Source organism: Sulfitobacter sp. CW3 (assembly GCF_019392245.1).
GTDB lineage: Bacteria > Pseudomonadota > Alphaproteobacteria > Rhodobacterales > Rhodobacteraceae > Sulfitobacter.
The window spans coordinates 517179-630996 of sequence record NZ_JAHXRL010000001.1 but is presented as its reverse complement, the minus strand read 5'-3'; the positions used below and the strand labels follow the sequence as shown (position 1 = coordinate 630996).

Annotated in this window: 115 protein-coding genes, 2 tRNA genes and 1 other RNA gene (1 of these 118 running past the window's edge); 51 read left to right on the top strand and 67 right to left on the bottom strand. The window is 57.2% G+C overall.

Translation table 11 applies throughout. The annotated features are described in order from the left end of the window. The 3 genes from KZZ06_RS02875 to KZZ06_RS02865 form a co-directional block, all read left to right on the top strand. Positions 1-1518: the 3' portion of a Hint domain-containing protein gene (locus KZZ06_RS02875; RefSeq protein WP_219578503.1), read on the top strand. 255 nt of this gene lie to the left of the window's left edge; 1518 of the gene's 1773 nt are visible here — the last part of the coding sequence; its start codon lies beyond the left edge, outside the window; its stop codon occupies positions 1516-1518. 110 nt (positions 1519-1628) lie between these two features. Beyond that, positions 1629-2069 carry a hypothetical protein gene (locus tag KZZ06_RS02870; RefSeq protein WP_219578502.1) on the top strand — a complete coding sequence of 147 codons (441 nt, stop codon included), beginning with the start codon at positions 1629-1631 and terminating at the stop codon, positions 2067-2069. Then, entirely contained in the window at positions 2066-2755 is a 690-nt protein-coding gene (locus KZZ06_RS02865; RefSeq protein WP_219578501.1) for an HTTM domain-containing protein, read from the top strand. The genes KZZ06_RS02870 and KZZ06_RS02865 overlap by 4 nt, the downstream gene beginning before the upstream one ends. Before the next feature lie 15 nt (positions 2756-2770). Here the strand turns inward: KZZ06_RS02865 and KZZ06_RS02860 are convergent, their stop codons facing one another. Together KZZ06_RS02860 and KZZ06_RS02855 are read right to left on the bottom strand one after the other, a co-directional pair. Beyond that, a complete protein-coding gene (locus KZZ06_RS02860; RefSeq protein WP_219578500.1) occupies positions 2771-4078 on the bottom strand; it encodes a GAF domain-containing sensor histidine kinase in 1308 nt (435 codons plus the stop codon). Between the two features lie 317 nt (positions 4079-4395). Next, positions 4396-5328 carry a LysR family transcriptional regulator gene (locus tag KZZ06_RS02855; protein ID WP_219578499.1) on the bottom strand — a complete coding sequence of 311 codons (933 nt, stop codon included), beginning with the start codon at positions 5326-5328 and terminating at the stop codon, positions 4396-4398. Positions 5329-5441: 113 nt separating this feature from the next. On the opposite strand from KZZ06_RS02855, the gene KZZ06_RS02850 reads away from it, so the two are divergent. Together KZZ06_RS02850 and KZZ06_RS02845 are read left to right on the top strand one after the other, a co-directional pair. Next, positions 5442-6374 (top strand): VOC family protein, encoded by a 933-nt coding sequence (locus KZZ06_RS02850; RefSeq protein WP_219578498.1) that lies wholly within the window; start codon positions 5442-5444, stop codon positions 6372-6374. 10 nt (positions 6375-6384) lie between these two features. Continuing rightward, positions 6385-6993, top strand: a complete 609-nt coding sequence (locus KZZ06_RS02845; protein WP_219578497.1) for an alpha/beta hydrolase — start codon at positions 6385-6387, stop codon at positions 6991-6993. Positions 6994-7107: 114 nt separating this feature from the next. On the opposite strand, the gene KZZ06_RS02840 is transcribed toward KZZ06_RS02845, so the two are convergent. Continuing rightward, a tRNA-Ser gene (locus tag KZZ06_RS02840) sits at positions 7108-7198 on the bottom strand. 198 nt (positions 7199-7396) lie between these two features. Between KZZ06_RS02840 and KZZ06_RS02835 the strand changes: the two genes are divergently transcribed. The 9 genes from KZZ06_RS02835 to KZZ06_RS02795 all read left to right on the top strand — a co-directional run bounded on the left by KZZ06_RS02835 (position 7397) and on the right by KZZ06_RS02795 (position 15063). Continuing rightward, the gene (locus KZZ06_RS02835) at positions 7397-8185 is read left to right on the top strand and encodes a DUF2059 domain-containing protein (RefSeq protein WP_219578496.1); all 789 of its coding nucleotides are present in this window, start codon (positions 7397-7399) and stop codon (positions 8183-8185) included. After that, complete coding sequence (locus KZZ06_RS02830) at positions 8185-8994, top strand: hypothetical protein (RefSeq protein WP_219578495.1); 810 nt, start codon at positions 8185-8187, stop codon at positions 8992-8994. The genes KZZ06_RS02835 and KZZ06_RS02830 overlap by 1 nt, the downstream gene beginning before the upstream one ends. 198 nt (positions 8995-9192) lie before the next feature. Further along, positions 9193-9918: a 50S ribosomal protein L21 gene (locus tag KZZ06_RS02825; protein WP_219578494.1), complete on the top strand. Its 726-nt coding sequence runs from the start codon at positions 9193-9195 to the stop codon at positions 9916-9918. Between the two features lie 12 nt (positions 9919-9930). Then, complete coding sequence (gene rpmA, locus KZZ06_RS02820) at positions 9931-10200, top strand: 50S ribosomal protein L27 (RefSeq protein ID WP_008225807.1); 270 nt, start codon at positions 9931-9933, stop codon at positions 10198-10200. Positions 10201-10402: 202 nt separating this feature from the next. Then, positions 10403-11005 (top strand): LysE family translocator, encoded by a 603-nt coding sequence (locus KZZ06_RS02815; protein WP_219578493.1) that lies wholly within the window; start codon positions 10403-10405, stop codon positions 11003-11005. After that, a complete protein-coding gene (locus tag KZZ06_RS02810; RefSeq protein WP_219578492.1) occupies positions 11002-11547 on the top strand; it encodes a GNAT family N-acetyltransferase in 546 nt (181 codons plus the stop codon). The genes KZZ06_RS02815 and KZZ06_RS02810 overlap by 4 nt, the downstream gene beginning before the upstream one ends. 28 nt (positions 11548-11575) lie before the next feature. Further along, the gene (obgE, locus tag KZZ06_RS02805; protein ID WP_219578491.1) at positions 11576-12610 is read left to right on the top strand and encodes a GTPase ObgE; all 1035 of its coding nucleotides are present in this window, start codon (positions 11576-11578) and stop codon (positions 12608-12610) included. Further along, entirely contained in the window at positions 12598-13707 is a 1110-nt protein-coding gene (gene proB, locus KZZ06_RS02800) for a glutamate 5-kinase (RefSeq protein WP_219578490.1), read from the top strand. Before obgE ends, proB begins: the two co-directional genes overlap by 13 nt. Before the next feature lie 54 nt (positions 13708-13761). Next, on the top strand, positions 13762-15063 hold the full coding sequence (locus KZZ06_RS02795; protein WP_219578489.1) for a glutamate-5-semialdehyde dehydrogenase: 1302 nt from the start codon (positions 13762-13764) through the stop codon (positions 15061-15063). 21 nt (positions 15064-15084) lie between these two features. Here the strand turns inward: KZZ06_RS02795 and KZZ06_RS02790 are convergent, their stop codons facing one another. Beyond that, positions 15085-15681 (bottom strand): histidine phosphotransferase family protein, encoded by a 597-nt coding sequence (locus KZZ06_RS02790; RefSeq protein WP_219578488.1) that lies wholly within the window; start codon positions 15679-15681, stop codon positions 15085-15087. A 29-nt stretch (positions 15682-15710) separates the two neighbouring features. Here KZZ06_RS02790 and KZZ06_RS02785 point away from each other — a divergent pair, with 29 nt between their 5' ends. From KZZ06_RS02785 to KZZ06_RS02775, 3 genes are read left to right on the top strand one after another with little or no spacing between them, the layout of a single operon-like run. Further along, a complete protein-coding gene (locus KZZ06_RS02785) occupies positions 15711-15914 on the top strand; it encodes a DUF3553 domain-containing protein (RefSeq protein WP_219578487.1) in 204 nt (67 codons plus the stop codon). Between the two features lie 60 nt (positions 15915-15974). Beyond that, positions 15975-16739, top strand: a complete 765-nt coding sequence (locus tag KZZ06_RS02780) for a GNAT family N-acetyltransferase (RefSeq protein WP_219578486.1) — start codon at positions 15975-15977, stop codon at positions 16737-16739. Further along, the gene (locus KZZ06_RS02775) at positions 16736-17569 is read left to right on the top strand and encodes a 1-acyl-sn-glycerol-3-phosphate acyltransferase (RefSeq protein WP_219578485.1); all 834 of its coding nucleotides are present in this window, start codon (positions 16736-16738) and stop codon (positions 17567-17569) included. The genes KZZ06_RS02780 and KZZ06_RS02775 overlap by 4 nt, the downstream gene beginning before the upstream one ends. Before the next feature lie 2 nt (positions 17570-17571). Here KZZ06_RS02775 and KZZ06_RS02770 read toward each other — a convergent pair whose 3' ends face one another. Further along, positions 17572-18105: a GAF domain-containing protein gene (locus tag KZZ06_RS02770; protein ID WP_219578484.1), complete on the bottom strand. Its 534-nt coding sequence runs from the start codon at positions 18103-18105 to the stop codon at positions 17572-17574. Between the two features lie 318 nt (positions 18106-18423). Here KZZ06_RS02770 and rpsB point away from each other — a divergent pair, with 318 nt between their 5' ends. Continuing rightward, on the top strand, positions 18424-19293 hold the full coding sequence (gene rpsB, locus KZZ06_RS02765; protein ID WP_219578649.1) for a 30S ribosomal protein S2: 870 nt from the start codon (positions 18424-18426) through the stop codon (positions 19291-19293). Between the two features lie 124 nt (positions 19294-19417). After that, on the top strand, positions 19418-20293 hold the full coding sequence (gene tsf / locus KZZ06_RS02760) for a translation elongation factor Ts (RefSeq protein ID WP_219578483.1): 876 nt from the start codon (positions 19418-19420) through the stop codon (positions 20291-20293). Between the two features lie 87 nt (positions 20294-20380). Here tsf and aroQ read toward each other — a convergent pair whose 3' ends face one another. Beyond that, complete coding sequence (gene aroQ / locus KZZ06_RS02755; protein ID WP_219578482.1) at positions 20381-20818, bottom strand: type II 3-dehydroquinate dehydratase; 438 nt, start codon at positions 20816-20818, stop codon at positions 20381-20383. A gap of 54 nt (positions 20819-20872) precedes the next feature. Further along, on the bottom strand, positions 20873-21274 hold the full coding sequence (locus KZZ06_RS02750; protein WP_219578481.1) for a rhodanese-like domain-containing protein: 402 nt from the start codon (positions 21272-21274) through the stop codon (positions 20873-20875). Positions 21275-21405: 131 nt separating this feature from the next. On the opposite strand from KZZ06_RS02750, the gene KZZ06_RS02745 reads away from it, so the two are divergent. After that, a complete protein-coding gene (locus tag KZZ06_RS02745; RefSeq protein ID WP_219578480.1) occupies positions 21406-22230 on the top strand; it encodes an FkbM family methyltransferase in 825 nt (274 codons plus the stop codon). A 101-nt stretch (positions 22231-22331) separates the two neighbouring features. On the opposite strand, the gene KZZ06_RS02740 is transcribed toward KZZ06_RS02745, so the two are convergent. The 12 genes from KZZ06_RS02740 to KZZ06_RS02685 form a co-directional block, all read right to left on the bottom strand. Further along, a complete protein-coding gene (locus tag KZZ06_RS02740) occupies positions 22332-23303 on the bottom strand; it encodes a hypothetical protein (RefSeq protein ID WP_219578479.1) in 972 nt (323 codons plus the stop codon). A gap of 194 nt (positions 23304-23497) precedes the next feature. Then, positions 23498-24076, bottom strand: coding sequence for a hypothetical protein (locus KZZ06_RS02735; protein ID WP_219578478.1), 579 nt, complete (start codon positions 24074-24076; stop codon positions 23498-23500). A 133-nt stretch (positions 24077-24209) separates the two neighbouring features. Further along, positions 24210-24821, bottom strand: coding sequence for an ABC-type transport auxiliary lipoprotein family protein (locus KZZ06_RS02730; RefSeq protein WP_219578477.1), 612 nt, complete (start codon positions 24819-24821; stop codon positions 24210-24212). Positions 24822-24825: 4 nt separating this feature from the next. Then, positions 24826-26541 (bottom strand): MlaD family protein, encoded by a 1716-nt coding sequence (locus KZZ06_RS02725; RefSeq protein ID WP_219578476.1) that lies wholly within the window; start codon positions 26539-26541, stop codon positions 24826-24828. After that, positions 26541-27332 carry an ABC transporter ATP-binding protein gene (locus KZZ06_RS02720; RefSeq protein WP_219578475.1) on the bottom strand — a complete coding sequence of 264 codons (792 nt, stop codon included), beginning with the start codon at positions 27330-27332 and terminating at the stop codon, positions 26541-26543. The genes KZZ06_RS02725 and KZZ06_RS02720 overlap by 1 nt, the downstream gene beginning before the upstream one ends. Then, complete coding sequence (locus tag KZZ06_RS02715; RefSeq protein ID WP_219578474.1) at positions 27332-28465, bottom strand: ABC transporter permease; 1134 nt, start codon at positions 28463-28465, stop codon at positions 27332-27334. Before KZZ06_RS02715 ends, KZZ06_RS02720 begins: the two co-directional genes overlap by 1 nt. 214 nt (positions 28466-28679) lie before the next feature. Next, positions 28680-29003, bottom strand: coding sequence for a TraR/DksA family transcriptional regulator (locus tag KZZ06_RS02710; protein ID WP_219578473.1), 324 nt, complete (start codon positions 29001-29003; stop codon positions 28680-28682). 71 nt (positions 29004-29074) lie between these two features. Further along, a complete protein-coding gene (locus tag KZZ06_RS02705) occupies positions 29075-29287 on the bottom strand; it encodes a DUF2892 domain-containing protein (protein WP_219578472.1) in 213 nt (70 codons plus the stop codon). Between the two features lie 25 nt (positions 29288-29312). Beyond that, on the bottom strand, positions 29313-29783 hold the full coding sequence (locus KZZ06_RS02700) for a Crp/Fnr family transcriptional regulator (RefSeq protein ID WP_219578471.1): 471 nt from the start codon (positions 29781-29783) through the stop codon (positions 29313-29315). A gap of 61 nt (positions 29784-29844) precedes the next feature. Beyond that, a complete protein-coding gene (locus KZZ06_RS02695; protein ID WP_219578470.1) occupies positions 29845-30696 on the bottom strand; it encodes an NAD(P)H-hydrate dehydratase in 852 nt (283 codons plus the stop codon). 122 nt (positions 30697-30818) lie between these two features. Then, entirely contained in the window at positions 30819-31118 is a 300-nt protein-coding gene (locus tag KZZ06_RS02690; RefSeq protein ID WP_219578469.1) for a chaperone modulator CbpM, read from the bottom strand. Between the two features lies 1 nt (position 31119). Beyond that, positions 31120-32070, bottom strand: coding sequence for a DnaJ C-terminal domain-containing protein (locus KZZ06_RS02685; RefSeq protein WP_257884165.1), 951 nt, complete (start codon positions 32068-32070; stop codon positions 31120-31122). Between the two features lie 140 nt (positions 32071-32210). Between KZZ06_RS02685 and KZZ06_RS02680 the strand changes: the two genes are divergently transcribed. The 9 genes from KZZ06_RS02680 to KZZ06_RS02640 all read left to right on the top strand — a co-directional run bounded on the left by KZZ06_RS02680 (position 32211) and on the right by KZZ06_RS02640 (position 45210). Beyond that, positions 32211-33047, top strand: coding sequence for a universal stress protein (locus tag KZZ06_RS02680; RefSeq protein ID WP_257884164.1), 837 nt, complete (start codon positions 32211-32213; stop codon positions 33045-33047). A gap of 1317 nt (positions 33048-34364) precedes the next feature. Next, positions 34365-34955: an HdeD family acid-resistance protein gene (locus tag KZZ06_RS02675; protein WP_219578467.1), complete on the top strand. Its 591-nt coding sequence runs from the start codon at positions 34365-34367 to the stop codon at positions 34953-34955. 77 nt (positions 34956-35032) lie between these two features. After that, on the top strand, positions 35033-35650 hold the full coding sequence (locus tag KZZ06_RS02670) for a hypothetical protein (protein WP_219578466.1): 618 nt from the start codon (positions 35033-35035) through the stop codon (positions 35648-35650). Between the two features lie 130 nt (positions 35651-35780). Beyond that, positions 35781-37643, top strand: a complete 1863-nt coding sequence (locus KZZ06_RS02665) for a heavy metal translocating P-type ATPase (RefSeq protein WP_219578465.1) — start codon at positions 35781-35783, stop codon at positions 37641-37643. A 227-nt stretch (positions 37644-37870) separates the two neighbouring features. Next, complete coding sequence (locus tag KZZ06_RS02660; RefSeq protein WP_306664290.1) at positions 37871-39574, top strand: alpha/beta hydrolase; 1704 nt, start codon at positions 37871-37873, stop codon at positions 39572-39574. Between the two features lie 38 nt (positions 39575-39612). Further along, positions 39613-41010, top strand: a complete 1398-nt coding sequence (locus KZZ06_RS02655) for a bifunctional enoyl-CoA hydratase/phosphate acetyltransferase (RefSeq protein ID WP_219578463.1) — start codon at positions 39613-39615, stop codon at positions 41008-41010. Continuing rightward, positions 41007-42188: an acetate/propionate family kinase gene (locus KZZ06_RS02650; RefSeq protein WP_219578462.1), complete on the top strand. Its 1182-nt coding sequence runs from the start codon at positions 41007-41009 to the stop codon at positions 42186-42188. Before KZZ06_RS02655 ends, KZZ06_RS02650 begins: the two co-directional genes overlap by 4 nt. A 278-nt stretch (positions 42189-42466) precedes the next feature. Then, a complete protein-coding gene (locus tag KZZ06_RS02645; protein ID WP_219578461.1) occupies positions 42467-43591 on the top strand; it encodes a site-2 protease family protein in 1125 nt (374 codons plus the stop codon). Between the two features lie 80 nt (positions 43592-43671). Further along, positions 43672-45210: an ATP-binding protein gene (locus tag KZZ06_RS02640; RefSeq protein WP_219578460.1), complete on the top strand. Its 1539-nt coding sequence runs from the start codon at positions 43672-43674 to the stop codon at positions 45208-45210. Here the strand turns inward: KZZ06_RS02640 and KZZ06_RS02635 are convergent. After that, positions 45180-45938, bottom strand: a complete 759-nt coding sequence (locus KZZ06_RS02635) for a response regulator (protein WP_219578459.1) — start codon at positions 45936-45938, stop codon at positions 45180-45182. The genes KZZ06_RS02640 and KZZ06_RS02635 overlap by 31 nt on opposite strands. A 167-nt stretch (positions 45939-46105) precedes the next feature. Between KZZ06_RS02635 and KZZ06_RS02630 the strand changes: the two genes are divergently transcribed. Continuing rightward, positions 46106-46789 carry a helix-turn-helix domain-containing protein gene (locus tag KZZ06_RS02630; RefSeq protein ID WP_219578458.1) on the top strand — a complete coding sequence of 228 codons (684 nt, stop codon included), beginning with the start codon at positions 46106-46108 and terminating at the stop codon, positions 46787-46789. A 102-nt stretch (positions 46790-46891) separates the two neighbouring features. Here KZZ06_RS02630 and KZZ06_RS02625 read toward each other — a convergent pair whose 3' ends face one another. From KZZ06_RS02625 to KZZ06_RS02525, 21 genes are all read right to left on the bottom strand, one after another. Continuing rightward, positions 46892-48061, bottom strand: coding sequence for a hypothetical protein (locus KZZ06_RS02625; RefSeq protein WP_219578457.1), 1170 nt, complete (start codon positions 48059-48061; stop codon positions 46892-46894). Between the two features lie 246 nt (positions 48062-48307). Beyond that, a complete protein-coding gene (gene phoB / locus KZZ06_RS02620; protein WP_219578456.1) occupies positions 48308-48997 on the bottom strand; it encodes a phosphate regulon transcriptional regulator PhoB in 690 nt (229 codons plus the stop codon). 3 nt (positions 48998-49000) lie between these two features. Next, complete coding sequence (phoU, locus tag KZZ06_RS02615; protein ID WP_219578455.1) at positions 49001-49708, bottom strand: phosphate signaling complex protein PhoU; 708 nt, start codon at positions 49706-49708, stop codon at positions 49001-49003. A 4-nt stretch (positions 49709-49712) separates the two neighbouring features. Beyond that, positions 49713-50510, bottom strand: a complete 798-nt coding sequence (pstB, locus tag KZZ06_RS02610; protein WP_219578454.1) for a phosphate ABC transporter ATP-binding protein PstB — start codon at positions 50508-50510, stop codon at positions 49713-49715. Between the two features lie 17 nt (positions 50511-50527). After that, positions 50528-51868, bottom strand: a complete 1341-nt coding sequence (gene pstA, locus KZZ06_RS02605) for a phosphate ABC transporter permease PstA (protein ID WP_219578453.1) — start codon at positions 51866-51868, stop codon at positions 50528-50530. Next, positions 51865-53361 (bottom strand): phosphate ABC transporter permease subunit PstC, encoded by a 1497-nt coding sequence (gene pstC, locus KZZ06_RS02600; RefSeq protein ID WP_308339992.1) that lies wholly within the window; start codon positions 53359-53361, stop codon positions 51865-51867. The genes pstA and pstC overlap by 4 nt, the downstream gene beginning before the upstream one ends. A 112-nt stretch (positions 53362-53473) precedes the next feature. After that, positions 53474-54514 carry a substrate-binding domain-containing protein gene (locus tag KZZ06_RS02595; RefSeq protein WP_219578452.1) on the bottom strand — a complete coding sequence of 347 codons (1041 nt, stop codon included), beginning with the start codon at positions 54512-54514 and terminating at the stop codon, positions 53474-53476. A gap of 140 nt (positions 54515-54654) precedes the next feature. After that, on the bottom strand, positions 54655-55704 hold the full coding sequence (locus tag KZZ06_RS02590; protein ID WP_219578451.1) for an ATP-binding protein: 1050 nt from the start codon (positions 55702-55704) through the stop codon (positions 54655-54657). Positions 55705-55707: 3 nt separating this feature from the next. Then, a complete protein-coding gene (locus KZZ06_RS02585; RefSeq protein ID WP_219578450.1) occupies positions 55708-56229 on the bottom strand; it encodes a gamma carbonic anhydrase family protein in 522 nt (173 codons plus the stop codon). After that, the gene (gene gmk / locus KZZ06_RS02580; RefSeq protein WP_219578449.1) at positions 56226-56867 is read right to left on the bottom strand and encodes a guanylate kinase; all 642 of its coding nucleotides are present in this window, start codon (positions 56865-56867) and stop codon (positions 56226-56228) included. The genes KZZ06_RS02585 and gmk overlap by 4 nt, the downstream gene beginning before the upstream one ends. Positions 56868-56967: 100 nt before the next feature. Next, entirely contained in the window at positions 56968-58017 is a 1050-nt protein-coding gene (locus tag KZZ06_RS02575; protein ID WP_219578448.1) for a siderophore-interacting protein, read from the bottom strand. Between the two features lie 87 nt (positions 58018-58104). Continuing rightward, complete coding sequence (locus KZZ06_RS02570) at positions 58105-60195, bottom strand: TonB-dependent siderophore receptor (RefSeq protein ID WP_219578447.1); 2091 nt, start codon at positions 60193-60195, stop codon at positions 58105-58107. A 98-nt stretch (positions 60196-60293) separates the two neighbouring features. After that, complete coding sequence (locus KZZ06_RS02565; protein WP_219578446.1) at positions 60294-61115, bottom strand: ABC transporter ATP-binding protein; 822 nt, start codon at positions 61113-61115, stop codon at positions 60294-60296. Next, entirely contained in the window at positions 61112-62158 is a 1047-nt protein-coding gene (locus tag KZZ06_RS02560; RefSeq protein WP_219578445.1) for an iron chelate uptake ABC transporter family permease subunit, read from the bottom strand. Before KZZ06_RS02560 ends, KZZ06_RS02565 begins: the two co-directional genes overlap by 4 nt. Then, positions 62155-63156, bottom strand: a complete 1002-nt coding sequence (locus tag KZZ06_RS02555; protein WP_219578444.1) for an iron ABC transporter permease — start codon at positions 63154-63156, stop codon at positions 62155-62157. Before KZZ06_RS02555 ends, KZZ06_RS02560 begins: the two co-directional genes overlap by 4 nt. Then, positions 63156-64124, bottom strand: a complete 969-nt coding sequence (locus tag KZZ06_RS02550) for an iron-siderophore ABC transporter substrate-binding protein (RefSeq protein ID WP_219578443.1) — start codon at positions 64122-64124, stop codon at positions 63156-63158. Before KZZ06_RS02550 ends, KZZ06_RS02555 begins: the two co-directional genes overlap by 1 nt. Before the next feature lie 71 nt (positions 64125-64195). Then, positions 64196-65086, bottom strand: a complete 891-nt coding sequence (locus KZZ06_RS02545) for a TonB family protein (protein WP_219578442.1) — start codon at positions 65084-65086, stop codon at positions 64196-64198. Then, entirely contained in the window at positions 65083-65472 is a 390-nt protein-coding gene (locus tag KZZ06_RS02540) for a biopolymer transporter ExbD (protein ID WP_219578441.1), read from the bottom strand. The genes KZZ06_RS02545 and KZZ06_RS02540 overlap by 4 nt, the downstream gene beginning before the upstream one ends. Before the next feature lies 1 nt (position 65473). Further along, positions 65474-65851, bottom strand: coding sequence for a biopolymer transporter ExbD (locus tag KZZ06_RS02535; RefSeq protein WP_368858717.1), 378 nt, complete (start codon positions 65849-65851; stop codon positions 65474-65476). After that, complete coding sequence (locus tag KZZ06_RS02530; protein WP_219578440.1) at positions 65844-66518, bottom strand: MotA/TolQ/ExbB proton channel family protein; 675 nt, start codon at positions 66516-66518, stop codon at positions 65844-65846. The genes KZZ06_RS02535 and KZZ06_RS02530 overlap by 8 nt, the downstream gene beginning before the upstream one ends. Beyond that, positions 66518-66949: a hypothetical protein gene (locus tag KZZ06_RS02525; protein WP_219578439.1), complete on the bottom strand. Its 432-nt coding sequence runs from the start codon at positions 66947-66949 to the stop codon at positions 66518-66520. The genes KZZ06_RS02530 and KZZ06_RS02525 overlap by 1 nt, the downstream gene beginning before the upstream one ends. On the opposite strand from KZZ06_RS02525, the gene KZZ06_RS02520 reads away from it, so the two are divergent. Then, positions 66948-67127, top strand: a complete 180-nt coding sequence (locus KZZ06_RS02520; protein WP_219578438.1) for a hypothetical protein — start codon at positions 66948-66950, stop codon at positions 67125-67127. The genes KZZ06_RS02525 and KZZ06_RS02520 overlap by 2 nt on opposite strands. 64 nt (positions 67128-67191) lie before the next feature. Here the strand turns inward: KZZ06_RS02520 and KZZ06_RS02515 are convergent, their stop codons facing one another. Then, positions 67192-68082: a YicC/YloC family endoribonuclease gene (locus KZZ06_RS02515; RefSeq protein ID WP_219578437.1), complete on the bottom strand. Its 891-nt coding sequence runs from the start codon at positions 68080-68082 to the stop codon at positions 67192-67194. 260 nt (positions 68083-68342) lie between these two features. On the opposite strand from KZZ06_RS02515, the gene KZZ06_RS02510 reads away from it, so the two are divergent. Next, positions 68343-69005: a PAS domain-containing protein gene (locus KZZ06_RS02510; RefSeq protein WP_219578436.1), complete on the top strand. Its 663-nt coding sequence runs from the start codon at positions 68343-68345 to the stop codon at positions 69003-69005. 95 nt (positions 69006-69100) lie between these two features. Here KZZ06_RS02510 and KZZ06_RS02505 read toward each other — a convergent pair whose 3' ends face one another. Further along, positions 69101-70471 carry a class II 3-deoxy-7-phosphoheptulonate synthase gene (locus KZZ06_RS02505; protein ID WP_219578435.1) on the bottom strand — a complete coding sequence of 457 codons (1371 nt, stop codon included), beginning with the start codon at positions 70469-70471 and terminating at the stop codon, positions 69101-69103. 198 nt (positions 70472-70669) lie between these two features. Between KZZ06_RS02505 and KZZ06_RS02500 the strand changes: the two genes are divergently transcribed. The 8 genes from KZZ06_RS02500 to KZZ06_RS02465 all read left to right on the top strand — a co-directional run bounded on the left by KZZ06_RS02500 (position 70670) and on the right by KZZ06_RS02465 (position 78079). Then, positions 70670-71674, top strand: coding sequence for a GlxA family transcriptional regulator (locus KZZ06_RS02500; protein WP_219578434.1), 1005 nt, complete (start codon positions 70670-70672; stop codon positions 71672-71674). A 182-nt stretch (positions 71675-71856) separates the two neighbouring features. Further along, on the top strand, positions 71857-73050 hold the full coding sequence (locus tag KZZ06_RS02495; protein WP_219578433.1) for an ABC transporter substrate-binding protein: 1194 nt from the start codon (positions 71857-71859) through the stop codon (positions 73048-73050). A gap of 98 nt (positions 73051-73148) precedes the next feature. Continuing rightward, positions 73149-73922 (top strand): ABC transporter ATP-binding protein, encoded by a 774-nt coding sequence (locus tag KZZ06_RS02490; protein ID WP_219578432.1) that lies wholly within the window; start codon positions 73149-73151, stop codon positions 73920-73922. Then, the gene (locus KZZ06_RS02485) at positions 73919-74485 is read left to right on the top strand and encodes a hypothetical protein (RefSeq protein WP_219578431.1); all 567 of its coding nucleotides are present in this window, start codon (positions 73919-73921) and stop codon (positions 74483-74485) included. Before KZZ06_RS02490 ends, KZZ06_RS02485 begins: the two co-directional genes overlap by 4 nt. A gap of 11 nt (positions 74486-74496) precedes the next feature. Then, positions 74497-75318 (top strand): ABC transporter ATP-binding protein, encoded by an 822-nt coding sequence (locus tag KZZ06_RS02480; RefSeq protein ID WP_219578430.1) that lies wholly within the window; start codon positions 74497-74499, stop codon positions 75316-75318. A gap of 3 nt (positions 75319-75321) precedes the next feature. After that, positions 75322-75768, top strand: a complete 447-nt coding sequence (locus KZZ06_RS02475) for a hypothetical protein (RefSeq protein WP_257884163.1) — start codon at positions 75322-75324, stop codon at positions 75766-75768. Next, on the top strand, positions 75768-76778 hold the full coding sequence (locus KZZ06_RS02470) for a branched-chain amino acid ABC transporter permease (RefSeq protein WP_219578429.1): 1011 nt from the start codon (positions 75768-75770) through the stop codon (positions 76776-76778). The genes KZZ06_RS02475 and KZZ06_RS02470 overlap by 1 nt, the downstream gene beginning before the upstream one ends. Further along, positions 76775-78079, top strand: a complete 1305-nt coding sequence (locus KZZ06_RS02465) for a branched-chain amino acid ABC transporter permease (RefSeq protein ID WP_219578428.1) — start codon at positions 76775-76777, stop codon at positions 78077-78079. Before KZZ06_RS02470 ends, KZZ06_RS02465 begins: the two co-directional genes overlap by 4 nt. 89 nt (positions 78080-78168) lie before the next feature. Here the strand turns inward: KZZ06_RS02465 and KZZ06_RS02460 are convergent, their stop codons facing one another. Continuing rightward, entirely contained in the window at positions 78169-79713 is a 1545-nt protein-coding gene (locus tag KZZ06_RS02460) for a helicase HerA-like domain-containing protein (protein ID WP_219578427.1), read from the bottom strand. Between the two features lie 437 nt (positions 79714-80150). On the opposite strand from KZZ06_RS02460, the gene KZZ06_RS02455 reads away from it, so the two are divergent. Then, entirely contained in the window at positions 80151-80792 is a 642-nt protein-coding gene (locus KZZ06_RS02455; protein ID WP_219578426.1) for an invasion associated locus B family protein, read from the top strand. A 78-nt stretch (positions 80793-80870) separates the two neighbouring features. On the opposite strand, the gene KZZ06_RS02450 is transcribed toward KZZ06_RS02455, so the two are convergent. Genes KZZ06_RS02450 through KZZ06_RS02435 form a run of 4 tightly spaced genes read right to left on the bottom strand, consistent with a single transcriptional unit; the run spans position 80871 to position 85126 of the window. Beyond that, on the bottom strand, positions 80871-82079 hold the full coding sequence (locus KZZ06_RS02450) for a beta-ketoacyl synthase (RefSeq protein ID WP_219578425.1): 1209 nt from the start codon (positions 82077-82079) through the stop codon (positions 80871-80873). A gap of 4 nt (positions 82080-82083) precedes the next feature. Further along, positions 82084-82341 carry an acyl carrier protein gene (locus KZZ06_RS02445; RefSeq protein ID WP_219578424.1) on the bottom strand — a complete coding sequence of 86 codons (258 nt, stop codon included), beginning with the start codon at positions 82339-82341 and terminating at the stop codon, positions 82084-82086. A gap of 38 nt (positions 82342-82379) precedes the next feature. Beyond that, positions 82380-83471, bottom strand: a complete 1092-nt coding sequence (lpxD, locus tag KZZ06_RS02440) for a UDP-3-O-(3-hydroxymyristoyl)glucosamine N-acyltransferase (protein WP_219578423.1) — start codon at positions 83469-83471, stop codon at positions 82380-82382. Positions 83472-83497: 26 nt separating this feature from the next. After that, positions 83498-85126 (bottom strand): murein L,D-transpeptidase, encoded by a 1629-nt coding sequence (locus KZZ06_RS02435; protein ID WP_219578422.1) that lies wholly within the window; start codon positions 85124-85126, stop codon positions 83498-83500. Positions 85127-85440: 314 nt separating this feature from the next. On the opposite strand from KZZ06_RS02435, the gene KZZ06_RS02430 reads away from it, so the two are divergent. Next, the gene (locus KZZ06_RS02430) at positions 85441-86010 is read left to right on the top strand and encodes a DUF882 domain-containing protein (protein ID WP_219578421.1); all 570 of its coding nucleotides are present in this window, start codon (positions 85441-85443) and stop codon (positions 86008-86010) included. A 101-nt stretch (positions 86011-86111) separates the two neighbouring features. Here KZZ06_RS02430 and KZZ06_RS02425 read toward each other — a convergent pair whose 3' ends face one another. The 14 genes from KZZ06_RS02425 to KZZ06_RS02360 all read right to left on the bottom strand — a co-directional run bounded on the left by KZZ06_RS02425 (position 86112) and on the right by KZZ06_RS02360 (position 99630). Beyond that, the gene (locus KZZ06_RS02425) at positions 86112-86555 is read right to left on the bottom strand and encodes a YqaA family protein (protein ID WP_219578420.1); all 444 of its coding nucleotides are present in this window, start codon (positions 86553-86555) and stop codon (positions 86112-86114) included. Between the two features lie 121 nt (positions 86556-86676). Continuing rightward, positions 86677-86766, bottom strand: a tRNA-Ser gene (locus KZZ06_RS02420). Between the two features lie 71 nt (positions 86767-86837). Continuing rightward, a complete protein-coding gene (locus KZZ06_RS02415) occupies positions 86838-87557 on the bottom strand; it encodes an alanyl-tRNA editing protein (RefSeq protein ID WP_219578419.1) in 720 nt (239 codons plus the stop codon). Beyond that, positions 87554-89887, bottom strand: a complete 2334-nt coding sequence (locus tag KZZ06_RS02410) for a DUF3772 domain-containing protein (protein ID WP_219578418.1) — start codon at positions 89885-89887, stop codon at positions 87554-87556. The genes KZZ06_RS02415 and KZZ06_RS02410 overlap by 4 nt, the downstream gene beginning before the upstream one ends. Continuing rightward, positions 89884-90918 (bottom strand): cysteine synthase A, encoded by a 1035-nt coding sequence (locus tag KZZ06_RS02405; protein ID WP_219578417.1) that lies wholly within the window; start codon positions 90916-90918, stop codon positions 89884-89886. Before KZZ06_RS02405 ends, KZZ06_RS02410 begins: the two co-directional genes overlap by 4 nt. Before the next feature lie 14 nt (positions 90919-90932). Beyond that, positions 90933-92066 (bottom strand): NUDIX domain-containing protein, encoded by a 1134-nt coding sequence (locus KZZ06_RS02400; RefSeq protein WP_219578416.1) that lies wholly within the window; start codon positions 92064-92066, stop codon positions 90933-90935. A 4-nt stretch (positions 92067-92070) separates the two neighbouring features. Then, complete coding sequence (locus KZZ06_RS02395) at positions 92071-92511, bottom strand: TrgA family protein (RefSeq protein ID WP_219578415.1); 441 nt, start codon at positions 92509-92511, stop codon at positions 92071-92073. Between the two features lie 29 nt (positions 92512-92540). Beyond that, positions 92541-93749, bottom strand: a complete 1209-nt coding sequence (locus KZZ06_RS02390) for a cyclopropane-fatty-acyl-phospholipid synthase family protein (RefSeq protein WP_219578414.1) — start codon at positions 93747-93749, stop codon at positions 92541-92543. Between the two features lie 67 nt (positions 93750-93816). Continuing rightward, on the bottom strand, positions 93817-95238 hold the full coding sequence (locus KZZ06_RS02385) for a deoxyribodipyrimidine photo-lyase (protein WP_219578413.1): 1422 nt from the start codon (positions 95236-95238) through the stop codon (positions 93817-93819). A gap of 186 nt (positions 95239-95424) precedes the next feature. Further along, positions 95425-96417 carry an acryloyl-CoA reductase gene (gene acuI, locus KZZ06_RS02380; RefSeq protein ID WP_219578412.1) on the bottom strand — a complete coding sequence of 331 codons (993 nt, stop codon included), beginning with the start codon at positions 96415-96417 and terminating at the stop codon, positions 95425-95427. 105 nt (positions 96418-96522) lie between these two features. Beyond that, positions 96523-97626 (bottom strand): dimethylsulfoniopropionate demethylase, encoded by a 1104-nt coding sequence (locus KZZ06_RS02375; RefSeq protein ID WP_219578411.1) that lies wholly within the window; start codon positions 97624-97626, stop codon positions 96523-96525. Continuing rightward, entirely contained in the window at positions 97627-98136 is a 510-nt protein-coding gene (locus KZZ06_RS02370) for a DinB family protein (RefSeq protein WP_257884161.1), read from the bottom strand. Next, the gene (locus tag KZZ06_RS02365) at positions 98133-98840 is read right to left on the bottom strand and encodes a DUF1326 domain-containing protein (protein WP_219578410.1); all 708 of its coding nucleotides are present in this window, start codon (positions 98838-98840) and stop codon (positions 98133-98135) included. The genes KZZ06_RS02370 and KZZ06_RS02365 overlap by 4 nt, the downstream gene beginning before the upstream one ends. A gap of 1 nt (position 98841) precedes the next feature. Beyond that, positions 98842-99630 (bottom strand): DUF2182 domain-containing protein, encoded by a 789-nt coding sequence (locus KZZ06_RS02360; RefSeq protein ID WP_219578409.1) that lies wholly within the window; start codon positions 99628-99630, stop codon positions 98842-98844. Positions 99631-99721: 91 nt separating this feature from the next. On the opposite strand from KZZ06_RS02360, the gene KZZ06_RS02355 reads away from it, so the two are divergent. From KZZ06_RS02355 to KZZ06_RS02320, 8 genes are all read left to right on the top strand, one after another. Beyond that, positions 99722-100462, top strand: coding sequence for a FadR/GntR family transcriptional regulator (locus KZZ06_RS02355; RefSeq protein WP_219578408.1), 741 nt, complete (start codon positions 99722-99724; stop codon positions 100460-100462). A 32-nt stretch (positions 100463-100494) separates the two neighbouring features. Beyond that, positions 100495-100841: a transfer-messenger RNA gene (gene ssrA / locus KZZ06_RS02350) on the top strand. A gap of 234 nt (positions 100842-101075) precedes the next feature. After that, positions 101076-101891 carry a sulfurtransferase/chromate resistance protein gene (locus tag KZZ06_RS02345; protein WP_219578407.1) on the top strand — a complete coding sequence of 272 codons (816 nt, stop codon included), beginning with the start codon at positions 101076-101078 and terminating at the stop codon, positions 101889-101891. Further along, on the top strand, positions 101888-103138 hold the full coding sequence (gene chrA, locus KZZ06_RS02340; protein ID WP_219578406.1) for a chromate efflux transporter: 1251 nt from the start codon (positions 101888-101890) through the stop codon (positions 103136-103138). The genes KZZ06_RS02345 and chrA overlap by 4 nt, the downstream gene beginning before the upstream one ends. A 75-nt stretch (positions 103139-103213) precedes the next feature. Beyond that, positions 103214-103681 carry an SspB family protein gene (locus KZZ06_RS02335; protein WP_219578405.1) on the top strand — a complete coding sequence of 156 codons (468 nt, stop codon included), beginning with the start codon at positions 103214-103216 and terminating at the stop codon, positions 103679-103681. Between the two features lie 102 nt (positions 103682-103783). Beyond that, complete coding sequence (gene fumC / locus KZZ06_RS02330; protein ID WP_219578404.1) at positions 103784-105178, top strand: class II fumarate hydratase; 1395 nt, start codon at positions 103784-103786, stop codon at positions 105176-105178. Next, on the top strand, positions 105175-105351 hold the full coding sequence (locus KZZ06_RS02325; RefSeq protein WP_219578403.1) for a DUF4169 family protein: 177 nt from the start codon (positions 105175-105177) through the stop codon (positions 105349-105351). Before fumC ends, KZZ06_RS02325 begins: the two co-directional genes overlap by 4 nt. Beyond that, positions 105348-105581, top strand: coding sequence for a ribbon-helix-helix domain-containing protein (locus KZZ06_RS02320; RefSeq protein WP_219578402.1), 234 nt, complete (start codon positions 105348-105350; stop codon positions 105579-105581). The genes KZZ06_RS02325 and KZZ06_RS02320 overlap by 4 nt, the downstream gene beginning before the upstream one ends. A 294-nt stretch (positions 105582-105875) precedes the next feature. On the opposite strand, the gene KZZ06_RS02315 is transcribed toward KZZ06_RS02320, so the two are convergent. The 4 genes from KZZ06_RS02315 to KZZ06_RS02300 all read right to left on the bottom strand — a co-directional run bounded on the left by KZZ06_RS02315 (position 105876) and on the right by KZZ06_RS02300 (position 110220). Beyond that, positions 105876-106769, bottom strand: coding sequence for a fructose bisphosphate aldolase (locus KZZ06_RS02315; protein WP_219578401.1), 894 nt, complete (start codon positions 106767-106769; stop codon positions 105876-105878). 67 nt (positions 106770-106836) lie between these two features. After that, the gene (locus KZZ06_RS02310) at positions 106837-108189 is read right to left on the bottom strand and encodes a cytochrome P450 (RefSeq protein ID WP_219578400.1); all 1353 of its coding nucleotides are present in this window, start codon (positions 108187-108189) and stop codon (positions 106837-106839) included. Further along, on the bottom strand, positions 108186-109412 hold the full coding sequence (locus KZZ06_RS02305; protein ID WP_219578399.1) for a phage holin family protein: 1227 nt from the start codon (positions 109410-109412) through the stop codon (positions 108186-108188). Before KZZ06_RS02305 ends, KZZ06_RS02310 begins: the two co-directional genes overlap by 4 nt. 55 nt (positions 109413-109467) lie before the next feature. Further along, complete coding sequence (locus KZZ06_RS02300; RefSeq protein WP_219578398.1) at positions 109468-110220, bottom strand: cytochrome c biogenesis CcdA family protein; 753 nt, start codon at positions 110218-110220, stop codon at positions 109468-109470. A 102-nt stretch (positions 110221-110322) separates the two neighbouring features. Here KZZ06_RS02300 and KZZ06_RS02295 point away from each other — a divergent pair, with 102 nt between their 5' ends. Next, on the top strand, positions 110323-110550 hold the full coding sequence (locus KZZ06_RS02295) for a sulfurtransferase TusA family protein (protein WP_219578643.1): 228 nt from the start codon (positions 110323-110325) through the stop codon (positions 110548-110550). Between the two features lie 55 nt (positions 110551-110605). Here KZZ06_RS02295 and KZZ06_RS02290 read toward each other — a convergent pair whose 3' ends face one another. Then, entirely contained in the window at positions 110606-113368 is a 2763-nt protein-coding gene (locus tag KZZ06_RS02290) for an Rne/Rng family ribonuclease (RefSeq protein WP_219578642.1), read from the bottom strand. Positions 113369-113818: the final 450 nt, after the last annotated feature.

Sequence of the window (113818 nt, the reverse complement as noted above, 5' to 3'; positions counted from 1 at the left end):
GCGGTCGTGTACCGCGACGTCGCCACATTGACTGACGGAACGCCGGTTTACGGGCGGTTGGTTCTGGTCAGCACAACCAATTCAAATATGCCGGTCAGCCTGGCAGGGGGCGAAGGGTCTGAAATCCTTTTGAACTCGGGGCAAGGGTCCAATACCAAATACGGCGGGGCAAAGGTGACCTTCCGGTTGGAATTCTTTAATCCGGTCACAGGTGCGCCTGTCTCTTTGAACTCGACCGCGACGTTCAATGACCTGGACAGAAACAGGGTTGGCGATCAGGAATCCGTGACGCTGGATGCCGATAGTTTTACCGCCTTTGCGACCAGCGACGATTCTGCGCTGATCGTGACCACCAAAAACGGCAACGTGACAGCCGCGGGCACACAACAGAACGACCCGAACGATCAGGATTCGTGGTTCTCTGGCCAGTTCGAGGACCGCGAGTTCATTGAATTCACCCTAGAAACACGTACAACACAGTCAGGCTTTACCCTGTCCGGCGATCTGATCGACGAACCGGTCACAGTGCCGATCGAGGCTGGCAATGACACGCTTTTGGGCGGGTTGGGCGATGACACGCTGCTGGGCCAAGGCGGCGATGACAGTCTGGACGGCGGTGACGGCAGCGATCAGATGTTTGGCGGCGAAGGTAACGACACGCTGACCGTCGGCGGTGGCAACGATCTGGCCGAGGGCGGGCAGGGGTCCGACCTGATCAACTTTACCTCGGGTGGCAACCACACGATTGTCGGCGGCGAAGACGCCGATGGGCAGGATATTGATGTTCTCGATCTGACCGGCCTCGATAAGTCGCTTTATACATTGACGAAAGACGGTCCTGAATCCGGCAAGATCGTATTCCGGGATACCCATGGGAACGTCACTGGCACAACAACCTATTCCGAGATCGAAGAGATCGTAATCTGCTTTACGCCCGGCACGCGCATCGCCACCCGTCGCGGTGAAATTCCTGTGCAGCAGCTGAAAGTAGACGATCAGGTGATCACCCGCGACAACGGCTTGCAGCCCGTCCGCTGGATCGGCCGCCGGAACCTTAGCCGCTCAGACCTTGCCGCGACGCCCGACTTTAATCCGATTGTGATCCGGGCAGGGGCCTTGGGCAACAATCTCCCGCAATGGGATATGGCGGTCAGCCCGAACCACCGGATGTTGGTGACGTCCAATCAGGCCGAGGTCATGTTTAGCGAACGCGAAGTTCTGGTCGCGGCCAAGCATCTTGTCGGGCTGGACGGGGTCGAACAAACCCGCCCCGCGCGGGTCAGCTATATCCACGTCATGTTCGACCATCACGAGGTGGTGCTTGCAGATGGCGCATGGGCAGAAAGCTTTCAACCGGGTGAACATTCGATGGCGGGCATTCTGTCAGAGCAACGCGATGAAATACTGGCGCTGTTCCCCGAGTTGCAGAAACCTGAAGGGCTGTCGGGTTATGTCGCCGCCCGCCGCCTGCTGCGCGCCCATGAAGCGCGGCTTTTGACCGCGGAAACCGTCCACTAAACCGGCGCAACGCAGGCACCCTTTTCGCCAAAGGGTGCCTGCCGCGCGTCTGCGCAACACCGGGTTCTCGAATTCACGTGATGTTAATGGCCTGATCGTTAACTCTGGTCATGCTGAAAACCCTGTCGCTTGTTCTACCTGTGTTGCTGCCGTCCTGGCGGTTTTTCCAAACGATTGAACCATCGCCGCGGGTACAATGGACCGTGCTGTCACAGGGCGGTGTGGCCTTGGGCGATTGGCAGGAATTCAGACCGCGCCCCGTGGCGATACCTGCGGTGCAGATGTTTGCCCGGTTGTTTTGGAATGCCCGCAGAAATGATGCGTTATTTGTGGTAAGCTGCGCAGAACGCATTGCCGAAAATCCAACGCCCCACAGTATCAACGAAATATCGCGCCGCATTCTAGATGACCTCGAACAGCGCCCCGCGGATAGCCACGTAAGCGCGGCGCAATTCCGTCTGGTTTTCATGTCCCGCGATGAAACCGGCATTTCCCAAGACATCCTGTTCCTGTCCACCCCATTCCCTGTCGCCGGTGCAGCACCCCGATGACGTTGGATTTTGCGTTGGGGGCCACTGAAATCCTGCTGGCCATCGCCTTTTTACAGCAATCAGCCGAACATATATCGGGCTCGCACACGGCGCGGCTGCTGTTTATTCCCCGCGCCACCCTCGCCGTTGCGCTGTTGACAGGGCTGCACAGCCAGTGGGTTCTGCTCGCGCTCAGCGTCCATAGCTTATTTGTTCTGCACCGCTTTCAAGGGCCCTATAATGGCGGCAGCGATCGCATGGGGCTGTTGATCCTGTACTGCCTGTGCCTGTCACGTTGGTTGCCAGCGGGATTACTTTCACAAGCCACATTCGGATATCTGGGCATACAGGTCATCCTGTCATATTTCATCTCTGGCCAAGTCAAGATCGTGAACCCCGAATGGCGCAGCGGGCGTGCGCTGGCGGATGTGTTCAGCTTTTCGGCATATCCCGTTGCAGAAAAACTGCGCGGTTTGGCCAACTGGCCACGGCTGCTGTGGGGGGCATCTTGGGCGGTCATGCTCTTTGAGGTGCTATTCCCGTTAAGCTTCCTTAACGCGACAGTCCTGAGCGCGGCGCTGGTACTGGCGGCTACGTTCCATTTGGCAAATGCGTGGCTGTTTGGTCTGAACCGCTTTTTATGGTTCTGGATCGCCTCCTATCCCTCGCTGATCTGGCTACAGTCGCGCATCATCGAGGGGGGATAAGCGATGGCTAAACACCTATTCGCTGGCGGTATCTTGAGGGCCGGTCGCAGGGAAACGGATCGTAAATTCTGTTCCGACGCCAAGTTCGCTTTCATAGTCGATGCTCGCGTTATGCTGCGTTAATATCTGTTTACAGATGTGCATCCCCAGCCCGGTCCCGCTTTGCGATCGCGTGTCAGAACCGTCCACCTGAGAGAAGAGGCCGAAAACCTTTTCCTTGGACCCCTCTGGAATACCCACACCGTCGTCTTTGACCGCTATCTGCGGGCCATCCTTGGCACAGTTAAGGCTGATTTCGACATGCCCCCCCCGTTTCGAGAATTTGAACGCGTTAGACAGGACATTGGCCAACACCCGATCCAGTTGGGCTTTGTCGCCTGAGACAACGCAAGACGGACCGGTCCCCGACACTTTCAGGGTCACATTCCTGTCGGCGGCATAGCTGCGATAGGCCTCGGCGGATGTCTCGATCAGTTCGCTCAGGTCAACGGGGCCATAGCTGGATTGCGGTGTGCCGAACTCGTTCTTTTGCAGTTTAAGGATGTCATCGACCAACGAAAGAAGCCGCTCGCTGTTCTGACAGGCGATTTCAATCAACCGTTGGGTCTTTGATGATCCGGCCTGCTGCGCGTCATTCCTCATCAGGCTCAACGCGCCCTTGATCGAGGTCAAAGGCGTACGCAGTTCATGGCTGACAATCGACACGAATTCGTTCTTGGTGTTTTCCGCGGCAACAAGCTTTTCCATCGAACTTCGCAGGGTATCTGTCAGCGCGGCCATTTCCGAGTTCCGCATCGCAAGCTCTTTGGAATAATCGATTAAATCCATCTTTTCACGGTAGGAAACGATCAACGCGGTGATCGCTTTGGCAATCTTTGACAAGTCTGCTTTGACGTCGTCGGAATAGGTTTTTGCTTCGGTGTCCAGCACGCATAACGTGCCAAGCCGGATTTCATCCTCGGGTTCCAGAACCGTCCCCAGATATGACCGGAAACCCGGGGCACCTGCAACAAACGGATTATCAGCAAACCGCGGATCGGCCCGCGCGTCGTTCACTTCGAATTGTTCGCTGTGCATGATTGCATGCGCGCAGAACGACACATCCCTGCTGGTCTGTTTCACATCACCCAAGCCGACCCCCGCCAGAATGTTCTGCTCGGTCTCGTCAATCAAAGTCACCAAGGCAACCGGTGCCCCTGTCAAACTCGATGCGACGTCGCACAGCCCATCAATTTCCTCAAAGGTAAGCGAGAGGTCGAGGCCCAAACGATGCAGATACGCCAATCGTTCGGCTTCGTTCGCCGGGGCTGGGGGTTTCATCATGCGACAGCCACCGTCGTCGCTGATATTTTAATAATAATTGCCTTAATGCGGGTCATCGTATCCTCATTCAGTCCAAGACCAGCTCGGCCAATTTCGTCTTCTGGTGGAAACTTAACCACCTTGCATGCGGTAATAATACTTAGATTTCTATGCTTGTTGTCAGTACTGGCCACCCTCATAAAAGACGATATTGGCAATTCTAAGACTGCCTGAAGGATCCGCCGAAAGTGGTGGTGCTGCCCGTATTATATGGGGTAATCAGCCACGTTTCTTGACGGCGGCTGCGTGTTATCGCCAAGCCGCACAGCCTGTGCCGCCTAACTGCCGGGCCTTGTTTTCTCTGTGTGAAAGGCAAATTCCGTGGCCTCACTTAGATGTACCTCGAAAAAATCCGTAAAGGTGGCCACCAAGGGCGGCAGCACGTCATAGGGCGGGTAAAACAGCGTAAGCCAAAGCGGCGAAATGACCCAGTCGGTCAACAAAGGTTCCACATCTCCGGCGGCGATCCCGTCGTTAACGATGAAATCCGGCAGCACGGTTATTCCGTTCCCCAGTCTCGCCAGCGAATACAGAAAATCTCCGTTATTCGACGTTATAGCACCTCCCGCCGTGATCGTTCTTTTTATTCCATCCTTGCGAAACGTCCAATCCTCGGCCTTCCCGGATGAGGTATAGGACATACAAAAATCAGGGTTCAGATCATCCGGCGTCTCGGGCCGCTGCATCCGTTCAAGCAAGGCCGGGGATGCGACCGCATGGCGGGGCACCTCGCAAATCTTGCGCCAGATCGTTGATTTATCGCTGGGCGGGCCCGATACACGAATGGCAAGGTCACAGTTTTCCTGCACGACATCCACCAGCCGGTCGGTCAGCGTCACATCGACCAAGATATTAGGATAGGCCAGCCTAAACCGGTCAATCACCGAGGGCAGCAACCGCACCCCCAGCGACAATGGCGCATTGATAGACAACCGTCCACGATCCGGTCGCACAGCGCGCGTGATCTCTTCGGTGACTTGATCAAAGCTGTCGACCACTGGGCCAAAACGCGCCGCCACCATCGCGCCGGCACTGGTCAGCGCCACTTGCCGCGTCGTGCGCACCAACAGCTGCTGGCCCAGATCCTGCTCCAGCTTGGCAACGATGCGCGTGACCGACGCTGGCGTCATGTTCAGGCTGCGGGCGGCTGCGGCAAAGCTGCTCAGCGCGACCACCTTCAAGAATACTCTGATTGGTTTGATGTCTTGCATGGGCCATTATTGCAATATCGACAACAGTTAATGCAATAACATATCCATTCTTAATAATGATGCCCCACGCTATATTGGCTGCAACAGAATTGGATGACTTGAAAGGCGACACCATGATCAAGCAAATCAAAGGCCTGCACCACGTCACGTCGATGGCAGCCGATGCGGCAGAGAACAACAGGTTTTTCACCCAGACCCTTGGCCTGCGGCGCGTCAAGAAGACCGTCAACTTTGACCAGCCAGACGTCTATCACCTTTATTATGGCGACGAGATCGGCACACCCGGGTCCGTGATGACATATTTCCCTTTCGGTCAGATGCCGCGCGGGCGTCGCGGCACAGGCGAGGTGGGCACAACCGAATTTGCCGTACCCAAGGGGGCGTTGCCGTTCTGGAAAGAGCGGCTGGGTAACCACGGCGTCGGCGGTCTGTCCGAAAGCAGTTTTCTGGGCGAAAACCGTCTGCGGTTTGACGGGCCCGATGGCGACGGCTTTGCGCTGGTCGAAAGCGAAGCGCGCGACCGGACCCCTTGGACCGGTGCAGATGTGCCAGAAGAGGCGGGCATCTTAGGTTTTCACGGCGCGCGTTTCACCCTGCGGGATGCGGCGGCAACCGGTGAGCTGCTGAGCTTTATGGGGTATCAGAAAGATGAAACCGTAGGCGACGTGACACGCTACCGGATCGAAGGCGGCAACGCGGCGGATACGATCGACGTTGAAGAACTGCGCGGCGCAAAAACCGCAGGGCAGGGCGCCGGATCGGTGCACCACATCGCCTTTGCCGTCGAAAACCGCGCGGCACAGCTTGAGGTGCGCCAGGCGTTGATGGACACCGGATATCAGGTAACCCCAGTGATAGACCGCGATTATTTCTGGGCGATCTACTTTCGGACCCCCGGCGGCGTGCTGTTCGAAGTGGCCACCAACGAGCCCGGCTTTGACCGTGATGAGGATACCGCGCAATTGGGTCAGGCGCTGAAACTGCCCGACCGTTACGAGGCAAACCGCGCCCAGATTGAAAGCCTGCTGCCAGCGATTGACGGATAAGGAGACCACCATGACGACCGACACATTTCATGCATTGACGAAATCCCCTGATGCCGGCGCGCCGTTGATCTTTGCGTTCCACGGCACCGGTGGCGACGAGACCCAGTTCTTTGATCTGGCGGGATCGATCATTCCAGGGGCAGGGGTCGTGTCGCCCCGCGGTGATGTTTCCGAAGGCGGTGCTGCACGTTACTTCCGGCGCACCGGTGAAGGCGTCTATGACATGGACGATCTTGCCAAGCGTACTACCGCAATGGCGGCCTATGTCGCGGCCCATAAGGCAAAGCACCCCGGCTCGCCCGTCTATGGTTTTGGCTACTCGAACGGGGCCAACATCCTCGCCTCGGTGGCCATGGCGCAACCTGATCTATTCGACCGCATCGGATTGCTGCACCCGCTGATCCCGTGGCAACCAGCCCCGACCCCCGGCCTTGCTGGCAGACGCGTTCTGATCACCGCAGGCAAACACGACCCGATTTGCCCGTGGCCGCTAAGCCAGCGTTTGATCGACTGGTTTGATGCACAAGGCGCGCAGGTGACCACAGAAATCCACGATGGCGGTCACGAACTGCGCCAGCCCGAACTGCTGGCGCTGCAAACGCTGCTTACCAAGACGTAAGCCGACACCAGCGCCGCCACCAAAACTGGCCGCGCTGATCACAAAACATCCCAGCCGCCACATAGGCCGCTGAAAACTAAGTTCTCGAATAGTGCCAATTTTGAATGGGGGTAATGGCGGAGAGACAGGGATTCGAACCCTGGGAACCCTTTAGAGGCTCAACGGTTTTCGAAACCGTCCCGTTCGACCACTCCGGCACCTCTCCGCATCGGTGTGGTGCGCTCGTTTAGTCCCGATTGGACGGGCTGACAAGGGGGGCGGCGGTATAATTCTGGGTCACGGGGATTTTCATTGCTGCGCGTCTGATTTGTCCTAGATTAAGGGGGGATGATAATAATGGGATCACGCGATGCAGGCGCTTCAGAAAATTTGTCACTTGGTCATTTTGGCAGCTACGGTCTGGATGACCGGTTTCGCAGGTCCCTCCAATGCTGCTGACAGGGAGCGCGTTGATGCGTTTCTTGAGGTGACGGGATTTGGCGTGGCACTGGAAAGCATCCGGCTGTCGGCCGATTCAGCGCCTGATATGCTGGGTATTGATGCGGAGGCCTTCGGGTCTGAATGGTCGCGGCTGGTGCGCGAGGTATTTGACACGGATGTCATGTTGCAGATGGGCTCTGACATTCTGACGCAAACGCTAAGTGATGATACGCTAGAGCATGCGGCGGCGTTCTATGCGTCGGACCTGGGCAAACGGTTGGTTACTGCTGAAAACGCATCGCATATGAACGAGGATGGCGCGGCCAAGTCAGAGGCAGGTGCCGCGATCCTGAGCGGATTGCAGCGGGTTAATCCCGCCCGTGTCGCGTTGTTAGAGCAATTGAACGCGGCAAGCGATGTGGAAGACAGTTCGATCCGGGCAATCCAAGAGGTGCAGATCAGGTTTTTGATGGCCGCAGCTGGGGCAGGGGTCATCCGCTTGCAAATGGAAGAACCCGACCTGCGCGAAGCCGTCCGCAGCCAAGAGGCCGAGATGCGCGTATCGATCAAGAAAAACGCGCTGGAAGGATCGGCCTATACCTATCAGGCGTTCTCGGACGCAGAGGTGCTGGCCTATGCGCAGGCGCTGGAACACCCCAAGATGCAAGAGGTCTATGCCCTGATGAATGCGGTGCAATACGAAATTATGGCCAACCGCTTCGAGGCAGTAGCGCAGCGTTTGGCGGGCATGCAGCCCAGTCAGGATCTATGATGCGTCTATTATTTGTTACGCCGCTTTTGTGGCTGTTGGCTGCACCGCTGTGGGCCGACGCACGGGCGCAGGTCATGATGGATGTTCTCAAGATCCAAGAAGTCGCGGTGATCTTGCAGACCGAGGGGTTGGAGTATGCCCAGACTCTGAACGCGGAAATGTTGAATGGGCAGGGGGGCCCCGGCTGGCAGTTGCAGGTCGATGCGATTTACAGCCCGCAACGGATGACCGAAACCTTGCGCGGTTTTCTTGAGGCCGAGCTGCAAGGTGACATGCGCGAGCAGACGATCGATTTCTTCGCCTCGGGCGTCGGCGCACAGGTCATCACGCTGGAGAACGCCGCGCGTGCCGCCATCAGTGACCAAGACATCGAAAACGCCGCCCGCACCAAGTTTGCCGCGGTCGAAGGCAGTGATGATCCGCGGCTGGCCCGGATTGCCGCGCTGATCGACAGCGGTGATATGATCGACCGCAATGTAACCGCCGCGATGAATTCGAACTATCAGTTCATGCGGGGTTTGGCCGATGGTGGTGCCGTGGACATGACCGAGCAGGAAATGCTGGCAGAGGTCGGCGAACAGCAAGACGAGATTACCGAGGACACCACAGGCTGGCTTTATGGTTATTTGTTGCTGGCCTATTCACCGCTGGATGATGCGTCGTTGGACCATTATATAGCCTTTGCACAAACCAAGGCGGGGATTGCGCTGAACCGGGCACTGTTTGACGGCTATGGTGCCGCCTATGCAGAGATTTCATATGCCTTGGGCCGGGCCGTCGCGCTGAATATGGTCGCAGAGGAGCTTTAGCCCCTAAAACCCCGGTTCGCCGCTTGACATAAAGGCGGCGGTGGTGCATTTGGCAGCTCTCAACCCAAAGGTATCCGTCTTGGATGCCTTTATTATTTTATGATCATCCCGAAATGGGGTGCGCTGTCCGAGGTGGGCCTAGGCCCGAAAACTCCCGCTCTGGGGACCACAGGACGCGAAAGCGAAAAAGGAATACGCATGTTTGCGGTCATCAAGACAGGCGGCAAGCAGTACAAAGTTCAATCCGGCGATATGCTTCGGGTAGAACGTTTGGCTGCTGACGCGGGCGAAACAGTCCAATTCAACGAAGTTCTGATGCTGGGCGGCGACAGCCCTGTTGTTGGTTCCCCTATGGTAGACGATGCCGGCGTTCAGGCCGAAGTTGTTGACCAGATCAAGGGCGAGAAAGTCATCCACTTCGTCAAGCGCCGCCGGAAGCACTCCTCCAAGCGCACCAAGGGCCACCGTCAAAAGCTGACGCTGGTTAAAATCGGCGAGATCATGGCATCTGGCGCAGGCAAGTCCGGCGCAAAAGCAGCCATCGGTACAGGTTCGGTAAGCGCAGCAGCCGTTGCAGCCATCGAATCCAACGCAGCCGCCAAGGTTGACGCAGCCAAGCCTGCGAAGAAAACCAAAGCAGAGAAAAAAGCGGCAGCACCTGCTGCTGAAAAGCCCGCGAAGGCAGCCAAAGCAAAGCCAGCCAAAAAAGCGGCAGCAGCTGAAGGCGCAGACGATCTGAGCAAGATCTCTGGCGTTGGCCCCGTCATCGTTGGCAAGCTGAACGGCGAAGGCGTCACCACATTTGCACAAATCGCAGCGTGGACAGATGCAGACGTAGAAGCAATCGAAGAGAAACTGTCGTTCAAAGGTCGTGTGGGTCGTGAAGACTGGATCGCACAGGCCAAAGAACTGGCAAAAGGCTAAGGAGAGACACCAATGGCACATAAAAAAGCAGGCGGTTCATCCCGTAACGGTCGCGACTCCGCAGGGCGTCGTCTTGGCGTAAAGAAATACGGCGGCGAAGCTGTTATTCCCGGCAACATTCTGGTGCGTCAGCGCGGCACAAAATTCTGGCCAGCTGAAGGCGTTGGCATGGGTAAAGATCACACCATCTTTGCCAAGGTCGACGGTAAGGTTCAGTTCCACAAGGGTCTGAAAAACCGCACGTTTATCTCGGTCCTGCCAGTGGCAGAAGCCGCAGAGTAAGCCGTACCTACTAGGGTTTTAAAAAAATTCGGGGATCGGCGGAAACGCCGGTCCTTTTTTGCTGTTAATCAATTGTTCAATCTCTCTGTCCAGAAAGGAAGGGCTAGATGACACTGCCACAACGCTCTTTCCGGATCATTGGCAACGCGGCGCGCGCAAAATGCGTGGCCGCAGGGACATTCTTGTCGGCAGGTAAACTGTCATGAGCGTCGCAATCGCATCACTGGCGGTATTCGCCCTCAGTCAGGTTGGCACACCGGGCCCGGCAAACATGGCGATGATGGCCACCGGCGCGCGCTTTGGATTTCGCGCCGCGCTGCCGTTCGTGGCAGGCGTGGTGTTGGGCAAACAACTGATCATCTGGCCCATCGGCTTTGGCCTGATGCAACTGGCCGAACGTGCGCCACTGCTGTTTACCACGCTGAAATTCGCCTCGGCGGCCTATATCATCTGGCTGGCATGGAAGGTTGCAAACCTGCGGCTGGGGCTGGGGCACGAAACCGAAAATGCCCCCGGATTTCTGGCCGGGCTGATTGTGCACCCGCTGAACCCCAAGGCATGGGCGATGATCGTCGGCAGCTTTACCGCCTTTGTCGCCCCCGGCACGCCGACCTTGGTTGCCACCGCGACAGTCGCGGCCGTGTTGCTATGCTGTCAGATCGCTTTGCACCCCCTTTGGACACTTGCAGGGGCAGCTATTGCAAAGACCGTCGCCGGCACCATCTGGGAGAAATACCTGATGTGGACCTTGGCCGGTCTGACAGTTGCATCAGTCCTATTCGTACTGTTCGGAGGAGGAACATGACGGTGGAAATTCTGAAACTATCCACACCACAGCCCGTAATTGAAACGGAACGCTTTGACCTGCGCCCTGTGCGCCGCTCTGATCTGGGGATGATCGAACTTTACGCCAGCGATCCCCGCGTCGCGATGAGCACGGTCGCCATTCCGCATCCGCTGCCCCCCGGCGTGATCGACGCCTATATCAAACGCGCCACCAGCGACGAGCGTGTCGAAGACGTGTGGGTTATGGACGGGCTGAAAACCGGCGGTGCAGAAGTCATGGGGGTGATTTCCCTTGTCAAAATGGACCGCGACCAATCCGAGGTCGGCTATTGGGTCGCACCCGCATTCTGGAACACCCATTTGGCATCCGAAGCCGTGCAAGCGCTGGTTCAGGCCAACCCGCTTGGCAACAAGAACATGTTCGCCTCGGTGTTTCGCGACAACCCCGCCTCGGCCAAAGTATTAACAAACGCAGGTTTCCGCTATCTCGGGACTGCCGAAAGCTATTGTCTGGCGCGCGAGACCTGCGTACCTACATGGACATATAGCATCAAACTGTGATCTGCCGCGCCCCGGAAAGGCCCCTGAAATGAAGTTTCTCGACCTGTGCAAAGTCTACATCCGCTCTGGCGCAGGCGGGGGCGGCTGTGTGTCGTTCCGCCGCGAGAAATACATCGAATACGGTGGCCCCGATGGTGGTGATGGTGGCAACGGTGGTTCCGTCTGGGCCGAGGCCGTGGACGGTCTGAACACGTTGATCGATTTCCGCTATCAGCAGCACTTTTTCGCCCGTAACGGCCAGCCCGGCATGGGCAAGCAGCGTACCGGCAAAGACGGCGATGATATCATTCTGCGCGTCCCCGTCGGCACCGAATTGCTGGACGAGGATCAGGAAACCGTTCTCGCCGACATGACAGAACTGGGCCAGCGCGTTGAACTGGCACGTGGCGGCAATGGCGGCTGGGGCAACCTGCACTTTAAATCGGCCACCAACCAAGCGCCACGTCGCGCCAACCCCGGCCAAGAAGGGGTTGAACGCACGATCTGGCTGCGCCTGAAACTGATCGCCGATGTGGGGCTTTTGGGCCTGCCAAACGCGGGCAAATCCACGTTTCTGGCTGCAACCTCTAACGCGCGCCCGAAAATCGCCGACTATCCCTTCACAACTTTGCACCCGAATTTGGGCGTTGTGGGCGTGGATAACACCGAATTTGTGGTCGCCGACATTCCCGGCCTGATCGAAGGTGCGTCCGAAGGGCGCGGCCTTGGCGATCTGTTCCTGGGCCACGTGGAACGCTGCGCCGTTCTGTTGCATTTGATCGATGGCACCTCTGCGACCATCGCCGAGGATTACCAAACCATCATCACCGAGCTTGAAAAATACGGCGGTGATCTGGCCGACAAGCCGCGCGTGACAGTGTTGAACAAGATCGATGCATTGGACGAAGAAGAACGCGAAGCGGCCCGCGTCGAATTGGAAGAAGCCTGCGGCGGCGAGGTCATGATGATGTCTGGCGTCGCCCGCGAAGGCGTGACCGACGTGCTGCGTGCATTGCGCGGCCAGATCGACGATGACCGCCTGCGGTTCCGCCCCGCCGAGGAAGAAGCACCTTGGGCACCCTAAGCGACGGCAAACGTATTGTTGTTAAAATTGGCTCGGCCCTGTTGGTGAACCGGGCGACGGGCAAGCTTCGCGCCGATTGGTTACGCTCGCTTGCGCAAGACGTCGCATGGCTCAAGGGGCAGGGCAAAGATGTCGTGCTCGTCTCCTCAGGCTCCATCGCTTTGGGGCGCGGCGTGTTGGGGTTGCCCGCTACAACACTCGCATTGGAACAATCCCAAGCGGCCGCCGCCGTTGGCCAGATCCGCCTTGCCCGCGCGTACGAAGAGGCGCTTGAACCCCACGGCATCACCACAGCGCAGGTGTTGGTCACCCTCGAAGACAGCGCCGACCGCCGCCGCTATCTCAACAGCCGCGCCACGATGGAGCAGTTGTTGTCGCTAGGCGCAGTACCAATCGTCAATGAAAATGACACCGTTGCCACCGATGAAATCCGATTTGGCGACAACGACCGCCTTGCCGCACAAATCGCGGTGACGGTGGGGGCGGATCAGCTGATTTTGCTCTCGGATGTTGACGGGTTTTATTCGGCGAACCCCAACGATGACCCGGCTGCCATCCGCTATGAAACCGTCACCACCATCACCCCCGAGATCGAGGCACAAGCCGGTGATGCAGGCTCAGGTCTATCCAAGGGCGGGATGAAAACCAAATTGATGGCCGCCAAAACCGCAACTGCCGCGGGCTGCGCCATGGCCATCTCCGAAGGGTCGCCCCTACGCCCGTTGTTTGCCCTGGAAAACGGCGCGAATGCGACGTGGTTTACCGCGCAATCCGACCCCCAGACGGCACGTAAACTGTGGATCACTGCGATGAAACCACGCGGCAGTGTGACCCTTGACGCCGGTGCCGTTGCGGCCATGTCTCGGGGTAAATCGCTGCTGCCTGCTGGTGTGACAGCGGTGCAGGGTCCGTTCGCACGGGGCGACAGTATTTCGATCTTGACGCCGGATGGTCACCCGATCGGCTATGGGCTTACGCGCTATTCCTCTCACGAGGCCGAGATCATCAAAGGCCGCCAAAGCACTGAAATAGAACACCTTTTGGGGTCACCGGGCCGTGCCGCACTGATCCACCGGGATGATCTTGCACTATCTTGATTTCCAAATGGTTTAAAATCCTCGCCGAAGGCTTTAGGTAGTGCTGTAACCGAAATGAAGAAAAGTAGATCTGAGACAATGACTTTGGACATGACACAGACATCCGACATTCCCGCGTTGATGGCAGACATTGGCCGCCGCGCCAAAGCAGCCGCCGCGACCCTTGGTTTTGCCAGCGCCGCGCAAAAGCAAACTGCCCTTGAAAACGCCGCCGACGCCATGTGGGATGCGCGTGCTGATATTCTGGCGGCCAATGCGCAGGACATGGAATTTGGCCGCGACAAGGGGCTGTCTGACGCGATGATGGACCGTCTTTTGCTGGACGAAGGCCGGATCAGGGCGATCACCGAAAGCTTGCGCAGCATCGCCGCCCAAAAAGACCCCGTAGGCGAGGTTCTGACCGAATGGGACCAGCCATCCGGTCTGCACATCCAACGTGTTCGCACGCCATTGGGTGTGATCGGGGTGATCTATGAATCGCGCCCCAATGTGACCGCTGACGCGGGTGCCCTGTGTCTCAAGGCCGGTAATGCCGTCATTCTGCGCGGCGGCTCGGAAAGCTTTCATTCTTCGCGCGCCATCCACGCCGCGTTGCAACAGGGGCTTGAATCAGCTGGCCTGCCCAAGGACGCGATCCAGCTTGTCCCCACCCGTGACCGCGCTGCCGTAAGCGAAATGTTAACCATGACCGACACGATTGACGTGATTGTCCCTCGTGGCGGCAAAGGGTTGGTCGGTCTTGTCCAACGCGAGGCCCGCGTGCCGGTTTTTGCCCATCTCGAAGGGATCGTGCATATCTATATCGACGAGGCCGCAGACCCCGAAAAGGTTCTGAAGGTTGTGTTGAACGCGAAAACCCGCCGGACCGGCATTTGCGGCTCTGCCGAATGTTTGCTGATCCACGAAAAAGTCGCGCGCACCATCGGCAAAGGTGTGATCAAAGCGCTGATCGACGCTGGTGTCGAAGTCCGCGCCGCTGCCCCCCTGTCCGAGATCGAGGGCACCGTACCCGCGACCGATGATGACTGGGGTCACGAGTATCTGGACATGATCATCGCTGCCAAGACCGTGCCCGATATTGATGGGGCCATCGCGCATATCCGTGAATTCGGGTCCAACCACACCGACTGCATCATCACCGAAGACGATGCGGCGGCGACCAAGTTCATGACCCGTCTGGATTCCGCAATTCTGATGCATAACGCGTCAACGCAGTTCGCCGATGGCGGTGAATTCGGCATGGGTGCCGAGATCGGGATTGCCACGGGCAAGATGCATGCACGTGGCCCTGTGGGTGCCGAGCAGCTGACCAGCTTTAAATATCTTGTGCGTGGGGACGGTGCTGTTCGCAGCTAAAGCAACCAAAACGGCAACACCCTAAAACGAAAGGGTAATTTTGTTTTCGAGGATTTGTGATGTGATCTGTTTGCCCGCGTCGCGTGCGATGACTGGCAGCAATCCAAACTGCACCTGGGCAGGCCGCAACTTGATCGCGGGCTGTCCAGTGGCCAGAACGGACCACAGTTCCGGGTCGATGCTGAGCTTGTCTGCCTGACCGGTCAAAGTCCATTTGCCACCCGACGTCTTGACCGTGATTGTGCCGCCATAAGGCATGCCGGTTTCCATGCACAGCAATGCCAGAAAGCACATGCGAATATCCGTGCGTTGTTGCGGATCCGTCGGGGACCATATTACATTCCAGCGGGTGTTGTAATGATAGTCATGTAAAATACCATTGGTTTCAGACGCGCCGAGAACCTGATTTTCAGCGGCACCAAAGGCCACGCGAAAAAACCGAATCCGCGCGCTGGCACTGTCAACGCTTTCGCCGATCAAGGTCATTTCCGAACTTGATCCGGCACCCGCCATCGAAAGCAGTTCCAACCCATTGTTGACCGCGCCGATGGGCGATATCAAATCATGGCAAATGCGGCTGCCCACCAATGCTGCAAGTTCGATCTCTGAATTAGGCATGTTTTGCCACCCCCGCTAAAGGAAATCCCATGGATGATCTAAATGCCATTTTGACGCCAGGCATGTTGGTTCGGCATCCGCAGCACCCGGACTGGGGTGTCGGACAAGTGCAAAGTAACATACATGGCAAAGTAACGGTTAACTTTCGCAGCGAAGGTAAAATGGTCATAGATAGTTTCCGGGTCGGTTTGACGCCTGTCTTTGGTGACAGCTCTACGTTAGCAAACGGTTAATACCAGCAAGACCCCTAGAAAACCACGGCTTCGCCCCACCAAACCCAAGGAAACACATCATTGAACTTTGGAACCGCCTCAGATTTTGAGCTTAAGCTGGCACAAACGCCGGCTGACCTGCGCGCGGCGCAGCGTTTGCGCTATGATGTGTTTGTGACGGAATTGGGTGCCAGCGGGGCCTTGGTTGACCATGATCAACAGCTTGAAAAAGATCACTACGACGATTTTGTCGATCACCTGATCCTGTCTTGCAAAAAAACGGATCGGGTCGTGGGCGTTTACCGGCTTTTGCGGGCCGAGGCCGCCGAAAGGGCAGGTGGTTTCTATTCCGAGGCCGAATATGATCTGACGCCGCTCAAACGCTCGGGCCGCCGCGTGCTTGAATTGGGGCGTTCGTGTGTGCATCCGGATTACCGCGGCGGGGCGGCCATGCATCATCTGTGGTCCGGCCTTGCGACCTATGTCGCCCAGCATCAGATCGAGATATTATTTGGCGTGGCCAGCTTTCACGGGACAGATATTTCAGCGCTGGCACAGCCCTTGTCGCTGCTCTATCACAACCATCTTGCGCCGCCCGACCTAAGGGTGCGCGCCCGCGACGAGGCACATCAAGAGATGAACATCATCCCCGCCGCAAAGCTGGACCGCCGGCCTGCCATGGTACAGGTGCCAAGCCTGATCAAGGCGTATCTGCGTCTTGGCGGATGTGTGGGGGACGGCGCGTTTATTGATCATGAATTTAACACAACCGACGTGTGCCTGATCATGGACACCGCCAAGCTAAGCGACCGTCACGCCCGCATTTACAGCGGAGCGGTAAAATGAGCCCCCGTTGGGACGGCTCAGAGGCGCTGTTGGAACACAGCATTGGCCCGATGGGGTGGCTGCGTATCCTTGTGCGCGGTGTGGCCCTCGCGTTGCTTGTGACCGTCGGGTTGATCGTCTTGATGCTGATCCGGCTGGTTGAACGGCCACTATACGGGCAGGGCAGGCCGGTGTCGCCCTACATCACCCAAGCGGTCTGCCGCACGGCATTCTGGATCATCGGGCTGCGCCGCCGCCGCATCGGCACAGCGATGCAGCACCCCGGTGCCGTGGTGGCAAACCATGCCAGCTGGCTGGATATCTTTTCGCTGAACGCAAGCCAGCGGATCTATTTCGTGGCCAAATCCGAGGTTGCAGGCTGGCCCGGTATTGGCTGGTTGGCCCGTGCCACCGGCACCGTCTTTATTGAACGCAACCCCAAGCGCGCGCGCGAACAAACCGAACTGTTTCAACAGCGGCTTTTGCACAACCACCGTTTGCTGTTTTTCCCCGAAGGCACCAGCACCGACGGGCAACAGGTTCTGCCGTTCAAGACCACGCTTTTTCAGGCCTTCATGGCCCCGCAACTGCGCGATGTGATCTGGATACAGCCTGTCAGCGTGACCTATAGCACGCCGAACGGATCAGATGACCGGTTCTATGGCTGGTGGGGGGATATGTCGTTTGGTTCGCATTTGCTGGCCACCCTCGCGGCCAAGGAACACGGCCGGGTGATCACACGCTATCATCCGCCCCTTAAGGTGATAGATTTCTCAGACCGCAAGGCGCTTGCCGTGACCTGCGAACGCATTGTCCGCGAAGGTCACCAGATCGACCTGCTGGGCCGTTAGGATCAGGACAGCAGCGCCAGCGGCACCGATAGAACAGCAGCAAGAAATACGGCGGCTGTAATTTCATCTGGTCTGAAACCGTCAGGCTGCGCCGTGCCTGACATCTCGACCGTGCCCCAGATTGTGCCGTCAAATAAAATGGGGGCCCCGATGTACCGCCCGGGGCTGCGTCCGGTCAGATCCACCGTTTTGGTAATCGGCGTTGCGTTTACCGCTTCTGATGCGACCATGGTTTGTTGCCGTATGATCTGCCCCGTGGTGTACATATCTATATCGTTAAGCGCGACAGATTGCGGCCAGGTATCCGATGGCGTGGCGCATAGAACGCGCACCCGCCGTCTCTTGATTTGTGTGATACAAACATCGTCCATCCGCAGGGCATCACGTGCCGCCATCAATAACTTCAACAGTCGGTCATTGATCAAATAGCCTTGCTCTCCAAGGATATTTTGCACATCACGGGCGAACGCCTCGATCATCGGCGCTGCCTTGGATGCAGGGGTGTCGCGGAATGACAGCGGGATGGGATCGTCCAAAAGAAATAAGCTCCCTGAGCATTGAAACAGGCCATAAAAGCGCGCAATGGTGACCCCATAACAGCAAACATTAAGGCGCATCAACTTCTGCGAGAAGGTTTTTGTGGATTTCCCTTTTTTAGACGGGATGGCGTTTCTTATGTGCCGCAATCCCAATGAAACACCCCTTGTGCATCGTCAAAAACCGTCCTATACGCGCGCTACTTAAACCCGCAGTCGGGGTTGGGCCTTTGAGGGAGAAATCCTTGAATGTCCGCCGGTTGGTCCCAACAAGGGATCGAGACCCCCGACGAGGCAAAACCGGAAAGGTATAAAGACATGGCTCTTCCAGAGTTCTCCATGCGCCAATTGCTTGAAGCAGGCGTTCACTTCGGCCACCAAACGCAGCGTTGGAACCCACGTATGGGTCCATTCATCTATGGCGCGCGTAACGGCATCCACATCATGGATTTGACACAGACTGTTCCAATGCTGGATCAGGCCCTGCAAGTCATCCGTGACACCGTCGCCAAAGGCGGCAGCATTCTTTTCGTTGGTACCAAGCGTCAGGCCGCACAGCCCATCGCCGATGCCGCCGAAAAATGCGCACAGTATTACATGAACCACCGCTGGTTGGGTGGCACATTGACCAACTGGCAGACTGTTTCCAAGTCGATCCAGCGTCTGAAATCCATCGACGAGCAGTCCGAAAACGGCTTTACCGGCCTGACCAAGAAAGAGCGTCTTGGCATGGAGCGTGACCAGTTCAAACTGGAAGCATCCCTTGGTGGTATCCGCGAAATGGGCGGCCGTCCTGACCTGATCTTTGTCATCGACGTGAAAAAAGAAGCACTGGCAGTCGCCGAAGCCAACAAACTGGGTATCCCGGTTATTGCGGTTGTCGACACCAACTGCTCGCCAGACGGCATCGACTACATCATCCCAGGCAACGACGATGCGGCACGCGCCATCGGTCTGTATTGCGACCTTGCAGCACGTGCAGCGCTTGACGGTATGTCCGCTCAACTCGGCGCAGCCGGTGTTGACATCGGTGCCATGGAAGAAGCACCCGAGGAAGAAGCTTTGGTAGACGGCGGCGTTGAAGTTGGCGCAGCATCCACCGAAACTGTTTCCAACGACGCAATGAGCGCCGACGCACCATTGGATATCGAATCCAAGCAGGAAACTGTAGAAGCGGCTAAGTCCTAAGCGACATCGCTAAGGGGCGGGCAGGGGACATTCCCCTGCCTGTCGTGAAACCATTACATTTTTGAGACATGAGTGCAGGCAAACGTGCCCCTCATATCATCCCAATTCAAGGAGAACCAAAGCGATGGCAATCACAGCATCCATGGTCAAAGAACTGCGCGACACGACAGGCGCAGGCATGATGGACGCCAAAAAGGCGTTGACTGAAACAGACGGCGACATGGAAGCAGCCGTTGACTGGCTGCGGACCAAAGGTCTGGCCAAAGCGGCCAAAAAATCCGGCCGTACCGCTGCAGAAGGTCTGGTCGCGGTTAAAGTCGAAGGCGGCCACGGTGTTGCAGTCGAAGTTAACTCCGAGACCGACTTTGTTGGCAAAAACGCAGACTTCCAGAAAATGGTTTCCGGCATTGCTGACGTCGCTGTAAACGTGTCCGACATCGACGCGCTGAACGCAGCCGACATGGGCGGCAAGCCCGTTTCGACCGTCATCACAGACGCAATCGCGACAATCGGCGAAAACATGTCGGTACGCCGCATGCAGTCCATCGATGGCGACCTTGTTGTATCCTATGTGCACAACGCTGCTGCACCCGGCATGGGCAAAATCGGCGTTCTGGTCGCATTGACCGGCGGCGACGAAGCGCTTGGCAAACAGATCGCGATGCACATCGCCGCTGTTAACCCTGCGTCCTTGTCCGAAGCCGATCTGGACCCAGCCGTGGTCGAGAAAGAAAAGCAGGTTCAAATGGATATCGCACGCGAATCCGGCAAGCCTGACGCCGTGATCGAGAAAATGATCGTTGGCCGTATGCAAAAGTACATGTCCGAAGTGACATTGCTGAACCAAGCGTTTGTTGTGAACCCTGACCTGACCGTGGGTGCCGCCGCAAAAGAAGCCGGCGCAACCATCACTGGTTTCGTACGTTTGGAAGTTGGCGAAGGCATCGAAGTCGTCAAAGAAGATTTCGCTGCAGAAGTTGCAAAGGCCGCCAAAGGCTAAGCGATCCGATATCAAGATTGAGGGGCGGGGGCGCAGATGCGCTTCCGCCTTTTTAAGTTTCAGGATTTTGCGTTTTAGATCAGCCTATTACTTGGCCAAATGCCCCTTAAGAGCATCCAGCGCCAGTACATAGCCCTGCGCCCCGAACCCGCAAATCTGGCCCAAAGCCACCGGTGCGATATAGGATTTGTGCCGGAAGGCTTCGCGGGCGTGAATATTGCTCAGGTGGACTTCGACCACGGGCAGTTCGACCGACGAAATCGCATCCATCAGCGCCACCGAGGTATGGGTATATGCGCCCGCATTCAGGATAATCCCCGCATGCGTGCCCTTGGCTGCATGGATATGATCGATCATCACACCCTCGTGGTTCGACTGCTCAAAGCTTAGCGCAAAGCCGAGCGTGTCAGCATGGGACCGGCACATCGCTTCGACGTCTGCCAATGTTGTTGACCCGTAAACCGCTGGCTGCCGCGTGCCAAGAAGGTTCAGGTTGGGTCCGTTCAGGATCAGAATAGATGTCATGTGCCATGCCTTTTGTCGTGGTCCCGCACGCATATCACAGGCGCGAAACCCTGTTTAGTCTTTCTTTTCAGGGAATTCGACCGGGCCGCCGTGCTTTTCCCATGTCGAAAACCCCTCGCGCAGATGTGCGGCCTCGAACCCCATATCATGCAACGTCGCGGTCGTGATGGCCGATCGCCACCCCGATGCACAGTGGAAAACAAACTTCTTATCCTCGCCAAAGATAGGTTTGAAATAGGGGCTGTCGGGGTCAATCCAGAACTCGATCATACCCCGGGGCGCATGAAAACTGCCCGGAATATAGCCGCTGCGCTGGCGTTCCCGGATGTCGCGTAAATCGACGATCACGACCTCAGGATCCTCTAACATGGCGATCAGATCGGGGGTTTCGATCTCTTTAATCCGTGCCCGCGCGGCTTGCACCATCTGCGCCGAAGACATTTTCAACTTGGTCATTTCAAGTCCTTTCAAGACGACTGCCTTAGGTCCATAATCACATCATTGAGCATGGAAAATTATATCGGCGCTGTTACGTGTGAACTATGGACAGCAGATCACGATAGGTAAAGACGGGGACGGCACAGCAGATGGCATATCAGGACTTCGAGGCCGGGCAGGCCGCATTTCAGGATGATATGGTGGCCAAATACGACCGCGCGTTCCGGCAATACTCAAACCAGGAACTTGTCCGTGTTTTCAACCAGATGATCACCCTTGAAAACGTCAGCTGCATCCTTGAACTTGGTGCACACCGCGCACCGACGTCCAAACGGTTTATGCGCGCCAAACCGGGCCGCAAAGCCGTCGCGATTGAGGCAAACCCGTTCAACTATGCAAAATTCGGGCCCTTGGCCGAAGATGTCGGCGTTTTATACTTAAACTATGCGCTGACGGATAAGACAGGCCCGTTGAACCTGGTCTTAAGCGATTCAGACCGTGACAGGAAACGCGGGCATACGAAGACCTCGAATTCGATCCTGCGGAACCTCGATTTCGGCCGCACCAAAAACGTCGAAGTCCCGGGCATCACCTTTGACGATCTTGAGAACGAACCCGCGTTCAGGGAATATTTGCCATCGCTCAGCGACGCGCGCGCGGCATTGTGGATCGACGTCGAAGGTGCGCTAAGCCAGCTTTTGGATGGTGCAAAGACGGCGCTGCCCAAATGCCTGTTCGCCATGGCCGAGGTCGAACGTGTCGAACGGTTCGAGGGTCAAAAGACGGTCGAGCATGTCGCCAAGCAATTCGCCGATCTGGGTTTCTATCCATTCCTGCGCGACAGTGAATACATGCCGACGCAGCACAATGTCATCTTTGTAAACGGGGCGCTGATCGAGCCATCAAAGCTCGACGAGATAAAACAGGTTTTCATCAGCAATATTAAAAGCTTCACGCCAGAGGTGAATGTATAGCGCGTGATTGCTCAGCGCGATCTCTGCGCATCTAAATATTACATAATACCAATTATAAGTATTACTGATACGCCTTTAATTCACATTGAAAACCGCCCTAACTAGCGACATTTATCGTCGCCACCCGGCGCTGCGTCCAGATACATCTCTATCGCAGCCCGTGTGTTATCTCGTAAATCTTCGCGCGCGTACCCTTCGACAAACCTGCCGTATAATTGCTCTGCGATCAGAAACGGCAGCGTCGTTGTTTGTTCGTTGGCGTTCAACACACCGCTTTCCAGAAACGCATCGATATATTCCAAGGATATGCCATAGCGATGCCCGCCCGCAGAAACGGGATTGTGAATCTGCAACCAAACCAGAAAACGCGCCACGTCCTTGGCGACGGCCAGCCAGCTTTCGCCTTGGATATCAACGCCATAGATCGTGCCTTGGTGGTAATGCGCATTAATCCCGACGAAATCGCCATGGGTCGCGGCCTGCACAACCGGCACCCCTTTTACCCCATCAACTTGGGCACGAATGGACGCGAGTAAACAATCCAGAAGCAGTCGATCCTGCGGTGACGAAATGCGACCTGTCTTAACCGACAACACCTTTTTCACCCAGAACGCGGGTCCGAAACGGCTGTCTCTTTGACGAAATGAACAATACCGGCGGAGCCATTCTCCGCTTTGCTTGATAAGCTGGCGACGGTCATCACCTGACGTGCTTGCAATCTGGTCACCCAGCCGGTTTCCGGGGGCAAAACTCAGCACAGCGATACCGTCTTGCGGCCAGACGTAAAGACACCGATTGGCCTGATACCGGCTGTCGCCAAACGACCGCTCGAGAAAGTCCAGCTCGTCTTTCAGATTGAGCACCACACGCGATACATCATCCTCAAATAAGCGTTTAATAACAACATCTTCACCGTTAATCTCGGCTTTAAACACCCAGCTCTTTCCGGTGACCTTCAGGCCATCCCCTAAGGTAAAATGCCGCACCTCTGGCTTGGTGCTCAGGAACGCGGTCAGCTCTTGGCTCGCCGCTTCTTCTGCGAGAATTTTGCCGATCCATGAAGGCTTGTCCAAACGCATCCCCCCTAGCCTTTCTTCTTACACCCTGACCAAGCATAGCGTGCAAGCCGCCGGGGTACAGAAACAACTGGGATCGTTAGGATTAAACGGCGCTCAGCACGCCGTTTTTCAGGTTATCACCTAATCTCATCACACGTAATCTCCGCCAGCGGGCGACTGGCAGAGAACTGACATGTGCAGTGAGCGGCTTATTCGCTCCACCCGTGGACGTGTACATCACGTCCCGAGTGTTCTTTCATAATCTTGACCGCTAGATCTTCATGCTCTTTGTCTTTCACCCTCACCCACAGCAGAATCCCGCCATGTTCGATTTGGGTCGCATAGTATTCTTTGTGGTGTTGACCGACCCGGCGCGCCAGCAGCGCGCCGATGATCGCGGCAGGTACGCCCCCGATTGCGATGGCCGCAATCGACGCCGCCAATGTGCTTGCCGCCGTGAGCATCGCAGCCATGGCAACATACGATCCTAAAAAGAAAAACCCGCCAGCGATGCCGCCTTCAAGCTCGCCGATTGCTTCTTCGGACACGAATGCGGCGCGCGGCGCGTTCGGGTCATCTTCCAGTTCGGGTGATCGCCAATATGTGGTGCCCAGTTTTTCTTTCAGGGCTTCTTCTGTGCCCAGAAGGCTGATGTCATACCTGCTAAAGCCAACCATCCGCAGATCGTAAAAGGCCTTTTGAAGGTCCTCGAAACTGTCGAAAACGCCAACAGCTTCCGGGATTTTGATGACGGTGGTCTTGTGGTCTGGTTCGGTGGTTACAGTCATGGGTTCGTCCTTCTGCGCAATACTGAATTTGAATTCAATCTAGACAGCGTACGCCTATGGCACATTGATCCATATCAACCCTAGGACCCGGTTCATGCCCCCTACCCTGCGCCATAACCAGCGATTGGTTTTTCTACGTTCTTGCGATCGCCCAGTCTGACATTGCAGGCAAAAGATCGTTCAAGACTGCCTGAAATGCACCAACGATTTCAGTCACTTGATCTGATCCCACCTGAGCCGTTTTTGAGAACCGCCGCGATGCGACCACACGTTGGGTGCTGTCATTGATCATGGTGAGATCAAGGTCGACCGTGACATCAAACGTGCCGTTGCCCAAGGCGTTGACCTCGAATGCGTCGATGCGCACCAGCAATGCTTTGTCCGGGATGGGGCCCGCGTCGCTGCGCCCGACATATGCGATGCGGCCCGTCTCGGATATGCTGCGGATCAGCAAAGATTGTAGAACAGCCGGCAATTCATCAACCCAGCGGGCATCAGGCAGATATGTGATTGATACCGCGTCGGGCTTGATCATGATCCGGTCTGTGGCCAGCGCTGCCGATGCTTGTGGCCGGGCCACCAGCAATGTGCGTGATCTGCGGCCACCGCTTTGTGATCCAGCGGCGGGGCGCAGATCATAGGTGTCTAACGGTGCTGCCGCGCTGTTAAGAGACGTTATCGCTGTACAGCCGCTTAGCGTAGAGAGCGCCCCGATGATGGCGGCGCGGCGGGTCATGGTTTGCATAGATCTATCTCCTGTATTCAGGGACGCGGCCGTCCAAGATAAAGCGGGCCGGGTCGCGTTCAATGCGGCGCGTAAGACTGCCCAATGTGTCAATAAGCGTGCGCGCCTCGGTGGCGAGCCTTGTAAATTCGGGCAGCCCTGTGTTGGCAAAATCGCCAATTCCGGGGGTGCTGTTTGCCAGGGCGGTCTGTATCTGCTGCACCACCGCATCGCTGCGGGCGATCAAGGCGCGCAGCTCGGATGTGATGGCGGGGATATCGGCGGTCACTTCGGTCACGGCACGGGTGATCTGGTCAGACGCCGTACGGATATCTGTCATCATGGGGGCCAGATCGGTATCCAGCACCACAGTCGCCGCTTCAAAGGTGGTTTGCGCAGACCCAAGCGCACCATTGGCAACACCAAGCGTCGTTTCCAAGGCGGTCAAACTACCCTGTGCTTGGGTGAACAGCGCCGTGGCAGATTGGACTGCCAGCTGCACATCATCCGCCATGGGGTCCAACCGGCCCGTAAAGTCCGTCAGATTTGCCGCGACGTCTGCGATGGCTTGGTTCGCGGTGGCAACACCGCTGCGAATGTCTGCGGTGATGGCAGGGACATCGTTCAGAATAACTGCATTGATCCCGTCGATGGCTGTTTTTGCATCAGCAAGAACCGTCCGCGCCTCGGCCACCAGCAGCGTGCCATCGCCGTCGACCAGATGGTCAAAACTGTCCGAGGCATCGGTCACGGCGGCAAAGGCGGTGTTGGCGCCGGCCAGCGTTGTCTCAAGCTCGACAAGGCGGGCGTTCAACAGCGCGGCTGTTTGCGTGAACCCGTCCAGCGTTGTGTCCGTGCGTTGCTGCACATCAACAATCGCTGCATTCGCCCGCGCCGTCGCCTCGGATACCTGCGCCAGAATGTCTGGAACCTGCTGGGTCAGAATGGTTTTGGCTTGATCGAAGGTTCCCTTGACGCTGTCGATTGCACCCAATGAATCTGTCAGCGCTTTATCTGCTGTTCCGAACGCAACTGTGGCCGCTTCAAACGTGCTGTCGGCTTGTTCAAGGGTCGTGGTCACCGCAGCGCCGATTGTATCCAACCGGCTAGTAAACTGCGTAATCTGGTCAGTCGCATCGCGAACCGTGCCGGTAATTTCTGAAAAGTCGCTTAATGCCTCATCCAGACGGCCCGATGAGGTGTCGATATTGCGTAGGATGTTGGTCACGTGTTCTTGGTTTTCGGGGCCAGCGAGGGCCTGAAACTGCTCAAGCAGTTTTTTCGCCTCGACCAAGATATCAGGCGCGTCTTCGACCAGTGTTTGCACGGTTGATCGCCGCGAGGGGATCATCATCCAGCCATCGGCGTTGGCAACCAGCGGCGGGGCCGTGGGCGTGCCCCCCGAAAGCGAGATATAAGACACCCCCGTGACCCCCTGCGATTGCAGTTGCGCCACGGTATCAGAACGGATTGGCACGCTCGCCTCGATCTCGATTGTTGTGAAAACCTTGGACGGGTCCTGTTCCGCGATCTCCAAACCGACGACCTTGCCAACCGAGATACCATTGAACGAAACATCGCCCGAAGCATCCAGCCCCGACACGTTTTCGAACAGGATGCCGTAGGTTTGATACTGCTTGTTGATCTGAACGCTGGCCAGCCAGATGAAAAACGCCAAGGTGCCCAGAATGGACAGCAGGGTAAAAACCCCGATCAAGATATAATTCGCGCGGGTTTCCATCAGTGTGCCCCTTCTTTCTGGGCAGAAGACAAAGCGGCCCGCGCGCGGGGACCGTGGAAATACTCGTGGACCCACGGGTGATCGACTTGCATCATTTCTTCCATTGTTCCTACGGCCAGTACTTTTTCATCAGCCAATACAGCAATGCGGTCACAGATCGCATGCAAACTGTCCAGATCATGTGTCACCAAAAACACGGTAAGCCCAAGCGAAGCCTGCAATTGTTTGATCAAGATATCAAAGGCCGCCGCCCCAATCGGGTCAAGCCCTGCCGTGGGTTCATCCAGAAACACGATTTCCGGATCCATCGCGATGGCCCGCGCAAAACCCGCGCGTTTGCGCATCCCGCCAGACAGTTCTGATGGATATTTCGCCATCGCATTTTCCGGCAATCCGACCATGCGAACCTTGATACCGGCCAAGGTTTCACGCACATCGTCCGGCAATGCCAACTGTTCGCGCATTGGTGCCTCGACGTTTTGGCGCACAGTCAGAGACGAGAACAAAGCCCCGTCCTGAAACATCACCCCCCACCGACGCCGCAACGCCCGGAACTCAGCGTCAGAGGTTGATCGCACGCTTTGGCCGAAAACCTCGATCTGGCCCGCGTTGGGTTCAAGCAACCCGACAATCGCGCGCAGCAGCACAGATTTACCCGTACCGGACCCGCCCACCACACCGATGATCTCGCCGCGTTTCACGTCAAGGTCCAGACCGTTATGGACCGTATGCGTACCGAACCGCGTCACCAGACCCCGCACGCTGATAATCGGATCGCTCACAGGTTCCATTATACATCCACCACGGCGAAAAAGACCGAAAACAACGCGTCCATCACGATAACCATAAAGATCGAAAGCACCACCGAAGCCGACGTCAGCCGCCCTAGCGATTCAGCGTCGCCGCCGACTTTCATGCCTTGGTAACAGCCGATAATACCGATAATCAGCGCAAAAAACGGCGCTTTGATCATGCCGACATTAAAATGCCAGACGTCCGTGTTGTTCACCAGCCGCGTCTGGAAAACCGCAGGCGAAACGCCCAGCTCGATCCATGACATCATCGCGCCACCGATCAGGCCGGAAATGTCTGCGATGAACCCCAATGCCGGCAGCATCAATATCAACGCCAGCACGCGCGGCACCACAAGAATGGTCACCGGATCAAGGCCAAGCGTGCGCATGGCGTCGATCTCTTCGCGCATTTTCATCGAACCGATCGACGCCGTGAACGCCGACCCGGACCGGCCCGCCACGATGATCGAGGTTAACAGAATGCCAAGTTCGCGTAGGATCGAAATGGCGATCAGATCAACGACGAACACCTCGGCCCCGAACTGGCGCAACTGGGCCGATCCCTGAAATGCCAACACCACACCGATCAGAAACGCCATCAACGCCACGATTGGCACCGCGCTCACGCCGATTTCCTGACAGTGATGCACCACCGATGTCAGGCGCAACCGACTGGGGTGTCGGACGATGCCGCCCAATGTTGCGATGACCTGCCCCAGAAACGAGATCAGTTCGACTGTCATACGCAATGCGCGCATCACCTTTCGGCCATAGGTCTCAAAGCGGTCTGCGATCGTCAAAGGTTTTGCCGGTTCCAGATCATCTGGCGGCATGTTTTTTTCGACCGTCGCGATCAATTGCGCCTGCTCATGCGACGCGCCTTTGATCTCAAGTGAAATATTGTGCTGTGACGCCCGTTTCTTATGATCAAGAAGAAACCATGCGCCAGCGGTATCCATCTGGGACAGATCCGTAATATCGATGCAATGAACCGTTTCCAGCGTCGTGCCTGCCGTGCTGCCCTTTAGCTGGAGCAACGTGTCGATCAGCAACCGCCCCGAAAGGGTCAGTGTCCCCTCGGAGATCGAGCTACGGATCGTTTTCGCAGGTACGGCAATGGGTTCAGTCATGCCAACAACCATAAAGCGATGTGATACTGGACGCCATCGCTGCCGCGGATGTTCCCTGAGAATTGATCAGAAAAAAGGCACGCAAAAGCAAATGACTGTGCAAGAAAACCACTCAGCATCTGCTCTTGTTACCCTTCTTCGAAAACGGCCCGTTAACCTATCTGTACCGCAGCATAGGCCGATGCAATTGCGTCTGTAAACGCGCGCGGCACCGTTAGCCGTTAGTTGCGCAGCTTTTGCACAGCGGCGCATAGAGAACAGCGGCCAACCGGGCCTCTGAAATCGGCTCTCCGCATTTTTTACAGATGCCATAGCTGCCATCTTTGATCCGCTCCAACGCGAGATTGAGCAGCCCAATTTCCTTTTGTGCCGCCAGGCCGATACCCTCCAAGACCTCGTCGTCTTCCAGGTCGATAGATTGCTCGTTCATATCCGCCGACTTGGGTTCGCCCAGCTCGTGGTCGACCTCGTGCATTCTGGCATCTAGTTCTTGCAAGCGCGCATTGATCAAGCGGGCGTAGTGGGATTGGTCTAGCATAATTTATCCTCAGTCAGATTGTGATCACCCCCCTTGAGAGGTGCGATTAATGTGGCCGACGTCACTGCCTGCTATAGCTTGCAGGTCGAGACGCCCAAGATCCGGTACACCGGGCAGAACCGGAAAAACCCGGTTGCGACCAGAACAAGACCGACGGCGATGCTGCCGTATGAAAGGATGCTGTTGGTCCAAACGACGGGTATGTTCAAAAGCGGTGCCACGATCAGGGCAAGGCCAAGGACAATTCTTATTACGCGGTCTACTGTTCCAAGATTGGCGTTCATCTCATTCTCCATTTTCAGGTTTGTTTTAGTGGATAGGCGTATTGCGATCCCTGCCGGAAAACGCGTCTTCCTTCATCAACAGGTCTGTCATTCGGCTGGAATATGACGCGAAAACAAAGGCGCGGAATTCTTTGGATTCCAACATCAACGCGTCAAATACACTGCGAGGGATCAACACCGCCTCGACATCGGTTTCTGCGACAGCCTGTGCAGAAGCGCCGCGATATGCCAGCAAACATGCCGACGTCAAAAAACAGCTTTCGCCGGACTGAATGTGATACAAAACCTTGTCTCGGCCACCCGCAGAACGCTGTTGCACCCTCAGAGTGCCAGCAACCACCAGTAGCAGGCTTTCAGCCGCAGTATCTGCGCTGGAAATCACCGCCCCGCTGGGCTTGCGTATGAACCGGGCGTGTTTATCAAGCTGGCCCGACACATGGTCAGATATACCAGCCAAATCCGGGAATGCCGCGCGCCAATCGTGTGTTATCAACATAACTTGTCACCTGTGTTTCAAGCATCCTAGACCAGCGACGCACAGGCGGATTTGATTTAGGTCAACGCAGAACCTTTGGCAGCATTTCGGGAATATCTTCTGCAATCAGACCGGGGCCAAATGCCTCTGCGCAGCGAAAATGCAGCTCGGCGGCTAGGCAGGCAGCGTCGAACCCGTCAAAACCACGGGCCAGCAGGCCGGTGATAAATCCAGCCAACACATCCCCTGATCCCGCAGTTGCCAACCAGCTGGCGTGTTGAAAGGTCTTGGATGACACGATCATGGGCGCATGATCCGGCCCCGCGATGACGGTATCCGGCCCTTTGAACAACACCACACATCCGGCTTTGTCGGCGGCACGGCGGGCAAGGGTCACGCGGCAGGATGTTTCGGTGAATACCTCGGGAATGAAACGGCGCAATTCGCCCTCGTGTGGCGTCATAACGCTTTGACGGTTTGCGACCTCGGGCAGCGGTTCAGAGCGGTCTGACAGATGGGTAATCGCATCGGCGTCAATACACATCGGAAGCCCCAGCGTCAGCGCCTGCCCAAGCTGCGTTTTACTGGCAGATGAAAGCCCCAGGTTCGGACCGATGCAGATGGCTTGAGGCTTGATCGCAGTGAGGTGATCCAGAAAATCGGTATCATCGGCATAGGGTTTGACCATAATCGCATTCAATTGGGCGGCATGTTCGGCCACCGCATCCGCCCGACACACGACACTGACCAGCCCCGCACCGATCCGCAACGCCCCTCGCGCCGCCAAACGCGCAGCACCGCCTTGGCCGAAGGGGCCGGAAACGACAACGGCGTGACCATAGCGGTGCTTGTGCCCTGCCCCCGATTTCCCAAGCGATTGCCAATGGACATCGGTCATTTCAAAAACGGGAGTTTGGTCTTCTAAGGGGGTCATGCACGGCTTTCGTCTGGCTTTGAAGTGATCGGTCTTGCGGCAACGGTCGCCCAAGCAGTTGCCCGGCGACCAAATACCTAGATAGCGCACGCAGGCGCGGTGTCACCCGCGCGCAATATCAATCAAATTGTCTCGTAGCGTGCAAGACGGCGCATCATCGCGTCGCGTTCTTCCAGCAGATCCAGCACCAAAGCGACCCCGGCAATATTGATGCCAAGATCACGGTTAAGCCGTCTGGCTTTCTTGGCGCGGGCAATGCTGGCCCCCACAAACCGCCAATTCCCGCTGGTGCTGCCCATGGGGTCAATCACCCCGTGTTCGACCAGTTCGATCACCCATGTTTCATCTGCCTGACAAAATCTGCACAGGTCAGGTAACGACAGGGCATCCAGAACATCACTATTCATCGTTGTCTTTTTCATTTCATTTCCCTCCAAGACCGGCCCGCGGATCAAAGGCCAAGTCTTTGGCCATTTTCTCGAAGAACGCGCGCGCCTCTTCTGTTTCAACCTTTGGATTTACGATTTTCAAAGTGGCATAGATATTGCCCGCTGGTGTACCGGGCAGTCCCTTGCCTTTCAGCCGCATTTTCTGACCGGATCGCGCATTTTCGGGAATGCGCAGGTCCACCTTGCCGCCGGGCGTCGGCATAACGACGTGACCACCCAATGCGGCCTCCCACGGGGCGATGGGCAAATCGAGGTAAAGGTCTTTCCCCTCTGGCCGGTATATCGGGTGCGGCGCAAAGGCGACTTCAAGGAACAGATCGCCCGCGGCCTTGGCCCCCGGTGCCCCCTGGCCTGCCAGCCGGATATGCTGCCCTGCCGACACCCCTTTGGGAACATGCACCGATACTTTGCGATCCTGCATGGTGACGGTGCCGTTTGGTCCGACAACCGGCGATCGCAGGCTCAATATGCGATCGGCACCGCTATAGGCATCTTCGATCGAAATCTCGACACGCCCGTGGCTGTCGGCACCCCTGCCCGATCCCATCCTCATGCCGCCCGTCGGGCCGGACCCGCGGCGAAAAAGGGTTTCAAAGAAATCGCTGAACCCTTCGTCGCCCTGCGGGCCACCTTCGGAAAACGCGAATCCGTTGTCCCAATCAGGTGGAGGCTGATAGCGGCCTTGGCCTTGGGGCGGCTCTTTGCCCAACTGATCATAGGCCGCGCGGCGTTCAGGGTCTTTCAACACCTCATAGGCTTCGTTCACATCTTTAAACATTGCCTCGGCGTCAGCACCTGCATTGATATCGGGGTGGTATTTTCGCGCGCCTTTGCGGAACGCCTTTTTGATCTCGTCGGCCGTTGCATCGCGCGCGACGCCAAGCACCTTGTAGTAGTCTTTGAATTCCATTTGCCAAACGTCCATTGATAACTGTTGATTTCATAATGCCAGCAAATTTTAACGACCGTTTGATCTGTATCATTTTACCGTCCGCGACCGATGTTACTTTGTACTCCACTGCCCCAGTTCGTTGACCGGGCGCATTTTTTGGAATGGAGAACACTATGAAGCGCCGCTCGATATTATACGTCATGACCATCGACACCCCCGACACGCTGATCAGCGAGGCCGCAGAAGCCGCAGCCGTGAAGGACAGCCGTTTGATTTGCCTGATCTTGGGCGCATCGCCGTTCTTTCCGGTCTATGTATCGCCCTACGGCGCGGGCACCGTCCCCGATAACTGGACCGAACTGGTCGCCGAGGCACAGCAAACGCAACAAGACCGCGTGCAAGAAGTCGAAGCCCTGCTGGCCCGAAGCAACGTGTCAGGCGATGTGCAATCGGCAATGTGCGCCACGACAGACGCAAAACATGCTGTCGCCCGTGTGGCGCGTGTCTGCGACGAGGCCTATCTGGCCGCAAACCTGCGTGACAACCCTGATTTCCTACGCGAGGCGGCATCGGGCATCTTGTTCCATTCTCCAATCGGCCTGCGGATCAACGGGTCTATCGCGGATAAGGTTGACCGTGTTTTTGTCGCTTGGGATGACAGCGAAGCGGCGGCAAGCGCGCTGCACGCCGCCCTGCCCTATCTGACCGAGGCAAAAGAAGTGGTGATCGCCAGCATTGACCCGTTGATGACCGAACAAGCCGATGGTCAAGATCCCGGCGCAGATGTCGCCGCATGGCTCAGCCACCACGGCTGCAACGTCACCGTTTCGCAGTACCCAAGCGGCAAGCTGGCCATCGATAAATGCATTCAGGATCGCGCACAGGAATTCGGGGCCGACCTTGTGGTGATGGGTGCGTATGGGCACGCACGCATGGTTCAGGCGGTTCTGGGCGGCACGACACGGTCGATGATCGAACAAACCGAAATGCCGGTGTTCTTGGCACATTAATACGCCGCACATACGGAATGACCTAATAAACGGGCCGCTGAATAACAGGGAGCCATTCCGAGTTGTAGGACACGCGCCCTACCTGCCTGCCGACCGAGAGGTCGGCAGGCTCTTGTTTTTCAGACCTAAATTTGCCTGGAGTTTTCGCCATCAGGAGCGAACTGGCGGGAAGTTAGAACTTCCCGCAGCGAGCTGCATTTTTTGTCCGCTTGATTTCGTCAATGGCCAGACGTGCGGAGCCAACCCCAAGAAGCGAGACCGCCGGCGGGACGACCGTCCTCACTTGCCTGACCTCGCCAGGATTCTCTACCAACGGTGACTGTTCCGCGGCACGCTGATGTGGGCAAAACACCAAGGTCGATGACGAGTTGAAACGGAAAGGGGGTGTCCGCAAGTCGTGTTGGCCTGCTGTGAGCCCAAAATTACCTTATTGGACAGGTTCTTTGAGTTTGCTGTATGCCCTGCTGGGAACAAGAAGGGTGCCGGGAGCTATGGAAGTCGTATTGAGTTTTCTTATCGAATGGATAGAGAAACGTTTCGAGAAACATACAGTCGCGAAGCTTTTCTTGGTTTTATTAACTTTCATATTCGGATTCTGGCTGGCCTACATGGAGTGGAAATCTCGCGGACTCCTCTGATTGGCAGCAAAGTCCGCATTGCCGATGAACGCGACTTACGGGCACCCCAACGGAAATCGGGCGACAGTTTCCTGCCGCCCGTGTCCTACAACTCGGAATGGCTCCGAATAACAGCGGCCCGTTTTCTATTCTCTACAGGTTTTCGAACTGATGGGTTTCAAAATCTAAACAGGAAAGTTCCCGTTATCAAAAGGATCATATGCCGGATCCTCGGGCGCTGTATCTGGCTGCGGTACCTCTGACGGGGCCGGGTTCTGCTTTGGGTCCTGCGGGCCGGTTGGCTGCGGGGGCTCTGAAGCGGGTTTGGGATCGTTCAGCGGGGGTACTTCTTTGAAAGGCTTGTCAGCAGGCGGACGTGAATTTGCGTTGGACATGGTTTTTCCTTTGCTTGAGGTCCGGCCAAACTACCGCCCATTGCCCCGCCTGACTTGATCGGCATCAACTGTCCCACCCGCCATTTTTCCGCCCCTGATACGGCCCTGCCCAATGATTGATGTGCATCAATCTCTACAGTCTCGAATCGTATATTCGTTTTCTCAGGTGTGTGGGGCATTGCTGCTGGCCTGACACAGATTTGTTCCTTCACCGATATGCCATGATCGCAGCAGCACAGTTTTCCCCATGGCCGTTTTCGTTGCCTTGCGGAAACGACCAACACTAACAACACTGGAGATGTTCCATGACTATGAATCCTGCCGACGAATTCCCATTCGCTGACGGCATCAAACGCAGCCGCAATGTAATGATCGCCCTTGGTGTCGTCATGATCCTTATGGGCTTTGCGGCGATCGTATTCCCGTTGATCAGCACGTTGGGCGTTGTGTGGATGACAGCCGTCATGCTGATCATTGCAAGCATCGCCCAAACCATTGGCGCGTTCAGCTATCCCAAATGGGGCGGTGTCATCCTTGGCCTTTTGATCGCAGCGGTTTGGCTGATCGGCGGGTTGTATTTGATGATCTTCCCCTTGGAAGGTGTCGTTGTCCTGACGATCATCCTTGCCGCGATGTTCCTGGCTGAAGGTGTCATCAAGACCGTGCTTTCGTTCCGCATGCGGCCGCTTTCCGGTTGGGGATGGTTGCTTTTTGACGGTTTGATCACCGCCGTTTTGGGTGCCGTGTTGATCTGGCAGATGCCGTCAGCCGCACTCTGGGCCTTGGGCACGCTTGCCGGGATCAGCATCATCATTTCAGGCTGGACACTCATCATGATCCCCATCGCCGTAAGCCGCGCGTTTGGTGACATCACCGACATCGACCAAACCACCTAACAGAATTTCAACCCCGCCTCGGAGAATGGATTTCTATTCTACGCAATCATTTCCAAGGCATGCTCTAGGAGAGTGACATGAACAAGAAAAACGATATTTCACCCTATACCGAATGGGTCAAAAGCCGCCTCGACGAGATGGAAGCCGTGCTAAAGGTCGTTGAGAACACAGTCGAAGGCGTCGCCGCAGACACCCGCAAGAACGCGGATCAGACGGTCAAGGACATGAAAAAACACCGCGATGCGTTCAAGGCCAAGCTCAAGGACGAATACAAAGACGACGCAAAGGCGTGGAGCGAGACCCGCGAGAAGCTCGAAAAGGAATGGGACGCGTTCGAAGATAACGTAGAGGCCTATTGGAAAAGCGTTGGCGAAAAGTCGGGTGCGGTCGAAGACGCCTTTAAGGCACAAGCCGAGGCCCAGCAAAAAGCCTGGAACGATACCGCAGAGCGTATCCGACAGGCCGCTGCCGAATTCAAGGCAGACCGTGATGCAGAAGTCGACGCAGCCGTCGCCAAAGCGGATCAGATGGCCCAGAATGCAGGGGCCAAGCTGGGACACATGGGCGATGCGGGCAAAGCATCATGGGCCGCTTTGCGATCCGCTTTGACTGAATCCCGTTCGGCCTTTGATGCCGCGAACACAAAAGCCCAAGCCGCGTTCAAGGACGCGATGAAAAAGAACCAGAAAACGTGAACGTATAGGCCCCGTTGATCCGGGGCCGCGCGATAAGGGTATGTCGCATCGGGGTGCCGGGGTATATTCAATCCGGCACCCCGTTTTTTACCGAACCGCGCAGATCACCCTAACCAAGGAAAAGAGCCATATGAAACAAGCAACCAACGACCGGGTGAAGATTGCGTTGCTGGTTGGCGCTGTTTCTGGCCTTGTTTTGGGCATTGCCTTTTATCTGGCGGGTAAAAGCGATCTGGCGACGTTGCTGTGGATTATCGGGGTGGTGCCGGTTCTGATCGCCCTGTTGGTCGAGATTTTGCGCAGCTTATCGCGTGGTGACGTGGGGCTGGACATCGTCGCGGCGCTGTCGATGACCGCTGCCCTCACCTTTGGTGAAACCCTTGCAGCGGCTGTTGTGGCGGTAATGTATTCCGGTGGCACTTTTCTGGAAATCTTTGCCCAAGGCCGCGCCCGCCGCGAGATGCACGACCTGCTGGCCCGCGTCCCCCGTACCGCGACGCGCCATAGAAACGGCAGCCTCGAAGAAATCCCTCTTGATGAAATCGAACCCGGCGACCTGCTGTTGATCCGCAAGGGCGACACGGTCGCGGTTGACGGTACGGTTGCCTCTGATGTGGCGTTTGTCGACACATCCGCCCTGACCGGCGAAGCCTTGCCCGCACGGCTGACGCAGGGGACACCCGCCATGAGCGGCTCCACCAATGCGGGCGAGCCGTTCGAGCTGACAGCGACGCACCGCGCCAGTGAAAGCACCTATGCCGGTATTATGCGCCTTGTCGAAGAAGCCCAACGGTCCAAGGCCCCGATGGCGCGGTTGGCCGATCGTTGGTCGCTTGGCTTTCTGATTGTGACGGTCGCAATCGCCTTTGCGGCATGGTGGTTTACCGGCGATCCGATCCGCGCCGTTGCGGTGCTGGTGATCGCGACGCCCTGCCCGCTTATCTTGGCGGTGCCCGTGGCACTGGTCGCGGGGCTGTCACGCGCCGCGCATTTTGGTGTCCTGATCAAAGGGTCCGGCGTTCTTGAAAAGATGGCGCGCATTCAAACGCTGATCCTGGATAAAACCGGCACCTTGACCGACGGACGGCCCCGGATCGTTTCCATCCAAACCCATACTGACATTTCCGAGGATGACATACTTGGCCTTGCCGCCGCGCTTGATCAGACCTCGACCCATCCGGTTGCACAGGCCATCGTCGCCGCAGCAAAGGCACGCAACCTTGCGCTTCCCGTCCCGTCAAAGGTGCTTGAGGCCCCCGGCGAAGGCATTTCAGGTCGTATTGAAGGGCGCGATGTCATCGTGGGTGGCGAAGGGTTTGTGGCACAACAGGTCGGCGCAACAGGCACGTCCGATCTGGCGCGCGCGGCAGGTTCGGTTGTCGTTGCTGTGGCCGTGGACGGCGCAATGGCTGGACATCTCGTAATGGCTGACCCACTTCGCGAGGGTATTGCCGCCATGCTGGCCAGCCTTCGCCGGACTGGGGTTTTGCGGATTTTGCTTGCGACGGGCGATCGGGCAGCCGTGGCCAAAGATGTAACCAAAGACCTTAACCTAGACGGTGTTCGGGCTGACCTCACCCCTGAGCAAAAGGTGCTGCTGGTGCTGACCGAACGCAAGAACGGCCCGGTGATGATGGTTGGCGACGGTGTGAACGATGCGCCTGCCCTTGCTGCCGCCGATGTGGGGGTGGCCATGGGTGCGCGGGGTGCTGCTGCCTCGGCCGAGGCGGCAGATGTGGTGTTGCTGATCGACCGTGTTGACCGGTTGGCGCTGGGCATGGATATCGCGGGCCGGTCGCGTGGCATCGCCCTGCAAAGCGTGGTTGCGGGGATCGGCTTGTCGGTGATCGGCATGATTGCTGCGGCCTTCGGCTATCTGACACCCGTCCAAGGCGCGCTGATCCAAGAGGTGATCGACGTGGCCGTTATCTTGAATGCCCTTCGGGCGCTGCGCATCACCCCCACTGACCTGCCGATTTCCGAAGCGCGATAGAATACCGGGCCGATGATTGACGCAGGTCAATTATCGTGCGGCCGATCTGGTGTATCCGGATGATACATTCGCGTTGCTTTTGAAAGGGCCGGAAGATGGCAAATATAGCCTCACTTCATGATACAACATCACTAGCAACGCGCCCCAGCCCCCCGCCAAAACCGAACCTGTATTCCAATACCACACCGGAGCACCGTTCACATATCCATGCGACGATGGAACAGGCCATGGACAAGGGGCTGAAGGCGGCTCAGGCGCGTTTCACTGGTGGCATATCCCCCATTGCACTTGCTGCCGCATATTCGGACTGGCTGTTGCATCTGTCTTCGGCCCCCGGCAAGCAGCTTGAGCTGTTAGAGAAAGCCGGCAAAAAAATATGGCGGTTCGCGAACCACGCCGCCCGTTGTGCCAAAAATCCGAACACGCCCGACACCTGCATCACGCCGCTGCCTCAGGACAGGCGGTTCAAAGACGAAGCGTGGCAGCAATGGCCCTTCAATATGATCTCGCAGGGGTTCTTGTTGAACCAGCAATGGTGGCAAAATGCGACCACAGGTGTTGCAGGCGTCACCCGCCAGCACGAAGACGTGGTGACCTTTGTAACGCGTCAGATCCTTGACGTTTATTCACCCTCCAACTTTGCGCTTACCAACCCCGAGGTATTGGCCAAAACTGCAAGCGAAGGCGGCATGAACCTGGTGCGCGGCTGGCAGAATTTCCTTGAGGACGCAGCGCGGGCGAATACCGGCGAAAAGCCCGTCGGCCTTGAGGAATTTCAAGTCGGCGGGAATTTGGCGACGACCCCCGGCAAGGTCGTGTACCGCAACCGGCTGATCGAACTGATCCAATACGCCCCTACGACGGACAAGGTCCGGCCCGAGCCCATTCTTATCGTCCCTGCGTGGATCATGAAATATTACATTCTTGATCTAAGCGCGGAAAATTCCTTTGTCCGGTATCTGACGGCGCAGGGGTTCACCGTGTTCATGATCTCGTGGAAGAACCCCGATGGCGATGACCGCGATCTGGGCATGGATGATTACCTTTCCAGCGGGGTGATGGATGCGGTTAACGCGGTCGATACAATCACCGGCGGCCAGCACATTCACGCGGTGGGCTATTGTCTGGGCGGTACGTTGTTGTCGATCGCCGCAGCCGCGATGGCGCGCGACAATGATACGCGGCTAAAAAGCCTGACGCTTTTAGCGGCACAGGTTGATTTCACGCAAGCGGGCGAATTGACGCTGTTCATCAACGACAGCCAGCTTGCCTATCTTGATGATATGATGTGGGATAAGGGCTATCTTGATACCAAACAGATGGCCGGCGCATTCCAGCTTTTGCGGTCGAATGATCTGGTTTGGTCGCGGGTTATTCACGACTACCTGATGGGCGGCCGGTCCGAGATGAACGACCTGATGGCGTGGAACGCAGACGCGACGCGCATGCCCTACAAGATGCATTCGCAATACCTGCGGCAGCTGTTTTTGAACAACGACCTTGCCGAAGGGCGTTTTCTGGTGGCCGGCGAACCGGTTGCGATCACCGATATCCGCGCACCCGTCTTTATGGTGGGCACTGAACGCGATCATGTGGCCCCGTGGCATTCGGTTTATAAGTTCAATCTTTTGTCCGACACCGATGTCAGCTTTGTTTTGACAAATGGCGGGCATAACGCGGGTATCGTGTCCGAACCCGGCCACCCCCATCGCCACTATCGCATGCGCGCCAAGCACAAGGATGCACCCTATCACGACCCCGACCGCTGGTTTGCCGACGCCGACGTCGTTGACGGATCTTGGTGGCCTGCCCTTGTTTCGTGGTTGGAAGACAAATCCGGCGCACCGGTCGCCCCGCCCCCGATGGGCACCAAAGAAGACAAATACGCGCCGCTCTGTGATGCGCCCGGCACCTATATTTTTCAGGAGTAATCACCGATGTTTATGACAGCCCTGAAAGGCGCGATCTGATGCAATTCATTGAGAACCGAACATTCGACGAAATCAAAGTCGGCGAAAGCGCGGAACTGACCCGCACGCTTAAGCCCGCAGATATCGAACTGTTTGCGGTCATGTCCGGCGATGTGAACCCCGCGCATGTGGATCAGGAATACGCCCATTCGGACATGTTCCACAAAGTGATTGCGCATGGGATGTGGGGCGGCGCGCTGATCTCTGCGGTGTTGGGCACGGAACTGCCCGGGCCGGGAACGATCTATCTGAACCAGAATTTGAAATTCCTGCAGGCCGTCGGGCTGGGCGATACTGTGACGATCCGTGTCACGGTCACCGAGAAAAACGCAAAGCACAATCATGTCACCCTGGACTGCCTGTGCACGAACCAAAAGGGCGAAACCGTCATCGAGGGGGAGGCGCTGGTCGTGGCCCCCACTGCCAAAGTCCGCCGCCCCCGCGTGGTGTTGCCCGAGGTGCATCTGCACGAGCGCGGTAGCCGGTTCGAGAAACTGATTAGCGCGACATCGTCCTTGGCAGCGGTGCCGACTGCCGTCGTTCACCCCTGTGATGCCGCGTCTTTGAACGGCGCGCTTGAGGCAGGTGAAAAGGGCATCATCGTTCCGGTTCTGGTCGGACCACGCGCAAAAATCGAAGCGGCAGCACAAGATGCGGGCTGCGATCTGTCCGGCGTTGAAATCATTGACGTGCCCCACAGCCATGCCGCCGCCGAACAGGCCGTCGCACTGGCCCGCGCGGGCACGGTCAATATGTTGATGAAAGGCAAAATCCACACCGATGAATTGCTAAGACCCGCCTTGGACAAAGCGACCGGATTGCGCACTGAACGCCGGATGAGCCATATTTTCGCGCTGGATGTGCCGACCTACCCCAAGCTTTTGCTGATCAGTGATGCCGCAATCAATACGTTCCCGGATCTGCCTGCCAAACGCGACATCGTGCAAAATGCCATCGACCTTGCCAAAGCCCTAGGTATCGATCTGCCCAAGGTGGCGCTGCTGTCAGCGGTAGAGACTGTGACCTCCAACCTTCCTTCGACGGTCGATGCCGCGGCCTTGTGCAAGATGGCGGATCGCGGCCAGATTACCGGCGGGCTGCTTGATGGGCCGCTTGCGTTTGATAACGCCATTTCAAAAGCCGCCGCCGATGCCAAAGGGATCGTATCGGACGTGGCGGGGCAAGCGGATATCCTGATCGTGCCCGACCTTGAATCGGGCAACATGATTGCAAAACAGTTGATCTATCTTGCCGGGGCAGATGCGGGCGGGGTCGTATTGGGGGCACGTGTTCCAATCGTGCTGACCAGCCGGGCCGATGGCGTATTGTCACGCATCGCGTCTGCGGCGATGGCGCAAATATTTGCCCATAGCACGAACACCGGCCCCACCCCATGAGCGGGGTTTTCCTGACACTGAACGCCGGATCATCAAGCCTGAAATTCGCGGTCTTTGAACGGGATACAACGTCAGCTGTGCCTATGATCAGCGGCAAGATCACCGGGATCGGGGAAAACGCGGTGTTTTACGCACGCGACAGCCAAGGCCGCGCCCTTGGCGCAGACTTGCCGGAAACGCTGGATGCCTCTGCGAGCCACGAACAAGTGATCGCGATGCTTCTTCCGTGGTTGGAAAACCACCAAAGCTTTGGCTCGCTTGTCGCTGTTGGGCACAGGGTCGTGCACGGCGGGCAGAATTTCACCAAGCCGACACGCATTTCCGACGCGGTGCTGCAACAGCTTCAGACCCTGTCGCCGCTTGCCCCGTTGCACCAGCCCCATAACATCGCCGCCATCCACGCGGTGGCGCATTGGCAGCCCGACCTGCCCCAAATCGCCTGTTTCGACACCAGTTTTCACCGCACGCAGGACCCGCTTGCACAGGCCTTTGCCCTGCCCCGCGACCTGACCGACGAAGGTATCCTGCGCTACGGGTTTCACGGTCTTTCCTATGACTATATCGCCAGCGTCCTGCCCGATCACCTAGGCCCAGAGGCCGAGGGCCGTGTGATGGTCGCACATCTTGGCAACGGGGCCAGCATCTGTGCCATGAAGGGCCGCAAAAGCAGGGCGACCAGCATGGGGTTCACCGCGCTGGATGGCCTGATGATGGGCACCCGCTGTGGCGCGCTGGACCCCGGCGTCGTGTTATACCTGATGCAGGCCAAAGCGATGGACGCCCCTGAAATCCAAGACCTGCTGTACAATAAATCCGGCCTCTTGGGGGTCTCTGGCATCAGCAATGACGTTCAGGTGCTGCAAGACAGCGCCGATCCGCACGCAGCGGATGCCATTGCGCTTTTCTGTTATCGCGCGGCCAGCACTTTGGCGGGTCTTTTGCCCTCAATTGGCGGGCTGGACGCATTGGTGTTCACTGCCGGTATCGGCGAAAATTCCGCCCTGATCCGCCAAGGGATATGTGACCGTCTTGCATGGCTGGGGGTCAAGCTGGACGCCGGGGCGAACGCTGCCAATGCCACACGGATAGATGCGGCGGACAGTCGGGTCAAAACCCTTGTTTTGCCCACGAACGAGGAACTGACCGTGGCAAACGCCTGCCGCAGCTTTGCGTTCTGATCGCACCCACCGCAAACGCCCCCTTCCGCGCCCCTAAGTCTGCCGCGCAGAACACATTTCATGCCTCGATCTCTGGTAAGCCTCGCCGCATTGATCTTCATCAACCCGGTTTAGAAAAACGTAACTAACAAGGGAGCTACGGCTAAGCGAGGAGGACGGCAGCATGCTAAAAGCAACAAAGGCGCTCAAGGGGGTAAGCGACCCTGATGAGTGCGCGCAGCCCCTACTGGCTGGCCGGTTTATTCCTGACAATCAAGACGATAGCGGTGGAATGACACATGTGGGGTAAGGCAATAAAGATTACGCAACTGCGCGGATTTGACATCAAGATCGACGCCAGTTGGCTGCTGATAGCGGCGCTGATGGTCTGGAGCCTTTCAACAACCTATTTCCCCAGCCAACTGCCTGATGCCGACCGACCGACGATCTGGGCGATCTCTGTGATCGCAATGCTCGGGCTGTTCGGGTCGCTGCTGCTTCATGAACTGGCCCACGCCATAGTTGCCCGCCGGTTTGGCGTCGAGGTTTCGGGCATCACCTTGTTTTTGTTCGGCGGCGTTGCCGAGCTTCAGTCAGAACCGCTGAGCGGTAACACCGAGTTCTGGATTGCAATCGCCGGACCCTTTGCCAGCCTTTCCATCGCGCTGGCCTTTTGGTTCATCGAACTACTGGCCTATTTCGCAGGGCTATCGGAGGCGGTCCAATCGGTCCTTTCATATTTGGCCATCATCAACCTGGTCCTTGCGCTGTTTAATCTTTTGCCCGCCTTTCCCATGGACGGCGGACGCGTCTTGCGCGCGTGGCTTTGGGCGCGCTCAGGCGATCTGCTAGTGTCGACACGCACCGCGGTCACGGTCTCGACTTTCTTTGCCTACGGTCTAATTGCGCTTGGCCTTTATGGTGTGTTTTCGGGGTCTATGGTTTCAGGGATATGGCCCGTGCTGATCGCGCTGTTCTTGCTTGCGACATCGCGGGCGACATTGATCCAGCTTGAAACGAGGGTGGCCTTGGACGGGCGCACGGTGGCCAGCCTGATGACCCATGATCCGTGGACGGTCGACCCAAGCCTGTCTCTTTCAGAGCTGGTAAATCGGGTCTTTCTCAAGCGGTCAATCAGCTTTGCCCCCGTGGTCGAAAACGACACGCTACTTGGCTATGTTGATACGCAGATCGTGCACAAGATTGACCGCGAACATTGGACCACCACCATCGTCGAAGACGTGGTAGAACCAACAGCGCCCGATAACACTGTTTCCTTTGATATGATGGCGTTGGATTTGTTCAAGTTGATGCAGAAAACCGGGCGGCGCAAATTCCTGGTTGTGGGGGCGCATGGCCTTGTCGGGGTGATCACGCTTTCAAATATGATGGCACTGTTGAACGTTTCTAGGGATATTAGGTAGCGCGCCGCGCTGATGTGTGAAAAACTAATCCGGTGATTTTAAGTATTATCGGCCACTGTTTTTGACGCGGAAGTGAACACATGGAAATTGAAGATGACGGTGCTGTCCTGCTTGCACTACTTGATGCGGCAGTCGATGCCATTCTTATCTCGGATCAATCTGGCAAGATATTACGTCTGAACAAGGCTGCTGCGACTCTTTTCGGTCATACGGTTGAACAACTTACAGGTCAGAACGTGAAAGTTCTGATGCCGCAGGATATGGCCGTTCGTCATGACGGTTTCCTGCGCAATCACCTTGATACTGGCGAAAAACGGATCATCGGGCTGGGCCGCGACGTCGAAGGCATACGTGCAGATGGCACGATCTTTCCGCTGCATCTTTCGGTCGGGCGTGCGGACATCGCCGGCGAAGTCGCGTTTGTCGGCATTTTGCATGATCAATCCATAAGACGTGCAGCCGAGGAAGCCGCTGCACGGTCTCAGCGCATGGATGCAATCGGACAAATGACAGGCGGCATCGCGCATGATTTCAACAATTTGCTTGCCGTCGTCATCGGGAACCTTGAGCTGTTGGAGATGGAAGAAACCGCCGAGAAAAGCCGCGCGATGATCACCGACGCGCTTGAGGCGGCAGAGCTGGGCGCGGATCTTACATCCCGATTGATGGTGTTTGCGCGCACGACCAGCCTCAAGCTCGAGACGATCGCGATGAACGATCAGGTGTCCAAAGCCGTCGCCATGCTGAAGCGGACGATCGGCGCACATGTGAGCATCGAAGCGTCGCTGGCAGAGGATTTGTGGCACACCAGCGCAGATGCGACACAGCTGCAAACCGCAGTTCTGAACCTGGCGCTGAATGCACAGGATGCGATGCCGGATGGCGGCAAGGTATTCTTTGAAACCCGGAATGTTGTTCTGGACGACACCTATATCGCCCAAGAGATCGGCATCAATACCGGCAGCTATGTCCGTTTGTCTGTCAGCGACACCGGCGAAGGCATGTCCACCGAAACGCGCAACCGCGCGATGGAACCGTTTTTCACTACAAAACCAACCGGCGAAGGTACCGGGCTTGGCCTTTCGATGGTCTATGGTTTCGTCAAGCAATCTTCGGGTCACGTCACGATCTACAGCGAGATGGGCCAAGGCACCACGATCAGCTTGTATTTCCCCGCCTCCAAGGACGCGGATACCAAGAATGTTGTGGATAAAGACCAAGATCAAGCCGATGAGACCATCGGCGGCGGCCGCGTGATCCTTTTGGTGGAAGACGATGTTCGGGTGATGCGCCTGTCCAAAGCCCGCCTGCTGGCCTTTGGGTTCCAGTGTGTCACTGCCGAAACGGCTGATGCCGCATGGGTGATTGTGCAAGAGCGCGACGATATCGATCTGGTTTTCACCGATTTGGTGATGCCCGGCAAAATGACCGGCCATGATCTTGCCCAGCGGATTGCCGCAGAGAAACCGCACCTGCGGGTGTTGATGACCTCAGGGTTTTTTGAGGGCGTGCTGCGCATGGAAGACATCGGTGCCGATACCGCGATCCTGCGCAAACCGTATCGCCAAGCCGAACTGGCCTTGGCCCTTCAAGCAGTATTCGAGGATACAAAACCCTGATCAACGGCGCGTTCTGCCAGCATATAGCCGATGCCGCGCACCGTCTTGATTAAAATCGGCCGCGATACGTCGCGCTCGATCTTTTTGCGCAAGCGTGCCACTTGGTTATCGATGGTCCGGTCCAACGGAGTCCAGTCATGCCCGCCGATCAGATCCATCAATCTGTCGCGTGACAGCGGTTTTTTGGGGTTGTTCAAAAATACCGTCAACAGCTTGAAATCTGCTGTTGTCAGCTCGCAATGCTGACCAGCACGGTCAATCAAAAGCATCCGGTCCAGCCCGATCTTCAAACCATCCAGATCAAGCAACCCCTCGTTTGTCGGCTCTGTGCTGGCAGGTTCAGCCGCCACCGGCGCATGTCGTTCGGAACGGCGTAAAACCGAATGAACCCGCGCCAGAACTTCGCGGACATGAAACGGCTTGGTCAGATAATCATCAGCGCCAAGTTCCAGCCCGACCACGCGATCAATCACGTCATCCTTGCCGGTCAGCATAATAATCGGAACGTCGTGATCGCGGCGAATCTCTCGGGCGACGTTCAGGCCGTCTTCGTCACCAAGGTTCAAATCCAAGGTAACAAGATGCGGCACACCGTCCGCAAAGGCATCACGAACGTCTTGGGAGTTGGCCGCTTCGTCCACAACGTAGCCATCCCCTTCGAGACAGCGCCGAAGGAGCGTACGAATTTTGGCATCGTCATCGACGACGAGGACTCTCTTTTGCGGCATGGCTCCAATCACCTCACGAAAATATCATACAATAAAAGTAAAAAAACTCCACCCGCTTAAGTGGAGGTATCGCAATGATACAAACCGATACAAATCGATACAGCGGCGTGCGTCTTGCTGCGACCAATAATTGAGAATGTGTCTCCAAGCAAATTGGGGATTTCAAAATGTACGTAACACTTTCAAACGATACTGCACCAGCAACACTGACAATGGCCACGAACCTGATGCGGCAACCAGCCGCACCAAATAGCCAGCAAAGAAATCATGCCACTGGCACGCATCTGTTTCACGAAGGTGATACCGCCAACCACGTCTACGAAGTAAAAACAGGTGTTTTGCGCCTGACACGGGTGCTTGAGAATGGCCGCCGGCAGGTTATCGCGTTCGGGTTGCCCGGCGATATCATCGGCTTTCCCAACGGGGATGCGCATCACACAGATTGCGACGTAGTGGCCACAGCCGAAATCATCGCGCATCGTCGTTCTACATTGGAAACCGGCGCAGGCGATCCTGAAACACATCAGCGCCTTTTGCACGCGGCATTGCGTGAAATCACCGCCATGCAAGACCATTTCATGATGCTTGCCCGCAAATCAGCGTCCGAGAAAGTCGCGTCCTTCCTTTTGGCCATATCCAGCCGCACAGGATCGCCATTGGGCAACTATACAACGTTTTCGCTGCCCATGAGCCGCGCCGACATCGCCGATTTCTTGGGCCTCACGGTCGAAACAGTCAGCCGCACATTCAGCATTCTGCGCAAGGAAGGTATCATTTCCCTCGAAACACCCCAGACGGTTCTGGTTCTCGACATGGAAGCGCTGCTTGACGCGTCACAAACCGACGACTGAACCCATCATCATCGTTATAACCGCTACGTATGATGCCCCAAATTATGACCGCCGACAGAAATGTCGGCGGTCATATTCGTTTTCAAAGACCTGCGTTCAGCATCAATCGGGCATATCCGAAACAGGGTTCGCATCACCGTTCATCCGTTCAAAAATCGCCATAGTCATCCCGCCGATCCCCAGCAGAACCAGTGCAAAGTTGGCCATCCACCCCAAAAATGGAATGAAGTTCAACAGCGACGCCAATGTAACACCAATGACAAGCGCCAGCAGCCGCACCCAGATCTTCGGGTTTTCATCAGAGCCAAAGCTGTGCACGACCCGCATGCTAAGCGCATAGGCCCCAAGGATGTAACCAAGCGTCCAGACAGCGATCAAGGCGAGCAGGATAATCGGCACAAGCGGCAGACCAACCACCGTCAAAGCGCTGATCAGCACCAGACCGAACAGAATCGACAGGCCGATGACACCAGACAGCAATGCCATACCGGGCCGCGATTCGATCTTGCGGCGCAGATGCCGGACGCGGTCTGGAACAAGGGCCAGAAACAACGCACCGATCACGACAAAGAACCCAACAGTGATCAGGAACGCACCAAACAGCGACATAAAGGTCGGCAATGCAGGATATTCCCAGTCAGACCATATCTCTTGCGCGTCTTTCACCACCTCGCTGCGGTGATAGGGTTCATATGTAATCCGGTCCGCAGTGATCACATGTTCGGGGATATCCATGAGGGTCGGCGCAGAATAGGTTAGCCGACCACCGATGCGGGCATCCCGCCCGAACATCAAGGTTTCACCTGCCATCAAGACGTCGCCGTCCACCTTGGCATTCAGGGTCACCTTACCGCCAGCCGCTACAACCGCGCCGCCGACCGGCCCTTCAATCGTGACCTGCGCCCCTGTCAGACGGGCATTGCCGATAACCTCGGATTCTGGGGCGGTCCTGACGCTGAAACCGGACGCTGTTAGATCGCCGCCAACCGTGCCTCTCAGGGTGGCCGAAACCCCCATAAGATATAGATCGCCGCCAGTTGCCGCGTCTGCATCAACGTCAAATCCAACTGCATGGGCGTCATGGGCGATTTCACCGCGCAGGATGACCGATGTCCCCGTTGCAAACACATCTCGTGTGGCCTGCAACGGTGCCGTTGTGTCACCTGCCCTGAATATATCACCGCCAAACGCGCGATCCGCAGTGTCTGCCAAGCTTTGGCTCGCCATGGCCATCGCGGCACATGTCGACAGTATTCTGATGAGTCCGATCATCACAAATCTCCTCTAATACATAAATGTATCGGAAGCTTGCGCCTGCTGGCGCGCAATTGTGTTGATCGGCATCAATTGTCAGGGGTGAAAGCACAGCATCAGCTACCGACCGGCGGCGAGAACCGAAAATTCGTTATTTTTCAATACATTATACGTGCTTATTAAACCACATCATCGCGCTGTCAGCGACATACTGAAAGCAAGAAAAGGATACTCATTACATTTACTATTCAATGACTTACAGCATCAACCTAATGCATATCCAGCGCCGCGCACTGTGCGGATCGGATCTTCGCCACCATGCTGGGTCAACGCTTTGCGAAGCCGTGCGATATGGACGTCGACGGTGCGCGTATCCACATAGATGTCGCGGCCCCAGACGTGATCCAACAGCTGATCCCGGCTGAACACACGGCCCGGACGTTCCAGCAATGTCACCAGCAACCGGTATTCCGTCGGCCCAAGTTTCAGCGCTTGTTTGGCGCGGTTCACACGGTGGGTTTCAGGATCAAGGGTAATATCGTCAAAGCTAAGCGACGCGCCCCCTGTCGCAGGCCGTACACGGCGCAATTGGGTGCGGACACGGGCCATCAATTCACGCATGGAATACGGCTTGACCACATAGTCGTCCGCGCCGGTTTCAAGGCCCCGCACGGTGTCGACTTCCTCGGATCGGGCAGACAGCATGATCACGGGGATATGGCGTGTGTCCTCGCGGGTTTTCAGTTGGCGGCACACCTCGATCCCGCTCAGCAGCGGCATCATCCAGTCAAGGATTACCAGATCAGGCAGGGCTTCGGCGACCAGCAGCATCGCCTCTTCGCCGTTTTCAGCACGCCGGACTTCGAACCCTTCGGACGTCAGGTTATAGGCCAGAATTTCGCGCTGCGCCGGTTCGTCTTCGACCAATAATATCTGAGGATGCGCCACAGACATCGTTTAGCCCTTCAGCCTTGTCGAGGTATCGTCGGCCTTTGGCCGGTCCTCGTCCGGTTGCGTACCGGTGACCAGATACACGACCTGTTCGGCGATCGACGTCACTAAATCACCCATGCGTTCCACGTTTTTGGCGATGAAATGCAGGTGCATACAGGATGTGATGTTGCGCGGGTCTTCCATCATAAAGGTCAGGAATTCGCGGAACAATGCGTTGTACATTTGGTCCACGTCTTTGTCGCGCGCGATGACGTCCATGGCCAGTTCAGCATCACGTTGAACATAGCAATCCAGCGCGTCCTTCAGCATCGCCTCAACGGTTTTACACATACGCCGGATCGCGCCAGTGCTGTCGCTGACTTCGGGCAGTTGGGCCAAAACCGCGTTCCGCTTGGCCATGTTTTTCGCATAATCACCAATGCGTTCAAGGCTGGCGCTGATCTTGATCACGCTCAGGATCAGACGCAAATCAATCGCGGTCGGGGCACGCAATGCGATGACGCGGGCGGCGCGTTCGTTGATCAGCTCTTCGAGCGCATCAATCGCTTTGTCCCCGTCGCGCACCTGTGCGGCCAGTTCTTCATCGCGGGCTTCAAGCGATTGCGCGGCAAGGCGAATGGCGTCTTCAACCATTCCGCCCATTTTCATGATCTGCGCCTGAACGCTTTCCAGGTCGCGGTCAAAAGCAGAGGCAATGTGTTGATCTGGCATGATATTATCCAATCCGGCCTGTGATATAGCTTTCCGTCCGAGGGTCCTCGGGCGATGTGAAAATCTTGTCTGTGGCACCGTATTCAACCAAGTTACCCAAGTGGAAAAACGCTGTTTTCTGGCTGACCCGCGCGGCTTGCTGCATCGAGTGCGTGACAATCACGACCGAATAATCCTGACGCAGCTCGTCGATCAGCTCTTCGACCTGCGCGGTTGCGATCGGGTCAAGCGCGGAACAAGGCTCGTCCATCAACAGTACTTCGGGTTCGGTCGCGATGGCGCGGGCGATGCACAAACGTTGCTGTTGGCCACCCGACAGGCCCGTACCGGGCGCTTGCAGGCGGTCTTTGACCTCGTTCCAGATCGCGGCGCGTTTCAGCGCACGCTCGACGATGTCATCCAGTTCGCTTTTGTTGCGCGACAAGCCGTGAATACGAGGGCCGTACGCCACGTTGTCATAGATCGATTTGGGGAACGGGTTCGGCTTTTGAAACACCATCCCGACCTTGGCGCGCAACTGCACCGGATCAACGCTGCTGTCATAGATGTCTTCGCCGTCAATCAGGATATCCCCTTCGACGCGGCAGATATCAATTGTGTCGTTCATCCTGTTGATACAACGCAAGAAAGTCGATTTTCCACAACCCGACGGACCGATAAAGGCCGTTACGGTTTTGTCTTGGATTTCGACCGAAACATCCTTGATAGCGCGGTTTTCACCATAATAGACCTGCACGTTACGGGCCGAGATTTTGATCTTGTCTGTGGTCACGTCCATCTCCGAAATAATATTATCTTTCATAGCCTTACCGCCCATCCTTACCAACGCCGCTCGAACCTGCGCCGCAGCATAACGGCAATGGCGTTCATGGTAATCAGGAACACCAGCAGGATAATGATACCGCCCCAGGCCCGCTCGTAGAATGCGGGGTCGGCGCGTTTGGCCCATTCATAGATCTGCGCGGGCATGGCCGAGTTCGGGTCCATCAGGCCCGACGCGATCCCGTCAGGTGCGTTCGAGGCGATAAAACCGACCATACCGATCAACAGCAAGGGCGCGGTTTCACCCAAGGCCTGCGCCAGACCGATGATCGTGCCTGTCAGAATACCCGGCGCGGCCAAAGGCAGCACGTGGTGGAACACCGACTGCATTTTCGACGCCCCGACCCCCAACGCCGCATCGCGGATGCTGGGCGGCACGGATTTCAACGATGCGCGGGTCGAGATAATGATCGTGGGCAGCGTCATCAGCGTCAGCACCAGACCACCGACCAGCGGGGCCGAGTTCGGCAGATGCATATAATTGATGAACACGGCCAGACCCAAGATACCGAACACAATCGACGGCACCGCCGCAAGGTTCGAGATGTTGACCTCGATAATGTCGGTGATCCAGTTCTTGGGGGCGAATTCCTCGAGGTAGATCGACGCGGCCACACCGATGGGCAGTGCCAGCGCCAACACCACCAGCATCATAAACAGCGAGCCGATCATCGACACGCCCATACCGGCGGCCTCGGGGCGGGCATCTGAGGCGTCCGCGCCGGTGATAAAGGCCAGGTTAAAGCGTTTTTCAAGCGCACCGTCCTTGATCAATGCATCGACCAGATCCAGTTGCTCTGCGTTGATGCTTTTGTCGTTTGCAATGCTCGCGCGGGTCACACGCCCCTTCATGTAGCCGTCAACGCGGCTGTTGGTCAGGAACCGGAATTCTACCGACGTGCCGATCAGATCGGGGTTCGCCAGCACAAAGTCCCGCAGTTGTGCAGCAGCGTCCTTGGACAGCAGCGCAGCCATTTCTTTGGGCTTCAGATCGCTCTCGACATCGCTCTGCGCGACCTTCTTTTCAAGTGCTGCGGCCATCAGGGGGGCATATCCAAAGGTCGACACCTTTTTGATGTCCTCCAGATCGCGGTTGCCCTTTTTGTCCAGCTTTGCCTCGAGCAGTTGCACATCCAGCGTCAGAAACGTCTGTTGAAAGGCACCCGCCCCGCGTCCGATGATCGTGACCAGCAAGATCACCAGCATCAGCAGGCCCACCGAAATCGCGGCAACGCCATAGGCCTTGAACCGGGTTTCGGCGCGGTTGCGTCTGATCGTCCGCGCATCTTGGCGCAGCAGTGAATTTTGCGGCGTGGTCGAATTTGACATATCGGTCATTCGTACTGCTCCCGGTATTTGCGCACGATATAAAGTGCCAGCACATTCAGCCCCAGCGTCAGCACGAACAGTGTCAGGCCAAGGGCAAAAGCAACGAGGGTTTCAGGGCTGGCAAAGTCGGTATCGCCGGTTAACTGGCTGACGATGCGGGTGGTGATCGTCGTCATCGCCTCGAGCGGGTTCGGGGAAATGCGGGCGATGGCCCCTGCCCCCAAGACCACAATCATGGTTTCACCAATCGCGCGGCTGGCCGCCAACAAGATCGCGCCCACGATGCCCGGCAACGCCGCTGGCAACACAACCTGGCGGATGGTTTCCGAATGGGTCGCACCCAGACCAAAGGACCCGTCGCGCAGCGATTGTGGCACCGCGTTGATAATGTCGTCACTCAGCGAGGATACAAAGGGGATCAGCATGATGCCCATCACCAAACCCGCGGTCAGCACCGATGTGGCGCCGGTCATCCAGTCCAGCCCCAAGATACCGTCTTCGCCGCGGCCAAACAGTCTGACCAGAAACGGCCCGACTGTCAGCAGTGCGAAAAGACCGTAAACAATGGTGGGAATACCGGCGAGGATCTCAAGCAGTGGCTTGGCGAAAGCGCGGACTTTGCTGTTGGCATATTCCGACAGATAGATTGCTGCGAACAATCCGATGGGCACAGCCACCAGCAGCGCGATGATCGAGATGTAGATCGTACCCCAGAGCAGCGGCAAGATCGACAGATCACTGTCACCGCGAAAGTTTGGTGCCCATTTCGACCCAAGAAAGAAATCCTGCCAAGGGTGTAGTTTAAAGAAGTTGATCGATTCAAACAGCATCGAGAACACGATGCCCACGGTCGTAAGGATCGCCAGCGATGCCGCAAGGATCAGCAGCGCCAGAACAAAGCGTTCGACCATATTGCGCGCGCGGAATGTTGGCGTCGTCGCCATCAGCGCAACCGCGAGACCGCCAATTGCAATGACCATCACGACCGCAATCATCAGCCATTGGCCGGTCGACTGCAGGCCACGGTAACGCTGTGCGGCGGCCAAGACGTCTGCCCCCACGTCAGAACCCAACGCAACCCCCGTGCCGGCCAGAATAGAGCGTACATCGTCGGCGGCAGTCAGGTTTTTAGCAGCGTCCACTGTCAACGCGCCGGTCTGTACGGCACCGTCCAGCCCGTCCGCCACACGGCGCACGTCGCTCATGACCAGATTAACGGATGAACCTTCGGAAATCGCAGCTTGCGGGATCATTTCGATCACCGCGTTCTGGACCAGCATCGGCTGGATCAACAACCAGATCGCCAGCACAAACAAAGCCGGGATCGCCGTCAACATCGCAGCGTTATAACCATAGTAGTTAGGCAAGGAATGCAGTTTGCGGGCATCGCCGCCTGCCAATGACATCGCGCGACTGCGCGCGGAAACAAAGGCAAATACCGCCAGTAACAAGATCACAAGAACAAGCAGCGTGGTCGGTGCCACATTTAGAAGATTGCTCACGAAAGGCCCCCAATCGTGCCCTTGTGAAACGGGCGGTCGAATTTCAAATTTTGGCAGTCAGTAGCGAAAACCCGGAGAAGCAACAATGCTTCTCCGGGTGATCTTTGAAGGCTTAGGAGCCGCCGCCCATTACAGTTTCTTCTGCAACGGTGCTTTGAACTGTTGCCAGCTCTGGGTCGGATACCAGACCGTATTCAGCCAAAGGACCATCGGGGCCTGCGATTTCGTCGGCGACGAAGAACTCAGCATATTCTTTCAAGCCGGGGATCACGCCGATGTGAGCCTTTTTGACGTAGAAGAACAGCGGGCGCGACACAGGGTATTCACCGGTCGAGATGCTCTCAACCGAAGGAACAACACCGCTCATTGTGGCAACGCTCAGCTTGTCTGTGTTGTTTTCGTAGAACGCCAGACCAAATACGCCGATACCGTCTTTGTTGCTTTCGATGCGGGCCAATGTCTCGGTGTAGTCGCCATCGATGTCGACAGATTTGCCATCGGTGCGGATCGCGATACAGGCTTTCTCGGCGGCTTTCTTGTCGTCGCCATTGGCAGCTTTGAATGCTTCGAAGTCGCCTGTGGCTTCACAACCGGCCAGGATCACTTTTTCTTCGAACACTTCGCGTGTGCCGTGCTTGGTGCCTGGGATATAGGCTTGGATCGGCTGATCAGGGAAGCTGGCGTTGACTTCGTTCCAGTTTTTGTTCGGGTTTGCAACGATTTCGCCATCAACAACGATGGTTTCGCTCAGTGCTTTGTACCAGTCTTCGGGGGTGAATTCGAATGAGTTGCCGTTGATGTCGGACGCGAAAACAATGCCATCATAACCGATACGAACTTCGATAATGTCTGTCACACCGTTTTCGGCACAGGCTTTGACTTCTTTTTCTTTGATTTTGCGTGATGCGTTTGCGACGTCGATTGTGTTCTCGCCAACACCTTCACAAAAACGCTTGAGACCAGCAGAAGAACCACCGGATTCAACAACAGGCGTTGGGAAGTCAAAGTTTTCACCGAACGCTTCGGCAACGATTGATGCATACGGCAGAACCGTGGAGGAACCAGCAACCTGTACCTGATCGCGGGCAACAGCAGCTGTTGCACAAACGGCGGAAATGGCCAGGGCGGACGTAGTGATTTTAACGAGCGACATGATGTCTCCTGTCAGCTTTGAATTTTTGACCACCCCCATGGTGGTCCTCTCGCAGCACTAGGGCTTCTACATTTGGCTTTTGTGACAGTAGTGTTACAGTTTTATGACAACGCAAGAAACTGTTATCTTTTTAAACGCGATTAGTCTTGGGCCGCGTCCAAGGGCAAGATCACCGTGAACTGACTGCCTTTTCCAAGCTCGCTGTCGATTTTCAAACGTCCTCGGTGGCGGCTTAGGATATGTTTCACAATCGCCAGCCCCAGCCCCGTCCCGCCAAGCGCGCGGCTGCGGTGGCTGTCGGCACGGTAAAACCGTTCGGTCAGGCGCGGAATGTGCAGCGGATCGATACCGGGGCCGTGGTCGGTGACGGTGACCCGCACCGCGGGGCCGCGCAGGGATGGATCGCGCAGGGTTGTTTCCACGTCAATCTCGACGGTTTTGCCGTTACCCCCGTATTTGATCGCGTTTTCGATCAGGTTGGTAAACACCTGCAACAGCTGATCGGAATCGCCGATCATCGGCAGATCGACATCGGCCATGCGGGGCAGCAACGTCACGTTGGCCTCGACCGCCAAGGGGTTCAAATTGCGCACGGTTGATTGCACCACATAGCGCAGGTCGACCTTTTGCGTGGGCCGCAACCGTTCTTCGGATTCAACCCGGCTGAGCGACAGCAGATCGCCCACCAGACGGTTCATGCGCTCGGCCTCGCCGGTCATGATCCCTAAAAACCGGTCGCGTGCGGGGGCATCATCGCGTGCGGGGCCGCGCAGGGTTTCGATGAACCCCATCAAGGCCGTCAGCGGCGTGCGCAGTTCGTGGCTGACATTGGCCACAAAATCGCGGCGCATCTGGCTGGCTTTGGCCAGTTGGGTGATGTCCTGAAAGCTAAGCAACACATAGTCGGACCCGTTCACCTTGCTGACATATACCTGATACCGGGTGTCATTGCCCCCATCGCTGGACAGGTAATGCGCCTCGCGGGCTTTGCCGTCGCGCTGGCATTGCTCAACGGCGTCCACCACAGTGGGCTGTCGCAGGACATTGATATAATGGCGGTCCAATGCCGCGGCCCCGACAAGGGTCTGCGCCGCTGTGTTCATGGCGACAATCCGTTCCTCACGATCAATAGCAAGGGTCGGCAAAGGCAATGCCGCCAGCAGATCGGGCAAGAGCGGGCGGATCACCATCGGCTAGACAGGCACAAGATCGCGGCGGAAACGGCGCGCGTTTTCCTGGTAATGCTGGGCACTGGCCGTCAGCCCGGCAATCGCAGCCGCGTCCAGTTCGCGCACAACTTTGCCCGGCGCGCCCATCACAAGCGACCCGTCGGGGATCACCTTGTTTTCCGTAATCAACGCCCCTGCCCCGATCAGGCAGTTTTTGCCGATCTTGGCCCCGTTCAGAATTGTCGCCCCCATCCCCACCAGTGAATTATCCCCGATGGTACAGCCATGCAGCATGACCTTGTGACCGATCGTGCAGTTTTCGCCGATCGTCAGCGGGCAGCCCGGATCGGTGTGAAAAACGCAGTTTTCCTGCACATTGCTGCCTGTGCCGACTTTGATCAGCTCGTTGTCACCGCGCAGGGTACAGCCGAACCAGACCGACGATCCGGCCTCTAGCGCAACATTGCCAATCACATTGGCATCAGGGGCCACCCACGCATCTGCATCAACAGTCGGCGTCAAATCGGCTAGGGCATATAGGGTCATTCTGTTTCCTCAAATTCGGCTTGCAGGGCGCGGACATGATCCACCAGATTGGGCTGCTGGGAAAGCCGCAAACGTTCTGCCACGATGATCGCCTTTAACCGGGCCTCGGTCTCGGCCAGATTATCGTTGATCAAAACATAGTGGTAGCCATCCCAATGGCTGATCTCGTCCCAGCTTTTTTCCATGCGCAAGCCAATGGTTTCGGCGTTATCCTGACCACGGGTTTCAAGCCTACGGCGCAGTTCGCGGATGGTTGGCGGCAGGATAAAGATAGACAGTACATGCTGCTTGAGAGCGGATGTACTGATCTGTTGCGCGCCTTGCCAATCGACGTCGAACAACACATCGCGGCCTTCGTCGATTGAATTCTGCACCGGCCCTTTGGGTGATCCGTAATAATTGCCAAAGACCCGCGCATGTTCCAGCATATCACCAGAATTCACCATGGTGCGGAACTTTTCTTCGTCGGTAAAGAAATAGTCTTTTCCGTCGACCTCGCCCACGCGGGGGGTACGGGTGGTGGCAGACACAGAAAACTGCAGCGACGGGTCCCAATCACGCAGCTTGCGCGCAAGGGTCGATTTACCGGCCCCCGACGGTGAGCTGAGGATAATCAAAAGGCCGCGACGATCGCTCATGTCTGTCTCCACATACTAGGTTGGACGGACAAAGAAAGCATGAACTGGCGACTGTCAACGGGCTTAGGGCAAATTCCAGCGCGCATAACTCCGGTTTTGATCAGCGATCCCTGCGCCAATATGTGGCGCTGATCTGAGTTGTTTTATCCAGGCCCAGACCCTTTTTGAAATGCGCGCGCAGGGATTGGGCGTTGGCAAATTCACCGGCGAAAAAGGCATATCCTGTCTCGCCTTGCTGGGTCAGGCGTTCAGCCATTGCGACGACATTTTGTTCAAATTCATCTGGTGACAGGGTGTGAATGTTCAGCCCGCTGTGCGGCAGATAGCTGCGATGATCCACGGATGCTGGCAGCGCCACGACCATGTCACCCACTGCATCTTGCGGCAGTCGCGACAGCAATTGTGCTACCGCAGGCAACCCCGTGCCGTCAGCCGCGATGAAATAGGATTTGGCTTTTGGCAGGCGATCCATACCCGTTGGCCCCATCGCCCCCACCAATTGGCCCGCGCTGGCGTTTTGTGCCCATTGCGAAACGATCCCCGTACCGTGGCGGACAATATCAATATCGACCTCTTCCAGATCGGCACGGATGTTTTTCAAGGTGATATAGCGGGCGTGCAGCTGGTCTGCACCGACAGGCCAAACCGGCGCGCCGTTTTCCCCCATTACCGGCCAGACCGGCACACGCGACGGATCGCACGGCAGGATCAGGCGCAGATGAATTCCGCGGGTCTGAAGGGTTTTGATGTCGGGATAATGCAACGTAACCCGCTGCATCCCGTCAAACACCTGTTCGCTTTTGCGCACTGTCAGGACACGGAAATTTTCGGGCGTGTTGCCAATAGCTGCCTGCTCGTTATTCCAGCGGATGCTTTCGGCAGCGGCGGTGTCAAATTCCTCAACATGGTGAACGATACCTTCCTTGGTAAAGCTCATCGCGTGTTCGTCAGGTGCCTCAAGGCGGATGCGCAGGCCAAGGTGCTGAGGGCGAAGTTCGATCCTGTAGCCGTCATTTTCAAAGCTATGTGCGCCATCATCGGCAACGTTAAAGAACATCCCGTGATCATCCCGCATATGCGCAACGAACTGCCCCAACAGCGCCTGCGGCGCAGCGAGTGAAATTGTGGTTTCTGCGGTGGTTTTTTGCATAGCTGACCTATGGAATGACGGCGAAAATGAGGGTCTGGATTAATTTGGGTAAGGGCGGCGTATCACGATGCGCCGCCCCCCAATTGCTTACCAAGTATGGGCCAGCTTGACCTGTACTTCGCGGCCTGGGCTGTAGAAGTCAGCATAGAAACCGCCGTAGGATACGTGCTTTTCGTCGAACAGGTTGGTGACGCTGGCAGACAATGTTGTCTGCTTGGTTAGGTCATAAGACACGGCTGCATCTACGACGATAAAGCTGCCCGTTTCGCCTGACGCATTCGTATCGTCAAAGTAATAGCCGCCGTTAAAACGCAAACCCAAGCCAGCGGTCAGATCACCGCGCCCTACGTTTTCCCAAGTACGGCTGCCCCAGATCGACGCGATGTGCGAAGACACAAGCGCCGGGGTATTGCCAACATTGCCCGACGTGCCATTTTCGACGATCTCGGCATCAAGGTAGCTATAGGATGCGGTGAAGTCATAGGCACCGATCTCGGCCTTTGCCTCCAGATCGATCCCGCGCACACGGACTTCGCCGATTGCCTCGGACAGGTTGGTCACAGGGTTGGTGCGGGTGATGTTGGTCTTGGACAGCTGATAGACCGAGGCCGCGAACAACGCGTTGGTGCCGGCTGGGCGCCATTTTGTACCGAACTCGATTTGATCGCCTTCCTCAGGCTCTACCCCTGCACTGGCAGGAACGACCGATTGCGCATAGCTCCCGTACAAGGACACCTCGGGCGTGATCTTGTAGGTCAAACCAACCCGGCCGGTTGTCTCAGAGATGTTATTCTCTGTCGTCGCATTCGTGTTGTTGTTCTGCTCGGTGATGTCGATCCAGTCGTGACGCAGACCAAAGGACAGGATGGTTTTATCGCTCCAGTTCAGCTCTTGTTGCACGTAAACCGCCCGGCTGTCGGTTTCGGTATCAAGATTGGCAAAGTTCGCCACAGTTGCAGGTGCGCCCGTGTAGACGGGATTGTTCAGATCAATCGACGGGGCGGCCCCCCAATCACGTTTGTCCGTGGTTTCGGCATGCGAAAATTCGATACCGGCCACGGTCGTGCTCTTGGCGTTCGCGATGACGCTGTCATAGGTCAGGTGCGCATCGGCGATAAGCGCTTTGGTCGTCCCTGCACTTTGAAAGAACGCGCGGTTCACCGTGGTGCCAGTCGCACCAGACACATAGGCATAGCCAAAGTCGTCTTCGCGATCGATATAGCGCAGGTTGCCCGAGAATTTCAGCCCGTTGCCAAAGCTATGGTCGGCCATAAGCGACACAGACGTCCGCGAGGCACCGCGGTAGTTATAGTCGGGTTCGCCAAAGAAATCGGAGCCGCGATCAAAGTCATAACCGACGGGAAAGCCGCCGCTGCCAGGCACATAGTCGCGGTCAACGTGATCCACAACGAGGGTCAGTTCGGTCGCGTCAGACGGGCGCCACGTCAGCCCACCCATGGCAAAGACTTCGTCGTTTTCAGAGGAAGGGTATTCCAGTTCACCGTCACGCAGCAGCCCCGTGAAACGATAGGTCAGCGTGCCATCTTTGTTCAGCTTATCGCCAAAATCCAGCCCCACCTCTTTCGTATTAAAGGAACCAAGTTGGGTGTAAACTTCGCCGAATTTTTCATCGCGCGGTTTTTTGGTGACATAATTCACCGCCCCGCCGGGATCCGAGATACCAAAGCTTGCCGAATTCGCACCTTTGAACACTTCGACCCGCTCGTAGGCAAAGGGTTCTTCGCGGAAACCGCCAAAGTTTTTACCGATCATCAGACCGTCGCGGTATGTGTGGGCATTAAACCCGCGAATGGTGAAATAGTCGAACCGGTCATCAGCGCCATAGCTGTCGGTCGACGCACCGGCGGTGTAGTTCAGCACTTCTTCGACCGTATCTGCGTTGCGCTGTTTGATCTCTTTGCTGGTAATGACCGAAACGCTGGCAGGGATGTCCAACAGATCGCCTGAAAACTTGCCGCCCGCATCAATCCCTGTTGCCACCACCGATTCCGCATCAGAAGCGCCTGCATAGGTACCCTCTGCCTCCAGGGTAACGTCATCAAGCCGGTATGAATCTTGGGCGATAGCCGCAGCTGGCAACATCGCCGTGCAGCACATCAAGACCGACTTGAGGGAGGCGTGCCCAAAGCGTAGCGGTGAGGAATTAGAACGTAACAATGGGAACTCCAGTATAATTTAGTGAATCACTAAGGTAATGCTATAAAACGCCTGCGCCTTGATCTCTACCCTTAATGTACTATTTTAGTTGGTTATCGTTATGCGGCGTCATTTTTTGTGCGACCGACCTTGTGACGGCCAATCGGAACCATCGCTGGCGTGTCTGAAACCGGGTCGTTGATGATACGACACTCAAGCCCGAAAACGTCGCGCACCAGCCCTTCGGTCAGGATATCGGCGGGCGCGCCCTCGGCGTAGATCCCCTTGTCGGCCACCGCGATCAAATGATCTGCATAGCGCGCGGCAAGGTTCAGATCATGCAAGACCATCACGATCGTGGTGCCCCGGCTTGTGTTCATATCCACCAACACGTCCAGCACATCGATCTGGTGGGATACATCCAGAAAGGTCGTGGGTTCATCCAGCAACAGCAGTTCGGTCTCTTGGGCCAATGCCATGGCGATCCAGGCGCGTTGCCGCTGCCCGCCTGACAACGTGTCCAACTCGCGCTCTGCCAGCGCTTCGATCCCCGTCGCTTTCAACGCGTCGGATACGGCGCGGTCGTCGTCATTGTTCCACCGCGAGAAAAGCCCGTGGTGCGGATGGCGGCCCCGCCCGACCAGATCAGCAACCGTAATGCCTTCGGGCGCGATGGGCGATTGCGGCAACAGCCCCATGATCTGCGCCACCTCGCGCGACCGCATCTGATGCAACGATTTGCCATCCAGCAAAACCGTCCCAGACTTTACCGGCAAAATCCGCGCCAGCGTGCGCAACAACGTCGATTTACCCGATGCGTTACCGCCAACAATCGCGGTGATCTGCCCGGGGCGCAAACCAAGGGTGACGTTTTCAAGGATCGTGCGTTTGTCATATCCGGCGCATAGCGCCTGCGCCTCAAGGGTTCGGTCAAAGCTCATATTGTGCCCCCGTTTCGGTTGGTGCGCACGATCAAATACAACAGAAACGGTGCACCAACCGCCCCCGTGACCACGCCGACAGGCAGCCGTGCGGGCAATAAAAACTGCCCCGTGAAATCGCCAGCCAGCACAAGGATCGCGCCGACAAGGCCCGCAGCCGCCAAAATACCCCGTGATCCGCCCAACACGCGCGCCGCAATGGGCCCCGACAAAAACGCGACAAATGCGATGGGGCCCGCAGCCGACGTGGCAAAGGCCACCAGCCCGACTGCCGCCAAAGTGACACGCAGGCGCGTTGCCTCGGTATGCACGCCAAGGGCACGGGCCGCGTCATCCCCCAACCGCAAGATATTCAAGTCGCGCGCGCTGGCGGCCAGAAGCCCGCCGAAGACAATCAGCGCGCCCAGCACAGGGATGACATTTGCCAATTGCGCGCCGTTTACGCTGCCCGTCAGCCAGCGCATCGCCTCGGCGCGGTCCCACGCGGGTGCCTCAAGCAACACATAGGCCGTCACACTGTCCAGCATGGCCGACACGCCAATCCCGATCAGGATCAACCGCGCGCCAGCGGCACCGCGATGGGACGACAGCGCCCAGATCAGCGTCGCAACCAGCAGCCCCGACACAACAGCAACGGCAGAGACCAACCAGCCATCAAAGGCCAGAATAACAATCGCGAACACCGCTGCGGCCCCGGCACTGGCACTGATCCCGATGATGTCCGGGCTGGCCAGCGGGTTGCGCAGCATCACCTGAAACGCGACCCCGCCCAAACCAAAGCACAGCCCCGTTGCAACAGACATCAGCGCCCGAGGCAGACGCAGGTCATTGACCACAAATGTGGCCCCGGATGCGTCATCTCCCATCAAGGCCGCGATCACATCATGGGGGGCAAGGCACCCGCGTCCGCAGCTAAGGGTGACGGCCATCAAGATCAGCACGGTCGCGATCAGCAAGGCGACGACAACCACGCTGCGGCGGTTGACCCGCTGACGGATCGCGCTTTGCACAGCACCGGATAGTTCTGCCGTTTGAACGCTCATAGCCCGCGCATCCTTTGCCGCCGTACCGTCCAGATAAAGAACGGCGCGCCGACAAAGGCCGTGACAATGCCCACATCCAGTTCATTCGGGCGCGCAATGATCCGCCCCACTACATCGGCCATCCCCAGCAGGCTGGCCCCGCCAAGCGCCGACAAGGGCAAGACGATCCTGTAATCAATACCCGCGATCATCCGGCACATATGCGGCACCACAAGTCCGACAAATCCGATCGGGCCACACAGCGCTGTTGCCGTCCCGCACAGCACAATCGCCCCCGCTGCCGCCATCGCGCGGCCCCACGCCACGTTTTGGCCCAGCCCCGCGGCCATTTCTTCGCCCAAGGCCAACGCATTAAGAATGCGCGCCGACCCCAAGCTTAGCAAAAGCCCGATGGCAAGGAACGGCAGGCTGGGCAGAATCGTGTCGAACCGCGCGCCACCAATGCCGCCGACCTGCCAAGATTGAATGCTGCCCGCGATGTCATTGCGCGGCAACACCACCGCAATGATAAACGCCGATGCTGCGATAGAAGTAGCCGTGCCCGCCAACGTCAGCTTGAGCGGCGTCGCCCCGCCCTGCCCGGTTGACCCGATGGCATAGACGAAAACCGCAGCACAGCCCGCGCCCGCAATACCGAGCCACAGAAATGTTGTAGCACCACTTATGTCGAACCAAGCGATGCCCACCACCACGAACAAGGCAGCACCCGCATTCACGCCCAAAATCCCCGGATCGGCCAGCGGGTTGCGGGTAATGCCCTGCATCACCGCCCCCGCGATCCCCAAACCGCCGCCCGCCAAAACCGCCAAGGCGGTGCGCGGCATCCGCACGGCGACGGCGGCGGCACCGATACTCTCGATCCGTCCGGTCAGCCCCGCCCATACCTCGGGCCATGGCACGCTGCGTGTTCCGACGGCCAGCGACAGCCCGACCGTCGCCAACAGCAGTGCGACCACAAGGATCACACGCAGGGCTTTATTATCGCGGGTCAGGGTCATTACTCGCTGCGTGCGACAGCATCTGCCAGACGGGTCAGATAATCGTCGAGCACATAATCAATCGAAAGCGGCGTCGGATTGGCCGCAGTCCCCATCGGATCATTGGCAAGCAAAATGACCGACCCACGCGCAATCGCCGGAAAACGCGCGATCAGCGGGTTTTTCACCAACTCGGTCAACCGCGCCATATCCCCGTATGTCACGACAACATCAACGTCGTTGAACAAATCGATCCGCTCGGCGCTGACGCGGCCCGAGTATTTGCCCGCTTCGCTGGCTTCGCGGACCGCCCGGGGCGTCGCCATGCCGAGGTCTTCCAAGAACTGTACCCGCTGGTCGGCAGCGGCGTAAAAACCAATCGTGCTCAGGTCGCGAATGTCCAGATGGGTGACAAACATACCGGTTTTCCCCTTAAGCTGGGGATAGTCCTTAAGGGCATTCGCAATCCGCTCTTCGATTTGCGTCACCATCGCCTCGCCCTCCGCCGCCATGCCAAGGCCCGCCGCGTTCTGGCGGATCATCTCGCGCCAGGTCGTGGTCCACGCGCCATCGGGGTAAGCAACGACTGGGGCGATCCGGCTCAGCGTGTCATAGTCGGATTGCGAGATACCCGAATAGGCCGCAAGGATCACATCGGGGTTGGTCGAGGCGACTGCCTCGAAATCGATGCCGTCGCCCTCGTCGAACAACACCGGGGTCTGCGCGCCCAACTCATCAAGCTTTTCCGTCACCCAAGGCAACAACCCGTCGCCGTCATCATCGCCCCACGACGCGCGCGCAAAACCGACGGGCACAATGCCCAAGGCCAGCGGCACCTCGTGGTTGGCCCAGCCGACCGATGCCACCCGGGTGGGGCGTGTTTCGATTGTTGTTTGCCCAAACGCATGGTCAATGGTGACTGGGAATTCTTGCGCCGCCGCTGACGTTGCCCACAATGCGACACTGATGTTCATCAAAACGCGTAACATGAAACTTCCTACTCTGATTATTTGATACGTGCTGAGGGGGCGGCGGGTCTGACCGGCGTACTGGTCCGGCCCTAGCGCCCTTTGATCTTGATCGTGTATTGACGTCGCGCGCCTGCCGGCGGTTTCGGAAATGGCGCGGCTTTGCGGATCAGCGTGAGCGCCGCCTGATCCAGCGCGGCAGACCCCGAACTGCGTGCAATCGAAACGCCGCCCAGACCGCCGTTTGCCGCGATTGTGAAGGCGATGACGGCCTCGCCCTTGGATTTGACCCGTGGTTTGCCCACCCGCGAGATCCGGCGCATCACTTGACCGGGATAGTTGCTTACGGCGGCATTACCAGCCTGAGAGGCGGCCTTTTGGGCGTTGCCTGTCGTTGTCGCCTTGGCATTCTTGTTTGTGCCGGTATCCGCGCCTTTGGTGTTATTCCGCTTTGCATTGCCCCGCGCAGTGGCCTGCTTGACGGGTTTCTTTTCAGGTTTTTTCTTGACGACCTCGGGGGCCTTTTCCTTGGGACGCGGGGATTCGACCGGTGCTTGGGTTTCGGGTGTCTTGGCGACGATTGTTTCGGGTTTGGGGGCCAGCGCCGTGACGGGCGTGGTGGGTGCTGCGGGCACCGGGGTTAACGCCGCCATCACGGTTGGGGTCGGTGTCACCTGCTGTGTCAGTTCTGGCGCCGGCGTCGGGGCTGGCGTCGCAATGGGTTCGGCCTGCACGGGCTGCGCCTTTACAGGTTCGACGGCGACGGGTTCAACGGGCGGCTCTACCGCTGTCTCGGCGGTCAGGGCCGTCAAGGTGCCAACCGCCATATCCTCGAATGTTGACCCCATTCTGGCTTCGACCTGAGGACCGCCGCCCTCCATTTCAATCTGTGTCTTGGGCACGCTCAACTGCGCTGCCCCCGCAACGATACCCGTCGCTAGAACAAGCGATACGCCCTTGGCGAGATGAGATCGAAAAATCATTCCAAAGCCCTTTTTGTGACCAGCATGACCCGCTGTGCCCCTGCTGTACGCAGCGCGCGCGTGAGGGTGACCAGCGCCGCTGCGGGAAGTGCGCGATCGGGAACAAGGCGCACGGTCTCGCGGTCTTCGTCAGACAGGCTTGCGATAAAAGTCGCGGCATCGGCCTGATCCTGTCCTTGAAAGCTGATCCGCCCGTCAGGATAGACCACCAGCGCGTTTGGCGGTGCTTGGCCTTCTAGTTCGCGCGTCTCGACCAACGTCAGTGACGGGTCAAGCGGCTGCGCCAAGGTGCCGGCGACCATAAAAAACACCAACATCAGAAAAACGATATTGATCAAGGCGATCGTCGGCTCGCGTTGGGGTTTGGTTTTGGCGAATTTGCGCATATTATCCCCCCAGAACCGAGACCTGCAAAGCAGGAAAACCACGCAGCGCCACCAGCAAATCCGTCAGCCGTTGCGCATCAACATCCGCCCCAAGCGAGACCAGCAAAACCGTGCCTTCCTTGGCCTGCCCCAAGGCAGAAGACGCCAATGCGTCAAGCCCCAGATCATCCCCGTTCAACCGCAAGGTTTCGGTGCCAAGTTGCATAAACAACGGCTTTGCATCGCTGGGGGCGGCCGACCCCGGCCCCGCCGCCGCCAGTTCAACCTCGGAGAATTTAGAAAAGGTCGAGGTGAGCATGAAGAACAAAAGCAGCAAGAAAATAACGTCGATCAGCGACGTCATCGACAATCTGCGCCTGCGGGTGCGTGGCCTAGCCATGGGCTGCAACTGCCCCGTCAAATGCGCCGCTACCTGCCTTGCGGGGCACCGCACCTGTCGGGTGCAGCACGGTTAGTATGGCCTTGTCAGCGATCACGCGTTCGGCCTCCATCCGCTGTTCAAGCCAGCTGAGGATCACGGCGGTGGGCATCGCGACGACCAGCCCAACGGCTGTCGTCAACAGCGCAACCCAGATACCACCCGCCAAGATCGACGGATCAACCTGTGATCCGGCGGCCTGCAAGGATTGGAACGCTTCGATCATCCCCAAGACCGTGCCGAACAACCCCAACAACGGTGCCAGCTGCGCCACGGAATCCAACAAGCGGAAACCGGTCTCAAGCTTGGCAAACTGGGCCTCGGCCTCGGCTTGCAGCCGCTCTGCGCCGCCTTGAGGCGATGACATCGCCAGATCGACGACAGGAACCAGATAGCTTTTGGAACGACCCAACGCCGCGCGTGCGGCAGCGCGGTCACCTTGATCCCAGGCAGCAACCGCTTGGGACAGCGCGGTGTGCCGACCCACGGCAGAACGCCAGAATTGCCAGACCTTATAGATGGATACCGCCAGCGTTAGCACCGCCACAGCCATCAGAACGACCACAACCGGACCGCCCGTTTCAGCAATCTGATGCAAAGAGGCGATTATGGAATTCATAATATCCATCAGCCCAGCACCTCGATGTCCGTCCGCGACGAGGGTCGCAGGCCGGTCTCGCAAACATCTGCTGCAATGCCATCGCCTTCGCAGGTGCTGGCACCGTTAAACAGTACGCGGCCCAGATTTTCGCAGCTGGTTTGCGGCACAGCAAACTGGCGGACACGGGGACGTCCGGGCGGCAATGCCCCGAAATCGAACAAGGTCAGACGGCTGACCTGGCCTTCCTTGTCAAACAGGGCAACCTCATAGACGGCTTTCTCAACAGGCGTTTTCAACCCATTTGTGACCATAAAGGAAAGCGTGCAGGCGTCGGCGCTTGTCTCGGCTGCGTTCAGTTCAACCGCGATGTGGCCGCTGGTATTCGCCTCTTGTGCGCAGGCGATCTGCGCAGACAAAACAAGCGGTGCCGCCAAAAAGGCGAAACGGAAACGGGGCATGGAAACTCCTGACCGGGTAATGGTTATTGTGCTGGCTAAGGCGGCGCGCGCCTTTGGCTGGTCATCGGCGGGGGAAATCGGTGATTTCACCAAACCGCGTGATTCCACGCTTGCTACCAAACAAACACCGGACGGACAATCCCGACTTTTATACTCAACTACTGTTTTCCGGCACTAAAATACCGCAAGGCACAGGAATCCCTGTCACATCAAAGTCGTGTGATCACCTTTACTGGCGCGGGCTATTCCACGTTTTGCACTTGCTCGCGCATCTGGTCGATCACGGCCTTCAAAGCCAATCCAACCCGTGTCAAATCAGTATTCTGTGCCTTGGAACACAATGTATTCGCTTCGCGGTTGAATTCCTGCATCAGGAAATCCAGCTTGCGGCCCACTGCGCCGCCCTGCCCCATCAGTTCACGCGCGGCGCTGACATGCGCATGCAAACGGTCGATTTCTTCGGTGACATCCGCCTTGACCGCGATCAGCGCCAGTTCTTGTGCAATGCGTCCCGCATCCATGCCGTCACTGTTTTCCAGCACCCGCGCCAGATTGCGTTTCAAGGTCTGTGCCATCTCGGCTTTGCGTTGTTCGGCCAAAGCGGCGGCTTGCGTGGTCAGGGTTTCGACCTCGGTTAGTTGCGCCTGCAACACCTGTTCCAGCGCCGCCCCTTCGCGGGCGCGCATGGCATTGAAATCAGCCAGAACCACGGCAAATTCGGCAAGCAGCGTTTTGGACAGTGTTTCCACATCATCGACTGTGGTGGCTTGTTCCAACACGCCGCGCATGGTCACGATATCGCTTGCTTTGGACGGGGCAAGCGACACGCCGGCATCCATTGCGCGCGTCTCGATTTGCTGAAGCGCCTCCAGCACCGTATCCAGCTGGGCGGCGTTCACCGTCAATCCGCCGGTGTTTTCATCACGCGCGATCCGCAGGTTACATGATATATTGCCCCGCGCGATTTGCGCGCTCAATTGCTTGCGCAGCCCGACCTCAAGCCCGTCAACCCAATCGGGAACGCGCAGGCGCAGATCCAACCCCTTGCCGTTGACCGACCGCAGTTCCCATCCCCAGCTATGGGGGGCCAATGCGCCATTGGCTGAGGCGAAACCTGTCATTGAACGTATCATAGGGGATCCTGTCGGCTGATGTGTCTGGGATGCTTTAAAAGCCAAAGCGCGATTTTGGGCAAGCCCTCCTGCCCATCACATATGCGCCCTTTCCCTATCAAGAAGTTAACCACTTCAAGAGATTTGTATGCAAATTTGCGATGAAATCGTTATAACAAACTCAAGATGGCGTCATCGAGCCGCCTTCAAATACGAGCGACGGCCCGCGCAACTTGTGATTGCCGAGCAGATCAAACACATAACCGAGACGAGCTGAATTCATGTATGAGAACCCAAAAGACGCCCAGAATATCGTCAAGCTGACAGATTTTCACACAGGCCACAGCTTTGCCGCGGTCGCCCAAGTCGAAGCATATTGGGAAGGCTTGCGTCAGGATCGTTTGCTGCCGAAGCGGTCGGACATAGACCCGCGCGGGATCGAAGCCGCGCTGGAATATGCCTTTATCCTTGAACGCGTAGCCCCCGGCGTGGCCCGGATGCGCATCGCGGGCAGCCATCTCAGCGATCTGATGGGGATGGAGGTACGCGGCATGCCGATCACTGCATTCCTGTCGACTGAATCGCGCCGCAGGTTCAGTGACATGCTGGAAGAACTGTTTGCGACCCCTGCCGTCGGCAGCCTTGCCCTGCGCAATGAAACAGGTGAGGCCGAAGGGCGCATGATCTTACTGCCCCTGAAAAGCGACATGGGTGATGTCAGCCGCATGTTGGGCTGCTTTGTAACCAAAGGTGATATTGCCGCTGACCCGTGCCGGTTTGATATCGAGAATATTCAAATCCGCCCCATTGCGGTCAATCAGCCAGCCGTTGATCCGGCACCGCAGGCCCCCGTCGCTGAAACGCGACGCCCCGCCCCACGGCCAGCCACAACAACAGGCGCAACCGGCGTTCCCTATCTGCGCTTGGTCAAGTCCGACAGCTAACAACCGGCAGGCAGGTAACCCCTGCGACTACCGACCATATAAAAAGGCCGCGCATCATAACAATGCGCGGCCTTTCCGTTTATTCTGACAGTGACTTAGATTGCGACTTTGGCTTGATGTGCCGTCCGGCGTGCCGACAGTTCCTCGGCCACGAGGAACGCAAGTTCCAGCGACTGGCTGGCATTCAAACGTGGGTCACAGGCGGTGTGGTAACGATCTGACAGGTCTTCATCCTGTACAGCCCGCACGCCACCGGTGCATTCAGTCACATCTTGGCCGGTCATCTCGAAATGCACACCGCCCGGAACGGTCCCCTCGGCTGCATGCACAGCAAAGAATTCACGCACTTCGCGCAGAACTGAATCAAAGGGCCGCGTTTTATAGCCGCTGGACGATTTGATCGTGTTGCCATGCATCGCGTCACAGGTCCAAACCACGTTTGCGCCCTCTTCCTGCACGGTTTTGATCAGACGCGGCAGGTGTTCACCCACATTGCCTGCCCCGAACCGCGCGATCAGGGTCAAACGCCCTTCCTCGTTTTGTGGGTTCAGCTTTTTCATCAACAGCTTCAGGTCGTCGCTGGTCATGGTCGGGCCGCATTTCAAACCGATCGGGTTTTGTACGCCGCGTGCAAATTCCACATGCGCGCCGTCGGGCTGACGTGTGCGGTCGCCGATCCAGATCATGTGGCCAGAGCCCGCCAACCATTTACCGGTTTGGCTATCCTGACGGCACAGCGCCTCTTCATACTCAAGCAAAAGCGATTCGTGGCTTGTATAATATTCCACCGATTGCAGGGTATGAGCCGTCTCGGACGTGACACCAGCCGCCGCCATGAAATCCAACGTGTCGGAAATACGGTTGGCAATGTCGCGGTATTTCTCGGCCTTTTCGCTTTCGGTAAAGCCCAAGGTCCAGCCGTGCACCTGATGCACGTCCGCATAACCACCCGTTGAAAACGCGCGGATCAGGTTCAGCGTCGCTGCCGCCTGAGTATAGGCGCGCAACATCTTTTGCGGATCTGGAATGCGGGCCTCTGGGGTAAACTCCAACCCGTTGATGATATCACCACGGTAGCTGGGCAGCTCGACGCCATCGACCACCTCGGTCGGGGCCGAACGCGGCTTGGCGAACTGGCCAGCCATACGTCCCACTTTGATCACCGGCACCTTGGCACCATGGGTCAAAACGATCGCCATTTGCAGCATGACCTTGAAGGTATCGCGGATCATGTCACTGCTGAACTGCTCAAAGCTTTCGGCGCAATCGCCACCCTGAAGCAAAAACGCATCGCCACGACCTGCGGCTGCCAGATGCTTTTTCAACCGACGTGCTTCGCCTGCAAAAACCAACAACGGATACCGTGACAGCTCTGCCTCGACCGCCTGCAACGCAGCTTGGTCTGGATAGTCGGGCATCTGGATCCGCGGTTTGTCGCGCCAGCTAGATTTTGTCCAATCGGTCATGTTGTCTCTCCGAAGTAGGCATCGCGCCGGGTATCGGCGCTAACGGTTGAGCCAACGGTATACAAAAGCCTGAAGCTAGAGACCAGAACCGAATTCCGCCTATTGACCTTCCCCCTGCCGCGCGGGCAAGGTTTTGGGCAGGTTTTACGGGAGAGAAACCTGGTCAACGAAAATTTCTACGATATTGAAAGAGCAGCGATGTCAGACACGCAATCGGCCATTCGCGTTCCGGTCAATGAAGACAAGCCGAAGTTGTTTGTTTTTGTCTTGCTCGAGAACTTCACCATGCTGAGCTTTGCGTCGGCTGTTGAATGTTTGCGCATTGCAAACCGTATGTCCGGCCGCGAGGCATATAACTGGCGTTTGATCGGCGAAGGCGGGACATATGTCAGCAGCTCTGCCGGTGCGCAGTTCACGCTTGATGGCGATCTGGACGAATTGCGGCGCGAAGACACGTTGGTGATTTGCAGCGGCATCGACGTGCAAGCAGCCACCACCAAAAAGCTATTGGGTTGGCTGCGCCGCGAGGCCCGCAAGGGCATGATGGTCGGCGGGCTGTGCACTGCCGCCTTTACGCTGGCAAAAGCCGGGTTGCTCGATGGCAAGAAAGCGACGATTCACTGGGAAAACCAGGACAGTTTCACCGAAGAATTCGAAGACGTGACCCTGACCAAATCGGTTTTCGTGGTTGATGGGAACCGCATGACCACTGCCGGTGGCACATCATCCATTGACCTTATGCTGAAACTGATCGCCGATGATCTGGGCGAAGAAATGGCGAATTCGGTGGCGGATCAATTGATCTATTCGTCGATCCGCACAGACCAAGACACCCAGCGTCTGTCGGTGCCGACCCGCATCGGCGTGCGCCACCCCAAGCTAAGCCAGGTGATCCAGATGATGGAACGCAATATCGAGGAACCGATCAGCCCGTCGACCTTGGCAAAAGATGTGGGCATGTCGACCCGTCAGCTGGAACGTCTGTTCCGCCGCTATCTGAACCGCAGCCCCAAGCGGTACTATATGGAACTGCGCCTGCAAAAGGCCCGCAACCTGCTGATGCAAACAGATATGAGCGTGATCAACGTGGCGCTGGCCTGCGGCTTTGCCTCGCCCTCGCATTTCTCAAAATGCTACCGTGCGCATTACGACACCACACCCTATCGCGAACGCGGATCACATGCCGCCAGATTGTCAATTTAGCGGCCAGCAAGACGCCCGGCCTTGTGGCGCGCCCGTTTTATTCACAACCGATGACACACGCGCCGTTTTTTGAATAGCCAGCGCAGCTTGACCTACAGTGAACGCTTTATTGCGCTTTTCTTTTCGAAAAACCCCGCATAGGCTTTGCTCAGAACAGAAAAGTTCCAACACGGGAGATAACAATGAAAAAGATGCTTATGGCCACAACGGCTGCAGCACTGCTTGCGACAACCGCCTTTGCGGGCTCGCATTCCAACGACGTAAAAATCGGTATCGTATTTGGCTTTACCGGCCCTATTGAATCGCTGACCGGCCCAATGGCGTCCGGTGCCGAGATGGCGATGAAAGAAGTCACCGACAGCGGCAAGCTGATGGGCGGCGCGACTGTTACAGGTCTGCGTGCCGATTCCGGCTGTATCGACAATGCGCTGGCCGTGGCTGGTGCTGAACGTCTGATCGCCGAAGGCATCAACGGCCTGATCGGTGCGGATTGCTCCGGCGTTACAGGTGCGGTTTTGCAGAACGTAGCCATTCCAAACGGCATGGTCATGATTTCGCCCTCCGCCACATCGCCCGGTCTGTCCACAATGGAAGACAACGGCCTATTTTTCCGCACCTCCCCATCGGACGCGCGTGAAGGTCAGGTTATGGCAGAAATCCTGCAAGAGCGTGGCGTGAAATCCATCGCCCTGACCTATACCAACAACGACTATGGCAAGGGTCTTGCTGACGCGATCCAAACCTCGTTCGAGGCCATCGGCGGCGAAGTCACTATCGTTGCAGCCCACGAAGACGGTAAAGCAGATTACTCTGCCGAAGTTGGCGCGCTGGCATCCGCTGGCGGCGACATCCTGGTTGTTGCGGGTTACCTTGACCAAGGTGGTCCTGGCATCATCAACGCGGCCCTTGATACCGGCGCATTCGACACATTCGGTCTGCCAGGCGGCATGATCGGTGACACATTGCCCGGTCGTATCGGCGATGACCTGAACGGTTCTTACGGTCAAATCGCGGGTTCCGAGGGTCAGGGCATCGATGTTTTCACCAAGATGGCTGAAGACGCCGGCTTTAACGGGACATCGCCTTACACACCTGAATCCTATGACGCAGCGGCGCTGTTCATGTTGGCGATGCAGGCGGCAGAATCCACAGATCCAGCCGTTTACGGCCCCAAGATCCTTGATGTGGCAAACGCACCGGGTGAAAAAATCTATCCTGGTGAACTGGCAAAAGCGCTTGAGCTGATCGCAGCTGGCACGGACGTTGACTATGTCGGCGCATCCGCGGTCGAACTGATCGGACCCGGTGAATCTGCTGGTACCTACCGCATGATCGAAGTCAAAGACGGCGTGATCGAAACAGTCGGTTTCAAGTAAGCCTTTCTGACAGAAAAATGACAGCAGTCCGGGCAACCGGGCTGCTGTTTTCAAAAGGGTAACCGCGCAACTTACGACGCGGACACAGGGATATTCATATGATCGTCGTTGACGATGTACACAAACACTTCGGTGGCTTTCATGCCGTCGACGGGGCCAGCCTGACCATTGAACAAGGCACAATCACCGGATTGATCGGCCCCAACGGCGCGGGAAAAACCACGCTTTTCAATGTGATCGCAGGTGTTCTTCAACCAACCTCGGGCCGTGTGACCATGGGCGGCGAGGACATTACCGGCCTGCCCCCGCACGAGCTGTTTCACAAAGGTCTGCTGCGTACGTTCCAGATTGCCCATGAATTTTCGTCCATGACCTGCCGCGAGAACCTGATGATGGTGCCCGGCGATCAGGCGGGCGAAGTTCTGTGGAACACGTGGTTTGGCCGCAAACGCATCGCCGATCAGGAACGCGCCCTGCGCGCCAAGGCCGACGAAGTGTTGGAATTTCTGACGGTCGAACATCTGGCCGAGCAAAAAGCCGGTCAAATCTCGGGCGGTCAGAAAAAGCTGCTAGAGCTTGGCCGCACCATGATGGTCGACGCCAAGATCGTATTCTTGGACGAAGTCGGCGCAGGCGTGAACCGCACGCTGCTGAACACCATTGGCGACGCGATTATCCGGTTGAACAAGGAACGCGGCTATACCTTTGTCGTGATCGAACACGACATGGATTTCATTGGCCGCCTGTGTGATCCGGTGATCTGCATGGCCGAAGGCAAGGTTCTGGCCCAAGGCACCCTGCCCGAGATCAAGGCCAACGAACAAGTGATCGAGGCCTATCTTGGCACGGGCCTCAAGAACAAGACCGCATGAAGTACCATTTCGCAGCCCTGACCTTGGCCGCCGCTTTGGCGTTGCCGCAGGCATCTGCCGCCTGCGCGCAATTGTCTGCGGATGTGTGGATGTGCGACCGTGGAACCGCGTGGGAAGCCGCAAAATGGGACGTGGTCGGTGACGGTTCTGCCCGCTATATCGACACCTATATCCTGAATTTCACCGAAGAATGGCCCGGCCACGAGATCACCGACAGCGTGGCCACCCTCGAGGAACAATTCGAGACCTATGACGCCTGGATCGCGGCGGATGGCGGTGCCCCGCTCGAGATTTTGCAGGTCGACAAGATCGTAACCCCGCGCGGTTTGACCCTGCGCCACCTGCAATATGACCAAATCAACGGCGACCGCACCCTAAGTGCTGTGATGCTGTCACAGGTCGGCCCTGCGCGGATCATGCTGTATCTGGATACAGCCGACACAACCCCGCTTGAGGACATGGAAAAGATGTCCTTTGACGTGGCGATGATGCTGCGCGACACCTGCGAGGACCAAATGTCTTGCGCTGACACCATTGACCCGCCCACCAGCGGCACCGACTGAAAGAGACTGACATGAGCGACCCATATGGTGATCGAGGCAACAAAGACCTGTCGATCGGAAATACCAAAGGCCAAGGCACCGCACAGCCCGTCAAACAAGGCGGCAAAAGCCATGCGGCACCCGGTGGCCCCTTCCTGATTGGCGAGGCCATGACGGGTGGCTATGGCAAGGGGCCAGATATTCTGCACAGCTGTACCATCGCCGTTGAAAAAGGCGAAATCGCTGTGATCGTCGGCCCCAATGGTGCCGGTAAATCCACCGCGATGAAGGCCGTGTTCGGCATGCTGGACGTGCGTAAGGGCCATGTTCGGCTGGACGGCGAAGACATCACCGCCCTGTCGCCCCAAGACCGCGTGGCCAAGGGCATGGGCTTTGTGCCGCAAACGTCGAATATCTTTACCTCGATGACGGTCGAGGAAAACCTCGAGATGGGGGCGTTTATCCGCCGCGACGATTTCCGCGATACGATGGCGCAAGTCTATGACCTGTTCCCGATCCTCAAGGAAAAGCGGTTTCAGGCGGCAGGCGAATTGTCGGGCGGTCAGCGCCAGCAAGTCGCCGTTGGCCGTGCGTTGATGACCCAGCCCAAGGTTTTGATGCTGGACGAACCCACCGCAGGCGTCAGCCCCATCGTGATGGACGAATTGTTCGACCGCATCATCGAGGTGGCCCGCACTGGTATTCCGATCCTGATGGTGGAACAGAACGCGCGGCAAGCCCTTGAAATCGCGGACAAAGGATATGTTCTGGTGCAAGGTGCGAATGCCTTTACCGGTACGGGCAAGGAATTGCTGAACGACCCCGAAGTCCGCAAATCATTCTTGGGGGGCTAGACCATGCGTTGGATGATCCCGCTTGCAATTATCGCCTGCACCCCTGCCGTGGGGCAAGAAACATCTGCTGCTGCGGTGGCCGACGAACACAGCATGGCAGAGACCTTGACGCTTGAGACAGCGCCGTTCCGGCAGGAAATAAAACGGCTGTGCAATTTCGTCACCGAATGCGTTGAGAACGAACCCTGTACCGAAACCGAATTCACCCCTGAAATCACGGGGATCGGTGGCGGATTGTCTGCGGATGATCTGGTGGTTCAGGCCGAAATGGTCACCGACGCGGAAACGGTTGAACTGCTGGGCGTCACCTCGGGGAAATCGCTATCGCTGTCGGGTGGCACCTTTGCCGCGCGTCATATGATTACGATCACAGAAAACGGTGCGACACGCTATACCGTGCACTATGCTGACGGGCCCTTTGTCATCAGCTATCTAGGGACATGCAACTAATGGATTTATTGAACGCTTTTGTGGCGCTGGCCAATTACGTGCTGGTCCCCGGCATCGCCTATGGCTCGCAACTGGCACTTGGTGCGCTTGGGGTGACGCTGGTTTACGGCATCTTGCGGTTTTCGAACTTTGCCCATGGCGACACGATGGCGCTTGGGGCGATGTCCGCCGTACTGATCACCTGGGGGTTTCAGTCGATCGGTCTGCATCTATGGGTGCTACCCACGGCGCTGCTGGCCCTGCCCTTTGCGATTTTGGTGACCGTCGGATTGCTGTTGGGCACCGATCGGGTGGTGTATAAATTCTACCGCGAGAAAAAGGCGAAACCGGTGATCTTTGTGATCGTATCGCTGGGGGTGACGTTCATCTATAATGGCATCACGCGGTTTATCATCGGGTCTGACGACAAGAATTTCCTTGATGGTGAACGGTTCATCATCTCGGCACGAACCTTTAAAAAGATGACCGGTCTGGAAGAAGGGCTGGCGATCAAAACCACCCAGGGGCTGACCGTGATTACGGCTATTATCGTGGTTGCGGTGTTGTTCTGGTTTCTGAACAAAACCCGGTCCGGCAAGTCCATGCGCGCCTATTCCGATAACGAGGATCTGGCCCTGCTGTCAGGGATCAACCCCGAACGTGTGGTGATGATCACTTGGATTATCGTGGCCTGTCTGGCGACCACCGCCGGCGTTCTTTACGGGCTGGATAAATCATTCAAACCCTTCACCTATTTCCAACTGCTGTTGCCCATCTTTGCATCGGCCATTGTGGGCGGGCTGGGCAATCCGGTCGGGGCCATTGCAGGCGGTTTTGTCATCGCTTTCTCAGAGGTGACCATCACCTATGCATGGAAAAAAGTGCTGGGGTATATGCTGCCAGACAGCCTTGCCCCCGACAGCTTGGTTCAGCTTTTGTCCACCGATTATAAATTCGCCGTCAGCTTTGTGATCTTGTTGATCGTGTTGCTGTTCAAACCCACAGGTCTGTTCAAGGGGCAATCGGTATGAACGAGACGCTTAGAAACACCGCGCTTTTCGCGATTATTGCGGCCCTTATTGTCTATACCGGCTTTGCACAAAGCTGGAATGCGGCGCTGTTGATCATCTCAATGGGGCTAATCTCCAGCATCATGGCCTTGGGCGTGAACCTGCAATGGGGTTTTGCCGGGCTGTTTAACGTAGGGATCATGGGCTTTGTCGCTTTGGGTGGCCTTGCTGCGGTGCTGATCGGCATGCCCGCCACCCCGGGTGGCTGGGCTGCTGGCGGTTGGGGCATTTTGGGTGCCTTGCTGTTGGGTGCTGCGACTGTGGTGGCAGCCGTTCAGGTGATGAAACGCATGGCCAAAGGCTGGGTGCGCACGCTGGTGGTGCTGGCTCTGTTGATCGGCGGGTTCTTCTTGTTCCGCGCGATCTTTGATCCGTCCGTTGCCGCGGTCGAAGCCATCAATCCTGCCCATACCGGATATCTGGGCGGGCTTGGCCTTCCGGTGATCATCGCATGGCCTGTGGGCGGGCTATTTGCCGCCGGGGCCGCTTGGGTGATCGGGAAAACCGCGCTTGGGCTGCGGTCGGATTATCTGGCCATTGCCACGCTGGGGATCGCCGAGATCATCATTGCCATCCTCAAGAACGAAGACTGGCTGTCGCGCGGTGTGAAAAACGTGATCGGCATACCGCGCCCCGTTCCGTACGAGATCGACCTGCAAAACGATGTGGGCTTTGTTGAACGCGCTGCCGGTTTTGGCTTTGATCCCGTCGAAGCATCGACATTATGGGTCAAATTCTTATACATCCTGCTCTTCGCCGCCGTGCTGCTGATCCTGCTGTGGATGAGCCAACGCGCGCTGAACTCCCCTTGGGGGCGGATGCTGCGCGCCATTCGTGACAACGAAGTCGCCGCCGAAGCCATGGGCAAGGACGTCACCGCGCGGCACCTGCAAGTGTTTATCCTTGGCTCTGCCATCTGCGGGATTGCGGGCGCGATGATGACCACGCTGGACAGCCAGCTGACACCCGGGTCGTATCAACCGCTACGCTTTACCTTTTTGATCTGGGTGATGGTGATTGTCGGCGGGTCGGGCAACAACTTTGGGGCCGTCTTGGGCGGATTCCTGATGTGGTATCTGTGGGTTATGGTTGAACCCATGGGCCTGTGGCTGATGAACCTGATCACCTATGGCATGGCGGATGGGTATTGGCTGAAGGATCACCTGATCGAATCCGCGGCCCATATGCGGTTGATGACCATGGGCGCGGTTCTGCTGCTGGTGTTGCGGTTCAGCCCGCGCGGGTTGATCCCGGAAAAGTAGATTTTCGATTGCAGTTAAAGAAATGGCCTTATCCCAAACGGGATAAGGCCAGCCTTCGGCGAGGATTTTAGTCCATTTGGAATTGGGTGTTAGCGCCCCTTGAACAAACTTCCCAAGATGCCGCGCACGATGCGCCGGCCCGTTGTCCCCTTTAGTTCCTTGATCACGACACTGGCAATCGCACCGCCAAAGCTTTCGCTTGGCTTTGCCTCGCGTTTAGACGAGGAGCGCGCGACGCCTTTGCCGGCATAGCGGCGGGCGGCGTTGAATTCGCGCAAGACCGGAGTGGCTTCTTCGGCCTCTTCCTCGGCTTTGGCGGCAGCTTTGGCAGCGTCATCCGCGCGTTTGGTGAGGATTTCAAAGGCGGATTCACGATCAAGGCGCGTGTTGTATTTATCCGCCATAGCGCTTTGGGCCATCAATACCGCCCGGGTACCCGCATCAATCGGCCCCAGTTGCGACGACGGCGGGCGGATCAATGTCCGCTCGACGATGCCGGGCACGCCCTTTTTCTGCAGCATAGAGGTCACGGCCTCGCCCACGCCGACCTCGCGGATGGCTTCTTCGGTCTCGAAGCGGGGGTTGTCGCGATAGGTTTGCGCGGCCATGCGCAGTTCCTTGCGGTCTTTGGCGGTAAAGGCGCGCAGCGCGTGCTGGATACGGTTGCCAAGCTGGCCCAGGATGTCTTCGGGCACGTCGGCGGGGTTTTGCGTGATGAAATAGACCCCGACCCCCTTGGAGCGGATCAGCCGTGCGACCTGTTCAACCTTGTCGACCAACGCCTTGGGCGCGTCGTCAAACAGCAGATGCGCCTCGTCAAAGAAAAACACCAGTTTCGGTTTGTCGGGATCGCCCACCTCGGGCAGTTCTTCGAACAGCTCGGACAGCAACCACAACAGGAATGTCGCGTAGAGTTTGGGCGAGCTCATCAGTTTGTCAGCGGCGAGGATGTTGATGAAACCGCGGCCATCCTTATCGGTGCGCATCAGGTCGGACAGTTCCAGCGCCGGTTCACCAAACAAGTCAGCCGCCCCTTGGTTTTCCAATACCAGCAAGCGCCGCTGGATCGCGCCCACGGACGCCGCCGACACATTGCCATAGCGCAGGGCAAGGGTTGAGGCGTTTTCACCTACCCACACGAGCAGGGCCTGAAGGTCTTTCAGGTCCAGAAGCGGCATGCCTTCTTCGTCGGCCACGCGAAAGGCGATGTTCAAGATGCCCTCTTGCGCCTCGCTTAGGCCCAAGAGCTGACCCAGCAGCAACGGGCCCATTTCCGATACGGTGGTGCGCACGGGGTGACCTTGTTCGCCAAACATATCCCAAAAAGTGACAGGGAAGGAGCCGTAGGAAAAATCGTTAAACCCGATTGTTTCGGCGCGTGACATGAAAGGGCCATGCAGTTTGTGCCCCTCTGACCCTGCGACGGCGAGGCCGGATAAATCACCTTTGACGTCGGACAGGAACACCGGCACGCCTTGGGCTGAAAACCCTTCGGCCAGAATTTGCAGCGTCACGGTTTTACCTGTGCCCGTCGCCCCTGCAATTAGGCCGTGGCGGTTGGCATAACCAATGTTGAGAAACTGCTGCGTGGCATAGTCTGCGCCGCCGCCGCCGATAAAGATATCATTTGTCACGTATTCATCATCCTTTTGGGTCCTGCCGCAGCAAGCAAAGTGCCGCACAAGCATACAAACTTAACCTTTCGGCACCATAGTGAAATTGTTCCGGATCTACATGTCCTTTTGGTCCGTGAACACTTCCTCCCTGTCAGACTGGCCGTGCCTTCGGGTACGGCCCTTTTTTAAACGGTTAAGTTATCGGCACGCTTGCAGATTTCCTATTGACCGCATTGATCTGCTTTCGTAACCTTTCCGGAATAAGTCGGCCCAGTCCGACGGGGAGAATGAAGAACAGGGAAAAGGGCGCTTGCGTCCTTTTTTCTTTTTCTGCCCCCTATATCCAAATCATCAGCAAAAAACTGCCGGAGCGGTAGAAAAACTAGGTGCATCTTGCCTGACATCCGTTCATTGCCGTGGTAAATGGCGATAAAGTTAATTGATTTGGAATGAGCATGACCAAGTATTTGAACATCCTTCCCCTGTGTGCGGCCTTGGCGATGACCTTGCCTGCGGCATCCTTTGCACAGACCACCACAACAACAACCGAAAAACCCGTAGCCGCCGCCCCGGCGACAGAAGATGCGCCAGCTGCAACCACGCTGGAATCGCAGCTGAGCATGGGCGACGAGGGCCAAACTGATATCGGCAAACCCTATACCAAAGAGGTTGTCGGTGCTTGGGAAATGCGCTGCATCAAGACCGAAGAAGAAAACGACCCTTGCCAGATGTACCAGTTGATGGACGACGGCCAAGGCGTACCAGTAGCCGAGTTTTCGCTGTTCCGCCTGCCCGGCGACGGCAAAGCCGAAGCGGGTGCAACAATCGTTGTGCCGCTGGAAACCGCCCTGCCCGCACAGCTGCGCCTGTCGGTCGACGGTGGCAAAGCGCGCCGCTATCCCTTTGCGTTTTGTAACCCAGTTGGCTGCTATGTCCGCATGGGCCTAACCAAGGAAGACATCGCCGCGTTCAAACGTGGCAAAGAGGCGGTGATCACCATCATTCCGGCGTTGGCACCTGATCAAAAAGTCGAACTGGCCCTGTCGTTGGACGGCTTTACCGCAGGCTATGATAAATCTTCGGTTATTGAACAGTAAATCTGGACCGATTTAAGAATGCGAAAGGCCGTCTCGGGATCGAGGCGGCCTTTTTCATGTCAGCTATCAGGCGCAGTCTTAAACCTTGCGTAGGGCGATCACTGCGTTCAGCCCGCCAAAGGCAAAAGCATTGGACAAGACGATAGACACCTTTGCATCACGTGCCTCGTTCGGGACAACATCAAGGGCGCATTCGGGATCAGGTTCCTGATAGCCGATGGTGGGGGCAATCACCCCGTCGCGTAGCGCCATGATACAGGCCAACAGCTCTACAGCGCCGGTACCGCCAATCAGATGGCCATGCATCGACTTGGTCGAGCTGATCATCAACCGGTCCGCATGGGGCCCAAAGACATCTGCCACAGCCGCGCATTCGGTTTTGTCATTCGCCGCCGTGCCTGTGCCGTGGGCGTTGATATATCCCACTTGGTCGGCGTTGATCTGCGCATCTTGCAACGCGCCCTTCATTGCGCGGGCAGCCCCGGCCTTGGACGGGGTCACAATATCGCTGGCATCCGATGTCATGGCAAAGCCAGCAACTTCGCACAGGATATCAGCACCACGGGCGCGGGCGTGCTCATACTCCTCGAACACAAAGATGCCTGCCCCCTCGCCCTGCACCATGCCGTTGCGGTTGGCTGAGAACGGGCGGCAGGCGTCGCGGCTCATGACGCGCAGACCCTCCCATGCTTTGACACCGCCAAAGCACAGCATCGATTCAGACCCGCCGGTGACCATGGCCGGGGCCATACCGGAACGCACCATCGCAAAGGCCTGCGCCATGGCGTGATTGGACGAGGCACAGGCGGTCGAGACAGTGAAAGACGGCCCCTTGAGGTTATGTTCCATGCTGACATGGCTGGCAGCCGCGTTATTCATCAGCTTGGGCACGACAAAGGGGTGAACGCGATTTTTGCCCTCTTCATAGACGGCGCGGTAATTATCATCCCACGTGCTGACACCGCCGCCAGCGGTCCCCAAGACGACCCCGGCTTTCGCGGATAATTCGCCCGAAAAGACAAGCCCCGACTGCGAAATTGCCTGCTCGGCGGCATCCAGGGTGAACTGGGTGAACCGGTCATACAGCGATAGTTGCTGGCGGTTATAGCGTTCGGGGGGCGGGAAATTCTTGACCTGCCCGCCAATCTGGATCGACAACCGTTCAACGTCTCGGAACTCAAGCTTGCCGATCCCGCACCGACCGTTCTGCATGGCCGCCATTGTGTCCGGAACATTCAAGCCTAGTGCGTTGATCGTCCCCGCACCGGTGATAACGACCCGTTTCACTGCCTTATCCCTGCTCGGCTTTCAGCCGCTTGATGCCCGCGACGATGCTTGCAACGCTCGAGATATCAAAGTCCGAGTCCGCGGGTTGGTTCGCGTTGAACGGCACCGAAATATCAAAGACTTCTTCGATCGCAAAGATGCTTTCAACCACGCCCATGCTATCAATGCCCAGATCCTCGAGCGTGCTGTCCATCGTGACATCTGACGGCTCGAGCACGGCCTGTTCTGCAAGAATACGAATGACTTGGTCTTGGATACTCAACGAAACTCTCCTTACACTCCGTCCGTTTTTGCCCCGCGCTAAGCGTCGGACGCAGGTTTGGACAACTCTTTCTTTAACGCGGTGAATTCACGCAACAAACGGGGCAAACGCCGCAGCGCCTTATAGCTTTCGATCTGCTTACCCATCTCGGTTGCGGGATAGCCCAGCATCGATCGGCCCGCAGGCGCGTTCGACATCAGTTTCGTGCCGCCCCCTGCAATCACACCATCACCGATAAAGATGTTGTCGCTGACGCCGCATTGCCCGCCAAGCACCACGTTATTACCGATAGTGACCGAACCCGCGACGCCAACCTGCCCGCACAGCAAGCAATTTTCACCCACCACAACATTATGGCCAAGATGAACCAAATTATCCAACTTGGTACCATCGCCGATCACCGTGTTGCGGATGGTCCCGCTGTCGATGGTACAATTCATTCCACATTCAACATCATTCCCGATGGTCACACTGCCTAGGGTGTGGATACGCGTCCATTGTTGCGCTTTTGTGTCGCCGCGGTCGCCCAGGGTTTTGCGGGTTTGTTCAACCGTGCTGGGTTCAGCCGTCACGAATGAAAACCCGTCCCCGCCGATGCGAACACCCGGTTGCGCGATGAAATCATCGCCGATGGTGACCCTTGCGCCGATGCTCACGTGATCGCGCAGATAGGCGTTGGAGCCCAGAACCGCGTCCTTGCCGATATGACACTGCGGACCAACCACGCTGCCCGCACCGATTTGCGCACCTGCTGCGATAATGGTGAACGGCCCGACAGACACATCCGCGCCCAGCTTGGCCGTGGGGTCAATAATCGCAGACGGGTGAATGCCGGGCTCGAACCCTTGGCCCTGATCCATCATTTTCGTGAGCCCCGACATGGCATAGCGCGGACGGTCCGGCAGGATCGCAGCCTTTAGCCCAAGCGCCTGCCAATCAGCATCAGGCCACAGCATCGCCGCGACAGCAGCCCCTTCGGCCAGACTGGCGGCGTATTTGGGGCTCATTGCGAGGGCCAGATCACCCGGACCTGCCTGCGCAGGTTCGGCCAGTTTTTCGACGGTCAAAGACGTGTCACCAACGGCTGTCGCCCCCAGTGATGCGGCAATTTCTTGAATAGTGTGGCGCATGGTTTAATCCCCTTGTCGGGGATGAATTAACCCTGAACAGCGCCCATTGCTACCCCTGCCTTGCTTAGCGCATCCCAGATCTTGGCGTCACGACCATAGATGTCAGCGCGGTACTGGGTGTGGCCACGCGGTGTGGTAAAGGCGGTTCGGTAGATCAAATGAACCGGCAATTCGACATCCAGATGCACAAAGGTTTCGCGATGCGTGGCCAACTGAGCCTTGAAAAACTGCACCGGATCAGCCTCCTGCCGCGCCAAAAGCGCATATGCGAAATCAAACGGGTCTTGCAAACGCACACAGCCGTGGCTGAACGCCCGCACATCGCGCGCGAACAGGCCCTTGGACGGCGTATCATGCAGGTAGATGTTGTGTTTGTTCGGGAAAATGAACTTTACCAGCCCTAGCGCATTCCGCGTTCCCGGTTTTTGACGCATCCCAAAGGGGAAATTGCGCGCGTTATATTGGCTGAAATCAACAGAATCCCGGCTGATCACCCGCCCACGCCCGTCAATCAGATCGATATGGCCCGCCGCACTTGCGTTGCTCTTCATCGAGGGCAGGTATTCCTTGGTCACGATGGACCGGGGCACCGTCCAAGTGGGGTTAACCACGATATATTCCATGGTGTCGGAAAACTCGGGCGTATAGCGCCCCGGCTCCTTGGCCCCCACAACCGCGCGGGTTTCAAAGGTTACGCGGCCATCATCCACAATGGCGGCAGTGAATGCTGGGATGTTAACCAGCACATGGCGCGCGCCGCGTTCCTTGTTCAACCAGCGTTCACGCTCCATCGCGACAATCACGGATTTCAGCCGTGTCTCAACGCTTTTGTTGATCTCGGACATGGTGCCGTTGCCAGCCACACCGTCGGTATTCAAACCGTGATCTTGTTGAAACTCGCGAACCGCGTGCTCCATCAGCGCGTCATAGGTCATCGAATTGGACCGCTTGAGGTATCCCATCGCGATCATCCGATTGCGCAATGCGACAACCGCATTTCCCTGCGCGCCGGGTTTCAGCGATGTCACAGGCACAACAGCGCCCCAACCTCCCTTCGACAGCAGCTTTTCCATCTCGAGCTTTTCACGCATCAGCGCGTTATATTCCAAGGTCCGCGGCCGCAGGTTACGCAAAAACAGCATCGGATCGGATTTGGTAAAATCGGTCATATACCCTTGGCGGTCGCGATACGGCACCTCGCGGACGATGGCGCTGTCGATACGGGAGGGAACCACAACGCCGGTTTGCAGATCACGGGCATATTGCAAAAACACTTTGGTCATTTCGACGTCGACAAGGCCACGGTCACGGGGGGTTCTGGCGTTTTTCAACGTTTCCATCAGGCCGACGGGGTCATAGCGCGCCGTTGGCAGACCATGTGTATCCGCGGTCGATATCGCAACCATCAGCGCTGCGCGGCGGTCGCGTTGGGTGTCAGACCCGTCGGTCCAGACCGGCGCATAGTCGTGTGTGCGGTAATAGGCGGCAATATCCGCGTCATTCGATGCGGCTTCGGCAACGGCCTGTTTAAAGGCAATCGATTGCGCGACGACAGGCGTGGGCCCCGCCAAAACTGCAATGCCGACGGCGGCAGCAGTGAAAAATGCGGTCAATCTGCCCGTGGCACCTGACGTGCTACCTAGAAATTTAATCATCAAGTCCCCCAAAGACCTAAAACACGACTGGCCTCATAACGCCTGCAACCATCTGATTTTGTCCAATAACATTACGTGTGAGGGCCGCATATTGTTCAGCGCTGATGTGTTTCAGCATCGCCGCTGTTGCAAAAATGAACACACGCCAAGTGTTTGCGCAACTATTCGCCTAAATTTGTTGATACATGGAACCTTTCCAATTCAGCGCTTGGTAAAAGAATCGCTCTATGACATATAGAAGTTGCATCTGGGGATAGTTGAGATCTTGCATGTAACATCATGAAAGATCGGGTTTAGTACGGGACGTTAGACGCATGACTGGTAATAATTCTTCGGGTTTATCCCGCCGCGCCTTATTGGGCGCATTTGCAGCGACAGCAGTAACAGCAGCCCCCACATTCGCAAATGCAGCAGGTTTTCTGCGCGGTGCTGGCGATATTCGCCGCATCAAGATGTATTCTGGCCGCACCGGTGAACGGCTCGACATGATCTATTGGATCGAAGGCGACTATATCAAAGACGCCGTAAAGGAAGTGAACCATTTTATGCGCGACTGGCGGACCAATGGTGTAAAATCCATGGATCTGCGCACCATCGATATCATGGCCGCCTCGCATAACCTTTTGGACGTAAGCGAACCCTACATGCTGTTGTCCGGCTACCGCAGCCCGCAAACAAACGCGATGTTGCGGTCGCGGTCGCGTGGCGTTGCGAAAAACTCGCTTCATATGCGGGGTCAGGCGGCAGATTTGCGTTTGGCATCACGTTCCGTCAACCAGATGGCCAAGGCTGCTATCGCATGTCATGGCGGCGGCGTTGGCAAATATTCGGGTTCAAATTTCGTGCACATGGATTGTGGCGTGGTCCGCAGCTGGGGCGGCTAAGCCCCCTCTCGATCATCCCGATATGAACAAAGCGCCAACAGGCGCTTTTTCCTTTTCAGCCACACAGATCAAACGGCCAAACATTTGTCAGCCGCGCGAAACTAACCCCCGCTGGGCGGAAACCATGCAAGCGTTATCATTGCCAAAGCAATATAGCGCGCCGCCTTGCCAACCGTGACAATCGCAACGAATGACCAAAGCGGTTCGCGCAACACCCCGGCCATGATCGTCAGCGCATCCCCCACAACCGGAAACCAGCTTACCAGCAGCGACCAGCGCCCATAGCGGTGATACCAGATTTCTGCACGGGCCAGTTGCGCGTCGTTGGCAGGAAACCAGCGTTTATGTTTTAGCTGCAAGGCAACCCGCCCCAGGACCCAGTTCACCACCGACCCCAAAACATTGCCCGCCGTGGCAACCAAAAGCAAAATCACCAGCGTGTGCTGATTTCCCAGCATCAACGCGACCAGCAACGCCTCGGACTGCATCGGCAGAAAGGTTGCGGCGATGAACGCTGCTGAAAACAGGCCAAAATACCCGATCATCGAAATTTAACTTCGCTGGTTAAGACGGGACGTACCCTTTGCAAATAAACGGGTTCAATCTTGCACCCGACGCGGTCAGGCCAAAGCCGGAAAACCGCTTCATGGCCAACAAAAAGGGTAATGGCGGATCGACAGGGATTCGAACCCTGGAGACGGTCTCCCGCCTACACACTTTCCAGGCGTGCGCCTTCGACCACTCGGCCACCGATCCATTAGGGCGGTGTTTAGCGTGAGGTACGGTCTGGGCGCAAGGGGTAAATCACGTCAATTTCAACAACAGTGTTAACCATCCAAATGTACGTAAATACGACGATTTTGGCGGCCTTTCTTTTCGATCTTCCCCAGCACCAGCGCGCCCACCTCGCCGCTGCGCGCCACATGGGTGCCACCGCAGGGCTGCAGGTCGATCCAGCTTGCGCCATCCCCGATCTCGACCAGGCGCACCTTGTCCGCGCCTTTGGGCGGCTTGACCGCCATCGTCTTGACCAGCTCAGGGGCAGCTGCCAGTTCTTCTTGGGTGATCCAATGGGTTGTGACGCGCAAATCGGCCTCAACAAAATCGTTTAGTATCGCCTCGATGGCGTCGCGATCGTCCGGCGCATCTGGCATATCAAAATCCAACCGGCCATGACGCGCCGAGATTTGCCCGCCCGTTACCCCGAATGGCACCGCAACCGACAATAGATGCAACATGGTATGCACCCGCATGTGTTTGTGGCGCCGGTCCCAATCCAACACCTGCATCACATGGGTGCCCACATCAGGCAGGTGCGACGGCTCTGCCGGAACAAGGGCAATCGCATCGCCCTGCCCCTTGACCGTGGTGGCAATCGGCAGCCGCTTGCCGTCCCATATCAGCCAACCGCTGTCGCCGGGCTGACCGCCGCCGGTGGGGTAAAAGATCGACTTGTCCAGCACGACGCCCCCCTCTTCGGTGATGGCAGTCACACGGCCCGGCGCTTCGCGTTGATACGCGTCGTCCAGATAAAGCGGTTGCGTCATGTGTCAGACCCGCCTTTAAGCACCTCGGGATTACGAAGCCAGACATCGCGCTGCGCAAAGGGCACTTCGATATTTTCTTCGGCAAAGCGTTTGGCGATGGCGTGGTTGATATCGCTTTTGACGCTCATCATCCAGTTTATGTCCCGCAGGAAAGCGCGGATTTCAAACTCCAACGCATCCGCGCCGAAATTCAGGAACAGAACATTCGGGGCTGGATTGGCCAAAACCATCGGCTGATCCTCTGCAATTTCGCGCAAGATCGACTCGACCCGTTTTGTATCGGTCCCGTACGCCACCCCAATCGAAATGATCACACGGCCCACGGTATTTCCGCGGGTATAGTTGGTTACCGTGCCGCTGACCAAATCGGCGTTCGGCACGATCACATCTGTCCGGTCAAAGGTTTCGATCCGGGTCGAGCGCACGGAAATATCGCGCACATAGCCGGATTTACCGCCAACCTCGATCCAGTCGCCTTCGGAAATCGGGCGTTCAATCAACAAAATGATCCCCGAGACGAAATTGCTGACGATATTCTGCAAGCCAAAACCGATACCGACCGACAGCGCCCCCGCAACAATCGCAAGCGAGCTAAGATCAATGCCAGCCCCGGTAATCGCCGCCAATGCTGCCAGAAAAATACCGACATAGCCCAAGCCCGATAGCAGCGCATTCTGCCCGCCAATATCGATCTGCGTCTTGGGCAATACGTTTATACGCAACGTGCTTTGCAACAGCCGCGTGATCACATAGCCGAGCGAGAAAATGATCGTAAAGGTCAGCAGGATCGTTGGCGAAATACGCGTTTCGCCGACCAAGAACCCGTTAGAGAACGTCGCCCATAGTTCGCTCAGATCGGTAAGCCGCGCGCCCCAGACAAGCGCCAGAACTGGCGTGGCAAGCATCAAAAGGATCATGCCGAAAAACACCGGCATCAAGGCATCGCGGGCGGAAATGCCCTGTCCTGTGATCGCGCCGTACACATCCGCCGCAAAACGTTGCAGCGCCATGACCAGCCCTAAAATCACCAAAGTCGTTACATATGGCCGCAAAATCGCGTCTGCCAGATCCTGATACCCGAAGGCAAACAGCAATGGTGCCGCGATGCCAATTGCCATTGCCCCCATGCCAAAGCTGCGCACCACACGTGCAAGCGTCGAGCTGCGCGGTCCCTCATCAGGGTCTTGGACCTCTTCCTCGGCATCGTGATACCCGCGCAGAATTTGGCCAATCCGGAACAGCGCAAAACTAATCAACACCGCAAAGGGAAACGCCACAACGGCGCTGGTTGCAGCGCTTGGCAGTTCGAACTCTAGGATCTGGATGGTAATGATCGACACGATCATCACGACGGTAATACCGTTTACATAGAAACGCGCTTGGCGGCGATGCTCTTGATCCAGAAGCAGCAACGCCTCTTCGTCGTCGCGCGAAAATACCCGTTCCGACACCCACCTAAAGCCGAAAACAACCAGGCCCATGATCGGCAAGAGACGGATGATTTCGGTGCCGCGCACGCCAAGATACCCGCTTTGACGTGCCGCAGTGGCAAGCAGGAACAGACCGCATAAAGGTAGAATGATCCGCAGCAACGACACGACAAACCGCCAGATGCCGATGCCCCGCGCTTGATGCCTGCGCAGCCCTGTCACCATCATCACCGCCCAGCGACGGCCACGCAAAAGCAGCAAAAGCCCAGCCAGCGTCGCAAAGAACACAAAGGGCAGATTTTCACGCAATGCCGCAAGTTTCTGCGCGCTGTTTACGGTGCCGCGCTCGATCAGCATGCCGTCAAACGCATCCATCAGATCGTGCAGCGCGGGGACCCAATTTTCCGGGTTCAACGGGCTGGGCGTCGTCGTCAGCAGCTTTTCTGCCTGCCGGGTCCGCAGGATCAGATCGATCTCCCGCACCAGCCCATCGGCATGCAGATACTCGCGCTCGGCGATTTGAACAGGTGCCAACAGCGCGTTGAGCTGCTGGTTAAGATCGGCGCGGGTCTGCGCCAAGGCTGGTGCCTCGGGTTCGGCGTTCTCGCCTTCTGGCGGATCGCCAAGTGCTGCAATCTGTTCGCGCAGCGTGGCAATACGGGTGGCGTTGGCGTTGCGTTCCGTATCGAACACCGCGCGAAAATCCACAATGCGCGCCCGCAAGGTTTCAAGAACCGTGTCACTGGTCGTCGCGTCGTCCACAACCGTCTCGGCGCGGGTGGCAACATTGTCCCACCGGTCAATGGCTTGAACAGGTTCGTCTTGGGCGAACACCGCCCCGACCATAAGCCACAGCGCCAGACAAAGTCCGGTGAAAAGCGCGCGCGACAACTGGGTCATTGGTCCTCAAAAACGCCGGGGATGGATTGTGGCGCACGGTCCAGCCACCCTGGAACAGGCAAGCCTTTTTCACGAAGGAATTCGGGGTTGAACAGCTTGGACTGATAGCGTGTCCCGAAATCACACAGGATAGTCACGATGGTGTGGCCCGGTCCCATGTCGCGCGCCAAACGGATGGCACCGGCGACATTGACACCCGACGACGCACCAAGGCACAGCCCCTCGTGTTGCAACAGGTCAAACACGATCGGCAGCGCCTCGCTGTCGTGGATGTTATAGCTAAAATCGGGCGTGAACCCTTCGAGGTTTTTGGTGATCCGTACCTGCCCGATGCCTTCGGCAATGGACCCGCCTTCGGCCACCAGTTCGCCGGTGGTGTAATAGCTGTGCAACGCCGCGCCATCAGGGTCAGCCAATGCGATTTTCACGCCTTTTGGCTGCAACGCCATGCCGATGCCCGCCAACGTACCACCCGACCCGACAGAACAGCAGAACCCGTCAACCTTGCCGCCGGTCTGATCCCAAATCTCGGGGCCGGTGGTTTCGATATGCGCCTGACGGTTGGCCACATTGTCAAACTGGTTTGCCCAAATCACCCCTTCGTTGGTCGAGCGGGCCAGTTCAGCCGCAAGCCGTTCGGAATAGCGCACAAAGTTGTTGGGATTGCGGTACGGGGCTGCTGGCACCTGTACCAGTTCCGCGCCCGCCAGACGCAACATGTCTTTCTTTTCCTGGCTTTGGGTTTCGGGGATAACGATCACCGTTTTAAAGCCCATAGAGGCCCCGACCAGCGCCAGACCGATGCCGGTATTGCCCGCTGTCCCCTCGACAATCGTGCCACCGGGTTTCAGCGTGCCTTTTTCGATGGCATCGCGAATGATAAACAACGCCGCACGGTCCTTGACCGATTGGCCGGGGTTCATGAATTCGGCCTTACCATAGATATCACACCCGGTTTCTTCGCTTGCCTTGCGCAGACGGATAAGGGGTGTGTTGCCAATGGCTTGCGCCAGATCAGATGCGACGTGCATGGGGTGCTCCTAATTCAAGTTATATTAGGTGTAGCCTTGGGTGGGACCAACCTCAAGCGGTCGCGATGACGTGCGAGCCAATATGCGGCCATCACAAGCGGTGCATTGGCGGCTTGTTGCGTGTCTACCATCGCCATCAAATCGTCAAAAGACATCAAATGCGACCGGATATCTTCGTCTTCCGTATCCAGACCGCCCACACCGGTGGCTTTGTCCGGCAGATCGGCAAGCCCCACGTAGATATAGAAAAATTCGGTGCTGTCGCCCGGCGACGCATAGACTTCGGCCACGGGTTCCAGCGATTGCAGGGTAATCCCTGCCTCTTCGGCGGCTTCGCGGTGCGCGGCCTGTTGCGGGGTTTCGCCGGGATCAACACGGCCAGCAATGGGTTCGAACTGCCAAACCGACCGATCCCCCCGTGCGATGGCGCCCATGCGCACCTGTTCCACCACCATCACGCGGTCGCGTAGCGGATCATAAGGCAACACCAGCGCCGCATCAGACGCCACGAAAACCGCGCGTTCAAGCACCCCCGACATGGTCCCATCAAACCGTTCGTGCCGCAGTTGGTATTCGTTCAGCGCAAAGTAATTGGTATAAGCGCGGTCAATCCGTTGCACATCAATTGCGCCGTGCAATGTCCCTGCCCCATGTTTCGACTGCGCGGCATTCACCATGGCGGCGGCGCGCGTGCGGATCATCGGGAACATCTTGGCCACCTGCTCCACGGTATATTTGCCGAAATAATCCATCACCTCGCGCGCGGCAAAGCAGCTTAGCGCGGCCCAATCATTTTCCCATTCGGCCAAATCCCAAGGATCACCCGTTGTCCAAACACCTGGTGCCGGGAAATAGACTTGCGCGCTCTGGCCGCCCGCCAATGTCACATCACGCAGGTCATAGGCGAAACTACCCTCGTAAAAGTCCAGCCGCGCAATATCGGTATCGCTCAACCCTTCGACCAGCAGCCCGTTTGTGACGGCCCCTGCCCGCGTTACCACGCAAGGGAACGGCCCTTCGGCAACGGCGAGGGCGGCGTGGTCCTGCAGATATTCGGGCGTGAATTCGATGTCACGCGCGGCACGGCCCAATACGATCTCAAGCAAGGGAACATGCCTAAGGGTGCCGTAAAAGAACAGGTTTTTCATTGTGTTAGGGCCATTTTCTGTCGGCATAGTTAACCACAAGGCTGCTCAGCACGCCCCCGACAACCAATGCAACACCAACCGGCACCGTGGCAAACAGCAGAAAATATTCGGCACTGATCGAAAAGATCGCCACGACGGCGTCGCCGAATCCGCGATACTGCTGTTTCATCGACAAATCGATCATGCGGATCACCCCAATGGCAGCCAGCCCCCAAAACGCCAGCACCGCGGCCCCCGTTAGCCCATTGGCAACAGCGCGGCCCACACCACCGCCAGCACGCGGTGCCATGGAAATCCAGCCAACCAGCGCGCCAACGGCCATGTTAACGGGCACCAAATACGGGAAATCCGAAAGCTCGGGCACCAGCGGCGTGATCATCACGGCCAAAACCAACCCTAAAATAGCCAAACATGTGGCTGCCACTAATTTGGCACCTGTAGGCATCGACTGCTCCTTGGATCACCTGCGCGCCTTTAAACAGGACGCTTCACGGTGATTTGTGTCACATCACAATTGCCACTGTCAAAGGTAGAAGCGCAGGACGTAAGATAGAAATTCCACATCCGTTTGAACCGCTCATCAAACCCCATGGCCGCGATGTCATCCCATTTTTCGTTGAACCGCTGGTGCCAACGGCGCAGGGTCAGATCATAGCTTTTGCCAAATTCAATCGATTTCTCAACCGCAAGTCCGGCCTTTTCCACCTGCTCGCGCAGCACCGTCGGGCTGGGCAGCATACCACCGGGGAAAATGTATTTCTGAATGAAATCGACCCCGCGTTTATAGACCTTCCAACGGCGGTCCTGCACGGTGATAATCTGCAAGGTCGCAAATTTCCCCGGCTTCAGACGGTCGCGCAATGTGTTGAAATAGGCCGGCCAGTATTTCTCGCCTACCGCCTCGAACATCTCGATGCTGGCGATGCCATCATAAATACCGCGCTCATCACGGTAGTCCTGCAGTTTGATATCAACCAAATCGGAAAGATCAGCCTTTTCAATGCGTTCTTTCGCATAGTTAAACTGCTCGGTGCTGATTGTCAGGCATGTCACCTTAAGCCCGCGTGTTTTGGCCGCATATTCCGCAAAACCGCCCCAGCCACATCCGATCTCAAGCACATGATCGCCGGGCACGACCCCCATTTGGTCAACCATCGACGCATATTTTGCTGTCTGGGCCGCCTCCAGCGATTGTTGCGCGCCGTCCTCAAACAGGGCGCTGGAATAGGTCATCGTGTCATCCAGCCACAGCTTGTAGAAATCATTGCCCAGATCATAGTGATAGCTGATGTTCTTGCGGGCCTGCTTTTTACTGTTGCTTTGCAGCCAGAACCGCAGGGATTCAAACCTGCGCACAAGCCCCATCCCCGGAAATGAATCGTAGATATCCTCGTTCCCATGGGCGACATCCATGAACGCTTGCAAATCCGGCGTGCTCCACCACTCGTCCAGATAAGCGTCGCTAAAGCCCAGATCGCCTTCGCGGATCAGCCGCCCGAACAGATCGGCATTGTGAATTTGAATCTCGGCCACGGGCATCGGGTTCGCGCCTTTGGCACGGAACCTGCGCCCGTCCGGCAGGACAAAGTCGATCTGCCCGTGATGCATCTGTTGAGCCATCGCAAAAACACGGGAGAAATATCGGGGAAGGGACGTTTGCCCTTCTGTACTGGTTAATATCATGTCGGATCCCTGTACGTGGGGTAAGAGCCGCGTTGAGGTTTATACACCCAAACCCGATTATCACCCATCAAAAATTTCTGTTCTTATAGACGTCAAGCGCCCGCTGACGGCCCTCGGCCAATGCGATGATCCGGTCGGGATATTCATCGTCGGGCGACATATTCCAACGCTTTGGGACCGCGTCGAAATAGGCCAACGCATCTTGGTGCGGCTTGGCGCGCCCTTCGGCGATCCATCGGCTGGTGTAATCGCGGTTCTTGTCGAATTTATCCAGCTGCGTCGCCGGGTTGAACACCCGGAAATAAGGCGTGGCATCAGGCCCCGACCCCGCCGCCCATTGCCAGCCCATCGCATTGCTGGCCGGGTCCCAATCGATCAGGCAGTCCTCGAACCACTTTTGACCGACGCGCCAATGACACAGCAGATGTTTGGTCAAATAACTGGCCACAATCATGCGTCCGCGGTTGTGCATGCGGCCGGTCACGTACAGCTCTCGCATGGCCGCATCGACAAATGGCTCTCCCGTGCGTCCCTGCTTCCACGCCTTGACCTCGGCGCGCCGCTCGTCCTCGTTCCACGGAAAGGCCGACCATTCCTCGCGCCAGTTCCGATCCAGAATGCGTGGGCTGTGGTGCATCAGATGATAGGCAAACTCGCGCCAGACCAACTCCTTGAGGAACGTTTCCGCGCCTTGTTTGCCCTCATGCATGGCGCGTTGCCCCGCGTGCCAACATTGGTGCGGGCTGATTTCGCCAAGCGACAGGTTTTCAGACAGGTTCGATGTGCCATCCACCCCCGGTAGATCGCGGTTTGCTTTATACTCGGCCACACCATGCGCCATGAACGCCCCCAGACGCGATTGCGCTGATTTTTCACCCAGTTGAACAAAGGGCCGGATCACATCCGCACCGCGCCGCATGGCAGCGCCCATATTCCAACGCTCCAGATCATCGCTGTCCGGCCATTGCGCAGGCGCTGTCAGCGTTGAAGGTGCCGCAAGCGGCGCATCGACACCGGTATTTTTAACCGAATTCCAAAACGGGGTGTACACCATGTAATACCCGCCCGTCTTGGTCTGGACGGTCCAGGGTTCAAACATCAAATGCCCGCCAAAAGACCGCGCATCGACGCCTGCATTTTTCAATGCGTCCTTAATCCGGCTGTCCCGCGCCGTTGTTTCCGGATCATACAGCCGCGACCAATAGACCGCCCCTGCCCCGGTTTGCCGGATCAGGTCCTGCAACACCTCAAGCGCATCGCCGTTGCGCAGAACAAGCTGGCTGGATTTCTCGCGCAACGCTTGCGCGAAACACCCAATTCCCAGCCCCAACCGCCATTTCGGCGCGGCGGCCAGGGCATCAACCAAGCTGTCATTGATGAAAACGGGGATGACCGGCCTGCCCGTTTGCGCCGCCGCAGACAAAGCAGGATGATCGGTTAACCGCAGGTCACGGCGAAACCACACAAGGATCGGAGATGTATCAGACAAGGTTAACCTTCTTCATAGGATACGAAGAAACATAGCCCGAATGACCCGCTTTCAAGACCAAAAAGATCTCGTCGCGGGTCGGTAGCAAAAGCACCTTAGTTTATCGCCGCTATCGCAAGTGAAACCCCCTGTCGGCGGATGAAAAATAAGGCCGCCCAATGCTCGCGCGGCCTTATTTCATGTATCTTAGCCGTTTACGTCCACGACAACGCGGCCCCGAACCTGACCGTTCAGGATGTCCTTACCCAACTGCGGCAAATCGCCAAGCGTCGCAGGCACGACCATGTCCTCAAGCTTTGCCATCGGCAGGTCTTTTGCCACCCGCTCCCATGCGCGCAACCGGTTGTCATAGGGCTGCATCACGGAATCGATCCCCAACAGGTTCACCCCGCGCAAAAGGAACGGAACAACCGTCGCAGGCAGGGCAGCGCCCCCGGCCAAACCAACAGCCGCAACCGAAGCACCGTATTTCATCTGCCCCAAGACCCGCGCCAGCATTGCGCCGCCCACGGCATCGATACATCCAGCCCAGGTTTCCCCTTCAAGCGGCCGCTTAACGGTCTCGTTGATCTCTTCGCGTGCAACAATCTGGCTGGCCCCAAGCGTCTTAAGGTAATCCGCCGTCTCGGGCCGCCCCGTCACAGCCGCAACTTCGTGGCCCAACGCCGCCAAAATCGCCACCGCAACCGACCCGACACCGCCTGCGGCCCCCGTGACCAGCACAGGACCATGGCCGGTCTTCAACCCGTGATCCTCCAACGCCATCACCGCCAGCATTGCGGTAAATCCGGCGGTCCCCACGGCCATCGCCTGACGGGTATCCAGCCCCTTGGGCAAGGGCACCAACCAATCGGCCCGCACCCGCGCCTTTTGCGAATATCCGCCCCAATGGGCCTCGCCGACACGCCAACCAGTCAAAACAACCTTGTCACCGGGCTTATAGCGGTCATCATCAGACGCCTCGACCGTGCCCGCAAAATCAATGCCCGGAATATGCGGGTATTTCCGGACCAATCCGCCACCCGGTCCGATGCACAAACCATCCTTGTAATTCACCGTCGAATACTCGACCGCGACGGTCACATCACCCGCTGGCAACTGGTCCAGATCGATCTGCGTCACCGCCGCAGAGGTCTTGCCGCTCTCTTCGTCCTTGGTCACCATCAATGCATCAAACATAATCTCTCCTATCCGGGTCACGCTTCGCCACCCTTTTCATTTTGCCAATAAACTCCGGGGAGCCCGAGGGGCTGGCCCCTCGGTCCCCAACTCTCATCCCGGCACTTACGCCCAGAAATTTTCGCGGACCACGGCATCGCGCAGACCTGTTGTCGTGCGGACTTGCACCTCGCAGCCGTCATCCCAATGGGTCATCCGCACCATGCCAATGGCCACATTGGTCTTGAAATCAGGCGAATACGCAGCCGAGGTGACTTGCCCGACCGTCTTGCCCTTCACCTCGATATCCCACGCCCGATCGCACGGCGGCACTGCATCGCCCGCGATATCAATCGCGCGAACCTGTTTGGTGGGGCCTTCCTTGGCCACCCGCAACAGCGCATCACGACCAATACAGCCAATCGCCGTTTGCGTGTCACAAAACCGGCCCAAGCCGCATTCGTGGGGCGTATTGTCGTCAGTCATGTCATTGCCATAACTCAGCAATCCGCCCTCAACACGCTCGATCCCGTTGGGACAGCCCGCGCGCACATCCAGATCGCGCCCGGCCTCCATCAGCGCATTCCAAAGCGGCATACCCTTGTCTTCACCATCGACGTAAATCTCGAACCCGCCCTGTTTCGAATAACCCGACCGCGCGATGGCCATCGAACGGCCCTCGAAATCGAACATGCCAAAGCGGAAGAACCGGATGTCGCGCACCGCGTCGCCAAAGACCCGTGCCAGCAGATCATCCGCTTTGGGCCCTTGGATCGCCAGCGGGCTGATGTCGGGTTCGTCGATCAACACATCCAGCCGGTAGCCGTTGGCGATTCCCTTGACCCATAGCATCAGATCACTGTCTGCAATGGAAATCCACCAGCGGTCCTCGGCCAGTTTCACCGCCACCGGATCGTTCAACATCCCGCCGGTTTCATCGACGATCGGCACATAAAAGCACCGCCCCGGCAGCATCCCGCGCAGATCGCGCGGCGTCAGCATCTGCATCAGCTTTGCCGCATCCGGCCCGCGCAATTCGACCTGCCGCTCGCAGGCCACATCCCAGACCTGCACCGCCTCTTTCAAGTGGTGGTAATCTTCCTGCACACTTTCGAAAACCGTGGGCAAAAGCATGTGGTTATAGACCGTATAGGCCTTGACCCCCGCCGCTTCGACACCTTCGGAAAACATCGTGCGCCTGATCCGGCGCGACGGGGAAATGAGGGCCATTTATGCGGTCTCCGGCAAAAAGGCGATGTCCGTGACAGGTGCGCTTTGACCTGCGGCCGTCAGCATCGCATGGATTTGACCCCGGTGATGGGTCTGGTGATTGAACAATTGCAATACGCCCTGCCCCTTGGGCAAGTTATAGGCCGCACCGCCCCCCGCAGGGACACAATGCAGATCGCCCAGCAAATCCAGCTCGCGTAGACTGTGTGCCCAATGGCTGATTTTCCCGTCCAGTCGCTGCCGATCCGCTGCCCAATCCCGCGCGTCCTTGTGCAGCATGGGCCATTTATCAAAGCTCTCGAACGGTGGCTCGATTGACGGATCAAACCGCGACAACCACAACATGTCAGCAGCCAAGATATGGTTTGCCGTGCTCAGGATCGATCCAAAGAACGCCCCTCGATCTTTGGTCAAATCCGCCGGAGGCATATCCAGAAATAGCGGTATCAGTTGATCATTTTGCCAACTGTTATAGCGCGCCATAATCCGTGCATAGCCCACGTTGATCATGGGTTGGGGCCTTGCCACTCAATCGGGCAAATCTCGGCTGATTTGCCGCCAAAATCCCAAACCCGGCCGTAATCACGCACTTTGGATTTCAACCCGCGTGCCGCGATAATATCCGGCCCCATCCAGTATTTCGAATTCGAGATCATCACCGGATGATCCGGCGATTTCCCCGCGATCATTTCTATCTCGCCGGCGATTTTGCGGCCGATCTGGATCGACCGTTTATTGCCATCACGGATGATTTTCACGGGCGCACGTTCGGCCCCGATGATCTCGGACACCAGCATTGTGAACAGGCCTGTGGTACCGCCCGCCGCGCCGGAAAAGATTTGCAAAAGACCGTTATAGGCTTTGCCACTGGCATTTTCATCGACGTAGGCCGCAACCTTCCAGTTGCCTTCGCCCATGCGGCCCGGGATATCGACCAGCAGGCCCACGTTCAGCCCCGACAGGTCTTCGCCTTCGTAATGACCCTCGTCGATGGCGATGGCCATCCACGCGTGGCAATGCCCCTCGGTCGGAGGATGCGCACCAAGGCTGACCACGCAGGGGCAGAACATTTCGCACGAGCAATTGAGGAACAATTCGCCCTTGATCTGCCAGCTTGTCGGGGTTGCCTCGCGGCGTTTCGGGTTGGGCATGCGCTGGTCGATCCGCTGACTGATCGGCAGACGGTCTGCGTCGGCTCTTTTGTTGGTCGCCATCTTATCCTCCTGAATACAAGGGCCAAGCCGCCACGGCGCATGCGCCAAGGATCAGCAAAACACCCATCGGTTTTATCACTTTATGCCCGATTTGCGGTAATTTTTCGAGCACCATAAACAGCGTCGCCAGCCCCATCCAAGCCAGGTTCATCACGCCGCCCGCAAAGCCAAGCGCCATGAAACCCCAGCAACAGGCCACACAAAACGCGCCAAGCCCCAGCCCCATGCGCAAACCACCGGCACAGCCCGCGCGCCAATGGCCGATAAAATACATCATTGGGGAATGGCACACGCCGTGGCAGATTTCCTTGGCGCGGGTGAATTGAAACACCCCCACTGCCAGCAACAATCCGGCAGCAAACCAGCGTGATTTCGCGATGCCCAGCATGTCGATCACCCCGCCATACAGCAGCGCCATCTGCGCGGCCGTGATGACAAAGGCAAAGCCGACCCACATGATGAAATAGCCCAATAACACGCCAAACCACCCTGCCCGCGTGCCATTGGCGCTGACCATCAGGTCTTCGTAGCTGCGCAAGGTCGGGATCATCGTGGGCAACATCATCGCGGCCATCATCGCGGCCCACATGACGGCCAAAGGCCCGAAACTGGCCATCGGCATATACATATCCATGCGGGGATCCATGTTGCGCATCATCTGGCCCATGTCATTGGGACGCCCCAGCAGATCCAACCCCATGCCGGTGCTCATGGCGTACATCATCACCCATGCGGCCAAAATCAGGCCGAAAAAGCCAAGCCAAAGGGCCGAACGAATGACGGGTGCCATGTGACGCGATCCTCCCAGACTTGCGCGACTCGGTGCTTGAAAAAGTAATGTCAGACATTTAAAGTTTTTCCAAATATTAAATGTAAGACATATGAAATCCAATCGCGTCCCCTCTGCCGATCTATCGGCCCAGATCGCCGCAAATATCCGCGATGCCATCGTGAGCGGTGCATTGATTGTGGACGAACGGCTGCCCTCCGAGGCGGAGCTATCGCTGAAATTTGAGGTTTCGCGCGCCACGGTGCGCGAGGCGCTAAAGCGGTTGGCCGCGCAATCCCTGATCCGCACGCAGCGTGGGGCCACCGGCGGTGCCTTCGTGAACCGTATCAGCTTTGAGGCGGCACAAGCGCAGCAGATCACCACATCGACGCTGCTTTTGTCGATGAACGACGTGAGCTTCGAGACCGCCTGCGAGGCGCGATATGCCTTGGAACGCGCCTGCGCACCGCTATCTTCGGATCGTCGAAAATCAAACCATATCAATGTGATGCGCGATGAAATTAACGTACAACGTGAAGTTGGTTTGAGCGATGAAGCGTTTTGCGCGTCTGACGTGGCCTTTCACCGTGCACTGGTCGATGGCGCGGGTAATCCGGTGCTGTCCTATCAATTGGCCGGTGCCGTCGAGGCGATGCAGCCCTTGATGAACATGATCACCTTTACGGCACGATCCCGCGACGCGATCATCGCGCTGCACGTCACCATTGCGGATGCGATCGAGGCACAGGACGGAGCCGCCGCCAGCGCCGGGCTCACCGCGCTTGAGGCCGAGACCCAAGCCCTTGCCCGCCGTGTTTTTGCGCAGCGCAGCGGAAATTCAGCCCAAGTTTGATGCGCTATCTTTATCGGCTTTCAGATCAAAGACGCCTTGCAAACCCTGCGCAGCTTCCTATGTTATGACTGTCCTTCGGGACTATGGGTATAAACGCGCATGTAATAAGCGGTTCGGACCCGGGGGCGGTACCCGGCGACTCCACCAATAATCCGTCATTTGCGGATCATGGGGTCGAAACAGGATCGACGAACGTCTAAAGATGTAGCCTTATCTCGGCTGACTGCCACCGTTATCGGCGTAAAATGTACAATTGCAAATGACAATCGTGCTCCAATGGCGATGGCCGCGTAAGCGACCGGAACTATTGAAACTTAAGTCCTTGGGTTTAGCGACCTAAGGCGGGGTTCGCAGGTACCTGGCAACAGAAACCTGCACTTTTCCCCCCACTATATCGGTGAATGATCTGCGGTCTGAGAACGTACCGCGTGGTATTGGCGTCGGTCCAAAAGATGCCTTCGGCGAGGATTTTTTACCATTTGGAACAGCAGGCGCGCATGCCTTGACGCTGCGTGTATTGATATGCCAGATTGCTTTTATGGGGATTTCCGCGAACGCCCCGTGAGGCGCCAGCCAGAGGTTCGCATGTTTCCGCTATGAAAGGATGCATGCTATGGCTGCTCTGAATGAAATTACCACACCGCAATTGCTGCGCTTGATCGGCACGCCCGATGCCCCTGTGATTGTTGATATTTCTATTGATCCAGATTTCGACGACGACCCCTATCTGATCCCCGGATCTATCAGGCACCCTCATAATGATATCGCGGGCCTAAAGGAGATATTGGCCGGGCGTGCTTGCGTCATCAGTTGCCAACGCGGTATTAAACTGAGCCAAGGGCTGACCGCGCGGCTGCGCGCCGATGGGATCAGGGCGGAATATCTGGTTGGTGGCATGTACGCCTGGCGCGATCATTCAGATACAACACGCATACCCGCAGCGGCGATGCCTGCGCCCGTCGATGGTGCGACCCTTTGGGTCACACGTCACCGGCCCAAGATTGACCGCATCGCCTGTCCTTGGTTGATCCGGCGCTTTGTCGACCCGGCCGCCCGGTTTCTATTCGTCTCTCCGAGCGAGGTATTGGGCGTGGCGGATCGTTATAGTGCCGTGCCGTTCGATGTCGAAGGGGTCGCGTTTTCCCACCAAGGCGAGACGTGCACATTTGATACCATGTTGGATGTGTTTGAATTGCATTGCGATCCTTTGGACAAAATGGCCACGGTAATCCGTGCGGCGGATACCAACCGTCATGATTTAGCCCCCGAAGCGGCGGGATTGGTGGCACTATCTGTCGGGCTGTCGCGCCAGTTCAAGGATGATCAAGAGCAGCTGTCCCAAGGTTTGCTGATGTATGATGCCCTGTTTCGTTGGGCCCGTGATGGCGCTGGCGAGACCCATGACTGGCCTGCGGGGCGCAGCGCATGAGCACGCCCGGCTGGCCGCAGATGGGCTGTGTTTTCGGGCGGATCGGGTTGCTATCTTTTGGCGGGCCCGCTGCGCAGATTGCTTTGATGCACCGCGAATTGGTTGACCGACATGGCTGGCTGAGCGAAGCCGCGTATCTGCGCGCGCTATCACTGTGCATGTTGCTGCCCGGCCCCGAGGCGATGCAGTTGGCGACCTATGCCGGCTGGCGGTTGCGTGGGACGGCGGGTGGCCTGTTGGCCGGGCTTTTGTTTGTGGTGCCCGGGGCGCTGGTTATCGGTGTCTTGGCCTTGGGATATGCCTATTACGGTCAACTTCCCTTGGTTCAGGCGGCGTTTCTGGGCATCAAAGCAGCCGTGATCATTGTGGTGTTTCAAGCGCTTAAGAAGGTCGCGGCAAAAGCGCTGAACGGGATGGAAGGCGTGGTGTTGGCAGCTTTATCTTTCGTCGCGCTTTTCATCTTTGGGCTGCCGTTTCCGCTGATCATCCTTGCCGCGGGCCTCTGGGGTTTTTTGCGTAGTTCGACCACGTTTGTGCCGGCCGATATGCACGGAACGGGCCCTGCGCAGCCGATAAAAACCGTCGTGATCTGGGGCAGTCTGTGGACGGCCCCCTTGGTTCTGGTGTGGGCCTTGGGGCAGGATTTTCTGCTGCAACTGGGTTTGTTTTTCTCAAAGCTTGCGGTGGTGACCTTTGGCGGGGCCTATGCCGTTTTGGCCTATATGACGCAAAGCGTGGTGCAGGATCACGGCTGGATCACCACCCAGCAGATGATCGATGCATTGGGCCTGGCAGAGACCACCCCCGGGCCGCTGATTTTGGTGACGGAATTTGTGGCGCTGCTGGCCGGATTTGCACAAAGCAGCGTCAGTGGCGCGATTGTTGCGGGGGTGTTGGCACTGTGGGTCACGTTTACCCCCTGTTTTCTTTGGATATTCCTAGCCGGTCCTTATCTTGAGGCGATTTCGGCCCAACCACGGTTAAGTTCTGCCTTAAGCGCCATTACGGCGGCGGTCGTGGGGGTGATTGGCAATCTTTCTGTCTGGTTCGGCCTGCATGTGCTGTTTGAACGGGTCATGCCTGCAGGCCTTTTGGCGATGCCCCTGCCCGTCTGGTCCAGTTTTAACATCACGGCGATGATATTGACGGTTTTGGCCGGGGTTTTGATGCTTGTTTTGAAGCGTGGCTTTGTTTTCACCATGGCTTTGCTCAGCGTGGCAGCGTTGGTTCCTGCACTCTTTGGATAAATGCAGCTTGCCCCTTTTCACTGTTGCTAAATGGCGTATGCTAACCCTACCAAAATTGGGGGTTAGACAGATAAAATGAGCCGAAGCATTGAGTATGGCAACCTGATGCACGACGCCATGCGCGGATTGATCCGGCAGGTGCTTTTGGATGTGGCAGCCAATGGTTTGCCCGGAAATCATCATTTTTTCATCACCTTCGACACCGAACACCCCGATGCAGAACTGGCCGATTGGCTGTCTGACCGCTATCCCGGCGAAATGACCGTGGTCATGCAGCATTGGTATGACAAGCTTGAGGTTACCGACGAGGGATTCTCGGTCACGTTGAATTTTGGCGACGCGCCAGAGCCGATGTATATCCCCTATGATGCGATCCGCACCTTTGTGGACCCCTCTGTCGAGTTTGGCCTGAAATTCGAGCAGCAAGAGAGCGCCGACGACGACGATGCGCCGCTGACGCAAACTGACGAAAGCGAGCTTGAGGTCGCCGAGGAAGCCCCCAAAGCTGCCGAAATCGTATCTTTGGACAGTTTTCGCAAATAACTTGCCAGATTGCAGCCGCGTTAGCGCCATCCCTTGATTGCGCAGCGCCCCTGCGCAGGCTAAACCCTGATCCAACCTATTGCCAAGATCAGGAGCCTGCACATGGCCGAAACACGCACAGAAACAGACAGCTTTGGCCCGTTGGAGGTCCCTTCCGATAAATATTGGGGGGCCCAGACCCAGCGGTCGATCATCAATTTCCCTATCGGTTGGGAAAAACAGCCAGTGCCGATCATCCGCGCCCTGGGTGTGGTGAAAAAGGCCTGTGCGATGGAGAACCTCAAGCAAGGCGGTCTGAGCGCCGAGGTTGGCGACGCGATTGTCGCAGCGGCCACCGAAGTGATTGACGGCAAGTTCGACGATAACTTTCCCTTGGTGGTTTGGCAGACGGGTTCCGGCACACAGTCGAACATGAACGCGAACGAAGTGATTTCGAACCGTGCCATCGAAATGTTGGGCGGCGAAATGGGATCAAAGAAACCCGTTCACCCGAATGATCACTGCAACATGGGCCAGTCGTCGAACGATACATTCCCCACAGCGATGCATGTGGCCATTGCCATGCAGGCCCGTGATGTGTTGCTGCCCGGCCTGCAAAAGCTGCATGATGCGCTGGCCACCAAATCGGAAGACTTCAAGGACATCATCAAGATTGGTCGCACACATACCCAAGACGCGACGCCGCTGACGCTGGGCCAGGAATTTTCCGGCTACGCGCATCAGGTAAAAAAGGGCATTGAACGCGTCAACGCCTGCCTGCCTGACATCTACGAGCTGGCCCAAGGCGGTACAGCGGTAGGTACCGGATTGAACACCAAAAAAGGCTGGGCCGAAGCAGTTGCCGCCCATATGGCTGACATCACCGATCTGCCGTTTGTCACAGCACCTAACAAATTTGAATCGCTGGCCGCCCATGACGCGATGGTCATGTTCTCGGGTGCGCTGAAAACTGTTGCGGGGTCGCTGTTCAAAATCGCCAATGACATGCGTTTGCTGGGATCAGGCCCGCGGTCGGGCCTGGGCGAGCTGATCTTGCCCGAGAACGAGCCGGGTTCGTCGATCATGCCGGGTAAGGTGAACCCGACACAGGCCGAAGCGCTGACAATGGTATGTGCGCATGTCATGGGCAATGACGCGGCCGTCGGCTTTGCCGGGTCGCAAGGGCATTTCGAGCTGAACGTCTATAACCCGATGATGTCCTATAACGTGTTGCAATCCATGCAGCTTTTGGGCGACAGCGCATCAGCGTTCACCGACAACATGGTTGTGGGAACACAGGCCAATGTCGAACGCATCGACAAACTGATGAAAGAAAGCCTGATGCTGGTCACAGCGCTGGCCCCGACAATCGGCTATGACAACGCAACCAAGGTTGCCAAAACAGCCCACAAGAACGGCACGACCCTCAAGGAAGAAGCAATCGCCTTGGGCTTTGTCGACGCTGAAACATTCGACCGCGTGGTGCGGCCGGAGCAAATGATCGGACCAAAAGAATGAGTGCCCCCATCAACCTCAACAAGGTCAAGAAAGAGCGCAACCGCGCCTCTCGCAAGGCCCGCGCTGACGAAAACGCAGTGCAGTTCGGTCAGAAAAAGGACCAAAAAGAGGTTCTGAAAGAACGTCTGGCGAAAATCGCACGCAACCTGGAAGCCCACAAGCGCGAGACATGAGCGCACGGCCCGTCAAACACTCGGTGACCCTGCGGGGTCACCGAACATCTATCTCCTTGGAAGATGAATTCTGGAATGAATTCAAAGAAATAGCGGACGACCTTGATCTCCCCATCAATGCGCTGGTGGCGCAGATCGACGCGGATCGCGGGATGGAGGCCGGGCTTGCCTCGGCCATTCGGGTCTTTGTTCTCAGGACCTTAAAGGAACGTTTACCAACATCGGAATAACGTTGTGGTATGATACTGTTACGCCCTTCCCCCTTATCCCCAGATCAATGGGTTCTCGATTTATTCAGCTCTAAATCTGCGCGTAGCGGCGGGGTGATACGCCGTAAAATACGCGACATTGAACGATATGTGGGGAAAGCAGAGTTCGAGCAGGAATTGATTCGCCGCGGATTTCACGCGGTAGAGAACGCGGGCCAGCTCGTGATATTTTGCAATCAGGAACCGGTCCGCGTTATTCTATAGACGTTTTCTTTGAAAGAAAACGGTTCGGAATTTTTGAAAAATTCCGGCTTGTTACGCCACTGATGCTTTATAAATCTTGTCGATGTTCGCGCCCAATGCAGCGTTGAACTCCGCATCGGTCATCTTCACATTCAACCCTTCGGTCAAAGCACGTGAAAAGCTGGCGATCATCTTGCTGTTCTGGCTCAGACGCGCGCTGGCATCATCCGTGGAATACCCGCCCGACAGCGCAACAACCCGCAAGACATTGGGCAGATCCGCCAGGCTGTCATACAGCCCCGCTTTCTCGGGAAGGGTCAGCTTTAGCATGACAATCTCGTCCGGGCCCAGCAACGCAAGCTGGTTCTCCAGCTCGGTCTTCAGAATATCCTCGCATTCCGCTTTGCTGTCGGAATGGATATTCACCTCGGGCTCGATGATCGGGACCAGACCGGCCGCACAGACTGCTTTTGCGACGTCGAACTGCTGTGACACCACTTCGCGGATGCCGTAAGCATTGGCAGACTGTATTACCGAGCGTTCTTTTGTCCCGAAAATACCGGCCGCCTTGGCACGTGTCAGCAAAACATCCAGATCAGGCATCGCCTTGAGCAGCTGCACGCCATTCACTTCGTCCTCAAGGCCCTTGTCGATCTTTAGGAACGGCACAACACCGCGATCATTCCACAGCACGTCAGCCACGGGTTTGCCGTTGATCGTATCGTCCATTGTGCGTTCAAACAGGATCGCGCCCAGAACTTTGTCGCTGGTGAAATCATCGGCCAAGATGATCCGCGCGCGCATGTCATGCACCGCCTGAAACATTTCTGCGTCGCCTGAATAATCTGATGGTTCAACACCATACAAGCTAAGCGCTTTTGGTGTCGATCCACCGGATTGGTCCAATGCGGCAACAAATCCCTTGCCGGTCGCCATCTGTGTGCGTTGTGCGTCTGTCGTGCTCATGGTGGTTCGGCCCTTACTGATTCCGTTTTGCATGGTCTAATGCATCTAAACGCCCGATGATATATCGTTAGCGTCGGACAAGGCGCAGCCAGATGCCATCTTTTGACCTGACCGTAAGATGTGCGACAGGAACCGGCACATTTGAGGCAATTGCCTCGATCCGGTAATCCCGCAAAAGCCGCGACAGGATCAGTGGCCCTTCGATCATCGCAAATCCTGCCCCCGGACAAACACGTGGCCCTGCACTAAAGGGCAGATAGGCCTCGCGTTGGCATTTCTGTCCGTTTTCGGTTTGCCACCGCCCGGGATCAAAGCCGTCAGGATTGTCCCACAGGCGTTCTTGGCGGTGCAGGTGCCACGGGCTGATAACGATTTGCGCCCCCGCTTTGACATCACGCCCCCGAAACTGTTCCGGGCACGTCGCCTCGCGGACCATCATCGGCACGGGTGGATACAGCCGCAGTGCCTCGCGGAACACATCGCGGCTCAGGCGTAGTTTGGACATGACTGCGAAATCACACACATCAATCTGCTGCGCTTCCTCGGCCAGTTGTTCCTGCCATTCCGGATGCGTGGCCATCAGATACAACGCCCAAGCAAGAGCCGATGCGCTGGTCTCGTGTCCGGCAAGGAAAAAGATCGCGACCTGATCGACCATTTCGTCGGTACTAAAGGTATCGCCATCCACCGGATCGGCTGTTGTCATGATCTTGGTCGCCAGATCCTGTGGTGCCGTGCCGTCCTCAATCTGGGCCATCCGGGCCTCGGTCAATTCTGTGATCAAGCGCCGTATCCTGGCCGCACTTGATCGTGTGTCCTTGCGAAACAGGCGCGGCAACCAGCGCGGCAACGGAATAAACGCTGCGATGTTCAGGATCGGCTGGCTGCGTTGATAGGTTTTGAACTCTTCAAACACCTCGCGGGCCAGATGGTGTTCGATGGGCAATGAAAACAGCGTCCGGAAAATCACATCGGCGGCGGCATGGCTGGTTTCAGCTTCGATCTCGATCACCTGCCCCGACTGCGGCTCAAGGCGTTTTGCCATCGCCTCGGCGGCGTCCCACATGGCGGGAAAGCTGCCCCGCAGGCGGCCCCCTTCAAAGGCAGGATCAATAATGCGCCGCTGGCGTTTCCATGTTTTGCCATTGGTCAAAAACACCGAATTCCCCAGCAAAGGGCGCAAACCTTCGCCAATGCGGTCCGACTTGGGAAAGTCATCGGGCCGTTCTTTCAGTACGGTTTTGATCAAGTCGGGCTGGTTGATCAGATAGCTGCGAAAGAACGGCGTCTTAAACTCGGCCATCCAGGCGCGGTACAAACGTGCGGGCTGCGCCGACAGGATGTCGCGCCGAAACAGCTTGGCATAGTGCCACAATGATACCTTGTCCGGCCTGCTGTCTGGTTTGGGCGGCTGGGTCATGGCGCGGTCGAGGTGAATTTATTCACCGGTTTCACAAGGCGCGACTTGGACGCTGGCCGATCAGCATAGCGTTCAGCAAGGGTCAGCGGCCCCGCTGTGATTTGGAAATAGTCATAATCCTTGGGCGCATCGAACGCGCAAAGATACTGAAAATGCAGACGGAAGAACCGCCAGCGCAATGCCTTCCAACGTGCAGGGCTAAGCGATTGGGTAAACGCCGCCGAAAAGACCAGCGGCCATTTCTGATCTTCAGGGGCGACACCGGACACGGCAACAGGATCACATAGTGCAAAGGCGCAGCCGTCGCCGGGTGCCGTCACATCGACCCATGTCAATTCATCCCGCTGGGACAGATACCGCAGATCCGCCCGTAAACGATATGCGTCGCGCAGGAACGATACCATCGGCACGACCTGCCCCAGCGTTAGAAACCCCAGTTCAGGCCCTTTGTCCGGCACCAGCCCCGCCCGCATCAGATCGGCCAGAATGGACACGCCCAAATGCGCGCCAGAGGAATGGCCGACGATCAACACCTCGTCCACATCCGATTTCAACGCCTCGGCAATCACGGCACCGAACTGGGTCATCCGCGCCTCGAGCGCGGGCGGGTTCGCGCCGCGCAGTGCCGCTCCATAGGCAAAATCATGCATCAGGTAATAGGCGTAGAACCTGCCGTCGCGCTTTTTGAACCAGTTCAACACGGCCCCGCCAAGAACCACGCACAGGGCCGCTGCAATCCCTTTGACCCAAAACGGCCCGCCAAAATAGGTCAGCGCGGCATAGGCCAGCACCCCGATCAGAATGGCGATAACGAGTTGCAGCAACAACATTCCGACAGGGTAAAGCGCTGCGATCACCGGGCCTTTGCGCAGTTTCATCAGCCGCCACAACGCGCCCGACCCGATATAGACCCACGCGGTGTGGATCAGTTGCGCATAGGTCGCGAAAATAGAGTTATGCATCGATACGCGCACGATGTCGGACCAGACCAACACCTCGACCTGCGTGTTCACATGTGCGTCGTCGATTTCGGCATCCACGACCCAGCCATAATTGCCCTTGGTGGTTTTCGGCTTTAGCCCGATTTGATATCCGGAAATACGCGCCTGATCGCCGGATTCCTTGCGGTATAATTCGCGGTACCGGCGGGGATGGATCGGGTCATAGCCCGGAATGTAGAACACCCGGCGCCGTTTGACTGATTGATCGATTTCTGCGGCCATGTCCCACCTGTCGTTGGCAACAGTTTAGACAGGTTTTTTGGCAAGTGTAAGATGTCTAGCCCAGTGATCCGAGCGCGGGAAAGCTTTCGAGCAGCCAGAATGAAAACGCCGAGAACGCACCGGTCAAAAGGGCGACCCCCACAACGATCAACAGCAGGCCCATGATCCGCTCGATCAGTTTCATATAGGGTTTGATCCGGTTCATCAGCACCGTGGCGCGGGTGATGAACATCGCGGCCAGCAAAAACGGAATGCCAAGGCCCGCAGCATAGACCCCCAGTAGCAATGTACCGCGCGCCACCGATGCCTCGGACGCGGCGAGCGACAGGATCGCCCCCAGTTGCGGCCCGATGCAGGGCGTCCAGCCAAAGGCGAACGCAAGGCCCAGCACATAGGCCCCGAAAGACGATCCACCCTTGTCGCCCGCATCCAGTCGCGCCTCTTGATCCAGGAACGGAATGCGGAACACGCCCAGAAAATGCAGGCCGAAAATGATCACGACAACACCCGACGCACGGGCGAAAAACGTTTGATTTTGCAGGAAAAACGCCCCGAAGGCCGATGCAGTAAAGCCCAAGATCAAAAAGACCGTGCTAAGCCCCATGACAAAGAACAGCGCGGCAATGGTTGCCTTGCGCCGCGCCGATCCGACGGCTGACATATCGTTTAGGGTGACGCCGCTCATATACGCCAGATAGGGCGGTACAATCGGCAAGACGCAGGGGCTGAGGAAACTGATAATCCCCGCCGTCAACGCGATGAAAATGGCGGGCAAAAGGCCGGCGTCAATCAGATCAATTCCAAACATAACGCATCTTTACTGCGCTTTGGCAGTGGCGTCACGCACTGTTGCGCGGCGGCCTGTCACAAGGTTGTGGACGCTTTGAAACATCTGCCTTATCTGAGACTTATGAATGATGAACATATCCTTGATGCGACGGGGCTGCTGTGCCCCCTGCCCGTGCTCAAAGCGCGCAAACGTTTGCAGGCGATCCCCTCGGGTGCGGTGTTGACAGTTCAGGCGGATGACCCCGCCGCGATCATCGATATCCCGCATTTTTGCGCCGAGGCCGGGCATGATCTGGTTAGTCAGGATTTGGACACGACCCCCCAGACCTATGTGATCCGCAAGAAATAATCCCCCGAATGTAAAAGGCAGACCCGAAGGCCTGCCTTTTCAGTATTTTGTCAGCTTATGAGCCGCCCAATGACCACCAGCCGCGCCGTCTTGGCTTGGCGGGTTTTTCCTCGACCTTTTCAGGTTCTGGAGCCACGGTCTGATCCGGCACTTCCTCAACTGCGGGTGCGGGTGTCACCTCTTGGGTTGGCGGCACTTCTACAGGCGCTTCAATCGGAACCTCAACCGGTGCCGGCGTTTCCTCAACCGGAGCAGGCTCAGGTGCGGGAACCGGTGTTGGCTCTGGCTTTGGTTTCGATTTTCTAACCGGCTTTGCTGCCGGTTTGTCTTCTGACGCGTCTTCGGCTGCAACCTTTGGCTTGCGCGTGCGGGTCCGCTTTTTAGGGGCGGGCTTTTCTTCGGCCTTTTCCTCTGTCGCGTCTGTCGCCTCGGCAGTCACAGTTGCGTCTGCGCTGTCGGCCTCTGCTGCGGCTTCAACCTTAGGCTTCCGAGGCCTGCGGACACGCTTGGGCTTTTCAGCGGGTTCTGCCTTTGGTGCGGATGCATCCGCGTCAGCGGGTGCTTCAGCCGCGTCTTCAGCCGGGGCTGAAACGCTCTCTTCAGGCTTGGCCTCTGCTGGCTGGCCATCATCAGATGTTGCATCATCAGCGCCGTTGTTTTCACCGTTTGTGGTGTCATCCCCGTTGGATTTACCACCGCGACGCCGCCGCCGACGACGACGGCGTTTTGGTTTGCCCTCACCATCGGTGTCATCACTGTCATTGTCATGGACACGGCCATTCCCACGGTTCGACGGCTGATCCTCGTTTGCGACTTCTTCGACGTCAACGCTGTCGGCTTCTTGCTCGTCGATCTCGTCCATGAGGCTGGTATCCACAGACACAACATGTTCGATCTGTGTCACCACACGGGTGGCAGTCTTGAATTTTTCGATCTTGAAATCGGGGCTGACCAATGTTGGGTCGCCTTCGATACGCACGGACATGCCATAGCGGCCCTCGATATGGGCGATATGTTCACGCTTTTGGTTCATCAAGAAGTTGGCGATGCCGACGGGCGCTGTAACCAACACCTCGCGGGACCGCTTGCGTGTGCCTTCTTCTTCGATCTCGCGCAGGATCGACAGGGCAAGGTTGTCATCCGACCGGATCAAACCGGTGCCGTGACAGGCGTGGCACGGCTGGGTCGTTGCCTCGATCATGCCGGGGCGCAGACGCTGGCGTGACATTTCCATCAGACCAAAGCCCGAGATGCGGCCCACTTGGATGCGCGCGCGGTCGGTCTTGAGCTTGTCCTTCATCATCTTTTCGACGGCGATGTTGTTACGACGCTCGTCCATGTCGATAAAGTCGATGACGATCAGACCGGCCAAATCGCGCAGGCGCAATTGACGCGCCACTTCGGCGGCGGCCTCAAGGTTGGTTTTGGTCGCTGTCTGTTCGATCGAGCCCTCTTTGGTGGCCCGACCCGAGTTAACATCGATCGCGACCAACGCTTCGGTCACGCCGATCACGATATAGCCACCCGACGGCAGTTGAACCGTTGGGTTGAACATCCCCGAAAGATAGGATTCGACCTGATAGCGCGCGAAGAGCGGCAATGTTTCGCTGTACAGCTTCACGTTTTTCGCGTGGGACGGCATGATCATTTTCATGAAGTCCTTGGCGATGCGGTAGCCGCGTTCGCCCTCGACAAACACTTCGTCGATGTCGCGGTTGTAAAGATCGCGAATCGAGCGTTTGATCAGGTCGCCCTCTTCATAGATTTTCGCAGGCGCAATTGATTTCAACGTCAGCTCGCGGATTTGCTCCCACAGGCGTTGCAGATACTCATAGTCGCGCTTGATCTCGGCCTTTGTGCGTTGCGCACCGGCAGTCCGCACAATCAGGCCAGCGCCCTTGGGCACCTGAATTTCGTTTGCGATCTCTTTCAGTTTCTTGCGGTCAGCGGCGTTGGTGATCTTGCGGCTGATTCCGCCCCCACGTGCTGTGTTCGGCATCAAGACGCAATAACGGCCTGCAAGCGACAGATAGGTCGTCAGGGCAGCGCCTTTGTTGCCGCGCTCTTCTTTTACGACCTGAATCAACAGGATTTGACGTACTTTTACGACTTCCTGAATTTTATAACGCTTGGGGCGTGGCTTGCGCGCCGGACGCAGGTCTTCTTGGTCGTCATCATCGGCAACAGATTCGATGCTGTCATCTTTGGAGGACGCGTCCTTGGCTTTCACTTCGGTCTCGTCATCGTCGCCATCAACATCGGCGTCGCTGTCGTCGGCATCCGAAGACGCCTCATCCTGATCGGGTTCCTCGACGGGTGTCTCGGCGACACGCTCCATCGGGGAGGACCCTTCCTCGTCATCGTTCAGATCAACGGTTTCCATGCCCTCGATTTGATCGCTATCGGCATCTTTGGTGGCGACGGCGTCTTCGCTCACCGTGTCCTCAGCCTTGGCTTTGCTACGGCTGCGCGACCGGGTACGGCGCTTGGGTTTTTCGTCGTCTTCTTCCTTGGCGGCCTGCGCTTCAGCATAGGCGCGCTCTTCCTCCATCAGCGCGATACGATCGGCGACGGGGATCTGGTAATAGTCAGGGTGAATTTCCGAGAACGCCAAGAAACCATGGCGATTTCCACCATAATCCACAAAGGCTGCCTGCAACGAAGGCTCTACCCGCGTGACTTTCGCGAGGTAGATATTGCCAGCTAGCTGGCGTTTATTCTCTGATTCAAAGTCAAATTCCTCGACCTTGTTTCCATCAACCACAACAACGCGAGTTTCCTCAGCGTGGGTGGCATCGATAAGCATTTTCTTAGGCATAAATCCATTTTGCACAGCTGCGCACGCAAGTGTCCCGGTGGGGCACCGCGCGGCAGGGTATGTCTTGTCAGGGCGATAGGTGACGCGGCTAAAACAGGGCCCCAAAGGCCGCCTGTTTGTCTGCTCGTGGCGTCTGCGCGCGTCATCGCGGTTCTTCTCCGACGTGAAAGGCACCTTGGCGCGGTTCACATCCATTAATTACTGCTTTTGATCAGGGCCTTGGCCCATGCCATCCGTCAGCGGTTCTCTGGCCTTTTTTAAGGGCCTTATCGGTCTGCCTGGACACCGGTTGACCGGGTAACCGAGGCAGCGAAACTGTCAAAGGGTCTGCGGTTGTGTGTGAAACACAATCAGCCCTACATCCCAATTAAAGGTAGAAGCGGGCAAATGACAATGGTCAATCGCGTTTGGGGTGATTTGGGATGCATCACGACGGTGTCATAAACCCCA

What these genes read in the sequence shown, in the direction of transcription:
- KZZ06_RS02870 (WP_219578502.1), top strand. Translation starts at nt 1,629, where the DNA reads ATGCTGAAAACCCTGTCGCTTGTTCTACCTGTGTTGCTGCCGTCCTGG.
- KZZ06_RS02865 (WP_219578501.1), top strand. Translation starts at nt 2,066, where the DNA reads ATGACGTTGGATTTTGCGTTGGGGGCCACTGAAATCCTGCTGGCCATC.
- KZZ06_RS02860 (WP_219578500.1), bottom strand. Translation starts at nt 4,078, where the DNA reads ATGATGAAACCCCCAGCCCCGGCGAACGAAGCCGAACGATTGGCGTAT.
- KZZ06_RS02855 (WP_219578499.1), bottom strand. Translation starts at nt 5,328, where the DNA reads ATGCAAGACATCAAACCAATCAGAGTATTCTTGAAGGTGGTCGCGCTG.
- KZZ06_RS02850 (WP_219578498.1), top strand. Translation starts at nt 5,442, where the DNA reads ATGATCAAGCAAATCAAAGGCCTGCACCACGTCACGTCGATGGCAGCC.
- KZZ06_RS02845 (WP_219578497.1), top strand. Translation starts at nt 6,385, where the DNA reads ATGACGACCGACACATTTCATGCATTGACGAAATCCCCTGATGCCGGC.
- KZZ06_RS02835 (WP_219578496.1), top strand. Translation starts at nt 7,397, where the DNA reads ATGACCGGTTTCGCAGGTCCCTCCAATGCTGCTGACAGGGAGCGCGTT.
- KZZ06_RS02830 (WP_219578495.1), top strand. Translation starts at nt 8,185, where the DNA reads ATGCGTCTATTATTTGTTACGCCGCTTTTGTGGCTGTTGGCTGCACCG.
- KZZ06_RS02825 (WP_219578494.1), top strand. Translation starts at nt 9,193, where the DNA reads ATGTTTGCGGTCATCAAGACAGGCGGCAAGCAGTACAAAGTTCAATCC.
- rpmA (WP_008225807.1), top strand. Translation starts at nt 9,931, where the DNA reads ATGGCACATAAAAAAGCAGGCGGTTCATCCCGTAACGGTCGCGACTCC.
- KZZ06_RS02815 (WP_219578493.1), top strand. Translation starts at nt 10,403, where the DNA reads ATGAGCGTCGCAATCGCATCACTGGCGGTATTCGCCCTCAGTCAGGTT.
- KZZ06_RS02810 (WP_219578492.1), top strand. Translation starts at nt 11,002, where the DNA reads ATGACGGTGGAAATTCTGAAACTATCCACACCACAGCCCGTAATTGAA.
- obgE (WP_219578491.1), top strand. Translation starts at nt 11,576, where the DNA reads ATGAAGTTTCTCGACCTGTGCAAAGTCTACATCCGCTCTGGCGCAGGC.
- KZZ06_RS02795 (WP_219578489.1), top strand. Translation starts at nt 13,762, where the DNA reads ATGAAGAAAAGTAGATCTGAGACAATGACTTTGGACATGACACAGACA.
- KZZ06_RS02790 (WP_219578488.1), bottom strand. Translation starts at nt 15,681, where the DNA reads ATGCCTAATTCAGAGATCGAACTTGCAGCATTGGTGGGCAGCCGCATT.
- KZZ06_RS02785 (WP_219578487.1), top strand. Translation starts at nt 15,711, where the DNA reads ATGGATGATCTAAATGCCATTTTGACGCCAGGCATGTTGGTTCGGCAT.
- KZZ06_RS02775 (WP_219578485.1), top strand. Translation starts at nt 16,736, where the DNA reads ATGAGCCCCCGTTGGGACGGCTCAGAGGCGCTGTTGGAACACAGCATT.
- rpsB (WP_219578649.1), top strand. Translation starts at nt 18,424, where the DNA reads ATGGCTCTTCCAGAGTTCTCCATGCGCCAATTGCTTGAAGCAGGCGTT.
- tsf (WP_219578483.1), top strand. Translation starts at nt 19,418, where the DNA reads ATGGCAATCACAGCATCCATGGTCAAAGAACTGCGCGACACGACAGGC.
- aroQ (WP_219578482.1), bottom strand. Translation starts at nt 20,818, where the DNA reads ATGACATCTATTCTGATCCTGAACGGACCCAACCTGAACCTTCTTGGC.
- KZZ06_RS02750 (WP_219578481.1), bottom strand. Translation starts at nt 21,274, where the DNA reads ATGACCAAGTTGAAAATGTCTTCGGCGCAGATGGTGCAAGCCGCGCGG.
- KZZ06_RS02745 (WP_219578480.1), top strand. Translation starts at nt 21,406, where the DNA reads ATGGCATATCAGGACTTCGAGGCCGGGCAGGCCGCATTTCAGGATGAT.
- KZZ06_RS02735 (WP_219578478.1), bottom strand. Translation starts at nt 24,076, where the DNA reads ATGACTGTAACCACCGAACCAGACCACAAGACCACCGTCATCAAAATC.
- KZZ06_RS02730 (WP_219578477.1), bottom strand. Translation starts at nt 24,821, where the DNA reads ATGCAAACCATGACCCGCCGCGCCGCCATCATCGGGGCGCTCTCTACG.
- KZZ06_RS02725 (WP_219578476.1), bottom strand. Translation starts at nt 26,541, where the DNA reads ATGGAAACCCGCGCGAATTATATCTTGATCGGGGTTTTTACCCTGCTG.
- KZZ06_RS02720 (WP_219578475.1), bottom strand. Translation starts at nt 27,332, where the DNA reads ATGGAACCTGTGAGCGATCCGATTATCAGCGTGCGGGGTCTGGTGACG.
- KZZ06_RS02715 (WP_219578474.1), bottom strand. Translation starts at nt 28,465, where the DNA reads ATGACTGAACCCATTGCCGTACCTGCGAAAACGATCCGTAGCTCGATC.
- KZZ06_RS02710 (WP_219578473.1), bottom strand. Translation starts at nt 29,003, where the DNA reads ATGCTAGACCAATCCCACTACGCCCGCTTGATCAATGCGCGCTTGCAA.
- KZZ06_RS02705 (WP_219578472.1), bottom strand. Translation starts at nt 29,287, where the DNA reads ATGAACGCCAATCTTGGAACAGTAGACCGCGTAATAAGAATTGTCCTT.
- KZZ06_RS02700 (WP_219578471.1), bottom strand. Translation starts at nt 29,783, where the DNA reads ATGTTGATAACACACGATTGGCGCGCGGCATTCCCGGATTTGGCTGGT.
- KZZ06_RS02695 (WP_219578470.1), bottom strand. Translation starts at nt 30,696, where the DNA reads ATGACCCCCTTAGAAGACCAAACTCCCGTTTTTGAAATGACCGATGTC.
- KZZ06_RS02690 (WP_219578469.1), bottom strand. Translation starts at nt 31,118, where the DNA reads ATGAAAAAGACAACGATGAATAGTGATGTTCTGGATGCCCTGTCGTTA.
- KZZ06_RS02685 (WP_257884165.1), bottom strand. Translation starts at nt 32,070, where the DNA reads ATGGACGTTTGGCAAATGGAATTCAAAGACTACTACAAGGTGCTTGGC.
- KZZ06_RS02680 (WP_257884164.1), top strand. Translation starts at nt 32,211, where the DNA reads ATGAAGCGCCGCTCGATATTATACGTCATGACCATCGACACCCCCGAC.
- KZZ06_RS02675 (WP_219578467.1), top strand. Translation starts at nt 34,365, where the DNA reads ATGACTATGAATCCTGCCGACGAATTCCCATTCGCTGACGGCATCAAA.
- KZZ06_RS02670 (WP_219578466.1), top strand. Translation starts at nt 35,033, where the DNA reads ATGAACAAGAAAAACGATATTTCACCCTATACCGAATGGGTCAAAAGC.
- KZZ06_RS02665 (WP_219578465.1), top strand. Translation starts at nt 35,781, where the DNA reads ATGAAACAAGCAACCAACGACCGGGTGAAGATTGCGTTGCTGGTTGGC.
- KZZ06_RS02660 (WP_306664290.1), top strand. Translation starts at nt 37,871, where the DNA reads ATGGACAAGGGGCTGAAGGCGGCTCAGGCGCGTTTCACTGGTGGCATA.
- KZZ06_RS02655 (WP_219578463.1), top strand. Translation starts at nt 39,613, where the DNA reads ATGCAATTCATTGAGAACCGAACATTCGACGAAATCAAAGTCGGCGAA.
- KZZ06_RS02650 (WP_219578462.1), top strand. Translation starts at nt 41,007, where the DNA reads ATGAGCGGGGTTTTCCTGACACTGAACGCCGGATCATCAAGCCTGAAA.
- KZZ06_RS02645 (WP_219578461.1), top strand. Translation starts at nt 42,467, where the DNA reads ATGTGGGGTAAGGCAATAAAGATTACGCAACTGCGCGGATTTGACATC.
- KZZ06_RS02640 (WP_219578460.1), top strand. Translation starts at nt 43,672, where the DNA reads ATGGAAATTGAAGATGACGGTGCTGTCCTGCTTGCACTACTTGATGCG.
- KZZ06_RS02635 (WP_219578459.1), bottom strand. Translation starts at nt 45,938, where the DNA reads ATGCCGCAAAAGAGAGTCCTCGTCGTCGATGACGATGCCAAAATTCGT.
- KZZ06_RS02630 (WP_219578458.1), top strand. Translation starts at nt 46,106, where the DNA reads ATGTACGTAACACTTTCAAACGATACTGCACCAGCAACACTGACAATG.
- KZZ06_RS02625 (WP_219578457.1), bottom strand. Translation starts at nt 48,061, where the DNA reads ATGATCGGACTCATCAGAATACTGTCGACATGTGCCGCGATGGCCATG.
- phoB (WP_219578456.1), bottom strand. Translation starts at nt 48,997, where the DNA reads ATGTCTGTGGCGCATCCTCAGATATTATTGGTCGAAGACGAACCGGCG.
- phoU (WP_219578455.1), bottom strand. Translation starts at nt 49,708, where the DNA reads ATGCCAGATCAACACATTGCCTCTGCTTTTGACCGCGACCTGGAAAGC.
- pstB (WP_219578454.1), bottom strand. Translation starts at nt 50,510, where the DNA reads ATGAAAGATAATATTATTTCGGAGATGGACGTGACCACAGACAAGATC.
- pstA (WP_219578453.1), bottom strand. Translation starts at nt 51,868, where the DNA reads ATGACCGATATGTCAAATTCGACCACGCCGCAAAATTCACTGCTGCGC.
- KZZ06_RS02595 (WP_219578452.1), bottom strand. Translation starts at nt 54,514, where the DNA reads ATGTCGCTCGTTAAAATCACTACGTCCGCCCTGGCCATTTCCGCCGTT.
- KZZ06_RS02590 (WP_219578451.1), bottom strand. Translation starts at nt 55,704, where the DNA reads ATGGTGATCCGCCCGCTCTTGCCCGATCTGCTGGCGGCATTGCCTTTG.
- KZZ06_RS02585 (WP_219578450.1), bottom strand. Translation starts at nt 56,229, where the DNA reads ATGACCCTATATGCCCTAGCCGATTTGACGCCGACTGTTGATGCAGAT.
- gmk (WP_219578449.1), bottom strand. Translation starts at nt 56,867, where the DNA reads ATGAGCGATCGTCGCGGCCTTTTGATTATCCTCAGCTCACCGTCGGGG.
- KZZ06_RS02575 (WP_219578448.1), bottom strand. Translation starts at nt 58,017, where the DNA reads ATGCAAAAAACCACCGCAGAAACCACAATTTCACTCGCTGCGCCGCAG.
- KZZ06_RS02565 (WP_219578446.1), bottom strand. Translation starts at nt 61,115, where the DNA reads ATGAGCTTTGACCGAACCCTTGAGGCGCAGGCGCTATGCGCCGGATAT.
- KZZ06_RS02560 (WP_219578445.1), bottom strand. Translation starts at nt 62,158, where the DNA reads ATGAGCGTTCAAACGGCAGAACTATCCGGTGCTGTGCAAAGCGCGATC.
- KZZ06_RS02555 (WP_219578444.1), bottom strand. Translation starts at nt 63,156, where the DNA reads ATGACCCTGACCCGCGATAATAAAGCCCTGCGTGTGATCCTTGTGGTC.
- KZZ06_RS02550 (WP_219578443.1), bottom strand. Translation starts at nt 64,124, where the DNA reads ATGTTACGCGTTTTGATGAACATCAGTGTCGCATTGTGGGCAACGTCA.
- KZZ06_RS02545 (WP_219578442.1), bottom strand. Translation starts at nt 65,086, where the DNA reads ATGATTTTTCGATCTCATCTCGCCAAGGGCGTATCGCTTGTTCTAGCG.
- KZZ06_RS02540 (WP_219578441.1), bottom strand. Translation starts at nt 65,472, where the DNA reads ATGCGCAAATTCGCCAAAACCAAACCCCAACGCGAGCCGACGATCGCC.
- KZZ06_RS02535 (WP_368858717.1), bottom strand. Translation starts at nt 65,851, where the DNA reads ATGGCTAGGCCACGCACCCGCAGGCGCAGATTGTCGATGACGTCGCTG.
- KZZ06_RS02530 (WP_219578440.1), bottom strand. Translation starts at nt 66,518, where the DNA reads ATGGATATTATGAATTCCATAATCGCCTCTTTGCATCAGATTGCTGAA.
- KZZ06_RS02520 (WP_219578438.1), top strand. Translation starts at nt 66,948, where the DNA reads ATGGAAACTCCTGACCGGGTAATGGTTATTGTGCTGGCTAAGGCGGCG.
- KZZ06_RS02525 (WP_219578439.1), bottom strand. Translation starts at nt 66,949, where the DNA reads ATGCCCCGTTTCCGTTTCGCCTTTTTGGCGGCACCGCTTGTTTTGTCT.
- KZZ06_RS02515 (WP_219578437.1), bottom strand. Translation starts at nt 68,082, where the DNA reads ATGATACGTTCAATGACAGGTTTCGCCTCAGCCAATGGCGCATTGGCC.
- KZZ06_RS02510 (WP_219578436.1), top strand. Translation starts at nt 68,343, where the DNA reads ATGTATGAGAACCCAAAAGACGCCCAGAATATCGTCAAGCTGACAGAT.
- KZZ06_RS02505 (WP_219578435.1), bottom strand. Translation starts at nt 70,471, where the DNA reads ATGACCGATTGGACAAAATCTAGCTGGCGCGACAAACCGCGGATCCAG.
- KZZ06_RS02500 (WP_219578434.1), top strand. Translation starts at nt 70,670, where the DNA reads ATGTCAGACACGCAATCGGCCATTCGCGTTCCGGTCAATGAAGACAAG.
- KZZ06_RS02495 (WP_219578433.1), top strand. Translation starts at nt 71,857, where the DNA reads ATGAAAAAGATGCTTATGGCCACAACGGCTGCAGCACTGCTTGCGACA.
- KZZ06_RS02490 (WP_219578432.1), top strand. Translation starts at nt 73,149, where the DNA reads ATGATCGTCGTTGACGATGTACACAAACACTTCGGTGGCTTTCATGCC.
- KZZ06_RS02485 (WP_219578431.1), top strand. Translation starts at nt 73,919, where the DNA reads ATGAAGTACCATTTCGCAGCCCTGACCTTGGCCGCCGCTTTGGCGTTG.
- KZZ06_RS02480 (WP_219578430.1), top strand. Translation starts at nt 74,497, where the DNA reads ATGAGCGACCCATATGGTGATCGAGGCAACAAAGACCTGTCGATCGGA.
- KZZ06_RS02475 (WP_257884163.1), top strand. Translation starts at nt 75,322, where the DNA reads ATGCGTTGGATGATCCCGCTTGCAATTATCGCCTGCACCCCTGCCGTG.
- KZZ06_RS02470 (WP_219578429.1), top strand. Translation starts at nt 75,768, where the DNA reads ATGGATTTATTGAACGCTTTTGTGGCGCTGGCCAATTACGTGCTGGTC.
- KZZ06_RS02465 (WP_219578428.1), top strand. Translation starts at nt 76,775, where the DNA reads ATGAACGAGACGCTTAGAAACACCGCGCTTTTCGCGATTATTGCGGCC.
- KZZ06_RS02455 (WP_219578426.1), top strand. Translation starts at nt 80,151, where the DNA reads ATGACCAAGTATTTGAACATCCTTCCCCTGTGTGCGGCCTTGGCGATG.
- lpxD (WP_219578423.1), bottom strand. Translation starts at nt 83,471, where the DNA reads ATGCGCCACACTATTCAAGAAATTGCCGCATCACTGGGGGCGACAGCC.
- KZZ06_RS02435 (WP_219578422.1), bottom strand. Translation starts at nt 85,126, where the DNA reads ATGATTAAATTTCTAGGTAGCACGTCAGGTGCCACGGGCAGATTGACC.
- KZZ06_RS02430 (WP_219578421.1), top strand. Translation starts at nt 85,441, where the DNA reads ATGACTGGTAATAATTCTTCGGGTTTATCCCGCCGCGCCTTATTGGGC.
- KZZ06_RS02425 (WP_219578420.1), bottom strand. Translation starts at nt 86,555, where the DNA reads ATGATCGGGTATTTTGGCCTGTTTTCAGCAGCGTTCATCGCCGCAACC.
- KZZ06_RS02415 (WP_219578419.1), bottom strand. Translation starts at nt 87,557, where the DNA reads ATGACGCAACCGCTTTATCTGGACGACGCGTATCAACGCGAAGCGCCG.
- KZZ06_RS02410 (WP_219578418.1), bottom strand. Translation starts at nt 89,887, where the DNA reads ATGACCCAGTTGTCGCGCGCGCTTTTCACCGGACTTTGTCTGGCGCTG.
- KZZ06_RS02405 (WP_219578417.1), bottom strand. Translation starts at nt 90,918, where the DNA reads ATGCACGTCGCATCTGATCTGGCGCAAGCCATTGGCAACACACCCCTT.
- KZZ06_RS02400 (WP_219578416.1), bottom strand. Translation starts at nt 92,066, where the DNA reads ATGAAAAACCTGTTCTTTTACGGCACCCTTAGGCATGTTCCCTTGCTT.
- KZZ06_RS02395 (WP_219578415.1), bottom strand. Translation starts at nt 92,511, where the DNA reads ATGCCTACAGGTGCCAAATTAGTGGCAGCCACATGTTTGGCTATTTTA.
- KZZ06_RS02390 (WP_219578414.1), bottom strand. Translation starts at nt 93,749, where the DNA reads ATGATATTAACCAGTACAGAAGGGCAAACGTCCCTTCCCCGATATTTC.
- acuI (WP_219578412.1), bottom strand. Translation starts at nt 96,417, where the DNA reads ATGTTTGATGCATTGATGGTGACCAAGGACGAAGAGAGCGGCAAGACC.
- KZZ06_RS02375 (WP_219578411.1), bottom strand. Translation starts at nt 97,626, where the DNA reads ATGGCCCTCATTTCCCCGTCGCGCCGGATCAGGCGCACGATGTTTTCC.
- KZZ06_RS02370 (WP_257884161.1), bottom strand. Translation starts at nt 98,136, where the DNA reads ATGATCAACGTGGGCTATGCACGGATTATGGCGCGCTATAACAGTTGG.
- KZZ06_RS02365 (WP_219578410.1), bottom strand. Translation starts at nt 98,840, where the DNA reads ATGGCGACCAACAAAAGAGCCGACGCAGACCGTCTGCCGATCAGTCAG.
- KZZ06_RS02360 (WP_219578409.1), bottom strand. Translation starts at nt 99,630, where the DNA reads ATGGCACCCGTCATTCGTTCGGCCCTTTGGCTTGGCTTTTTCGGCCTG.
- KZZ06_RS02355 (WP_219578408.1), top strand. Translation starts at nt 99,722, where the DNA reads ATGAAATCCAATCGCGTCCCCTCTGCCGATCTATCGGCCCAGATCGCC.
- KZZ06_RS02345 (WP_219578407.1), top strand. Translation starts at nt 101,076, where the DNA reads ATGGCTGCTCTGAATGAAATTACCACACCGCAATTGCTGCGCTTGATC.
- chrA (WP_219578406.1), top strand. Translation starts at nt 101,888, where the DNA reads ATGAGCACGCCCGGCTGGCCGCAGATGGGCTGTGTTTTCGGGCGGATC.
- KZZ06_RS02335 (WP_219578405.1), top strand. Translation starts at nt 103,214, where the DNA reads ATGAGCCGAAGCATTGAGTATGGCAACCTGATGCACGACGCCATGCGC.
- fumC (WP_219578404.1), top strand. Translation starts at nt 103,784, where the DNA reads ATGGCCGAAACACGCACAGAAACAGACAGCTTTGGCCCGTTGGAGGTC.
- KZZ06_RS02325 (WP_219578403.1), top strand. Translation starts at nt 105,175, where the DNA reads ATGAGTGCCCCCATCAACCTCAACAAGGTCAAGAAAGAGCGCAACCGC.
- KZZ06_RS02320 (WP_219578402.1), top strand. Translation starts at nt 105,348, where the DNA reads ATGAGCGCACGGCCCGTCAAACACTCGGTGACCCTGCGGGGTCACCGA.
- KZZ06_RS02315 (WP_219578401.1), bottom strand. Translation starts at nt 106,769, where the DNA reads ATGAGCACGACAGACGCACAACGCACACAGATGGCGACCGGCAAGGGA.
- KZZ06_RS02310 (WP_219578400.1), bottom strand. Translation starts at nt 108,189, where the DNA reads ATGACCCAGCCGCCCAAACCAGACAGCAGGCCGGACAAGGTATCATTG.
- KZZ06_RS02305 (WP_219578399.1), bottom strand. Translation starts at nt 109,412, where the DNA reads ATGGCCGCAGAAATCGATCAATCAGTCAAACGGCGCCGGGTGTTCTAC.
- KZZ06_RS02300 (WP_219578398.1), bottom strand. Translation starts at nt 110,220, where the DNA reads ATGTTTGGAATTGATCTGATTGACGCCGGCCTTTTGCCCGCCATTTTC.
- KZZ06_RS02295 (WP_219578643.1), top strand. Translation starts at nt 110,323, where the DNA reads ATGAATGATGAACATATCCTTGATGCGACGGGGCTGCTGTGCCCCCTG.
- KZZ06_RS02290 (WP_219578642.1), bottom strand. Translation starts at nt 113,368, where the DNA reads ATGCCTAAGAAAATGCTTATCGATGCCACCCACGCTGAGGAAACTCGC.